This window comes from Paraburkholderia sp. J69-1 (assembly GCF_905220255.1).
Classification (GTDB): domain Bacteria; phylum Pseudomonadota; class Gammaproteobacteria; order Burkholderiales; family Burkholderiaceae; genus Paraburkholderia.
Genome location: NZ_CAJMZG010000001.1, coordinates 224,690 through 340,032, shown reverse-complemented (window position 1 = coordinate 340,032; position 115,343 = coordinate 224,690). Strand labels below are relative to the sequence as shown.

The 115,343-nt window shown below is 64.3% G+C and carries 94 protein-coding genes and 3 pseudogenes (2 of these 97 running past the window's edge); 46 read left to right on the top strand and 51 right to left on the bottom strand.

What is annotated here, in order from left to right; translation table 11 throughout:
- The 5 genes from U5A67_RS01575 to U5A67_RS01555 form a co-directional block, all read left to right on the top strand.
- Window positions 1-6,588: the 3' portion of a non-ribosomal peptide synthetase/type I polyketide synthase gene (locus U5A67_RS01575; RefSeq protein WP_321814274.1), read on the top strand. 3,327 nt of this gene lie to the left of the window's left edge; only the last 6,588 of its 9,915 coding nucleotides appear in the window; the start codon falls outside the window, past its left edge; the stop codon is at window positions 6,586-6,588.
- 3 nt (window positions 6,589-6,591) lie between these two features.
- Window positions 6,592-8,853, top strand: coding sequence for a condensation domain-containing protein (locus U5A67_RS01570; RefSeq protein ID WP_321959668.1), 2,262 nt, complete (start codon window positions 6,592-6,594; stop codon window positions 8,851-8,853).
- A 61-nt stretch (window positions 8,854-8,914) separates the two neighbouring features.
- Window positions 8,915-10,075, top strand: a complete 1,161-nt coding sequence (locus tag U5A67_RS01565; RefSeq protein WP_321814272.1) for an SGNH/GDSL hydrolase family protein — start codon at window positions 8,915-8,917, stop codon at window positions 10,073-10,075.
- Window positions 10,076-10,418: 343 nt separating this feature from the next.
- On the top strand, window positions 10,419-11,405 hold the full coding sequence (locus U5A67_RS01560) for a cupin-like domain-containing protein (protein ID WP_321814271.1): 987 nt from the start codon (window positions 10,419-10,421) through the stop codon (window positions 11,403-11,405).
- 21 nt (window positions 11,406-11,426) lie between these two features.
- Window positions 11,427-12,413 (top strand): cupin-like domain-containing protein, encoded by a 987-nt coding sequence (locus U5A67_RS01555; protein WP_321814433.1) that lies wholly within the window; start codon window positions 11,427-11,429, stop codon window positions 12,411-12,413.
- Between the two features lie 87 nt (window positions 12,414-12,500).
- Here U5A67_RS01555 and U5A67_RS01550 read toward each other — a convergent pair whose 3' ends face one another.
- The 10 genes from U5A67_RS01550 to U5A67_RS01505 all read right to left on the bottom strand — a co-directional run bounded on the left by U5A67_RS01550 (window position 12,501) and on the right by U5A67_RS01505 (window position 25,748).
- On the bottom strand, window positions 12,501-13,598 hold the full coding sequence (locus U5A67_RS01550; RefSeq protein WP_321814270.1) for a glycosyltransferase family 1 protein: 1,098 nt from the start codon (window positions 13,596-13,598) through the stop codon (window positions 12,501-12,503).
- Window positions 13,599-13,612: 14 nt separating this feature from the next.
- Entirely contained in the window at window positions 13,613-14,461 is an 849-nt protein-coding gene (locus U5A67_RS01545) for a glycosyltransferase family 25 protein (protein WP_321814269.1), read from the bottom strand.
- Window positions 14,462-14,476: 15 nt separating this feature from the next.
- On the bottom strand, window positions 14,477-15,424 hold the full coding sequence (locus U5A67_RS01540; protein ID WP_321814268.1) for a glycosyltransferase family 2 protein: 948 nt from the start codon (window positions 15,422-15,424) through the stop codon (window positions 14,477-14,479).
- A 201-nt stretch (window positions 15,425-15,625) separates the two neighbouring features.
- Window positions 15,626-16,933: an oligosaccharide flippase family protein gene (locus U5A67_RS01535; protein WP_321814267.1), complete on the bottom strand. Its 1,308-nt coding sequence runs from the start codon at window positions 16,931-16,933 to the stop codon at window positions 15,626-15,628.
- Window positions 16,926-18,320 carry a hypothetical protein gene (locus tag U5A67_RS01530; RefSeq protein WP_321814266.1) on the bottom strand — a complete coding sequence of 465 codons (1,395 nt, stop codon included), beginning with the start codon at window positions 18,318-18,320 and terminating at the stop codon, window positions 16,926-16,928. Before U5A67_RS01530 ends, U5A67_RS01535 begins: the two co-directional genes overlap by 8 nt.
- An 81-nt stretch (window positions 18,321-18,401) precedes the next feature.
- Window positions 18,402-19,619 (bottom strand): glycosyltransferase family 4 protein, encoded by a 1,218-nt coding sequence (locus U5A67_RS01525; protein ID WP_321814265.1) that lies wholly within the window; start codon window positions 19,617-19,619, stop codon window positions 18,402-18,404.
- Window positions 19,607-20,704, bottom strand: coding sequence for a glycosyltransferase family 1 protein (locus U5A67_RS01520; protein WP_321814264.1), 1,098 nt, complete (start codon window positions 20,702-20,704; stop codon window positions 19,607-19,609). The genes U5A67_RS01525 and U5A67_RS01520 overlap by 13 nt, the downstream gene beginning before the upstream one ends.
- Before the next feature lie 284 nt (window positions 20,705-20,988).
- Window positions 20,989-23,229, bottom strand: coding sequence for a GNVR domain-containing protein (locus U5A67_RS01515; protein ID WP_321814263.1), 2,241 nt, complete (start codon window positions 23,227-23,229; stop codon window positions 20,989-20,991).
- A gap of 55 nt (window positions 23,230-23,284) precedes the next feature.
- Window positions 23,285-24,502 (bottom strand): polysaccharide biosynthesis/export family protein, encoded by a 1,218-nt coding sequence (locus tag U5A67_RS01510; RefSeq protein WP_321814262.1) that lies wholly within the window; start codon window positions 24,500-24,502, stop codon window positions 23,285-23,287.
- Between the two features lie 145 nt (window positions 24,503-24,647).
- Complete coding sequence (locus tag U5A67_RS01505) at window positions 24,648-25,748, bottom strand: sugar transferase (RefSeq protein WP_415767568.1); 1,101 nt, start codon at window positions 25,746-25,748, stop codon at window positions 24,648-24,650.
- A 728-nt stretch (window positions 25,749-26,476) separates the two neighbouring features.
- On the opposite strand from U5A67_RS01505, the gene U5A67_RS01500 reads away from it, so the two are divergent.
- A complete protein-coding gene (locus U5A67_RS01500) occupies window positions 26,477-27,682 on the top strand; it encodes a calcium-binding protein (protein WP_321814261.1) in 1,206 nt (401 codons plus the stop codon).
- Between the two features lie 56 nt (window positions 27,683-27,738).
- Here the strand turns inward: U5A67_RS01500 and U5A67_RS01495 are convergent, their stop codons facing one another.
- Window positions 27,739-28,767, bottom strand: coding sequence for a glycosyltransferase family 2 protein (locus tag U5A67_RS01495; RefSeq protein WP_321814260.1), 1,029 nt, complete (start codon window positions 28,765-28,767; stop codon window positions 27,739-27,741).
- 253 nt (window positions 28,768-29,020) lie between these two features.
- Here U5A67_RS01495 and U5A67_RS01490 point away from each other — a divergent pair, with 253 nt between their 5' ends.
- From U5A67_RS01490 to U5A67_RS01480, 3 genes are all read left to right on the top strand, one after another.
- Window positions 29,021-30,136 carry a glycosyltransferase gene (locus U5A67_RS01490; protein ID WP_321814259.1) on the top strand — a complete coding sequence of 372 codons (1,116 nt, stop codon included), beginning with the start codon at window positions 29,021-29,023 and terminating at the stop codon, window positions 30,134-30,136.
- Window positions 30,137-30,282: 146 nt separating this feature from the next.
- On the top strand, window positions 30,283-30,417 hold the full coding sequence (locus U5A67_RS01485; RefSeq protein WP_027816744.1) for an entericidin A/B family lipoprotein: 135 nt from the start codon (window positions 30,283-30,285) through the stop codon (window positions 30,415-30,417).
- A gap of 240 nt (window positions 30,418-30,657) precedes the next feature.
- Window positions 30,658-31,110, top strand: coding sequence for a host attachment protein (locus U5A67_RS01480; protein ID WP_321814258.1), 453 nt, complete (start codon window positions 30,658-30,660; stop codon window positions 31,108-31,110).
- A gap of 20 nt (window positions 31,111-31,130) precedes the next feature.
- Here the strand turns inward: U5A67_RS01480 and U5A67_RS01475 are convergent, their stop codons facing one another.
- From U5A67_RS01475 to U5A67_RS01465, 3 genes are all read right to left on the bottom strand, one after another.
- Complete coding sequence (locus U5A67_RS01475) at window positions 31,131-31,307, bottom strand: DUF1427 family protein (RefSeq protein WP_205981304.1); 177 nt, start codon at window positions 31,305-31,307, stop codon at window positions 31,131-31,133.
- A 26-nt stretch (window positions 31,308-31,333) separates the two neighbouring features.
- Entirely contained in the window at window positions 31,334-32,302 is a 969-nt protein-coding gene (locus U5A67_RS01470) for a zinc-binding alcohol dehydrogenase family protein (RefSeq protein WP_321814257.1), read from the bottom strand.
- Window positions 32,303-32,435: 133 nt separating this feature from the next.
- Window positions 32,436-33,326 carry an MBL fold metallo-hydrolase gene (locus tag U5A67_RS01465; RefSeq protein WP_321814256.1) on the bottom strand — a complete coding sequence of 297 codons (891 nt, stop codon included), beginning with the start codon at window positions 33,324-33,326 and terminating at the stop codon, window positions 32,436-32,438.
- Window positions 33,327-33,463: 137 nt separating this feature from the next.
- Between U5A67_RS01465 and U5A67_RS01460 the strand changes: the two genes are divergently transcribed.
- Genes U5A67_RS01460 through U5A67_RS01450 form a run of 3 tightly spaced genes read left to right on the top strand, consistent with a single transcriptional unit; the run spans window position 33,464 to window position 36,383 of the window.
- Window positions 33,464-33,817, top strand: coding sequence for an ArsR/SmtB family transcription factor (locus U5A67_RS01460; protein WP_205981307.1), 354 nt, complete (start codon window positions 33,464-33,466; stop codon window positions 33,815-33,817).
- Window positions 33,818-33,876: 59 nt separating this feature from the next.
- Window positions 33,877-35,502 carry a TIGR01244 family sulfur transferase gene (locus U5A67_RS01455; RefSeq protein ID WP_321814255.1) on the top strand — a complete coding sequence of 542 codons (1,626 nt, stop codon included), beginning with the start codon at window positions 33,877-33,879 and terminating at the stop codon, window positions 35,500-35,502.
- Window positions 35,503-35,537: 35 nt separating this feature from the next.
- Complete coding sequence (locus U5A67_RS01450; protein ID WP_321814254.1) at window positions 35,538-36,383, top strand: sulfite exporter TauE/SafE family protein; 846 nt, start codon at window positions 35,538-35,540, stop codon at window positions 36,381-36,383.
- Window positions 36,384-36,395: 12 nt separating this feature from the next.
- Here the strand turns inward: U5A67_RS01450 and U5A67_RS01445 are convergent, their stop codons facing one another.
- Entirely contained in the window at window positions 36,396-36,791 is a 396-nt protein-coding gene (locus tag U5A67_RS01445; protein WP_321814253.1) for a DUF5594 family protein, read from the bottom strand.
- A gap of 141 nt (window positions 36,792-36,932) precedes the next feature.
- On the bottom strand, window positions 36,933-37,835 hold the full coding sequence (rarD, locus tag U5A67_RS01440; protein ID WP_321814252.1) for an EamA family transporter RarD: 903 nt from the start codon (window positions 37,833-37,835) through the stop codon (window positions 36,933-36,935).
- A 291-nt stretch (window positions 37,836-38,126) separates the two neighbouring features.
- Between rarD and U5A67_RS01435 the strand changes: the two genes are divergently transcribed.
- Window positions 38,127-38,915, top strand: coding sequence for a sulfite exporter TauE/SafE family protein (locus U5A67_RS01435; RefSeq protein ID WP_205981312.1), 789 nt, complete (start codon window positions 38,127-38,129; stop codon window positions 38,913-38,915).
- Window positions 38,916-39,050: 135 nt separating this feature from the next.
- On the opposite strand, the gene U5A67_RS01430 is transcribed toward U5A67_RS01435, so the two are convergent.
- Complete coding sequence (locus tag U5A67_RS01430) at window positions 39,051-39,311, bottom strand: hypothetical protein (protein WP_205981313.1); 261 nt, start codon at window positions 39,309-39,311, stop codon at window positions 39,051-39,053.
- A 213-nt stretch (window positions 39,312-39,524) separates the two neighbouring features.
- Window positions 39,525-39,878, bottom strand: a complete 354-nt coding sequence (locus U5A67_RS01425) for a BON domain-containing protein (protein ID WP_321814251.1) — start codon at window positions 39,876-39,878, stop codon at window positions 39,525-39,527.
- A gap of 693 nt (window positions 39,879-40,571) precedes the next feature.
- On the opposite strand from U5A67_RS01425, the gene U5A67_RS01420 reads away from it, so the two are divergent.
- The 3 genes from U5A67_RS01420 (at window position 40,572) to U5A67_RS01410 (ending at window position 43,987) form a co-directional block, all read left to right on the top strand.
- A complete protein-coding gene (locus U5A67_RS01420) occupies window positions 40,572-41,987 on the top strand; it encodes a TAXI family TRAP transporter solute-binding subunit (protein ID WP_321814250.1) in 1,416 nt (471 codons plus the stop codon).
- Between the two features lie 148 nt (window positions 41,988-42,135).
- On the top strand, window positions 42,136-42,789 hold the full coding sequence (locus tag U5A67_RS01415) for a 2-hydroxychromene-2-carboxylate isomerase (protein WP_205981316.1): 654 nt from the start codon (window positions 42,136-42,138) through the stop codon (window positions 42,787-42,789).
- A gap of 190 nt (window positions 42,790-42,979) precedes the next feature.
- Window positions 42,980-43,987 carry a LysR family transcriptional regulator gene (locus U5A67_RS01410; protein WP_321814249.1) on the top strand — a complete coding sequence of 336 codons (1,008 nt, stop codon included), beginning with the start codon at window positions 42,980-42,982 and terminating at the stop codon, window positions 43,985-43,987.
- Window positions 43,988-44,032: 45 nt separating this feature from the next.
- Here U5A67_RS01410 and U5A67_RS01405 read toward each other — a convergent pair whose 3' ends face one another.
- On the bottom strand, window positions 44,033-45,163 hold the full coding sequence (locus U5A67_RS01405) for a Fic family protein (RefSeq protein WP_321814248.1): 1,131 nt from the start codon (window positions 45,161-45,163) through the stop codon (window positions 44,033-44,035).
- A gap of 105 nt (window positions 45,164-45,268) precedes the next feature.
- Here U5A67_RS01405 and U5A67_RS01400 point away from each other — a divergent pair, with 105 nt between their 5' ends.
- Window positions 45,269-45,640, top strand: a complete 372-nt coding sequence (locus tag U5A67_RS01400) for a hypothetical protein (protein WP_321814247.1) — start codon at window positions 45,269-45,271, stop codon at window positions 45,638-45,640.
- Between the two features lie 86 nt (window positions 45,641-45,726).
- On the opposite strand, the gene xdhC is transcribed toward U5A67_RS01400, so the two are convergent.
- The 3 genes from xdhC to xdhA are packed head-to-tail and all read right to left on the bottom strand — an operon-like array spanning window position 45,727 to window position 50,276.
- Window positions 45,727-46,308, bottom strand: a complete 582-nt coding sequence (gene xdhC, locus U5A67_RS01395; RefSeq protein WP_321814246.1) for a xanthine dehydrogenase accessory protein XdhC — start codon at window positions 46,306-46,308, stop codon at window positions 45,727-45,729.
- A gap of 22 nt (window positions 46,309-46,330) precedes the next feature.
- Complete coding sequence (gene xdhB, locus U5A67_RS01390; protein WP_321814245.1) at window positions 46,331-48,685, bottom strand: xanthine dehydrogenase molybdopterin binding subunit; 2,355 nt, start codon at window positions 48,683-48,685, stop codon at window positions 46,331-46,333.
- 37 nt (window positions 48,686-48,722) lie between these two features.
- Entirely contained in the window at window positions 48,723-50,276 is a 1,554-nt protein-coding gene (gene xdhA, locus U5A67_RS01385) for a xanthine dehydrogenase small subunit (RefSeq protein WP_321814244.1), read from the bottom strand.
- A gap of 558 nt (window positions 50,277-50,834) precedes the next feature.
- Here xdhA and U5A67_RS01380 point away from each other — a divergent pair.
- On the top strand, window positions 50,835-52,061 hold the full coding sequence (locus tag U5A67_RS01380) for an MFS transporter (RefSeq protein WP_205981322.1): 1,227 nt from the start codon (window positions 50,835-50,837) through the stop codon (window positions 52,059-52,061).
- Between the two features lie 97 nt (window positions 52,062-52,158).
- Here U5A67_RS01380 and U5A67_RS01375 read toward each other — a convergent pair whose 3' ends face one another.
- From U5A67_RS01375 to aspT (U5A67_RS01365), 3 genes are all read right to left on the bottom strand, one after another.
- On the bottom strand, window positions 52,159-53,823 hold the full coding sequence (locus U5A67_RS01375; RefSeq protein ID WP_321814243.1) for a bifunctional aspartate transaminase/aspartate 4-decarboxylase: 1,665 nt from the start codon (window positions 53,821-53,823) through the stop codon (window positions 52,159-52,161).
- Between the two features lie 155 nt (window positions 53,824-53,978).
- Window positions 53,979-55,664 (bottom strand): aspartate-alanine antiporter, encoded by a 1,686-nt coding sequence (aspT, locus tag U5A67_RS01370; protein ID WP_321814242.1) that lies wholly within the window; start codon window positions 55,662-55,664, stop codon window positions 53,979-53,981.
- 72 nt (window positions 55,665-55,736) lie between these two features.
- Entirely contained in the window at window positions 55,737-57,419 is a 1,683-nt protein-coding gene (gene aspT / locus U5A67_RS01365; protein WP_321814241.1) for an aspartate-alanine antiporter, read from the bottom strand.
- 612 nt (window positions 57,420-58,031) lie between these two features.
- Between aspT (U5A67_RS01365) and U5A67_RS01360 the strand changes: the two genes are divergently transcribed.
- On the top strand, window positions 58,032-59,075 hold the full coding sequence (locus U5A67_RS01360; RefSeq protein ID WP_321814240.1) for a LysR family transcriptional regulator: 1,044 nt from the start codon (window positions 58,032-58,034) through the stop codon (window positions 59,073-59,075).
- Window positions 59,076-59,156: 81 nt separating this feature from the next.
- Here U5A67_RS01360 and U5A67_RS01355 read toward each other — a convergent pair whose 3' ends face one another.
- Window positions 59,157-59,687 carry a plasmid fertility inhibition factor family protein gene (locus U5A67_RS01355; protein ID WP_241023198.1) on the bottom strand — a complete coding sequence of 177 codons (531 nt, stop codon included), beginning with the start codon at window positions 59,685-59,687 and terminating at the stop codon, window positions 59,157-59,159.
- Between the two features lie 139 nt (window positions 59,688-59,826).
- On the opposite strand from U5A67_RS01355, the gene U5A67_RS01350 reads away from it, so the two are divergent.
- The 3 genes from U5A67_RS01350 to U5A67_RS01340 all read left to right on the top strand — a co-directional run bounded on the left by U5A67_RS01350 (window position 59,827) and on the right by U5A67_RS01340 (window position 63,323).
- Window positions 59,827-60,666 carry a crotonase/enoyl-CoA hydratase family protein gene (locus tag U5A67_RS01350; protein ID WP_321814239.1) on the top strand — a complete coding sequence of 280 codons (840 nt, stop codon included), beginning with the start codon at window positions 59,827-59,829 and terminating at the stop codon, window positions 60,664-60,666.
- Window positions 60,667-60,929: 263 nt separating this feature from the next.
- Window positions 60,930-62,114, top strand: a complete 1,185-nt coding sequence (locus U5A67_RS01345; RefSeq protein ID WP_205981329.1) for an MFS transporter — start codon at window positions 60,930-60,932, stop codon at window positions 62,112-62,114.
- A 57-nt stretch (window positions 62,115-62,171) separates the two neighbouring features.
- On the top strand, window positions 62,172-63,323 hold the full coding sequence (locus U5A67_RS01340) for an MFS transporter (RefSeq protein WP_321814238.1): 1,152 nt from the start codon (window positions 62,172-62,174) through the stop codon (window positions 63,321-63,323).
- Window positions 63,324-63,391: 68 nt separating this feature from the next.
- Here U5A67_RS01340 and fahA read toward each other — a convergent pair whose 3' ends face one another.
- Both fahA and hmgA read right to left on the bottom strand, forming a co-directional pair.
- Complete coding sequence (gene fahA / locus U5A67_RS01335) at window positions 63,392-64,699, bottom strand: fumarylacetoacetase (protein ID WP_321814237.1); 1,308 nt, start codon at window positions 64,697-64,699, stop codon at window positions 63,392-63,394.
- Window positions 64,696-65,997, bottom strand: a complete 1,302-nt coding sequence (hmgA, locus tag U5A67_RS01330) for a homogentisate 1,2-dioxygenase (protein ID WP_321814431.1) — start codon at window positions 65,995-65,997, stop codon at window positions 64,696-64,698. Before hmgA ends, fahA begins: the two co-directional genes overlap by 4 nt.
- Window positions 65,998-66,390: 393 nt before the next feature.
- Here hmgA and U5A67_RS01325 point away from each other — a divergent pair, with 393 nt between their 5' ends.
- Window positions 66,391-67,218, top strand: coding sequence for an EAL domain-containing protein (locus tag U5A67_RS01325; RefSeq protein WP_321814236.1), 828 nt, complete (start codon window positions 66,391-66,393; stop codon window positions 67,216-67,218).
- 80 nt (window positions 67,219-67,298) lie between these two features.
- Here U5A67_RS01325 and murB read toward each other — a convergent pair whose 3' ends face one another.
- Window positions 67,299-68,354 carry a UDP-N-acetylmuramate dehydrogenase gene (murB, locus tag U5A67_RS01320; protein WP_321814235.1) on the bottom strand — a complete coding sequence of 352 codons (1,056 nt, stop codon included), beginning with the start codon at window positions 68,352-68,354 and terminating at the stop codon, window positions 67,299-67,301.
- Between the two features lie 223 nt (window positions 68,355-68,577).
- Between murB and U5A67_RS01315 the strand changes: the two genes are divergently transcribed.
- Window positions 68,578-69,063 carry a YajQ family cyclic di-GMP-binding protein gene (locus U5A67_RS01315; RefSeq protein ID WP_103702011.1) on the top strand — a complete coding sequence of 162 codons (486 nt, stop codon included), beginning with the start codon at window positions 68,578-68,580 and terminating at the stop codon, window positions 69,061-69,063.
- A 40-nt stretch (window positions 69,064-69,103) separates the two neighbouring features.
- On the opposite strand, the gene U5A67_RS01310 is transcribed toward U5A67_RS01315, so the two are convergent.
- Both U5A67_RS01310 and U5A67_RS01305 read right to left on the bottom strand, forming a co-directional pair.
- Window positions 69,104-69,577: an SRPBCC family protein gene (locus U5A67_RS01310; protein WP_321814234.1), complete on the bottom strand. Its 474-nt coding sequence runs from the start codon at window positions 69,575-69,577 to the stop codon at window positions 69,104-69,106.
- Window positions 69,567-69,743, bottom strand: a pseudogene (locus U5A67_RS01305) (transcriptional regulator); the annotation flags it as partial. The pseudogene U5A67_RS01305 and the gene U5A67_RS01310, both read right to left, overlap by 11 nt.
- Between U5A67_RS01305 and U5A67_RS40665 the strand changes: the two are divergent.
- Window positions 69,735-70,043: pseudogene (locus U5A67_RS40665) on the top strand (hypothetical protein); the annotation flags it as partial. The pseudogenes U5A67_RS01305 and U5A67_RS40665 overlap by 9 nt on opposite strands.
- A gap of 22 nt (window positions 70,044-70,065) precedes the next feature.
- On the opposite strand, the gene U5A67_RS01300 reads toward U5A67_RS40665, so the two are convergent.
- The 6 genes from U5A67_RS01300 to queG all read right to left on the bottom strand — a co-directional run bounded on the left by U5A67_RS01300 (window position 70,066) and on the right by queG (window position 76,482).
- Complete coding sequence (locus U5A67_RS01300) at window positions 70,066-71,865, bottom strand: methyl-accepting chemotaxis protein (RefSeq protein ID WP_321814232.1); 1,800 nt, start codon at window positions 71,863-71,865, stop codon at window positions 70,066-70,068.
- 295 nt (window positions 71,866-72,160) lie between these two features.
- The gene (gene plsY / locus U5A67_RS01295) at window positions 72,161-72,784 is read right to left on the bottom strand and encodes a glycerol-3-phosphate 1-O-acyltransferase PlsY (protein ID WP_321814231.1); all 624 of its coding nucleotides are present in this window, start codon (window positions 72,782-72,784) and stop codon (window positions 72,161-72,163) included.
- Window positions 72,785-72,948: 164 nt separating this feature from the next.
- Complete coding sequence (ybaK, locus tag U5A67_RS01290; RefSeq protein WP_205981340.1) at window positions 72,949-73,440, bottom strand: Cys-tRNA(Pro) deacylase; 492 nt, start codon at window positions 73,438-73,440, stop codon at window positions 72,949-72,951.
- A gap of 84 nt (window positions 73,441-73,524) precedes the next feature.
- The gene (gene xerD, locus U5A67_RS01285; RefSeq protein ID WP_321959667.1) at window positions 73,525-74,574 is read right to left on the bottom strand and encodes a site-specific tyrosine recombinase XerD; all 1,050 of its coding nucleotides are present in this window, start codon (window positions 74,572-74,574) and stop codon (window positions 73,525-73,527) included.
- 42 nt (window positions 74,575-74,616) lie between these two features.
- A complete protein-coding gene (locus tag U5A67_RS01280) occupies window positions 74,617-75,180 on the bottom strand; it encodes a methylated-DNA--[protein]-cysteine S-methyltransferase (protein ID WP_415767677.1) in 564 nt (187 codons plus the stop codon).
- Window positions 75,181-75,276: 96 nt separating this feature from the next.
- Window positions 75,277-76,482: a tRNA epoxyqueuosine(34) reductase QueG gene (gene queG / locus U5A67_RS01275; protein WP_415767675.1), complete on the bottom strand. Its 1,206-nt coding sequence runs from the start codon at window positions 76,480-76,482 to the stop codon at window positions 75,277-75,279.
- 122 nt (window positions 76,483-76,604) lie between these two features.
- Here queG and tsaE point away from each other — a divergent pair, with 122 nt between their 5' ends.
- Window positions 76,605-77,207 carry a tRNA (adenosine(37)-N6)-threonylcarbamoyltransferase complex ATPase subunit type 1 TsaE gene (tsaE, locus tag U5A67_RS01270; RefSeq protein WP_321814229.1) on the top strand — a complete coding sequence of 201 codons (603 nt, stop codon included), beginning with the start codon at window positions 76,605-76,607 and terminating at the stop codon, window positions 77,205-77,207.
- Complete coding sequence (locus U5A67_RS01265) at window positions 77,189-78,718, top strand: N-acetylmuramoyl-L-alanine amidase (RefSeq protein ID WP_205981343.1); 1,530 nt, start codon at window positions 77,189-77,191, stop codon at window positions 78,716-78,718. The genes tsaE and U5A67_RS01265 overlap by 19 nt, the downstream gene beginning before the upstream one ends.
- Before the next feature lie 100 nt (window positions 78,719-78,818).
- On the opposite strand, the gene U5A67_RS01260 is transcribed toward U5A67_RS01265, so the two are convergent.
- Window positions 78,819-79,718: an EamA family transporter gene (locus U5A67_RS01260; protein ID WP_205981344.1), complete on the bottom strand. Its 900-nt coding sequence runs from the start codon at window positions 79,716-79,718 to the stop codon at window positions 78,819-78,821.
- 228 nt (window positions 79,719-79,946) lie between these two features.
- On the opposite strand from U5A67_RS01260, the gene U5A67_RS01255 reads away from it, so the two are divergent.
- Window positions 79,947-80,831: a pirin family protein gene (locus U5A67_RS01255; protein WP_321814228.1), complete on the top strand. Its 885-nt coding sequence runs from the start codon at window positions 79,947-79,949 to the stop codon at window positions 80,829-80,831.
- Between the two features lie 99 nt (window positions 80,832-80,930).
- Window positions 80,931-81,779: a thioredoxin gene (gene trxA, locus U5A67_RS01250; RefSeq protein WP_205981346.1), complete on the top strand. Its 849-nt coding sequence runs from the start codon at window positions 80,931-80,933 to the stop codon at window positions 81,777-81,779.
- Window positions 81,780-81,910: 131 nt separating this feature from the next.
- On the opposite strand, the gene tcdA is transcribed toward trxA, so the two are convergent.
- A complete protein-coding gene (gene tcdA / locus U5A67_RS01245) occupies window positions 81,911-82,804 on the bottom strand; it encodes a tRNA cyclic N6-threonylcarbamoyladenosine(37) synthase TcdA (protein ID WP_321814227.1) in 894 nt (297 codons plus the stop codon).
- 194 nt (window positions 82,805-82,998) lie between these two features.
- On the opposite strand from tcdA, the gene pdxH reads away from it, so the two are divergent.
- The 3 genes from pdxH (at window position 82,999) to U5A67_RS01230 (ending at window position 86,542) form a co-directional block, all read left to right on the top strand.
- Entirely contained in the window at window positions 82,999-83,646 is a 648-nt protein-coding gene (gene pdxH, locus U5A67_RS01240) for a pyridoxamine 5'-phosphate oxidase (protein ID WP_205981348.1), read from the top strand.
- A 302-nt stretch (window positions 83,647-83,948) separates the two neighbouring features.
- Window positions 83,949-85,163, top strand: a complete 1,215-nt coding sequence (locus tag U5A67_RS01235) for a cyclopropane-fatty-acyl-phospholipid synthase family protein (RefSeq protein ID WP_321814226.1) — start codon at window positions 83,949-83,951, stop codon at window positions 85,161-85,163.
- A gap of 68 nt (window positions 85,164-85,231) precedes the next feature.
- The gene (locus tag U5A67_RS01230) at window positions 85,232-86,542 is read left to right on the top strand and encodes a DUF72 domain-containing protein (RefSeq protein ID WP_321814225.1); all 1,311 of its coding nucleotides are present in this window, start codon (window positions 85,232-85,234) and stop codon (window positions 86,540-86,542) included.
- A 100-nt stretch (window positions 86,543-86,642) separates the two neighbouring features.
- Here the strand turns inward: U5A67_RS01230 and msrA are convergent, their stop codons facing one another.
- Window positions 86,643-87,188: a peptide-methionine (S)-S-oxide reductase MsrA gene (gene msrA, locus U5A67_RS01225; RefSeq protein ID WP_321815993.1), complete on the bottom strand. Its 546-nt coding sequence runs from the start codon at window positions 87,186-87,188 to the stop codon at window positions 86,643-86,645.
- Window positions 87,189-87,393: 205 nt separating this feature from the next.
- Here msrA and U5A67_RS01220 point away from each other — a divergent pair, with 205 nt between their 5' ends.
- The gene (locus U5A67_RS01220; RefSeq protein WP_205981352.1) at window positions 87,394-87,906 is read left to right on the top strand and encodes a flavin reductase family protein; all 513 of its coding nucleotides are present in this window, start codon (window positions 87,394-87,396) and stop codon (window positions 87,904-87,906) included.
- A gap of 84 nt (window positions 87,907-87,990) precedes the next feature.
- On the opposite strand, the gene U5A67_RS01215 is transcribed toward U5A67_RS01220, so the two are convergent.
- Window positions 87,991-88,494: an Lrp/AsnC family transcriptional regulator gene (locus U5A67_RS01215; RefSeq protein ID WP_205981353.1), complete on the bottom strand. Its 504-nt coding sequence runs from the start codon at window positions 88,492-88,494 to the stop codon at window positions 87,991-87,993.
- Window positions 88,495-88,625: 131 nt separating this feature from the next.
- On the opposite strand from U5A67_RS01215, the gene kynB reads away from it, so the two are divergent.
- The 3 genes from kynB (at window position 88,626) to kynA (ending at window position 91,554) form a co-directional block, all read left to right on the top strand.
- Entirely contained in the window at window positions 88,626-89,258 is a 633-nt protein-coding gene (gene kynB / locus U5A67_RS01210; RefSeq protein WP_321815992.1) for an arylformamidase, read from the top strand.
- Window positions 89,259-89,324: 66 nt separating this feature from the next.
- Entirely contained in the window at window positions 89,325-90,575 is a 1,251-nt protein-coding gene (gene kynU, locus U5A67_RS01205; RefSeq protein WP_321815991.1) for a kynureninase, read from the top strand.
- A gap of 10 nt (window positions 90,576-90,585) precedes the next feature.
- On the top strand, window positions 90,586-91,554 hold the full coding sequence (gene kynA / locus U5A67_RS01200) for a tryptophan 2,3-dioxygenase (protein WP_321815990.1): 969 nt from the start codon (window positions 90,586-90,588) through the stop codon (window positions 91,552-91,554).
- A 99-nt stretch (window positions 91,555-91,653) separates the two neighbouring features.
- Here the strand turns inward: kynA and purM are convergent, their stop codons facing one another.
- On the bottom strand, window positions 91,654-92,715 hold the full coding sequence (gene purM / locus U5A67_RS01195; RefSeq protein ID WP_321815989.1) for a phosphoribosylformylglycinamidine cyclo-ligase: 1,062 nt from the start codon (window positions 92,713-92,715) through the stop codon (window positions 91,654-91,656).
- A 239-nt stretch (window positions 92,716-92,954) separates the two neighbouring features.
- Here purM and U5A67_RS01190 point away from each other — a divergent pair, with 239 nt between their 5' ends.
- The 7 genes and pseudogenes from U5A67_RS01190 (at window position 92,955) to panB (ending at window position 100,019) form a co-directional block, all read left to right on the top strand.
- The gene (locus U5A67_RS01190) at window positions 92,955-94,034 is read left to right on the top strand and encodes an AI-2E family transporter (RefSeq protein WP_205981358.1); all 1,080 of its coding nucleotides are present in this window, start codon (window positions 92,955-92,957) and stop codon (window positions 94,032-94,034) included.
- A gap of 59 nt (window positions 94,035-94,093) precedes the next feature.
- Window positions 94,094-94,786 (top strand): annotated as a pseudogene (hda, locus tag U5A67_RS01185) (DnaA regulatory inactivator Hda); the annotation flags it as partial.
- 701 nt (window positions 94,787-95,487) lie between these two features.
- Entirely contained in the window at window positions 95,488-96,174 is a 687-nt protein-coding gene (locus tag U5A67_RS01180; protein WP_205981359.1) for an HAD family hydrolase, read from the top strand.
- Window positions 96,171-97,793, top strand: a complete 1,623-nt coding sequence (pcnB, locus tag U5A67_RS01175; protein ID WP_205981360.1) for a polynucleotide adenylyltransferase PcnB — start codon at window positions 96,171-96,173, stop codon at window positions 97,791-97,793. Before U5A67_RS01180 ends, pcnB begins: the two co-directional genes overlap by 4 nt.
- Window positions 97,794-97,865: 72 nt before the next feature.
- Window positions 97,866-98,453 (top strand): 2-amino-4-hydroxy-6-hydroxymethyldihydropteridine diphosphokinase, encoded by a 588-nt coding sequence (folK, locus tag U5A67_RS01170; RefSeq protein ID WP_205981361.1) that lies wholly within the window; start codon window positions 97,866-97,868, stop codon window positions 98,451-98,453.
- On the top strand, window positions 98,450-99,130 hold the full coding sequence (locus tag U5A67_RS01165) for a deoxynucleoside kinase (RefSeq protein ID WP_205981362.1): 681 nt from the start codon (window positions 98,450-98,452) through the stop codon (window positions 99,128-99,130). The genes folK and U5A67_RS01165 overlap by 4 nt, the downstream gene beginning before the upstream one ends.
- A 73-nt stretch (window positions 99,131-99,203) precedes the next feature.
- A complete protein-coding gene (gene panB / locus U5A67_RS01160; RefSeq protein ID WP_205981363.1) occupies window positions 99,204-100,019 on the top strand; it encodes a 3-methyl-2-oxobutanoate hydroxymethyltransferase in 816 nt (271 codons plus the stop codon).
- A 52-nt stretch (window positions 100,020-100,071) separates the two neighbouring features.
- Here the strand turns inward: panB and U5A67_RS01155 are convergent, their stop codons facing one another.
- The 5 genes from U5A67_RS01155 to grpE form a co-directional block, all read right to left on the bottom strand.
- Window positions 100,072-101,877, bottom strand: a complete 1,806-nt coding sequence (locus U5A67_RS01155) for a tetratricopeptide repeat protein (RefSeq protein ID WP_321815988.1) — start codon at window positions 101,875-101,877, stop codon at window positions 100,072-100,074.
- Window positions 101,878-102,037: 160 nt separating this feature from the next.
- Window positions 102,038-103,972 (bottom strand): aminodeoxychorismate synthase component I, encoded by a 1,935-nt coding sequence (gene pabB, locus U5A67_RS01150; protein WP_321815987.1) that lies wholly within the window; start codon window positions 103,970-103,972, stop codon window positions 102,038-102,040.
- A gap of 51 nt (window positions 103,973-104,023) precedes the next feature.
- Window positions 104,024-105,157, bottom strand: a complete 1,134-nt coding sequence (gene dnaJ, locus U5A67_RS01145) for a molecular chaperone DnaJ (protein ID WP_205981366.1) — start codon at window positions 105,155-105,157, stop codon at window positions 104,024-104,026.
- Between the two features lie 277 nt (window positions 105,158-105,434).
- Window positions 105,435-107,387: a molecular chaperone DnaK gene (dnaK, locus tag U5A67_RS01140; protein ID WP_205981367.1), complete on the bottom strand. Its 1,953-nt coding sequence runs from the start codon at window positions 107,385-107,387 to the stop codon at window positions 105,435-105,437.
- A gap of 344 nt (window positions 107,388-107,731) precedes the next feature.
- Window positions 107,732-108,292 (bottom strand): nucleotide exchange factor GrpE, encoded by a 561-nt coding sequence (gene grpE, locus U5A67_RS01135; protein ID WP_205981368.1) that lies wholly within the window; start codon window positions 108,290-108,292, stop codon window positions 107,732-107,734.
- A 373-nt stretch (window positions 108,293-108,665) separates the two neighbouring features.
- Here grpE and U5A67_RS01130 point away from each other — a divergent pair, with 373 nt between their 5' ends.
- Window positions 108,666-108,827, top strand: coding sequence for a hypothetical protein (locus U5A67_RS01130; protein WP_321815986.1), 162 nt, complete (start codon window positions 108,666-108,668; stop codon window positions 108,825-108,827).
- Here the strand turns inward: U5A67_RS01130 and U5A67_RS01125 are convergent.
- The 3 genes from U5A67_RS01125 to hrcA form a co-directional block, all read right to left on the bottom strand.
- A complete protein-coding gene (locus U5A67_RS01125; protein ID WP_205981369.1) occupies window positions 108,799-109,206 on the bottom strand; it encodes an RNA-binding S4 domain-containing protein in 408 nt (135 codons plus the stop codon). The two genes, U5A67_RS01130 and U5A67_RS01125, sit on opposite strands and share 29 nt — an antisense overlap.
- 53 nt (window positions 109,207-109,259) lie before the next feature.
- Window positions 109,260-110,327 carry a ferrochelatase gene (hemH, locus tag U5A67_RS01120; protein WP_321815985.1) on the bottom strand — a complete coding sequence of 356 codons (1,068 nt, stop codon included), beginning with the start codon at window positions 110,325-110,327 and terminating at the stop codon, window positions 109,260-109,262.
- Between the two features lie 214 nt (window positions 110,328-110,541).
- Complete coding sequence (gene hrcA / locus U5A67_RS01115; protein ID WP_205981371.1) at window positions 110,542-111,561, bottom strand: heat-inducible transcriptional repressor HrcA; 1,020 nt, start codon at window positions 111,559-111,561, stop codon at window positions 110,542-110,544.
- A 266-nt stretch (window positions 111,562-111,827) separates the two neighbouring features.
- On the opposite strand from hrcA, the gene U5A67_RS01110 reads away from it, so the two are divergent.
- Both U5A67_RS01110 and recN read left to right on the top strand, forming a co-directional pair.
- On the top strand, window positions 111,828-112,748 hold the full coding sequence (locus U5A67_RS01110) for an NAD kinase (RefSeq protein WP_205981372.1): 921 nt from the start codon (window positions 111,828-111,830) through the stop codon (window positions 112,746-112,748).
- A 124-nt stretch (window positions 112,749-112,872) separates the two neighbouring features.
- The gene (recN, locus tag U5A67_RS01105) at window positions 112,873-114,555 is read left to right on the top strand and encodes a DNA repair protein RecN (RefSeq protein ID WP_205981373.1); all 1,683 of its coding nucleotides are present in this window, start codon (window positions 112,873-112,875) and stop codon (window positions 114,553-114,555) included.
- A 22-nt stretch (window positions 114,556-114,577) separates the two neighbouring features.
- Here the strand turns inward: recN and glnE are convergent, their stop codons facing one another.
- On the bottom strand, window positions 114,578-115,343 hold the end of the coding sequence (gene glnE / locus U5A67_RS01100; protein ID WP_321815984.1) for a bifunctional [glutamate--ammonia ligase]-adenylyl-L-tyrosine phosphorylase/[glutamate--ammonia-ligase] adenylyltransferase. Its footprint extends 2,075 nt past the window's final position; 766 of the gene's 2,841 nt are visible here — the last part of the coding sequence; its start codon lies beyond the right edge, outside the window; its stop codon occupies window positions 114,578-114,580.

Below are 115,343 nucleotides of genomic sequence, written 5' to 3'. Positions count from 1 at the left end.
ACGCACCGCTCGGTTTTGATCGCCGATAGCCTCGACCAGGCGCTGGCGAAGCTGCAAAAAGGCGCGATCGACGCCCAGGCACCGCAAGCCGCACCGGCGGTGATCTTCATGTTCCCCGGCCAGGGCGCGCAATATCCGGGCATGGGCGCGGCGCTCTATCGCAGCGAGCCGGTCTATCGCGAGTGGATCGACAAAGGCGCGCAGGCGCTCGCGCTGCATCTCGGCCTCGACATCCGCACGATGCTGCTGGGCGAAGTGCCCGACGGCGACGATACCCCGCACCCGATCCGCTCGACGATCTATGCGCAGCCCGCGCTGTTCCTCACCGAATACGCTCTGGCGCAGTTGTGGATGTCGCGCGGCGTCAAACCGGTGGCGATGATCGGCCACAGTGTCGGCGAACTGGTCGCGGCCTGCGTGGCCGAGGCGATCGGTTTCGAAGATGCGCTGCGCCTGATCGCCCAGCGCGGCGCGCTCATGCAATCAGCCGAGCCCGGCGCGATGCTGGTGGTGCGTCTGCCCGAAGCCGAACTGCGCGCAGCGCTGCCCGTAGACGTCGATCTCGCCGCCGTCAATGCGCCGTCGCTGTGCGTCGTGGCGGGCCCGTTCGCGGCCATCGAGGCCTTCGAGGCCACGCTCAAGGCGCGCGATATCGAAAATCGGCGTCTGCATACGTCGCATGCGTTCCACTCGCGCATGATGTCCGGCGTCGTCGAGGATCTCGCCGCAGTGGCGGACAGCCTGACGTTCGCCACGCCGAAGATTCCCTATGTGTCTTCGGTGACGGGCCAGTGGGCAGCGTCCGACCGGCCCGTATCGGGACGCTACTGGGCCAGCCATTGCCGCGACGTGGTGCGCTTTGGCGACGCGCTCGCCACCGTGACGGCGCAGGGCAAACCGCTGCTGCTCGAGATCGGCCCCGGACGCACGCTCGCGACTTTCGCCACCCAGGGCCTGCCCAAGGACCGCTATCAGGCCGCCATCGCTTCGCTGCCCGATTTCGCGCTGCGCGATCGCGAAGCCAGCGTGCTCGCCGAAGCCACTGGACGGCTCTGGCTCAACGGCGTGACGCCCGACTGGACGACGCTCCATCCCGAAGGCGCGCGCCGCATCGCACTGCCCACTTATCCGTTCGAACCGGAGCGGCACTGGATCGACGCCCCCGCAACAGCCGCATCCCGCCTCACCACGACGCAAGCGGCGGCCGTTGCCGCGCCGGCTTCCTCCAACGCGAATACCGACCTTTCTCCGACTGCCATGGCCCAAACCGCTCAATCCGCTCAGATCGACCGCAAACCGCGTCTTGTCGCCGAACTCGTGTCGCTGCTCGCCGAGATGTCCGGCGAAGCGCCCGATACGTCGAATCCCGATGTGACGTTCTGGGATCTCGGTTACGACTCGCTGTTCATGGGGCAGGTCTCCCGCCAGCTGCGCCGCCGCTATGACGTGACGATCAGCTTCCGCCAGATCATGAGCGACTACCCGACGCTGCCCACGCTCGCGGAATTTCTCGACGGCGCCTTGCCGCCCGACCCGGAACCCGTGGCCGCGCCGGCACCGACTCCGGTTGAAGCCGCGGTTGCGGTGGCAGCGCCAGCTCCGCTTGCAGCCACCGCCGTCGTCACGGCCAGCGCTGCGCCCGTCGCCATCACGATGCCTGTCACCGGCGACGTGCAGTCGGTGATCCGCGACCAGATCGCCGCCATGCAGTCGCTGATGACGCGCCAGCTCGAAGTGTTGCAAGGCGTGCCCGCTGCGCTCGCACAGCCCGTCGCGACTGTCGCGGCTGCGGCTCCGACAGCGGCCCCCGCACCCGTCGCAACGCCGATCGCCACCGCAGTTGGTGCCACAGCACCCGCACGCGCCAACGGCCCCGAGATCAAGTTCGAGGAAAACCGCCCCACGCGCTTCACCGCCTACAAGCCGGGCGCGACCAACTCCGCGCAAATGACCGACGCGCAGAGCGCCTTCATCGCCGATCTCACGACGCGTTACTCGGCGAAAACGGCGACGTCGAAGTCGCGCACGCAGTCGTATCGCGCCGTGCTCGCGGACCCGCGCACCGCCAGCGGCTTCCGCGAAGAGTGGAAGGAACTGGTCTACCCGATCGTCGCGCAGCGTTCGAAGGGCTCGAAGATCTGGGACGTGGACGGCAACGAATATATCGACCTCGTGAACGGCTACGGCCAGACCGCATTCGGCCACACGCCGGACTTCGTGGTGGACGCCGTCAATGCACAAATGGCCGAAGGTTTCGCGATCGGGCCGCAATCGCCGCTCGCGGGCGAAGTCGCGCAGATGTTCGCCGACATGACCGGCCACGAGCGCGTCACCTTCTGCAACACGGGATCGGAAGCCGTGATGGCCGCGATGCGCCTCGCGCGCACCGTGACGGGCAAGGACAAGGTGGTCTGCTTCGACGGCGACTATCACGGCCAGTTCGACGAAGTGCTCGTCAAGCCGGGCAGCGAAGCGGGCGTGCCGCGCGCCTTCCCGCTCGCCCCGGGCATCCCGGGCAGTTCGGTGAGCAACATGGTCGTGCTGCCCTACGCACGCACCGAAAGCCTCGAATGGATCAAGGCCAATATCGACGATATCGCCGCCGTGCTGATCGAGCCGGTGCAGTCGCGCCATCCGAACCTGCGGCCGAAGGAATTCGTGCAGCAGTTGCGCGACGTGACGGCGGCCAACGAATCGGCGCTGATCGTCGATGAAGTGGTGACCGGCTTCCGCGTCCACCCGGCCGGCATGCAAGGCTACTGGGGCATCAAGGGCGACATGGCGACCTACGGCAAGGTGGTCGGCGGCGGTCTGCCGGTCGGCGTTCTCGCGGGCAGCGCGCAATACATGGACGCGCTCGACGGCGGTCAGTGGCAATTCGGCGATGCTTCGGTACCCGAAGTACCGCCCACGTTCTTCGCCGGCACCTTCGTGCGCCATCCGGTCGTGCTCGCGGCGATGAAGGCGGTGCTCCAGCATCTCAAGGCGGCCGGCCCGGCGCTGCAGGAAACGCTCGGCACGCGCATGGACGGCCTCGTGCAACGGATCAACACGCATCTGGAGAAGGTTGGCATCGCCACGCGTGCGGAGACGTTCTCGAGCTGGTTCTACATCAGCTTCGCGGGCGAAGACCGTCTGGGGAGCCTGTTCTATGCGTATATGCGCTACCTCGGCGTGCACATCATGGAAGGCTTCCCCTGCTTCCTGACCACGAGCCATTCGGACGAAGACATCCGCAAGATCGGCGATGCTTTCGTCGCCAGTATCGCGGCGCTGCAAGCTGCGGGCATTCTTGGCAGCGCGGCGCAGCCGAGCGAAGCCACAGCCGCAGCTTCGTCGGTCACGCCCGCGCCCACGCAGGCTCCGCTCACCGAGCCGCAGAAAGAGATCTGGATGTCGGCGCAGCAAAGCCATGAAGCGTCGCTGGCGTTCAACGAATCGTTCACGCTGGAATTAAGCGGCGCGCTGAACGAAGCCGCTTTCGATCGCGCTTTCGCGGCTACGGTCGCACGTCACGACGCCTTGCGCGCGCACTTCTCGCGCGTGGGCGACACGATGTTCGCGGACCCGGCTGCCCGCGTGCCGCTCGAACAGATCGACCTGTCCGGCGAAGCCGATGCGCACGCGCAACTCGCGGCGCTCGTCGACGCAGAAGCACGCGAAGTCTTCGATCTCACGCGCGCTCCGCTGGCACGCGCGGCGCTCGTGCGACTCGAAGCCAGCAAGTGGGCCTTCGTGTTCACCGCGCATCACATCATCTGTGACGGCTGGTCGATCAACATCATCCTGCGCGACCTGCAGGCGCTCTACGCCGCCGAAGTCTCGGGCCAGACCGCCGAACTCGACGACGTGCAAAGCTTCCTCGCCTTTGCCAGCGCGCAGGACCAGGCGGGCGTGGACAAGGAAACGCGCGACTTCTGGATGAATCTGCATCGCGACAGCGCACCGCAACTCGATCTGCCGGGCGACCGCGTGCGCCCCGAAGTGAAAAGCTTCAACGGCACCTCGACGACGCGTCTGCTGGGCGCCGACCTGCTCAAGCAGGTCAAGACCGCCGCGTCGAAGCAGGGCTGCTCGCTGTTCGCCGCGCTGTTCGGTGCAGCACAAGTGCTGTTCGGCCGCCTCGCGGGCCGCGACGACGTGGTGATTGCCGCGCCGATGGCGGGTCAGTCGCAAGCCGGCGAAGCGCTGCTGGCCGGCCATTGCGTGAACTTCCTGCCGCTGCGCGTGAAGTTCGACCGCGAACTGCCGTTCGCCACGCATATGAAGGCCGTGCGCGATCATCTCTACGATGCGGGCGATCGCCAGAACTACACCTACGGCGCGCTGGTGCGCGACCTCGGCATCAAGCGCGACTTCAGCCGCCTGCCGCTGACCGATCTGCAATTCAACCTCGAAAAGGTCGATTCGCAGCTAGACATGGCAGGCGTGAGCTCGCGCTTCGCGCCGAACGCCAAGGCCTATTGCAACTTCGATCTGTTCCTCAACGTGATCGAATCGGCGCAAGGTCTGCGTCTTGACTGCGATTTCAACACCGACGTCTACGACGAAGCGACGATCCAGCGCTGGCTCGGCCACTACGAAACGCTGCTGGCCGCCATCGCCCGCGACGCCGACACGCCGGTCGCCGCCCTGCCGCTGCTTAGCGACGCCGAGATCCGCCATCTGCGCGACGAACTGAACGCGTCGCAACGCGCCTACGATCTCACGCAGACGGCACCGGCGCTGATCGCCGCACAGGCACGCAAGACGCCCGCAGCAAACGCCGTCAGCGACGAACTGGCGAGTCTGAGCTACGACGAACTCAATGCACGCGCCAACCAGATCGCGCGCCGTCTCGTGACGGCAGGCATCGCGCCGCGCGCACGCATCGCTATCGCGATGGAACGCACGGCGCTGACCGTGGCCGCCATGATCGGCGTGTGGCGCGCGGGCTGCGCCTACGTGCCGCTCGACATGACGATGCCCGCTGCCCGCCTGCGCCAGATTCTCGATGGTGCCGAAATCGCCGCCGTACTGGCCGATGCAGGCAGCCGCGCGGTGCTCGAACCGGGCGCACATCGCGTGCTGGAACTGGACGCGCTGCTCGCGCAACACGACGACACAAGCGTGACGCTGCCGCGCGTACAGGATGCCGATGCGGCCTACGTGATCTTCACGTCGGGTTCCACGGGCCAGCCTAAGGGCGTGGAAATCGCCCATCGCGCGCTTGGCAACTTCCTGCTTTCGATGGCGCAGGAACCGGGCTTCACGGCGCAAGACCGCATCGTCGCGGTGACGACCTTCTCGTTCGATATTTCGGGTCTCGAACTGTTCCTGCCGCTCGTGACCGGCGGCCAGGTGTTCGTCGCCGGACACGAGGAAGTGCGCACCGGCTTCGAACTCGTGGCACGGCTGCAGACGCAGGCATCCACGGCGCTGCAGGCCACGCCGTCGCTCTGGCGCATGCTGCTCGAAGCTGGCTTCAAGGCGCCACAAGGCTTCAAGATTCTGTGCGGCGGCGAGCCGCTGCCGCGCGATCTCGCGGATGCGCTGCTGGCAACCGGCGCTGAAGTCTGGAACCTCTACGGCCCGACCGAAACGACGATCTGGTCCGCCGCTTCGCGTGTCGAAGCCTCCGGCCCGGTCGTGATCGGCGCGCCGCTCGCGAACACGCAACTGCACGTGCTCACCGACGACCTGCGCCTCGCACCGCTTGGCGTCAGCGGCGAACTGTGGATCGGCGGCGAAGGACTGGCCACCGGCTACTTCAAACGCCCCGACCTCACCGAAGCGGCCTTCCGCGCGGTGGCGGTCGAAGGCGCCGCGCCGCTACGGCTCTATCGCACCGGCGACCTCGCGAAGCGTCTCGCCGATGGCTCGCTCCAGCATCTCGGCCGTCGCGACCAACAGATCAAGCTGCGCGGTTTCCGTATCGAGATCGGCGACATCGAAGCGGCCCTGCGCAACGCGCCTGGCGTAGCCGCAGCGGCAGTCGCGCTGCATGTGGTGGATGGCCACCCGCGCCTCACTGGCTACATCGTCGCGACGGCAGCAGGCAAGGCCGATACGGGCGTAGTGGCCGCGCACGTGGCGACGGCGCTGCCAGGCTATATGGTCCCGACGCTGTGGATGGTCCTCGACACGCTGCCGCAAACGCAAAACGGCAAGCTCGATCGCAAGGCGCTGCCGGTGCCAAGCGCCGATAGGGTGGCCGCGCCCGTGCGAGCCGCACATCCTGTGCTCAAGGAAGTGCCGCACGTTGCCGCGCCGGTCGAAGCACCTGTGGCTGCAGCCGAACCCGCAGCGCTGACGCCGACCCAGGCCACACTCGTCTCGATCTGGGGCGACGTGCTCGGTCTGCAGCAGATCGGCATCGACCAGCCGTTCTTCAGCCTCGGCGCCGATAGCCTGCAACTGTTCCGCATCGTCGCGCGCATGAACGAACGCGGTCTGGGCGTGGATGCGCGCCAGTTGATGAAGAACGTGTCGATCGCGCAACTGGCGGCCAGCCTCGACGGCGCGCAAGTGGAAGAAGTCGCCGATGTGGCCGCAGCGGCGCGGCCCTCGATCCTCAACTTCAAGCGTAGAAGCGCAGGAGGCATGTGAGCGATGAACGGGATAGCGTTGAAAATCGCCCCGGCTCCGGCGGCGGAAACCGGCTACGTGCTGTTCCCGGCGACCGCCTGCCAGGTGCGGTTCTGGCATGAGCAGAAGGCGTCGCCGCAAGCCACGGCGCTGAATATCGCGTTCCGCCTGCAGTTGTCCGGCCCGCTCGATGCCGCGAGCCTGGAACAGGTGCTCGGCGAGCTGGTCGCGCGCCACGAAATCCTGCGCACCGGTTTTCTGATGACGGCCGCCGGGCTGCGCCAGCAGGTGTGGAGCGACACGCCCTTGTGTCTGGACGTCATCGACCTCGCCGGCCGCGACGCGCAAGCCGCTCTGGCCGAGGCCGAACGCACGGGCGGCGAGCAGGCGCGCACCCCGTTCGATTTATCGTCGCGCTCGTTTTTCCGCGCCGTGTGGCTGCCGCGTTCGCTCACGCAGGGCGAACTGCAGTTGACCTTCCACTCGCTCGTGATGGACGGCTGGTCGTTCGCCATTCTCGTGCGCGAGCTGGTGGAAGGACTGGCCGCGCTGCACGCAGGCAAAGCCGTGGATTACGCCGACGTCGAACTGCATCACGGCGACTACGCGCTGTGGAAAGAGGAGTTTCTCGCCAGCGGCGCGCTGGATCGCGCACGCGCGCACTGGCGTCGCGAACTGCACGCGTTCAGCCGCTTCGAAGTGCCGGGCGACCGTGCGCGTCCGCAGGCGCGCCGCTTCCAGGGCGCGATCCGCTCGGTCCTGCTGCCTGTCGAACTCAGCGAGCATCTGATCGACGCCGCCAAGGCGCAAGGCGTCACGCTTTTTAGTGTGGCCGCCGCGAGTCTGGCGATGGCGCTGCAAAGCCAGGCGGGCGGGACACGTGTTGCGATCGGCACGCAGATGTCGGTGCGCGATCAGCAGGAACTCGAAGGCGTGATCGGGCCGCTCATCAACACGGTGATCCTGCGTCTCGACATCGCGCCCGGCAGCACGCTGGCCAGCGTCATCGCGCAATGCGGCGCCAAGCTCTGCGATGCGGTCGAACATCTGCATGTGCCGTTCGAAGAGATGGTCGAGATGGCCGGCGAAACTTCCGGTGCGGACAGCCCGCCGCTGTGCCCGGTCAACTTCGCGTTGCAGCAGAGCTTCGTCGGCATCGGAGACGAGGTACGTCGCGACGCTTTCGCCGCGACGACTTCGCCTTCGTTCAACGCGGGCGCGCTCTACGACCTCAACTTCTTCATGGTGCGCAGGCCGGAAGGCTGGCGCATTTCGTGCGAAGGCGATCTCGATCTCTACGAAGTAGAGACCATCGACGGCTATCTGGCGAAGTGGCGCGCGATGCTGGAGGCCGTGCAGATTGCGGCGCAGCAGCCAGCGGCACGTGACGCAAACGGCCAGGCCGCGCAAGCACATGCCGACGTTGGCGTGAGCGGCTTCATGAGTCGCGCCGAGCTGGAAGCGAAAGCACACAACATCGTGCGATTCAACGAGCAAGGGACGCAGACGCCCATCATTGTGCTCAACAACATCGCCGTGTTCTACGAACTCGCCCAGCAGCTTGGCGCGCATCGGCCTGTCGTCGATATGCCGATGGTGCCGAAGACGCCGCAGCACATGCCGCCGCGCGCTTTCGAGGATCTCGCCGCCGACGCCGTGCGCCTCATCAAAACAATTCAGCCCACGGGGCCTTACATCCTTATGGGTTACTGCGTGCTGGGCGCGATGGCGCTGGAGGCCGCTCACCAGTTGCGGCGCGAAGGCGAAACGGTGGAACTCGTCATTCTCAACGACTCGTGGTGCCCCGGCTATCGCGAACGCATGCCCTGGTACGACCGGTTGTTGCGCAAGGTGCAGGTGCGCATGGACGACATTCCGCGCGACTATCGCCTCGCGCGTCGCGGCGAAATGTCGATGATTCACTTTCTCCAGCAATTCCGTACCGTGCGCTTGTTGCGCCTCACCCAGCTTGCCGTCAAATTCGGATTCCTGAAGAAAGACGGCGCGAGCAACATGATCGACGAGAATCTCTGGTACGGCCGCAATATCGGCTATCTGCGCGAACAGCAGGCGCGCTATCGTCCGGCGCCTTATGACGGCGATGTGCAGATTTTCCGCAGCGCGCAGGTGCTCAAGGGGCGGCTGTTCTCGCACGACATGGGTTGGGGCGAAGTCATCACCGGCAAGCTGGTCGTGACCGAAGTGCCTGGCCTGCATAACCAGATGTTTCGCACGGCGGGCTCGGCGGTGATCGGCGGGCAACTGCGCGAGCGGCTGGGCGCGTGATCGACATGGCGAGTCATGGCAACCCGGCATCCCGCTTGCCGGGCGATGGGGTAAATGACTGATGTCCCGTTCTCGCAAAGCGTTGATGGTGGCCTTGTGCGGCGTGCTGGCCGTTACGGGGCTGTGCGCGAAGCTCGGTGCGACGGCGGGCCTTTTTCGCAAACCGCCGGCCGCCGTGGCGGTTGCGACGCGAGCCACGGCACCCGTGCGCTTCGCCGTGCTCGGCGATTCCGATAGCCAGTCCTATCACGACACGCTGATGCTCGGCGGCCCGGACATGCGCGGCGGTCCCTGGCGCGCGACCACGTGGCAATGGACCGAGGTGCTCGCGCGCCTGCGCGGGGAACAGGTCGATCTCGGCGCATGGGGCGCGTGGGGAACCGGCAAATATCGCGCGTTCATCAACGAGGCGCTGGGTGCGCCCGCACGCACGCCGCCCAAGGACGATTACCGCTATGACTTCGCTGTCAGCGGTGCGACCTGCCACCAGTTGCTGGGGCTGACGCAGCGCCAGGCGGTGCGTCTAGCCGACTTGATGGACACCGAGCCGCTCGCCTGGCGCGGCGGCGTCGTGCTGATCCGCATCGGCATCAACGACATCGGCGGCCACGACGTCATGGACGAGCTTGCGCACGATCGGCACGCGGCGCGCCCGACGGCGCTGATCGACGCCTGCGTGAATTCCATCGGCAAGGCGGTCGCGCTGATCCGCAAGCGCCATCCGGATACCCATATCGTGCTGGTGGGCATACTCAGCAACGCGGACTGGTCGGTGGAGTTCGACAGTTGGCGATCCGGGGTGTCAATCGCCAATATCGACGCCGGGCTCGATCGCTTCGACAATGGCTTGCGCAAGCTCGCATCGTCGGATCGACATATTCTTTTTCTCGACGATCGCGCATGGTTCAGGGGCCTGTGGGGCGAGCGTGACGAACACGGCTTGCCGAACTACAAAACCGTGCGCCTGGCGCCTGGTTGGGCCATCACGAATACTTCCGGCAACGATCCGCACAATGCCGTTCTAAGCGACAGCCACGCGGGCGTCGTGTGGAATGCGCTGTGGACACAGCACCTCGTCGCATCGCTGAACACCGCCTTCGGCATGACGCTCAAACCCATCAGCGATGACGAAGTCATTGCGTTTCTCAAGCCCGCCTTTGCACCCCGGCGTCCTTACGCGAACGCCGACGTCGTGCACACCCAGGCGCTTCCGCAACAATAAAACGCGCAGTCATCGCGCTCTTTACGGGCAGATCGCCAGCGGCGACTGCCCGTATTCGTTTTTCTCTACTCCGAAAAATCCCGACACGAATTTGAAAATACATTCATTCAACTTCTAATTCCGACATTGTCCATAACGTTATTTGCATTCCGTTTACTATTCTGACTATCTGCCAAATGTGCGCTTACGAACTGAATACACTCAATCCGATGATGTTTAATAAAGCGTGATAGACAGGGAAATTCCGGGTAAGCAACGGAAGGCTGGTGTTCGACAACGAACATGAGCGGCATAACCACGCTAGTAGCCTGTAGACAGGTGTTCCCCAACCTGTGAGGCTGCCATGTCGATAACTGGCGATGATGCTGCGTGGACAGAAGAATTACTCCAATGCTACCCGGACGATAATGTTCTTAAAGCGTCGAAGAATGAGTTCAAAAGCAAATTCAATCTTCATTCTTTTAAATTCAACCATAACCTGCATCAAAGCGGTTTATTCGAAATTCCCAGAATCAGGCAGGTCGCGCAACGGATGATGGATCGCAACGGCAACTTCTGCGCGATCAATTTCAAACATGGCTCGCTGGATACCAAGTTCAGTGCGATGCCCCATAGCAATCAACTGGACGAGGCGTTTTCCCTGGTTGGCGAAAGCACGACATGGATCAAACTCACTCAAGCGCAACACTACGACCCGGAGTATGCGCAGGTGCTCGATCAGGTGACGGCCGAACTCGAGGACCTTGCCGATTTTCCGCTGCGCCGGGACATGACATGGCGAACGATGACGCTGATCATCGCCTCGCCCATGATTGCCACGCCGTTCCATATCGATCACGAAACCAATTTTCTCTTCCAGATACAAGGCTCGAAAGATGTCTGCCTGTTCCCGGCGACCGATCGCGAGCTGGTCCCGGATCAGGAAATAGAACGCTATTACGGCGGCAACTTCGAAGCCGCGCATTATCGTCAGCAGTTGCAGGATCGCGGCACGATCTTCCGGTTGTCGCCGGGAGAAGTCGTTCACCATCCCTCATTGGCGCCGCATTGGGTGAAGAACGACAACAATATTTCGGTGAGCATCAGCATCAGCTATTGCATGAAGTCGCTCGAACGCCGCGCAAGGGTTTATCAGGCTAACTATATTTTGCGCAAGATGGGGCTGCATCCCGTATCGCCCGGTGTATCGCCGCTGCGTGACAGGGTGAAAAGAAAGGTCATGTCGACGCTGGAACATCCGCATCCGCAGACCTTTTCGGAAGTCGTTCACGAACCGCTGAACCGGTTCAAATCACCGCTGAATGCAGTGAGACGGATCGTCAAACGCTGAGCGCGAAGCCTCGTGCAACGAATGCGCCGGCACTGTAATTTCAGCGCCGGCGCGGCAGCTCCGGGCTTGTCGGCAGGTTGGGTTTTTAAGGCTGAGGTTCTTTTACTTTCTGGAGAAAGATCCATGTTGCTCACAGACTTTCCCGCCCGGTCCCACACCGCCTGGCGCACGGTCGCTCCTCTTGCGCAATGTCGGCGCGAGCTGCACAACATGGCATTTGCGGCACACCACCCGCTTGCCGGTCATCAGCTCTTCACGATCGACGCGCTCGCGAAAGTGGCCGAAGATGCCTGCAAACGCAAGGGCGATGTCTATGTCGATGCGGGCGATCTCACGCTGGCCGACAAATGGGGCAGCACGCCCCGACCCAATATGACGATCCCCGAGATCATCGACCGCATCGAAACAGCCGGCGCGTGGCTCGTCATGAAACACGTCGAAGTCAATCCGGCCTATAAGGCGCTGCTCAACGACTATGAGGCCTTCGTGCGCGACGTGGCCGGCCCGGAAGGATCGGCGCTGTTGAGTAATGCCGAAATGCTGGTGTTCATCACTTCACCGCGGCGCAAGACACCGTTTCACTTCGACGCCGAAGTGAATTTCCTGGTGCAGATTCAGGGATCGAAAGATCTTTGGGTATGCGACCCGACGGATCGCACGGTGACCACCGAAGAAGAACTCGAACAGTATTACTCCGGCGCGATGAATGCTGGAACTTACAAGCCGCACGCCGAAAAGCTCGCCACGCAATTCACGCTTCATCCCGGCGATGCCGTGCATATCCCCACGCATGGCGCGCACTGGGTGCAAAACCACGACAACGTGTCGATCTCGCTCAGTCTGAATATGGAATTCCCGCGGCGATATGGCGATACGTATCGCGCCAACCACTACATGCGCAAGCTGGGGCTGAAACCCCGGCCACCGGGAAGTTCGGAATGGATCGACCGGTCAAAGGCTGTCGCCATTGACGGTCTGCGCCAGGTGAAGTCGCTGATCAAACGATAAGCGCGGGTGGATGCGCGGCCCGAACGCAAAACGTCCGGGCCGCATCGCCCTGGTTTTGCGCCAGGGCAAAGACCTTTGAATGAAACGCTAAGCCGCCCGGCGCACAGCGTTCACCGCATCGAATAGATTGCGCGCAGCCTGTGTCCAGGTAAAACCGCCAGCCTGGCGGCGCCCCGCCGCAACCAGTGCCTCGCGCACGTCTGCGTTATCGAGCACGGTTAAAAGGCGCTCGCGCCACGCATCGGGATCGGAGGGATCGGCATAGAGCGCGGCATCGCCGCACACTTCCGGCAGCGCGCCGCACGGCGCCGCGACAACCGGACAGCCCAATGTCATCGCCTCCAGCGGCGGCAGACCGAATCCTTCGGTAAGCGAAGGAAACGCCAGCACACCGGCGTTGATCATCAGACCGACCAGTTCCGCATCGCTGATGCGGCCAGTAAAGCGCACATTGGGCGGCACGACATGACCGAGGCTTTCGAATTCCGCCTGCGTCGCGCCGCCGAACAGCACGAGTTCAATGTCCTGCAGCGCGGCGCTCGCAAACGCCTTGAGCAGCACGCCGACATTCTTGTGCTTCTGGGTATTCGCAAGCGCCAGCACATAACGCCGCGGTTTCAGATCGAGTAGCGCAAGTTGCCGGTCATCGGGCGGGATCTGCTGAACGTGATCGCAACCGTTGTGGACTACGACGATCTTGTCGGCGCGGGCAATGCCATAGCGAATGAGTTCGCGTTTCGAAAATTCCGATACCGTGAAAATAAGCTTGTGCCGCTTGCCGATAAAAAAGAATTGCAGCCGATACCACAAGCGAAACGGCAGCGAATACGAATCGGGCGCGGAATAAACCTGGGCGTCGTGAATCAGCGTAGCGGAATTGCGGTGTAGAACCGGCCCCAGATTGCAGAGGTTGAGAATGAAATCATCTCTTCGCGCAAACGGCAGATAGCACTGCTCCCACGCGATCCTGTGCATCTTGCGGGCCCACGAGCTTTCGCGCACACAGGCGATATGGTGGAAAGCCGGTACATCGACACGGTCTCTGACAACGAGCACGCAATCGCCACTCTGGCGGCTTTGTTCCGCCAGCAATGCATCGGTGGCGGCAACCAGTTGCTCGGCAACGCGATGCACGCCGGTGGGCGCCGCCCCGAAGAATTTACCGTTGAACGCCAGGGTTTTCATCGCACACCCGCATGTCAGATCTGGTCTTTGTAGCGCGAACGGATTTTCATCCGGCCGTCGCCCCAGACGCGCAAGGTCTGGGCAAAGTAATAGCCGCCGCGAAACGGCGATTTCAGTCTATCCAGCCAGGCCGATCGCTCGTCGCTTTCGGAGCGCTCCAGGCCCACGGTGGAAACCATCCCGGTCTTGCCTTGTTTGCGCAGGAAATCCTGAATGCAAAGCGCAGGATGCAACTGGAAGACCCGCATATCCTCCAGATCGCCATCGAACATCACCAGGTCGATAGCACGGTCGGCGGTCGCGAGGCGCTCGATCATCTTGCGGCAGCCTTCGCGCGAAATGATGTAAGCAGCGGCACCACCGTGATTGCTACGCAGCCGGTGCAAACTGGTCTGATCCGTCAGAGGAACGCTTTCGCGATCGACGAATATGCCGGCGAGAAAGGTCTCGATCTTGATGATGTCGTAGCGCAATCCGTGCGTGATTTTCTCGTCGATCGATTCGAGATGCTTTTTCGCGTCCTGGCAAAAATGAACGTCGTCTTCCAGCACCAGCGCATGCTCGATGCCTTCGTCGAGCATCATGGCCCAGATCGCGTAATGACTGAGCGCCACACCTTTTTCCGGCGTCGTGCACGCCCCGCGCAGCAGCGGCAAGGCCAGATCCTTCGCCGAGTCTTCGACCTGCGCCGGTCCAAAAGCCGGGAATCTCTCCCATGCGAAACCGAGCCGGTCCAACTGACAAGTCATATGACGAAGCCGGTCCACGGATGTATCGAGGTTGATGACGAATATCTTCACTGGATTCCCCCTGGCTAGCCTTTTATATAAATTATTCGAATCAAAGCGTCGTACCAACAGCATGAAACGGCGCGTCCCTCACAGACGCTCGGCGCGCTCCGGCGTCAACCTTCCCCGCATGAAATCCCAGATACCGATCACGTTGCCGCTCAGACGCCCGCGCCGGTCGATCCACGGCTCCGGTGCGAAGCTGCGCAACACATTGCTGGCGACATTGCGGGCCACGTGGCGCACCGCATCACGCCAGGGCATGGTCCTTTTGTGCACCAGATAAAGCGGATTGATGACCTGCGAGTAGCCCAGCTTGCGCCCGGACACGCGCCCGCGCTTCACGCCCAGATGCACGCCGAGTGCCGTATTGATGCGCACGACCCGGTCGCCCTGATTCCAGATCTGGCCGCCGAAATCGCGATCCTCCTGCCAGCCGTAGAGCACGAGGCGCTCGTCGAAACGCAGGCCCGCAATGCTGCTGGCGCGGAACGCCATGTTGCAGCCGTAAGGACCGCCGGTTGGCGCCACGATGAAGCTTGGCGGCAGCTCACCCACCTGCCCCACCATTGCGCGGGCTTCTTCGTAGGAGAAACCAGGGCCGTGAATGCCGTCCGCGATCACCGTGCCCGTCACGCAGGCAATCGACGCATCGCTCTCGAACGCTTTGAGCACTTCGGCGATCCACATGCGGTGCATCAGAAAATCGTCGTCCAGAATGACCACGACATCGATATCAGCGGGCACATGATCCAATGCCTGATTGCGCTGCGCCGAACTGCCCGGACGCCCTTTGATGACCATCAGGCCATGATGGGTCGCCAGATCGCCCACGTCGTCGTCGCTCACGCACGAGACGATGATCAGGTCCGGCTTCACCGTCTGCCATTCGACGAAGGCGACCACCTGCTTGAGAATCTCCGCACGGCCCCGCGTCGGAAAGATCACGCAGACTTTGGGCGCCTTGTCGGCGCAACGCGGCTCCATTGGCTTGAACGTAACGCCCACGTCTGCCCGCGAACTGACGCTCGAATCCATCGCTTACCTCGTCGACCTTTGCAAGTTTTCCCCGAAGCCGGAGGATTGCCCGGCGCGCATTCGATAGCGCGTTCTCGCGGCGATCACACCGCGCGGGCATCCAGCCTGTCCATGCGACGGCATGGTACGGACACGGCAGCGTTCACACTGCTACCTGGCGCACGCATGCACATCGCTCGCGTTTTCAGCCGCACCGCAATCTCAACCGAGCCAGCGGCCCAGCCGGCTGAAGCGCGTCGGCAGCGAGACTTCGTCTTCGATACCGACGATCTCGCGCATGAGTCCTGCGCGCCAGATGCCGACAGCGAGGATCGTCAGCAGCGAGCACTCCGAGATCAGGCGCGCCAAAGCCATCCCGGAAGCGCCCCAGTAGCTGGCCAGCGGAATCGCCACCGCCACATTGACCAGCGCCCCGATCACGCCGCTCCAGGCCAGCAGTCGTTCGAGCTTGCGCGGAATCAGGAAATAGATGCCCACGACCCGCGTGCAGACGCCAACCGGCAGGACGAACACCATGATGTTCAGAACCTGGACGGCCGGGCGGAATTCCGCGCCCAGTACGAGCGGAATCAACCACCCGGAGAACAGCGTCGTGATGATCACGCCCAGCACCGCACCGCCGAAGAAAACCGCGAAAATCCTGCGCGCGATCAGATTGGCCTGCGCCTTGTTGCGTGTCACCAGATACATGACCTTCGGAGCCAGGATCTGCGCGGCGGGCGCCATGATGCTCATGCCGGCGGCGACCAGGCGCTCCGAGACGCCGAAGGCGCTCACCTCGGCGGGCGAAGCCAGCAGCGACAGCATGTAGGTGGAAACGGCCAGCAGCAGGACGGCCGTGCTGCTGTAGATGAAGATCACCGACGATCGCTTGATCAGATCGAGCGCCGCGCGCACCGGCGCGATGAAGCCCGTGAACTCCTTGCGCACGAGCCAGTACGCAACGATCGTCTGGATCAGGCCGGAGAGGAAAGTCAGCGGAAATACCCGGTCGATATCCGAGGGCTTATGGATAAAGGAAATCAGCAGGGCCAGCGAAAGCAGCAGCCCGAACACTTCGATCGAAACACTCGTGCGTGCGCGTCCCGTGCTGGTGAAATACCAGCCGATATTGAAAGCGGCCAGAATCCCGCCTGCCACCACAAAAAGTCCCGCGCCGGGCACGCTGGCAATGGCCTCCGAGCGCCAGACCGCAATTGCGCCGATCAATATGCCGGGAATGCATAACAAAAGCCGGGCCGTAAATTGATCGCGAAAAATCGTATCGCGCTCGCCGGGCTGCTCCGTGTGAACGATATCGCGCGCGCCGACCGTGGAGAATCCAAAGTTCACCAGCAGCCACAGGGAACTGGACAGCGACATGCCGGCCAGCACCATGCCATAACCGCTCGCGCCCAGCACGCGGCCGTAGTAAGGCACCAGAACGAGCGGATAGAGATAACGTACTGCGTACGAAAAATACACCGCCAGCAATTCGACCTTCGACAACTTCGCGTGAACCTTATTCATGAGCCCCCCTGACAACCCAAGGTCCGCTCACAGGCACACGCCGCGGCGCTCGCGCCGACAGTGCGCCCGCTGCGGCCGCAAATATATAGAAACACGAACCCAACTCGAACACGCCGGCCGAAGCCGACGCCACGATCAACGTCGCGATCATTGCGTGCCGCGACGCATAACTGACTGCACGCTCGGTAAAGGGATAGTGCCTGGGCACGGGCGAAAGTATCGACCGCGCGAGGAACGTGCCGTAGCACACCACGCCCACCATCCCGAGATTGGCAAGCACCACCACCAGAAAGCTCGACGCGCGAATGCTGCCCAGACCCACGCCGATCCCATAGGTATCGAGGAAGTTCGTAACGCCCTGCGCGTTCCAGCCCATGCGTTCGACGCCCGATGAACTCCCGGCCTTGTTCATCACCGCTTCGTTCACGAAGTCGCTGAGTATCGTGACGACTCGCGGCAGAAACAGCACGACGTACAGCGCGACCAGCACGCCGACGCACGCCCCGACGATCCACAAGCGCTGCTTGCGCACCGCGGCAACACGCGAAATGACGCCGGGCCGGCTGATCAGCAGCACGACCTGATACACGCCGAGGCCGACATAAGCCGTGCCGGAAGTCGACAGCAGCAATAGCATTCCCGACGCGAACGCAAGTGTGCCGGCCACTTTCGCGCGATAACCGACAATCCAGAGATTCAGGCAAAAGACAAATAGCGGCAGCGTAAACGCGGAAAACGCCGAGGTTTCCGGGAACGTGCCGCTGATGCGAACCAGCCCGCCCATTTCCTCGCCGGTCAAATCGGCAAACTGCGCGGTCTTCAGGACCGATAGCGCGTCGATCCCGGCGGCGTGCGACACTATATCGATCACACCGGCGAACACGTTGAGCAAGGTGAGCAGGAAGATCGCGTTGGCCAGCGTGCGATAGACTCCGCGAAATCGCAGGAAGGCGTACATCGCGCAATAGACGACCACATCGCTCACGCAATAGACCGCCTGCGAGAGATTGCCGGAAACGGGCCCGAGCGGACGCAGCAGGATCTCCTGGCTGCTGCGATCGACGGGAAACACCAGCGTCGAGCCGCTCAGCAGGCGTGGCAACACGATGGCGCCCGCGACGCCCCACACACAGGTGCATAGCAGCCAGAAGCCCGGCCTGTCGATCGTCACGGCGTCGGCGAGCCCTTTGCCGCCGGCGAGATTGAACGCGCGGATCACGAAGAACGCGAGAAATAGCTGGGCGGGCAACACACCGATGCTGCCCACGCCGAGCGCGAGCGTCGCGCCGAACAGCGCGAACACTGCCATCGAATAGATCGCGCAGCGATACGACGCGTAGAGCGCCACCAGTCCGATGGCGAACACGATGAGTCCTGCAATGGTCATGCCTCACCCCCAATCCGTTCACCCTGCATTGCGCGGGAACGATGTCGTTGTCGTGCCGCTCGTGCCGCTTCAGGCCGAATCTCAGGCCGAGTGCCAGCGCCGAGCCACCGGCGCCGCTTCCGCAATGCCTTTCTCCGCATCGATCGCCCGCTCGACGACCGCAAGAAATTCCTGCTTAAAGCGCTCTTCCGTGAAGCGCATCGCGTTACGGCGACAGACTTCCGGTTTAAAGGGCGCCTGGCGCTCGAAGCGCCCCACTGCATCGACGATCGCGGCCACGCTCTGCTCGGCAAAGAACAGCCCCGTCGCGCGTTCGGGATCGGGCGACTCCACCACGATCTCGCGCGATCCGCCCCGCCCCAGCGCGATGACCGGCGTGCCACAGGCCTGCGCTTCGACCACCGAAATGCCGAAGTCCTCTTCCGCCGCGACAACGAAGGCACGCGCACGCTGCATGTAGTCCACCAGCACATCGTCGGGCTGATAGCCGAGCACCGTCACGTTCGGCGTTGCGTGTGCCTTGACGCGTTCGAAGTCGACACCGTCGCCGATCACCACGAGACGCCGTGACGGCATCGCGGCAAACGCTTCGACAATCAGCGGAATGCGCTTGTACGGCACCATGCGCGAGGCGATCAGATAAAAGTCTTCGTGCTGCTCGCCGAGTTCGAAACGCTCGACGTTGACGGGCGGATAGATGACGGTCGCATCGCAACCATAGGCCTTGCGAATACGCCGCGCGATAAACGCCGAATTGGCCACATACGCATCCACGCCATGCGCGGTGCGCTGGTCCCAGATGCGCATGTAATGCAGCAGCGCACGCGCGATCCAGCTTTTCGCGCCGCGTTGCAAGCCGGCTTCGTTCAGGTATTGATGCTGCAGATCCCACGCGTAGCGAATCGGCGAATGCACGTAGCTCACATGCACCTGATTTGGCCCGGTCAGGATGCCCTTGGCCACGGCATGGCTCGACGAAATGACGAGGTCATAGGACGACAGATCGAACTGCTCGATCGCCAGCGGCATCAAAGGCAGATAGCTGCGAAACGATTTGCGCGCGCGCGGCAGATGTTGAATGAACGACGTCGTGGCGCGCCGGCCACCCAGCACGCTACGCTGCGATTCCGGGAAAAAATCGACCACGCTGTACAGATCGGCTTGAGGAAAGAGCTGGAGAATCTGCTCCACGACTTTTTCCGATCCGGCATAGGTCACCAGCCACTCGTGCACGAGGGCGACACGGCCGAAACGACGCGGATCGTTAGCGAGGTTCGACGCAAGCGTTACATTAGCCACGGCGAAATCTCCTCGATCAGTTTGACTGCAGTCGCGCGCCAGGTCAGTGCAGCGGTGCGCGTCCGTCCCCGCTCGCGCAGCCTGGCGCGTAACACCGCGTCGCCCGTGACGCGCGTGAGCAGGTTGGCCAGATCGGCGGGATCGTCCGGCGACGTGTAGAGCACCGCGTCGCCGCAAGCCTCCTGCACCGACGGTAGGCACGAAGCGATCACGGGACAGCCGAGCGCCAGCGCTTCGACCGGCGGCAGCCCGAAACCTTCATAACGTGACGGATAGACGAAGCACGCAGCACGCCGGTACAACGCCGCGAGTTCACCATCGCTTACGTAACCGAGATGCCTGACGAAGGCAGGCAACGCATCCGGCCCGGCTCCGTACACGCGTGCATCGCCGCCGCCGACCACGACGATGTCGAACCTGGCATCGCCGATCAGACGCGCCGCATCGGCGACGAGCTGGAAGTTTTTGTGCCGGTTCGTGCTTCCTACCGCGAGCACGAACGGACGCTCGTTCAATGCTGCGGTCGCCGGGCTGTCATCGGGTTGCACGCGCAACATGTGCTCGCCGCTTTCCGGCACCACGCCGATCTTGGCGACCGGAATCCGGTACGCCTCGCACAACTCGCGGCGCGAAAATTCGGACACAGTGATCACGCGCTGCGATACGCGGCCGAGACTCGGCGCCATCAGGCGATACCAGGCCACAAAGGAGCGGCTGTAGCTTTCGGGCACACGCGTCGGTGCTGCGTCGTGCAGCACGGTGATCTGCCGGCGGTACAGCAACGGCCCCGAGTTGCATAGATTGAGCAGCAGGTGGCCGCGCGCAGCCGTGGGCAATCCAAGCTGTTCCCAACGCACGCCGCTGCCTTTGCCGCTCGCGCGCAGCGCGATATGCCGGAACGGATTCGCGATGCCGGCCAGCGCTTCGGGCACGACGATCTCGGTGCGCAGAGCGCAAACAAGCGGATCATCCATCTCGATCATCTGATCGAGCGCGCGCAGCGTTTCGAACGCGAAGCGGTCGACGCCTGTCGCGCGGCGGCCGAGAAAACGGCCATTGATCAGCAGGTTGGCAGCGGGTTTCATCGAATTGGTCCTAAGCGTCGCTCGTGACCGGGCCTTATCCGCATGCGAAGTGATCGCGACACGGCGCCGGTTTCTTCGAGCTACACCGCGCTATTTGCACAGTGCGATTCATTTAAGTCCCAGTGTGATCGAACTTCGTCTGACCGAATGTTCGCCGTCGCTCATGCCTCGCGAGTTCGCGCAAACGCCCAAAAAACAAAGCCCGCCGCGGCGTGCCGGGCGGGCTGGGTGACTCGCTAACGATGAAGCGTGACGACGATCCAGAGCGGTGTTGCCACGAACGCTCAGTGTCCGGCTCCGTTCGCGTCCTTGGGGAAGCCGTAGCTCGAATAGCCATATGCGGCGTATTCATTGCCGTAGCGTCCGGGCCGCGACGTCATATCGTTGAAGATCACGCCGCGAATCGGCACGCCAACCTGCTCGAAGCGGCGCACCGATTCGCGCAGATCGGCCACGCTCGTCGCGCCCTGACGCGCGATCACGAACACCGTGCCCGCCAGCTTGCCGATGATCCCGGCATCCGCGACCGGCAAAACGGGCGGCGCGTCAATCAGCACGATGTCATAGGCCGCATTGGCCCAATCGACGAAATGCTGGAACGAGCTATCGCGCAGCAGTTCGCTGGCATTCGAGACATAGCCGCCCGTCGCGACGAAGTCGACGCCCGGCATCACGTTGTCGTGCACCAACGCTTCGAAGCCGTCGCGAAGCTCCACGATGTCGGTCACGCCCGGCATGCTCGGCACCGACATATGGTGATTGAGCGAGCCGCGCCGCAGATCGGCGTCGACCAGCAGCACGCGCTTGCCCGACGCGCCGAACACTGCCGCAAGGTTGATCGATACGAACGACTTGCCCACCATCGGCGTCGGCCCGGCCAGCAGCACGATGCGATTGGCGGCGGTCTGCATCGAGTGTTCGAGCGCGCTGCGGAAACTGCGCAGGCTCTCGACCGCCGGATCGAACATGGCCGTGTGGGCCAGCACCGTATTCGCACCGGCCTGTCCATGCGGCAGACGGCGCGACATCCCATACTGGATGCGGCTGCGCGGCACGGCGGCGTACACGGCCAGACCGGTGCCCACTTCGATTTCGTCGACCACCGACACGCCGCGATTGAGGCGATGACGCATCAGCACGATCGCCGCGCCGATGAACAACCCCGTAAACATCGCCGCGATCATGAGAACCGCACGCTTCGGGCGGATCGGCCCTTCGGCCGGCACGGCTTCGTCGATCATGCGGACATTCGAAACGCGGCCCGCCTTGAGCAGACGCAATTGCTCGCGGCTATTCAGAAGGTTCGTGTAGATGTTCGTATCGACCGTCACCTCGCGCTGCAGGCGCACGAGTTGCTGCTCCACCGGCGGCAGCGCACGGGTCTGCCCAGCCAGTTGTTGCAGCGATTTCACGGCCTCGGCCAATTGACCGTCAACGGCGGCGAGTGCCGGGTTGTCGTCGGTGAAACGGGCCATCAGCTGCGCGCGTTGCTGGCGCAGATCGGCGATACGCTGCTGCGCCAGCGCCGAACTTTGGAGCAGTGCCGTGGCTTCGGCGCCAAGATTCACGGCGCCATGCTCGGAGCGGAACGAGTTGTATTCGTTCTCGGCTTTTTCGAGCTGGATCTTGAGCAAAGGCAATTGCTTGTCGAGAAAGGCAATCTGCTTTTCGGCTTCTTCCTGCGTGCGCTGTGCGTTCTGGCGAACGTATTCGTTGCCGATTGCATTCAGAATCGTGCTGGTCAGCACCGCATCTTCGCCATCGAGCTGCACGCCAATGACGTCCGACTCTTTGCCCTTCTCCGAAATCGCCAGCGCGGTTTGCAGGTTCTGGATCGCGCTCAGTTCGGACTGCCGCTTGACGTTGAAAATCGTGCCTGGCTGCGCGTCGATGCGCGCAACGGCCAGGTCAATCGAGCCGCCCACGGTCGGCGCATGCAGGACTTCGCCCACGCGCCCTTCGAGTTTGATGCCGCCATTCTCGAGCGTGTACGCGCCGTCGCCCTGATAGGTCAGCACAAAGGGCCGGTTTTGCAGACGCGCTGGAACGTCGAACTGCGTGACGTCGATCGCTTCGTCGCCCCACGCGTAGCCGCCCCAACCCGACCAGCTGCTCAGCACCAGATGCCGGGCCGCCCATCGTCCGATAACCGGGAAATAGTGCGGCGTGGCCTGAATATAGAGCTTCGTCGCATTGACCGCCGACGACACCACCATGCGCGAGCGCAACACTTCCATTTCCGCCGACGCGCCCGTCTTGATCGCGAACTGCGAGGACAGTTCGGCCAGCGCGGATTTCGCGGCGTTCGGGCTCTCTTCCACCTGAATGAGCATGTCCGACTCATAGACAGGCGTCGCCAGCAACGCATAGAGGCTGCCCGCGAGCGTGCAGACCGCCGTGGCGATCAGGATCGTCTTGCGGCCCGCATACAGCGTATCGAGCAGGTTGCTCATGTGCCCGCCGTCGGGTGGCAGCGGCATGGCCGCTTCGGCAGGTCCGTCCAGCATATAGTCGCGCGGCTTCATCTTGTCCTCTCCGTAGCGAACGCGCCGGCTGGCGCGATACGCATTCATGCGGCCATCAGTAGCCCACCGCGCGCGTTGCCGCCGCAGCCTGGGTCGTTGGCAAAATCAGGCTGATGACACGGCTCCACTTCACGAGGGAAGACGTATCGACGAACACGACATCGTTGGGCTTGAGTTCGAATGAATCGGCGGTCGCCATCGAAGCCGCGCTGCTGGCGTCGAGATGGAACACGACCGGCTGGGTGGTGTCACGGCCACGCACGACGTAGACCTGCGAGGCGTCGCCCGACGACTGGTTGATGCCACCCGCGTTACCCAGCGCCTCGTTGAGCGACATGCGGCCGTTGTTGAAGGTCACGCCGCCGGGACGCTCGACTTCGCCGACCACGAAGACCTTGCTGTCGGTTTGCGCGAAGATGCGCACGAGGTCGCCGTCACCGAGGATGATGCGGTCGGGATTGAAACCCTTGCGTATCATCGCGGGCATATCGACATCGACGGTGGTGTCGCCACGCGTCACGGCCACGTGCGAGCGATCGGCATTGCTCGTGAATCCGCCGGCGCGGTTGATCGCCTCGGGCAGCGTCATGGGCCGGTCGTTGAGCACCTGCACGCCTGGCGTCTTGACCTCGCCGTCGAGATAGACGCGCTTGCTGCGATAGGTCTGGATACGCACGGTGATCTGCGGCTGCCGCACGTATTTCGCGAGTTTCTGCGCCAGCACTTCGCGCAAGCTCATCTCCGACTGGCCAGCCGCTTTCACCGGACCAATGTAGGCATACTGAATAAATCCGTTGGTATCGACCGTGTAGCCCGGCGCGACCGAACTCGCGCCCGTCGGGCCGTCACCGCTGGCGCCGCCGGTGGGCAGATTCAGCTCGGGGTGATCCCAGACAACAATGCTCAGAATGTCGCCCGGGCCAATTTCATAGGGCGCCGCCTTGGCAAAGAGCTTTTCCACGTCATGGGGAATGCCCTTGGGGCGCGCCGCAGCCTCTTTATCCACGAGTTCGCGCGTGATCTCCACGAGCTTGCCGGATGGCGCGCCCGCAAAACCCTTCGCGACCACGCTGTCCGGCACGCCGGTGCCAGCAGTCGCGTTCGCCTGCGCTGCGCCGTTCTTCGGCGAATCGTATGACATGCCTGGCGCGAGCGCGCAGCCGCTCAGCGCGGCTAGCGCCAGCCACGCCGCAAGCACGGCGCCGCAGCGCAGGGCACGCGCCATACCGGCGCCTTTCGCAAGACGTCCGGGCGCAAGCTCGATCGAATTCATCGCATTCAGTTCCATCACAACCCCCAATCACGTTCCTCGCGTTCCGGGCCATACCGTGTGGCCCAGATACGCGAAATGCCTGGCGAACTTCCTGCACGCTTCCCCACCGCTAACCTGCACCGCTCGCTGCTCGCAAGTCCGCGAGTCAATAAGCGCCTTTCCCGCGAACCACCACGACAACAGTCTTGAGAAGAATCCCGATGTCCTTGCGGAAGGTCCAGTTCTCCACATAGGAAACGTCGAGCGCAACCCGTGTCGCGTAATCGATATCGTTGCGACCGCTCACTTGCCACAAGCCCGTAATACCCGGCGTCGCCATCAGGTAGTACTTGCGCGCGTCGCCGTAGCGCGCAAGTTCCTGATCGATAATCGGGCGCGGGCCGACAAAACTCATCTCGCCACGCAGGACATTCCAGACCTGCGGCAGTTCGTCGAGACTCGAACGACGCAGAAAACGGCCAATCTTCGTCACGCGCACATCGTTCTTCAACTTGAATTCGCGCTCCCATTCGTCGCGCGCCTGCGGGTCGCTCGCGAGCAGTTCCTTCAGCACCTGCTCGGAATTCACCACCATCGAACGGAACTTGAAACAACGGAACTTCCTGCCGTGACGTCCTACGCGTGTATGTCCAAAGAAGGCCGGTCCGCCATCGCGCTTGACCATCACCGTCAACACCGCAAACAGCGGCAAAAGCAGAATAAGCGCCGCGATGGCCGCCACGATGTCGAACACGCGCTTGAGCAGGCGTCCGGCCACTGCGGGGCGGACTGCGCCACGCGGTTCGAGCGCGATCGTCTCGCGATGCCACCACGCGTGCGTCATCCGCAATACGCTGAACTCCGAGAGAAACAGCGTGTGCGAAGCCATCAGCGAAATGCCCGTGGTCAGCGTCCAGTAGATGAACCACGGCAACTGCAGCAGATGATCGCGATGAATCGCGTAAAGCAGCACGAGACCGCAAAGCTGTACCGCGAGCCACGCCAGCGCAGTGCGGCCCGCGACGCTGAAAATCGAACGGCTGCCACGCGAACCATAGGTTCCGCACGCAGGAAATACCGACAATGCGAGTGCTGCGCAAAACGCCACCAGCGTCGGGTCGGGATGATGCGCCGCTCCGAATAATGCGAAATTCAGGTTCAGGTGTACGGCGCAAATAGCACCCAGCACGATCAGCACGACATCGACCGCGCGCTGCGTCAACGGGATGCGCGGTGCCGCCTGAAACCCTTGTGTTAGATCTGACATGTCCCTGCCCCAAGTGCGTGTCGTGTTCGTCAGACTTTTGTGGTCCGACGAGATCGTCTGCCGGGAGCGACCGCACGATCCGTTTCTCAGGCGGACTTCTCGTTCAGACGGCCCTCCCAGACAGGCCACGACATCACATTAAGGTGCGAACGATCGCCAAACCGTGCGCAATCCCACCAATGCTCAGCATTCGTCACTGCGTTTTGCGCCGCTGCATCGGCACGCCTCGAAACACAGGGTTTTCCTTCTCCTGGGCTTCTTCTGTGTGTGCGCTCGCGCACATAGACCGGATCGCCCATCGTTAGAAAAAGATCAATCCGATATTTAATTAGGTATCCGTATGATCAATTGAAACTAATCATAACGATTGACAGACTGATCCTTGCGCGTGCTATCGATCTGTTCGCCTTCGCACACACATCCGAGCGGGTTTGAGATCACAATGCGCTGCAATTGCCGCATTCGCGGCGGCAGAACCGTCGAGATGCGGGCATCAGGCGTGGCAGGCTGAACCGGCTATCTCGGCACGCAAGGAACGCGCAATGCATCCCCTCCGGTCTTTTCTTCAGGCCAGCCAGCACGGTTCGCAACGCCCGCGGCACATCAAGCGGCCAAAGTCATTGAACTGGACGAGCCGGCGCAGCGCCGCAAGTCTGCTTGTATTGCTTTGCGCTTTCGTCTGCGCATCGGCGGTGAATGCAGGAAGCGCTGGGAGCGCCATTCGCGCGATGCCGGTCGACACGTTCATCCAGACGCTGGCCGTCGACACGCACGTCAATTACACCGACGGCGCCTACGCGAACGTGCACAACGTCGCCGACGATATGGCGTGGCTGGGCATCCATCACGTGCGCGATTTCACGCCGGTCGCTGCGGTGCCGTTTTCGAGTTATGTATATCTCGCGCAACGCGGCATCAAATTCAATTTCCTCACCGGCGCGAATTTCGAGGAGTCGATCGCGAACGCCGTGAAGCTCAATAGCGCGGTGCCTGGCAGCATCGCGGCCATCGAAGGTTTCAACGAAATCGATAATTTCCCCGTGACCTATAAAGGCCTAACGGGTGCGGCCGCGGGGCTCGCCGCGCAGCGCGAACTCTATGCTCGCGTGCGCGCTACGCCGCAACTCGCGGGCGTGCCGGTCTATGACGTGACGGGCTACAACCCGAAGTCAGTCGAAACGCGCACGGATTCCGCCGATTTCGCCAACGCCCACTTTTATCCGCAAAATGGCGAACAGCCGAGCTGGAACGCAAACGGCGACCACTGGATGGCGGCGGCCCTTCATGTCGGCGAGAAATTCCAGATGCCGCTCGTGATCACCGAGTTCGGCTATTTTTCGATGCCGCAATCGGGCTGGTACATGCTCGGCGTCGATGAACCGACGCAGGCGAAAGGCATTCTGAACGGCTATATGGATGCAGCGGCGGCAGGCGTCAAACGGCTTTACATCTACGAATTGCTCGACCAGAAGCCGGACCCGCAAAACAAGAACGCCGAAATGCACTACGGCCTGTTTCGCAACGACAACAGCCCGAAACCGTCCGCCCAGGCGATCCGCAATCTCACGACGATTCTGAATGCCAGCAAGACGCAACGCACCAAAGCCGTGGCCGGCGACACGCTCACCTATACGCTGCGGGATATGCCGGTATCGGCGAATAGTCTGCTGCTGCAGAAAAAGGATGGCCGCTTTGTGCTGGCGCTCTGGAATGAAACGCTGATCTGGGACCGCGCGACGGGCAAGCCGCTTACCGCTGCGCCGGCCCGCATCGAACTCGAATTCGGTGCGCAGGCGCAGCGCGTCGACGTGTACGATCCGCTCGTCGCGGCATCGCCTATAGCGAGTCATACGGGCGAGCACACGCTCACCGTAGACGTCCCCGATCACGTGATACTGCTCGAAATCGCACCGGTCGATCAATCCGGCACCTAAGCGCCGATGCCAGTGCGGTCCGGCTAGCGCTTCACGCGCACGATCGCTTCACACGCTCACTTCACACGATTACGCAGCGCAAAAAACGGCCGGTACACACACGGGCAAGCGGCATAGAGAAACATCCGCAGTTTGAAACCCAGCTTGACGCCCTTCGTGCGCATCAACAAACCGAGCTTCGCCCCCAGCCCCGCCACCGCGAACACATCGCGCGCATAGTGTTCGCGCGCGAGTTTCGGCACGAGCAACGCACGCATTTCATCGGCGACACCGGCGATTTCCGCATCGCGCTGGAATTGCGCCGATTCGGCCAGCCCAAACGCCGTCGTGAGCTTCACGCGCGCAACGAACTGCTCGACGCTGCGATAGCGTTTCTTGCCCGACAAGCCGCCGCGCCGATAACGCACCAGCGGCTCGCGCAGGCTGAACGCGCCGCCCGTCATCACCGCACGGAACGTCATGATCTGGTCTTCGGCCATCGCGCCCGGCAGCATCGGCCCGAAACGCTCGAACAGGCGCCGCGACCACGCGTGCGAAGCGCCCACGACCCACGGACGCTCGCGCAGCCAGTCGTCGAAGTTGCGGTACTGGCCGAGATCGGTCGGCGCGATGCGGCCCGAATCAGGCGACGCGCTGTCGATCTCCACCAGATCGGAGGCGATCAGATCCACGCGCCGGTCGAGCCCGTTCCAGCATTCGACCAGACGCGCGCAGCGATCGGGCGTGGAAATATCGTCGCCGGCCGTGACCACCAGCAACTCGCCCTTGCTCATCGCCGCCAGTTGCGAAAGATGCCCGGTGATGCCGGCATTGCGTTCGTTGCGGTTCAAGACGAGGCGGTGCGGGCCGCGATAGTCGCGCGTGGCGGCTTCGACGGCGGCCCAAGTGTCGTCGCTCGAGCAGTCGTCGGAGATCAGGATTTCGAGCGGCGAATACGTCTGCGCCAGCGCGCCCGCGATGGCATCGGCGACCACGCCGGCCTGGTTGTAGGTGATCAGCAGCATCGAAACAAGCGGCCGTGCAGCATCGTGCCCGGCGTGTCCTTCGCGTGCGACCTGGTCGCTGTGTTCGTTATCCTGAATCATGGACTCTGCGGTGCGCGCCCCATGCTCTGTGCAGCACATGGAACGCGAAGGTTAATGCATGATGAAGCGCCGCGCAGGCAGGTATCGCGGATGCTCGCGACGGCGCGGGCGGCCATACTATCATGCGGGCTTCGGGTGCCCGTTACCTCGTCCTGTCTAAACATTACGGGATTGCCGGCAGCAACGCCCCAGACGTGCCTCGCCGCCTTTGTATAATCCCGCATTCCCCTTTTGCGCCCTGCGTTTACCTTTCATGCTTAGTTTCGCACTTGGCTTCATCGTCTCACTGCTGGTCACACTGCTGATCGTGCGTTACGCGCATCTGCATGAAAGGTTTTCCGTCGATTCGGACCTCGCGGGCGTACAGAAATTCCACGCGCGTCCGGTGCCGCGTATCGGCGGAACGGGCATTCTTGCCGGGCTGATCGTCGCGGCGACGCAGTTGCACGGCGCGTACCCGGCGGTGTCGGGCGGCATTCTGGGCATCGTGGCGTGCGGGCTGCCCGCGTTCGCCTCGGGTCTCGTCGAGGATCTGACCAAGAAGGTTTCGCCGCTCGCGCGTCTGGTCTGCACGATGGCCGCCGCCGCGCTCGCGTATTTCCTGCTGGGCATCGCGGTCACGCGCATCAGCGTGCCGCCACTCGATTTCCTGCTGTCCTATGCGGCAATTTCCTGCGTGATTACCGTGCTCGCGGTCGCGGCGCTCGCCAACGCGGTCAATATCATCGACGGCTTCAACGGCCTCGCGTCGATGGTCGCGTTCATGATGTTCGCCTCGCTCGCCTACGTGGCCTTCCAGGTGCACGATCCGGTCGTGCTCTCAGCGTCGTTCATCATGATGGGTGCGGTGCTGGGCTTCTTCATGTGGAATTTCCCGGCCGGCCTGATTTTCCTCGGCGACGGCGGCGCGTACTTCATCGGCTTCATGCTGGCCGAACTGTCGATCCTGCTGGTGATGCGCAATCGCGATGTCTCCGCGTGGTATCCGGTGCTGCTGTTCATGTACCCGATCTTCGAGACCTGTTTCTCGATCTACCGGAAGAAGTTCGTGCGCGGCATGTCGCCGGGCATTCCCGATGGCGTACATCTGCACATGCTCGTCTACAAGCGCCTGATGCGCTGGGCCGTCGGCGCACGCACCGCGCGCGAACTCACGCGCCGCAATTCGCTGACTTCGCCCTATCTCTGGCTGCTGTGCCTCGTGGCCGTGATTCCGGCCACGCTGTTCTGGCGCCACACGCTGCATCTGTTCTGCTTCGTGGTGGTGTTTGCGCTCACTTACGTGTGGCTCTACGTGAGCATCGTGCGCTTTCGCTCGCCGAAGTGGATGGTGGTGCGCAAGCAGCGCCGCAACGAGGCAAAGCCCTGAGCATGTGACCCCGGTTCGCGCGTACAATCAATTCGATGCGCGCACCGCAGCCGTCAGGGAGTGGCTTGCAGTAGGGTTACGCCGCATCGCTTCTTTTATCGCGGGTTGCAGGGATTTCCATCAAAAGGAGAGCCGACATGAGCCACATGAAGCGTTATCTTGCGTTTGCCCTTGCCCTCTTCGCCGTCACGCTCGCTGCGTGCAACACCATTGCCGGTGCGGGCGAAGACATCTCCAAGGGCGGCAACGCCATCACCAATTCGGCGGACAAGGCGAAGTAAGTTCTTCAACACGCCTACCTGACGCAAACAGGGCCGCTCGCGCGTCACGCGTGAGCGGCCCTACTGCATTTCCGCCCCTTATTTACACGGTCCCTCCGGGCACAAACATCGCGCACGCTGACACCTTGAACCCGCGCGAAAGCGCTACCCTTGATGTTCGCGCCGCGCCGCGCGAATCCATTCATCGCAACGGCTACACGTTTGTCGACGTCTGGCCGAAGCTCCGGCAGGGAGGCAAGCATGTCCAAATCGATCTGGGTTGTCGTTGCCAATCGCGTGACCGCGCGCATTTTCGTGACCGATAGTCCGCTGGGCGCCATCGAGGAAGTCGAAACTCTGCTCCATCCCGAAAGCCGCGTGCCGCAGCAGAGTCTGGTGAGCGACCGCTCGGGTCGCACCGAACGCTCCACCGCCGGGCGCCAGGCGAGCGACCCCGACACCGCTCATCACGAGCACGAAACCACGCTGTTCGCCGCGCAGGTCGCGGGCACGCTTTCCAAGGCGCGCAACGAAGGCCGCTACGGCACGCTCGTGCTGGCGGCGCCGCCCGCGTTTCTGGGCGCGCTGCGCAAGGCGCTCGATGCGCAGACCAAGAGCCTCGTCACGCTGGAACTTGACAAGGACCTAGCGCTGCTCGATGCCCGCACGCTGCGCACGCATTTTCCCGAACGTCTCGTGCGCGCGCAGATCTGAGCGGATTTCAGCCTGCTAATTCAGCCCGCCAGATGCGTGATGCAGCTGCGCACGAAGCCAATAGCATGCTCCCCGGCGAGCATGCCCAGCAAGCCGATCAGCGCGATGGTGGGCGGCGCGGGCGACTTCACGTCGAGCACGCTATACAGCAGGCCCGCGAGCGCACCCACGGCGAACGAAACCAGATAAGCCTTCATGGCCGACTCCTCGGTGTGCGCCGCAATCAGGCGATGTCGATCACGACGCGCCCGCGCGTGCCCTCCGCCACGGACGCATAGGCGTCCTGCGCGCGTTCGAGCGGGAAACGTTCGGCCACCACCGGCGCGGCGAACTGCCCGGCGTCGAAGGCATCGGCCAGCGCGCGCATGATCGGCGCGGCATCAGTCACGCCGAGCTTCGCGCTATCCGCGCCCAGCAACTGCGTTTCGTTGTGATAGAAGTCGATCAGATCGAACTCCACGCGGCGCTTGCCCGTGGCGCTGATCTCGACCACGCGCCCGCGACGCTTGACCAGCGAGAGCGCCAGTTCGAACGCCACGCCGCCAACCGCGTCGTAGACCACATCGGCGCCTGCACCGCCGGTGAGTTCGCGCACCTTCGCGGCGGTATCGCCATCCATCGGCACGAAGGCGTCGATCAGGCGCGCGGCCGGCGAATCCGCGTCCGGCGCTTCGCGGCCAATGCCGATCACGCGCGCGCCGCGCGCCTTCGCGATCTGCGTGACCGCCCCGCCCACGCCGCCCGACACGCCGATCACCGCGATCGTCTCGCCCGCGCCCAATTGCGCGTAATCGACCGTGCCCAGCCAGCCCACCACAAAATTCACGCCGATCGACGCAGCCTGCGCATGCGTGAGCACCTTCGGCTTGCGCGCGAGCGCCGCGACAGGAATCTGGATGAACTCGGCGTGCGTGCCGTCGCGCGTGAAACCGATGTCGCCGCCCGTGCCCCAGACTTCGGCGCCGATCCATTCCTGCGGCCCCGCCACCACCACGCCGCTGAAATCGCGGCCCGGCACGCGCGGCAGAACGGTGTGATCGAAGTGGCCCGACACGTTTTTCACATCGCTCGGGTTCACGGAGGCGGCCTTCACCTGCACGAGCGCCTGGCCTTCGGCGGGCACGGGCGTGGGGAGATCGACGAGCGCGAGGACATCAGGCTTGCCGAAGGTCTTGAACTGGATGGCTTTCATGTTGGGCTCCGCAGAATCGGTAATTGGCTTGTGATTCAGTACGGAACCAGTCTAGATTGCCGCCAGACAGTGGAGTGGACAGATGCTTTCGAATTTCGGACAAAGCGGCGATGGCCGCTTTCGATGATCCATGTCAGAGCGCGTCGAGCGGAATCTTGAGATAACGCACGCCGTTGTCTTCCGGTTCGGGCAAGCGGCCTGCGCGGATATTCACCTGAATCGACGGCAGGATCAGGTTCGGCATGGCGAGCGTGAGGTCGCGCGCGCTGCGCATCTGCACGAAGTCGTCTTCGCTCACGCGGTCGTTCAGATGGATGTTGTCGCTGCGCTGCGCGCTGACGGTGGTTTCGAAGCTCGGCCCGCGCGATGCAGGTGGATAGTCGTGACACATGAAAAGCCGCGTGTCGCCCGGCAGATCGAGCAGCTTGCGCACCGAGCGGTAGAGCGTGTGCGCGTCGCCGCCCGGGAAATCGCAGCGCGCCGATCCGACATCCGGCATGAACATCGTATCGCCGACAAACACGGCGTCGCCGATGCGGTAAGCGAGATCGGCGGGCGTGTGGCCAGGCACGTGCATCGCGTACGCTTCGAGCGGGCCAATGTGGAAGGTTTCATCGTCCGCGAAGAGATGATCGAATTCGCTGCCGTCGCAGGCCAGCGTGTCATTCACGTTGAAGACCTTGCCGAACACGCCCTGCACGCTGCGAATGTGCTCGCCGATGGCGATCTTGCCGCCGAGTTGCTGCTTGAGAAACGGCGCCGCCGAAAGATGATCGGCGTGCGCGTGGGTTTCCAGCAGCCACTCGACCGTAAGGCCGTATTCGCGCACGAAAGCGATCACGCGCTGCGCCGAGTCCGTAGACGTGCGGCCCGACTTCGGATCGTAGTCGAGCACCGGATCGACGATGGCGCACGCCGAGCCCCGCCCCGAGTGCACGACGTAAGTCACCGTGGAGGTGACGGGATCGAAGAAAGGATCGACGTGTGTCTGGGTTTCAGTCGCGGCGGCAACAAGTTCGGACATCGGGTAACTCCATACGGCTCATGTTCTATTGAAACACATATTATGAATCGATATAATGTTTGTCAACCAACTGTCGGCTTCGACTTGATCTGATCTAGCGTGATCTACCCCATCGCTTCATGGATCGAACTCCGCCTATGAACTCTCCCATCACGCCCGAGGCGCTTTCCGCGCTGCGCGAATCCGCCGAAAAGTGCTGCGCGCTGCTCAAGGCGCTCGCGCACGAAGACCGTCTCCTGCTGCTGTGCCAGCTCACCGAAGGCGAGCGCAATGTCGGCGAGCTTGAAGCGCTCGTCGGCGTGCATCAGCCCAGTCTGTCGCAGCACCTGGGCGTGCTGCGCGAGGAAGGCCTCGTCGAGACGCGCCGCGAAGGCAAGTACATCTACTACCGCCTCGCGAGCACCGAAGTCATCCAGGTGATGCAGACGCTCTCCAGCCTCTATTGCGGCCGCCTGAAGGCGCAACCTTCGCGTCCCGCGCGCCCCGAATAAGCGCCCGGATAAACGCCCGCGCCGCCCCCTATTCAGTCCTACCAGGAGCCTTCGAGCCCATGCAAATCGTGCAACACGACGCGCGCTTCGCGAGCGCCGACCAGATCACGCCCGCCGATCTCGCGGCTATCGCCGCTGCCGGCTACCGGTCGATCATCTGCAACCGGCCTGATGGCGAAGGCGGCCCGTCGCAGCCCGCGTCGAGCGATATCCGCGAAGCCGCGCAGCAACTCGGTCTGAGCTTCGCGTTTCTGCCCGTCACGCCCGGCAAGATCGGTCCCGACGATGTCGCGCAATTCGCGCAACTGCTCGCCGATCTGCCCGCGCCCGTGCTGGCCTACTGCCGCACCGGCAATCGCGCGACCAATCTGTGGCAATTCGCGCAGGCCAGCGCCGTTGCCGCGCCGCTCACCTCACCGCAGGCTTCGGCCTCTGCAGCGAACAGCGCGCGTGCGAGCGAGCCGTGGGATGTGGTCGTGATCGGCGGCGGGCTCGCGGGTATCAGCGTGACGTCCAGCCTGCTCAAGCGTCAGCGCAATCTGCGCATCGCCATCGTGGAGCCCAACGATCACCACGACTATCAGCCCGCGTGGACGCTGGTAGGCGGCGGCGCTTTCGATGTGAGGAAAACGCGCCGCACGATGGCCAGCGTGATGCCGCAAGGCGCGACGTGGATTCGCGCAGGCGCGCAGCGCGTCGAAGCCGCGCAGAACCGCGTGCAGCTCACCAACGGCGAAACCGTCGCGTACAAACAGTTGATCGTCGCGCCTGGTCTGCGCCTCGCGTGGGAGCGCATCGAAGGCCTCAAGGAAACGCTCGGCCAGAACGGCGTGACCTCGAATTACCGCTACGATCTCGCGCCCTACACGTGGGAACTCGTGCAGCAGATGCAAAGCGGTACGGCGCTGTTCACGCAACCGGCCATGCCGATCAAGTGCGCAGGCGCGCCGCAAAAAGCCATGTATCTCGCCTGCGATCACTGGATGAAGCGCGGCGTGCTCTCGAAGCTGAAGGTCGAATTCGATCTGGCGGGCGCGGTTTTGTTCGGTGTGCCGACTTTCGTGCCGCCGCTCATGGAATACGTGAAGCGCTATAACGCGCAGCTCGAATTCAGCTCGAACCTCGTGGCGATCGACGGTCCGGCGCGCAAGGCCACCTTCGAAGTAAAGGACGCCGATGGCAACATCACGCGCGTCGACAAGCGCTTCGACATGATTCATGTGGTGCCGCCGCAAGTTGCGCCCGACTTCATCCGCGAAAGCGATCTCGCCGATGCCGCCGGCTGGTGCGAAGTCGATCACGCGACGCTGCAGCATCCGCGCTGGCCCAATGTGTTTTCGTTTGGCGACGTGTGTTCCGCGCCCAATGCGAAGACCGGCGCGGCGGCGCGCAAGCAGGCCGTGATCGTTGCGGAGAATCTGCTCGCCGCGCGTGCGAACACGGCAATGCACTATCGCTACGACGGCTATGGTTCGTGCCCTCTCACGGTCGAGAAAGGCAAGGTCGTGCTGGCCGAATTCGGCTACGGCGGCAAGCTGCTGCCGACGTTCCCGCTCGACCCGACGCGCCCGCGCCGCCTGATGTGGTTCCTCAAGGCCAGCGTGCTGCCGCGCTTCTACTGGAGCGGCATGCTCAAGGGCCGCGAGTGGTTCACGGGCGCGAAGCCTGGCGACGCACAAGGCTAAGCGCGAGGCGAAAGACCTGAAGGAGACGCCGCATCATGGACACCGCCCTCTTCGTTAGCGCCGCGCTTGGCTCGGTTGTTGGGCTGATTCTCGCGTTGACGGGCGCGGGCGGGGCCATCGTCGCGGTGCCTTTGCTGGTGTTTGGGCTAGGTCTGGGCGTCGCGCAGGCCGCGCCGATCGGGCTTTTTGCGGTCACGCTGGCCGCAGGCATCGGCGCGCTGCTCGCGCTGCGCGAAGGCCGCGTGCGCTACAAGGCCGCCGCGCTGATGGCGTCGGCGGGCGCGGTGATTTCGCCGGCCGGTCTCTGGGTCGCGCATCGCGTGCCGGATGCGCCGCTGATGCTGCTGTTCGCCCTCGTGCTCGCGCGCGTGGCGTGGCGCATGTTCCGCCAGCCGTCCGTGCAAGCCGGGCACGACCTTCACGGTGGCGCCGAACCCTGTCCCTCCGATCTGCCCTGCCGCCTCAATCTCGAACGCGGCAAGCTCGACTGGACCGCGCCCTGCGCACGGGCGCTCGCGCTATGGGGTGCGATGGCCGGTTTTTTGTCGGGACTACTCGGCGTGGGCGGCGGCTTCGTGATCGTGCCCGCGCTCAAGCGCGCGTCCGATATTCCGATGCAGGGCATCGTCGCGACTTCGCTGGCCGTGATCGCGCTGGTATCGACGGCGGGCGTCGTGGCTTCGGCGGCCAGCGGGCATATGCTGTGGCTCAACGCGCTGCCGTTCGCGGCGGGCGCACTCGCGGGCATGTTGGTGGGGCGCGGCTTCGCCAGTCATGTGAGCGGCGCGCGCCTGCAACAATCGTTTGCAGTGTTCGCGGGCTGCGTGGCCTTGGGCATGGCGGTGAAGGCCGTTCACGCGCTCATGGCCACGGGCGTTTGAAAGTCCGAAAGTCTAAAAGTCCGAAGGTCCGCCCTCGAAATCCAGTCCGCCGATCAGGATCTCCGGCTCGCCCTGCGTGCGCGTGGCGAAATCGACCGGACGCGCCGTTTCCCACGACGCCATCTTGCGCACCGTCGCTTCCAGATAATGCGCGAAGCGCGCCTCGCCGCCGGGCTCCATGAGACGCTCGATTTCGTCGATATCCCAGGTCAGCGACAGATTCAGCGCATACGCATAGGGATGGCGCGCTTCGGCGGGCTCGCCGCGCAGCCGCACGCGCGTCGGCCGGCCGTGTCCCGCGCTGGGCACGACATCGACCTGAACCGTGGGGCCGAACTGGCTCGCGAGCTTCGCGGCGATGCGCGGCGCGAACATCTCCTCGAAGCGATGCAGCGCTTCATTGCTCATGCGCGGGTGTCTCCGTTTTTTACGTCTTGCCGATGGGCGATGCGGCGACGTGTTCAGCGCCACGGTATCGTCGACCATCGTCGCATAGGCGCGCGAGGCTAACCAGCCCCGCCGCTATCGTCCGACGTTCTGTGTGACGCTCTAACCCGCCGTGCGCGCCAGACGCGCAGCCCGCGCGGCCGCCAGCGTCCCGCGCAAGCCCTCGAACGAATAGAGCACGAGCGCCACCCAGATCGCGCCATAACCCACCGCCCGCACGGCGCCGAACGGCTCGGCGTAAATCAGCACGCCGGTGAGCAGTTGCAGCGTGGGCGTGACGTACTGGATCAGACCGAGCATCGACAGCGGAATGCGCCGCGCCGCCGCCGCGAACAGCAAGAGCGGCACGGCGGTGACCGGCCCGGCCGCCGCCAGCAACAACTGCACGCCCAGCGACGCGTGCCCGAAATGACTCGCCCCAGCGAGGCTAATGGCGCTCAGATACACCAGCGCGACCGGAAACAGCAGCACGGTTTCCAGCGTCAGCCCTTCGAGCGCGCCAAGCTGCGCGGTCTTGCGCAGCAGCCCATAACCGCCGAAGGTCACCGCCAGCGCGAGGCTGATCCACGGCGGCGTGCCGTTCTGCCAGGTCAGCCAGGCCACGCCCAGCGCCGCGAGCGCCACCGCGCACCATTGCAGCGGGCGCATGCGCTCGCGCAGGAACGCATAACCGAACACCACGTTGATCAGCGGATTGATGAAGTAGCCCAGACTCGCCTCGACGATATGCCCGGCGTTCACGGCCCAGATATAGATGCCCCAGTTGGCCGACAGCAGCACGGCACTCGCCGCGAAGCGCGCCACGAGACGCCGGTCGCGCAGCGCGGGCCGCAGCCAGCTCCAGTGATGCCGCACCAGCAGCACGATCAGGATGAACGCGAGCGACCACGCCATGCGATGCGCCAGCATTTCGAGCGCGGGAATCTGATGGAGCGTCTTGAAGTAGATCGGGAAGAGGCCCCAGATCACGAAAGCGGACAGGGCGTAGGCAATGCCGGAATTCATAGGCGTTCTGGTCAGGTGGGCGCGTGTGAATGGCAGGCGGAACAACCCCGGGGACAGAAAATTTCAGGAAGATTTCGTCCTGTCCCTGCGCCAGGTCGCCGGTTTTGCGACAATAGCGGATTTTCGCCGCCAGCCTTTGTCGCTGTCTAGCCTGTCGCGCAGCCCGATTGCATCGAGATCGCCTCTCCTTGCCGGCACGCGCAGCGAAGCCGCGTCATACGCGAGGCATGTAGCCAGACCGCATTAATTACACGCGAGAAGCGCGCCCCGTGCGCGATCCGCGCCGCCGCGATGTCCCTACCTCATATCGAACCGCTGTATTCGCTGTCCGGCCTTGCGGTCGGTTTTCTGGTCGGCCTGACGGGCGTGGGTGGCGGCTCGCTGATGACGCCCATCCTCGTGCTGCTGTTCAACGTCCATCCGGCCACCGCCGTGGGCACCGACCTGCTCTACGCCGCCGCGACCAAATCGGCGGGCACGCTGGTACACGGGCTCAAGGGATCGGTGGACTGGCGCGTGACCTTGCGCCTCGCGGCCGGCAGCGTGCCGGCGGCCACCATTACGCTGATCCTGCTCCATCGATACGGCATGGACACACCGCGCGCCGGCCATCTGATCCAGGCCGTACTGGGCGCGGCGCTGCTGATCACCGCCGTGGCGCTGCTGTTCCGCCCGCAACTGGCGGCCTTCGCGGCGCGCCATCGGCATGGGCCGAGCGAAACGCGCACGCTGCTTTTCACGATCCTCACGGGAGCGATTCTGGGCGCGCTGGTGTCGCTGACTTCGGTAGGTGCGGGCGCGATCGGCGTGACGGTGTTGCTGCTGCTTTACCCGGCGCTGCCTACGGTGCGTATCGTCGGGTCCGATGTGGCCCATGCGGTGCCGCTCACGCTGCTCGCGGGCGCGGGGCATTGGCTGCTGGGTTCGATCGACTGGTCGATGCTGCTTTCGCTGCTGTGCGGATCGCTGCCGGGCATCGCCATCGGCAGCATGCTGTCGTCGCGCGCGCCCGAGAAGCTGCTGCGCATGCTGCTGGCCGCTACGCTCACGCTCGTTGGCGCGCGGCTCGTGCTGGCTTGAGTCCATTTGAACTGGTTTGATCCGGCTTGAGTTCTGCCTGAGCCAGATCGACGCGATCAACGCGACAATAAACTCTCTCGCGCGGGCTTCTCCCCGCGCGTCTTTCCCCGTCCTGCCCTACCTCCCCGCTAGCGCTCAGGCGTACGGCGCCCGGCTGAAAAAGCGGCCATTGAGATCGGTTTCAAACTGGCGCAGCCATTGCCCGCGCGCGTCGATGCGGTAGGCCTGCGCCCACGCGCCGCGCCGCACGATCAGCAGTTCGCTGTGCTCGGGATCGTCGGGATCGGCTTCCCCGCTCACGTCGAAGTGGATCGGAGCGAAGCCATGCCGTGCGCAGGCCAGCTCGAACGCCGCGCGATCAACGAGCGGCAAATCGGTGTAGGTGTGGATAGTCATGACAGTGTCCGGCAAGGAGCCACAAGAGCCTCGTGGGGTCTGCATACTCCACGGTATACCCCTAAACACGCGAAAGCTGTGTGTCAGTCCACATTTACGGCGCGCATCCGCCATGCCGTGTGCAAATAGTCCGAAAAAAACGGGCCCCGGCGCATGGCTGGGGCCCGTCTTCGCGGTCAATCGTGCCGGATATCCATCCAGCCGATGTCGATCTTACTGTTGCATGACCGTCAGCTTGTTCGCGACCGACTTAACGCCTGCCACGCCTTGCGCAGCCTGGCCTGCCTGGTCGATCTGGCCCTGCGTCGGCACCGTGCCGCTCAGGGTGACGGCGCCCGAGCGCGAACGCACGGTGATGTTCGACACGTCGAGGCCTTGGGTCTTCGACAGCGCCTTGCGCACGGTGTAGCCGAGCTTGCGGTCAACCTTCTTGGCCGACGGAGCCGGTGCCGCCGCCGTCGTAGCAGCTGCGCCGCTTGCAGCCGAATTGTCCTGGGCAAAGGCGCCGAATGCGACCGTCATGCAAGCCGCAGCGGCCAGGGTCTTCAGAAAAGCGACCGATTTCATGTTTTCTCCTTGTTGCTATCGCGTTGTTGCTTCACACGTTGCTTCGCTCATGGCCCGAGCCACGTGGCGAAAATGGACCGCCTTTTCCGGTGACGGGACGCGGGAACGCGCTCCGCCCGGACTGACGGCTTCGGTTACGACACCCACGGGCAGGCGAACGGAGCAAGCAGGCGCAAGCGGTCACAAAGTGACACAAGCGCGTCGAGGCACCGCGGCACTGCCATGGTCGGGACACGCTGATGCGAGAGGCGAGGATTCGGTTGAGCGCGCGAAAAGCCGCGCCGGTATCGGCGGCGCGATCCGCACGGACTTCGGCAATGCCGGTCGTGCTGGTGCGCCTGCTTCGATAGCCTTGTAGCTTGTAATGATGACGGTCTGATGGCCGATGCCGCTCGATGTTCCGGCGATTCATCAGGCCAATTCCGCCGCCACGCGCCTGGGCGCGCCGCAGCGATCCACAATTTAGCCTGGGCGAAGCCCAAGCGCAAAGGATTTAGGGCACAACGCGGCGTGTACGCCACGCCGGTCCCCATGCCGTCACGGCGATGAATCTCATGTAACATCGGCGCTCAGAGACACTGCGGCGCACGAACGCCGCTTCAGCCGCTTCAACTTCCTGCGCCCGAGAGGGGCCGATAATCACCCCAGCAGCACCGCACCAGAACCAGAACCTCCGAGGCCCGCCATTCCCCGATGAAGTCCCCCACCGGCCGCAAACCTCCTCCGCGTCTCGTTGCGCGCTTCGTGGCGATCTCGTGGCGCGATCTGGCCGTCTCGTTCGGCCCCATCCTGCTGGTGAGCGTGGCCGCCATCTGGCTGGCCGTGCGGCTGATCCAGCCCGCGCCGCCCAGCACGCTGACGATGAGCGCCGGCCCCAAGGGCAGCACCTACTGGAACGCGGCGCAGAAGTACAAGACCATCCTCGCGCGCAACAACATCACGCTGACCGTGCTCGAATCGGAAGGCTCGGCGCAGAATCTCGCGCGCCTGTCCGACCCGGCCTCGCATGTCGATGTTGCATTCGTGCAGGACGGCCTCTCCAGCAAGGTGCCGGAGGGGCTCGTGTCGCTCGGCAGCGTGGCCTATGTGCCGCTCGCCGTGTTCTATCACGGGCCGCCCGTCACGCGGCTGTCGCAGTTCGAAGGCGAGCGCCTTGCCATCGGCGCGGAAGGCAGCGGCACGCGCGAACTCGCGCTCACGCTGCTCAAGGCCAACGGCATCGAACCGGGCGGCAAGACCCAATTGCTGCCGCTATCCGGCGACGATGCAGCGCGCGCGCTCGTGGCGGGCAAGATCGACGTGGCGTTTCTGGCGGGTGACTCCGCCCAGCCGCCGGTCATGGGCCGGCTCATGCGCATGCCCGGCGTGCGCTTTTTCGACTTCGCCCAGGCCGACGCCTACGCGCGCCGCTTTCCCTACCTCACGGCGATCACGATTCCGATGGGCGCGTTCGACTTCGGCCGCAACCTGCCCGCCGCGCCGCTGCACTTCATCGCGCCGACGGCCGAACTGGTCGCGCGCGACTCGCTGCACCCCGCGCTCTCCGATCTGCTCGTCGACGCCGCCAAGGAAGTGCACGGCCGCTCGACCCTGCTGCAACGCGCGGGCGAATTCCCGGCGCCGCGCGCCCAGGACTTCCCGATCAGCGACGATGCCGCGCGCTACTACAAGTCGGGCAAGAGCTTCCTCTACCGCGTGCTGCCGTTCTGGCTCGCGAGCCTCGCCGACCGCCTGCTGGTCGTGCTAGTGCCGATCATCGTCGTGCTGATTCCGGGCTTGCGGCTCGTGCCTGGGCTCTACGCCTGGCGGGTAAAATCGCGGATCTATCGCTGGTATGGTTCGCTGATCGCGCTGGAACGCGCCGCGCTCGCCGATAACTCGCCCGAGGAACGCCGCTCGCTCGTGCGTCAACTCGACAAGATCGAGGAATCGGTGAATGGCATGAAGATGCCGCTGGCGTATGCCGGGCAGTTCTACGTGCTGCGCGAGCACATCGGCTTCGTGCGCGAGCGGCTTTCGGCGGTGCGTGAACGGCTCGCGGCAACGCGCGAGGAGGCCGACGCCACCCGCGCAGCGTCGCCGGGCGACGAACCCGCGAACCGCACGTAGAAAGCGCACGTAAAAAGCACACGAAAATCAGCACCCTGCCTATGGAAAGTCCGCAGGCAAAAAGGCAGCACGCAGTATCGAATACGATCAATACTCGAACGACGGGCCGCTCGTGCGGTCCGCATGAAGCCCATTTCGGAGGAACAGCATGATCCGCGGCATCGACGCCACCCAGCCGGCCTGGTTCTACGACTTCGTGTCGCCGTTCTCGTACCTGCTGCTGGAGCAGTACGACAAGTGGCCGGGCTTCGATTTCGTGCCGACGCCGGTGCTGCTCAGCGACCTGTACCGCCATTGGGGCACGCCATACGGCGGCGCAATTCCCGCCAAGCGCATCTTCACCTATCGCCACGCGCTGTTTCGCGCGGAACAACTCGGCATTCCGCTGAAGATGCCGCCCGCGCATCCGTTCGACTCGGTCAAGCCGATGCTGCTGGCGATCGCCGCAGGCGGCGAATTTGCCTGCGTGCGCGAGATCTTCCGCTTCATCTGGCGCGAAGGCCGCGACCCGTCGAGCGAAGAGGGCTTCGAACAGTTGTGCGAACGCGTGGGCATCGCGCATGGCGAAGCGCTGATCGAAGAGGAAGCGGTACGCGCGCAACTGCGCCGCTACACCAACGACGCCATCGCCATGGGTGTGTTCGGCGTGCCGACTTTCTGGATGAACAAGCAATTGTTCTGGGGCGAAGACGCCTTGCCGATGGTGCTCTACTGCGCGCGCACGCCGAACTGGCTCGATTCGCGCGAGGTCAAGCGCATCAGCACGCTGCCTTCGGGGCTGCCGAAGCCGGAAACCGCGTGAACTCACGCGGGCGATCGCGCTGAAGGCCGCACTGAAGACCGCGCGGAAAAGCGCATTGAAAACGCCCGCGCCGCTGCACTGATGCCGGCCATACCGCGCGCCCTATGGCGGCCGGGCGCGTGGCGGCATAAGGTTATGCCTGAAGCCGTGCGTGCACAGCACGGCGCGCCCCCCACGCTTTCGCATTGCCATGGATGACACTGCCCTTTCCCTCGACATCTGGCTCGTGCGCGTGCTGCGCACGCTGCTGGTCGAGCGCAGCGTCACGCAGGCCGCGCTGCGGCTGAACCAGACCCAGCCGGCCATCAGCACGGCGCTGCGGCGGCTGCGCGAAATCCTCGGCGACCCGATCCTCGTGCGCGGCAAGGCCGGGATGGTGCCGACCGAATACGGCGAGTCGCTGCTCGCGCACGCCCAGCGCGTGCTGCGCGATGTCGATTTCGTCGCCACGCCGCACGGCGACTTCGACCCGGAGCGCTCGAAGCGCACCTTTCGCGTGGCCGCGCCCGATTACCTCAACGACTTCTTCATGCCGACGCTGATCGCCCGCTTTCGCGAGGCGGCGCCCGCGGCGCGGCTGGAGATCCTGTCGCTGTCGCCGACGCTCGATCATCATCGCGCGCTGGAGGCCGGCGAGATCGACATCGTGATCGGCAACTGGCCGAAGCCCGATGCGCGTTTCGAGCGCAGCGACCTGTTCACCGACCGCATCGTCTGCATGATGCGCGCCGATCATCCGCTCGCACGCGCGCCGCTCACGCGCGAGGCGTATCTGGCGGCCGCGCATCTCGCGCCTACGCCTTATACGGGCGCGAATGCGAGCCCGATCGACATTGGTTTTGCCAAGGCGCGCGCGGACCGGCGCATCGTGGCGACGCTGCCTTATTTCGGGCTGGTGCCGCAGGTGCTGCTGCAATCGGATCTGATCTTTACGACCACGCGCCGTTTTGCGACGCATTACGCGGGACTGCTGCCGATCGCGGTGGCCGAGCCGCCGTTCGCGTTTCCGCGAATTCGCTGTTATCAGATGTGGCATCCGCACCCGGACCGGCCAAGCGATGTGGGCTGGTTGCGGGAGTTGATCGACGGGGTCTCACAGTCGTTGACGGTGCGGGGTGGGAAGCGAGTGAGTGGCACTGGCAAGCGTGCCGCACCGCGTACACAGGCAGCTCCGGTACAAAGCGAAGAGGCGAATTAGTTGACTCGCCGCGTTGATGCCCTGACGGCGGCCGAGCGCAACGCATCAACGACCTTCATCGGCGCGAGGCTCAGGTGGCGGCGCATTAAACGCTTCGCGAACCGCATACACAATCGCATCGCCCAGTTTCGCTTCTTCGATAATGGGAAATTCCTTGCTCAGTTTGCCCGACACGCTCCAGTGATTGTCGCGCACAGAACGGATGATCCGATCGATATCGGCATTCGGCCCATCCAGCACGTCCTTCACCAATAGCCTTGCCCGATCCCAATTGCGCATCAGTTCGGCTTCCTGTCGCATCTCGGTGCGGATCGTTCGATCGATGACGTCGGCCAGATACTCGACATGCGCCGTGAGGTCGGGAAAACGCCACGTCAATGCTGCGTCGCTCCATGCATCGAAGGTGAAGTTGGACTTCACGCCATCGTCGAATTCGTGAGGCGCGGCAAAATTCGCATTCGCTCCGTAACGTTGCATCAGCGGCCTGGACAGCACTTCAAGCACCTGATCGTACGCCGCCTGATATTGCGCCTTGCTGGTGATGGCAGCGGAAACAGGCAGGACGAATGGACGCGGCACAGCGTTGTCGCGCCTGAGCATGTCGTTGATGAGGAAACGATGGATGCGGCCGTTGCCGTCCGCCAGCGGATGGATATAAACGAACGCGAAGGCCACTGCCGCCGCGCGCAGGATCGGCGGCGCACCTGACGTGCTTTGCACAAACCGGTCGAGCCCGACCAGCATCGCGTCGAGATCTTGCCAGTGCGGCGCGATGTAGTGAATGACATCGCGGAAATGATCGGTCGCACCGACGAATACGGGCGACTGACGCAACCCGAAATGCTTCAGCGTCGTTCGTTCGCCGATGATTTCCCGCTGCAACGCTGCGAGTGTGCCGACCGAGAGCGGATCGTCGTAAGCGCCGATGCGGGTTTCCATCACGGCCGCAAAACGCTTGATACGATCACTCTGATCTTGCTCGTGCTCGATCTGGAAACTGGCACGGCTTTCCCTGAGCGTCAACCAGACCGCGCTGCGTCGCAAGACGTCAGCGCCGTATTCGGCCTGCAAGGCATCGAGTTGTGCGGCGCAGTCATAGGCTTCTGCCTGGCGGACGCGCTGCGTGCGGCGAACAGTCAGGCAGAATGCCCGATTACCGGGCAGGTTATCGCGCACACGCCAGCGCGTATTGTTGACCGGCGCAGCGCTCGCGACATAGTTGTCGCCATCGATCGCATCGACGTAACCGCCGTTCGTCACGGCGGGAACCCCATCCAGTTCGTGTCCGGTCAGCCATTCATACAGAAAGCCCGCGCGACGCGCATATTGTCCGGTGCGCTCGCTCATGACCCAATCGCGGATCTCGGCCTGCGGAATCACATCAAAGAGACGCGCCAATTGCTCGAGGAATACACCCTCGTGCTTGAGCGCAAACGTGAAATGGGCGGCGAGCGTTTCGACTGGCCGCATGACGGCGGCGTAGGTTTCCTTGACGCTGGCGCCGTGATGCGTAGTACGCCGCTTCGCGCCGATTTCGCTCTCGACCGGAAGCGGCTGAACAGCCGGAGCGCCGTAGCGTTCAGCCAGCCAGCGATAGCCCACCCAATCCTGCTCCATCGATGCACTCCCGAAATTTCGTTAATTCAGGAATAATTTCGTTAAGAATAGCGCATCGATCGAAAAAAACGTTAACAACGGGTTTCGATTCTCCAGAAAGTTCGTACCCGCGCAGGCAATCGTCATACTCCGGCGAAAATCTCGCGACTCCTCGGCAACATCACCCGCATCTGCATCAACTGCGCCGCCACCGCCACGGCGATCGACGACGGCGCCTTATCGACGATCCCCGTCACGCCGATCGGGCACGTGATCTCGTCCATGCGCTCCGCTGCCACGCCACGCTCGATCAAGCGGCGCTCGAACTTCACGCGCTTGGTTTTCGATCCGATCAGCCCGAACCACGCGAAATCGCGCCGCCGCATGATGCGTTCCGACAACTCGAAATCGAGCGCGTGGTTATGCGTCATCACAATAAAGTACGCACCGGGCGGCGCTTCATCCACAATCGCCGCGGGCGTGTCGGTTGCTTCGATCTGCACGTTGGCCGGCACTTCGTCGGGGAACAGTTCGTCGCGTTCGTCCACCCATTGCACGACGCAAGGCAGCATGCCCAGCAGCGTCACCAGCGCATGACCCACGTGCCCCGCGCCGAACAGCACCACATGCATCGGCCCATAATGCGGCACCGGCGTGCTGCGCCGGCCGATCACGACACGGCCGTTGCTATCGAGATTCACGCAATGGTTTGGACGACTCATCATTTCCCCCTCCTCTCCCACCAGTTCAACCGCGCGCCATCGTGCGCACCGCACGCACGCCCTTGAGGATTTCCTCGGCGGTCGCGGGTGCGTTCATCGGCGGATTGAAGCGGTAGTCGGCCACGCTCGCCACCGCGTCGCGGATCGCGAAGAACACCGAGAACGGCAGCAGCAGCGGCGGCTCGCCCACGGCCTTCGAGCGATGGATGCTGTCTTCGGCGTTGCGGTTGTTGAAGAGCTTCACGGTGAATTCCGGCGGCGTGTCGTTCACGGTCGGGATCTTGTAGGTGGACGGCGCGTGCGTCATCAGCTTGCCGTCCGGCTTCCACCAGAGCTCTTCCGTCGTGAGCCAGCCCATGCCCTGGATGAAGCCGCCTTCCACCTGCCCCACGTCGAGCGCCGGGTTCAGCGAGGCGCCCACGTCGTGCAACGCGTCGGCGCGCAGCACGCGCATTTCGCCCGTGAGCGTGTCAATCACGACTTCGGACACCGCCGCGCCATACGAGTAGTAGTAGAACGGCCGGCCGCGCAGCGTCGCCTGATCCCAGTAGAGCTTGGGCGTGGCGTAGAAACCGTCGGACCACAACTGCACGCGCGCCAGATAGGCCTTTTGCACCAGCGTGCCGAACGGCACGACTTCGTCGCCGACAATCGCGCAGTCGTTGGCAAAACGCACATGCGCAGCGTTGACCTTGCCCTTGCCCCAGAGATTGGCGGCCAGCGAAGCCAGGCGTTCGCGCAACTGGCGCGCGGCGTCCTGCGCGGCCTTGCCGTTCAGGTCGCTGCCCGTCGATGCCGCGGTCGCCGAGGTATTTGCAACCTTGCTGGTATCGGTCGCCGTCACACGCACGCGGCCGAATTCGATACCCAGTTCGTGCGCGACGACCTGCGCGACCTTGGTGTTCAGGCCTTGACCCATCTCCGTGCCGCCGTGGTTCACGAGCACCGAACCATCGGTATAGATGTGTACGAGCGCGCCAGCCTGGTTGAAGTGCGTGACGTTGAACGCGATGCCGAACTTGCACGGCGTAATCGCGATGCCCTTCTTCAGCACTTCGTTCTTCGCGTTGAATTCGCGGATCGCCGCGCGTCGCGCGCGATAGCCGCTCGTTTCCACGAGTTCGTCCATCAACTCGTGAATCACGTTGTCTTCGATGGTCTGGCCGTAGGGCGTCTCGTTGTTTTCGGTCTTACCGTAGAGATTGCGCTTGCGCACATCGAGCGGATCGAGATCGAGCGAGCGCGCCACGTCGTCCATGATGTATTCGATCGCGAACGCACCCTGCGGGCCGCCGAAGCCGCGAAACGCGGTATTCGACTGCGTGTTGGTCTTGCCGCAGAAACCCGAGATCGACACATCGGGCAGCCAGTAGGCGTTATCGAAGTGGCAGACGGCGCGCGTCATCACCGGGCCGGAAAGATCCGCCGAGAAGCCGCAGCGCGAGGTCATATCGACGCTCACGCCTTCGATGGTGCCCTGATCGTCGTAACCCACTTCATACGTGTAGTGGAAGTCGTGACGCTTGCCGGTGATCATCATGTCGTCGTCGCGGTCCGGGCGCAGCTTCACCGGGCACAGCAGCTTCCACGCCGCCAGCGCCGCGCAGCACGCGAAGATGCCCGACTGCGATTCCTTGCCGCCAAAGCCGCCGCCCATACGCCGGCATTCCACCAGGACGTTGTGCGAGGCCACGCCCAGCACGTGCGCAACCAGATGCTGCATTTCGCTCGGGTGCTGCGTCGAGCACCAGACGTGCATGCCGTCGTCGTCCTTCGGCACCGCGTAGGCGATCTGCCCTTCCAGATAGAACTGTTCCTGGCCGCCCAGCAGCATCTCGCCTTCATGGCGATGCGCGGCACGCGCGGCGCGCGTGGAGGCTTCGCCGCGCGCGAGCTTCATCGGCGGCAACACCGATTGATTGGCGGCGCGCGCCTGCTGCGCCGTGAGAATCGGCGGCAGTTCTTCGTACTGCACCTCGGCGCGGCGCGCGGCAAGGCGCGCGATATCGTGCGAAGTCGCCACGACGATGAACATCGGCTGACCCACGAATTGCACGATGCCGTCGGCCAGCACGGGATCGTCGTGGATGATCGGGCCGCAGTCGTTCACGCCGGGAATATCTTCGGCGGTCAGCACGGCCACGACGCCGGGCGTCGCGCGCACTTTGGCGAGGTCCATCGAGACGATGCGCGCGTGCGGCTTTTGCGACAGGCCAAGCGCGGCGTGCAGCGTGCCCGCGACGGTCGGGATGTCGTCGGTATAGGTGGCGCGTCCGCTTACATGCAGATGCGCGGATTCATGCGGGCGCGAGACGTGCACCTGTGCGAAAGGTTCGCGCGCCTTGGCTTCTTCCAGGAACGGTTCGGCTTGCTGGTTCATGGTTTCTTTCTCCGTATCTCTTCCGTTTCCTGATGACTTAAGCGGTTTCCGCCGCCACTGCGCGCACATTCACCGCTTGAGCCGCCAGCGGGTTATGCGGGCGCGTTTCCAGCCAGAAACGGTAAAGCGTGTTCTTCGCGGCTTCGAGTCGATAGTCGCTGGTCGCGCGCATGTCCGACAGCGGCGCATAGTCGTTGCCGAGCGCGATCATCGCGGCCTGCGCGGTGGCTTCGTGCCATTGCGCGCCGGCGAGCACGGCTTCGGTGAGGGTTGCGCGCTTGGGCGTCGCGGCCATGCCGCCGAAAGCAATGCGCGGTTCACGGACCGTATCGCCATCGGCGATAAAGGAGAACGCGGCGCATACCGCCGAAATATCCGAGTCGAAGCGCTTCGACACCTTGTAGGTGCGGAATTGCAGATTCGCGCGCGCGCCGGTGCGCGTGGGCACCTTCAGCGCCAGCACGAATTCGTGCTCGGCCATGTCCTTCTTCTGATACGCGAGGTAGAGATCTTCGAGCGGCATTTCGCGCTCGATCGCCCCGCCGCGCAGTACCACGCGCGCGCCCAGCGCGATCAGGCCGGGCATCGAATCGCCGATCGGCGAGCCGTTCGCCACATTGCCGCCGATGGTGCCGGCATTGCGGATCGGCAGCGAAGCAAAGCGCTGCCACATTTCTTCCAGTTCCGGGTACGGCTTCGCGAGTTCGGCATAGGCGCGCTCAACCGTCACGCCCGCGCCGATTTCGATAAAGCCGTCGCGCTCCGCGATTTCGCGCATCGCATCGACCTGACCGACATACACGATGTCGCCGAGTTCGCGCATCTGCTTGGTGACCCACAGGCCGATATCGGTGCTGCCCGCGAGAATGCGCGTATTAGGGCGCGCTTCCTTGATGGCGGCGAGTGCGTCGACGGTGCGCGGCGCGTCGTATTGCTGGCCTTTGCTCTCGTAGTGGAAGGTGTCGCGGCGCTCGATCGAGGCGAGCGTTTGGGCGAGCGCCTTCACGTCGACGGGCGATGCCGGACCGTCGAGCTTGAACATCTGCTCGGCGGCGTCGAGGATCGGGCGATAGCCGGTGCAGCGGCACAGATTGCCGGTCAGCGCATTGGCGATTTCGTCGCGCGAAGGCGTGCTGCAGGCGCTTTTGCCTGCGCAACCGCCAGCCTCGCCCTGGGCACATGGAGCGCCGCTATGTTCGTGACCGTGTTTCTCATACAGCGCCCACATCGACATCACGAACCCCGGCGTGCAGAAACCGCACTGCGAGCCGTGGCAATCGACCATCGCCTGCTGGACCGGATGCAGCGAGCCGTCGGGCTGGCGCAGGTCTTCGACGGTGAAGAGCGCCTTGCCGTCGAGCGTCGGCAGGAACTGGATGCAGGCGTTGACCGCCTTGAAGCTCACGCTGCCTTCGGCATTGCGCTCGCCGACCACGACCGTGCAGGCGCCACAGTCGCCTTCTGCACAGCCCTCCTTGGTGCCGGTGCAGCGCGCGTCTTCGCGCAGGTACTGGAGAACGGAACGGGTGACGCCCGCGTCGCTGACTTCGCGAATCGCGTTGCGGTGATAGAAGCGGATCGGCTGACTCATGATGTCTGTCTCGTCGTGTTTCTGCGTGTTTCAGCGGCGCGCGGGAGGGTGATTGCGGGGGTTCCCGGTGCTGGCCGCACATTTCTTCAGTGGACGATTCGAAAACTATCACCGCCAATATTGAGATCCCATAGCAGCAAGTGCATGGGGGATATATCGTCGCGGCGATAAATCGGCACTTCGTCGTGGTGCGGCGCTTATATGTCGATGGCTCTATCGGATCAATTATCTACAATTTGTCGCAAAACGGACAAAACCGCACGCCGCTTCATGCACCATCAAGCAGCAACCATTCCATTAATCAGCGTAGTCCATGCGGCGCGCGCTTCAATTGCCACGAACCCGCGGCCAATTTCGTCCATTTCCGCTCATGTGGATGTCGCGTTGTTAACGCATCGGCAATAAGCGAACCGCAGGTCAACTACGTGCCATCTGTACACGATCTCCGCGAAAAAACCGTCGGATTCGCCCAACGGAGCGCTTTTTCAACGTCTGCATAAGAACCGGTTCCATGGGACAATCACGCCTTTCCCGCCGTCTACCATCCGCGTTTTCCCCATGTCCGCTGATTTGGCGCCCCCGCGCTCCGGGTTGTCGACGACCATGCAGATCATTCCGGTCGTCTTTTTCACCTTCCTCTGTTACCTGACGATCGGCATTCCGCTTGCCGTGCTGCCGGGCTACGTCCACAACGATCTGGGCTTCAGCACCGTCGTGGCGGGCGCCGCCATCAGCGTGCAGTACATCGCCACGCTTTGCTCGCGCGCGCTGGCCGGCCGCTCGGCCGACACGCTCGGGCCCAAGAGGACCGTCAGCATCGGCCTGACGATCTGCGGCGCGAGCGGCGTCATGCTGCTGCTCGCCACGCTCGTCGATCACTGGCCGGGGCTCTCGCTCACGCTGCTGATCGCCAGCCGTCTGTTGCTCGGCTGCGGCGAAAGCCTGTGCGGCACCGGCGCGATCCTCTGGGGCATCGGCCGCGTGGGCACCGCGCACAACGCCAAGGTGATCTCGTGGAACGGCATCGCCACGTATGGGGCGCTCGCCATCGGCGCGCCGCTCGGCGTGGAGATGGCGCATTACCTCGGTTACTGGATGCTCGGCATTTCGGTGATCGCGCTGGCCGCGCTCGGCTTCTGGATGGCGCGCCCGATCGCGCCGGTGCCGCTCGTGCACGGCGAACGCATGTCGTATCGCAGCGTGTTCACGCGCGTGCTGCCGCACGGCATTGGCCTCGCGCTCGGCTCGGCGGGCTTTGGCTCGATCGCCACCTTCATCACGCTGTTCTATGCGGCGCGCCACTGGCCCAACGCGGCCTTCACGCTGACGGTGTTCGGCCTGATGTTTATCGGCGCGCGTCTGCTGTTCGCGAACACCATCAAGAAGTTCGGCGGCTTCCGCGTGGCCATCGCCTCGTTCTCGTTCGAGTGCGCGGGTCTGCTGCTGCTGTGGATTTCGCCGACGCCGCACGTCGCGCTGGTTGGCGCGGCGCTCACGGGTTTCGGCTTCGCGCTGGTGTTCCCGGCGCTGGGCGTGGAAGCGGTCGGTCTCGTGCCGGCGGCCAGCCGCGGCGCGGCGCTTTCCGCGTACTCGGTGTTCCTCGATCTGTCACTGGGCATCACCGGCCCGCTGGCCGGTTATGTGGCGAATGTGTTCGGCTACGGTTCGGTGTTCCTGTTCGCGGCGATTGCGGCGGCATCCGCCGTGGCGCTGTCGGTCTCGCTGCATCGCAAGAGCGTGCGCGAAGCGGCCAACGCGCAGCCCGTCGCCACCGAAGCCCAGTAAATCCGCAATAAAAAACCGCAGCGGGCAACGCGCCCGATGCGGTTCGTCAGTTCCGCGTGGCGCTCAAACAGCCGCCACGCCGCCCACATCCCTACCCTTACTTCTTCACCGCAGCCGGATCGATCTTCTTGCCGGTTTCCTCGTTGTATTGCTTCACGTATTCCGCGCTGAGTTTGCTCATCGCGCGGCCGATCTTGCGGTAATCCGATTCGTTCAGGTTCGCCAGCGACACGCGTCCCGACGGATGCGCGGTGCCGAAGCCCTTGCCCGGCAGCAGCACGACGCGCGCTTCCGCCGCCAGACGGAACAGCAGTTCGTTCGGCTGGACCTGCTTGAGCAGCCAGTCGACGAACTCGCGGCCATAGCGCTTCTCGCCCAGATACTCCAGATCGAGAATCGTGTAGTAATCGACCTGGTTCGGATCCGTTTCGTCGACGGCAATGCCCATTTCCTCGAACAGCGCGCGCTTGCGGCTGCGGATCAGGCGCTTGAGCGCGTTCTTGTAGGCGTCCGGCGTATCCATCAGCGAGAACAGCGAGAACAGCACCATCTGCACCTGCTGCGGCGTCGACAGACCGGCCGTGTGATTGAGCGCGACGGTGCGGCTGTCGGCCACCAGACGGTCGATGAACTTGAGCTTGTCCGGCTCGGTCGTGATCGACTCGTAGCGCTTGTGCAGGATCTTCTTCTCTTCCTTGGGCAGCTTCGCGAGCGTGGCGTCGAGCACGTTGTCGCGATGCGTGGCGATCGCACCCAGACGCCAGCCGGTCGCGCCGAAGTACTTCGAATAGGAGTACACGAGAATCGTGTTCTTCGGCGCCAGCGCGAACAGCGAGACGAAGTTGTCGGCGAAGGTGCCGTAGACGTCGTCGGTCAGCAGGATCAGGTCCGGGCGCTCCTTGATGATCTCGGCGATGTATTCGAGGCTTTCGTCGTCGATCTTCACCGAAGGCGGATTGCTCGGATTCACGAGGAAGAACGCCTTCACCTTCGGATCGCGCAGCTTGTCGAGTTCCTTCTTCGAGTACTGCCAGTTGTTCTCGACGGTCGCATCCAGATGCACGACGTTGAGCTGGTAGTCGTTGAGTTCGGGAATTTCGATGTAGGGCGTGAAAATCGGCATACCCAGCGCGATGGTGTCGCCCGCCTTGATCAGGAAGTTCTCGCGCATCGTGTTGAAGATGTACGTCATGGCCGCCGTGCCGCCTTCCACCGCGAACACGTCGAACTCGCCCACGAACGGATGCCTGCCGATCATCTCGCGGCGCAGATACTGCCCGACGATGATTTCCGAGAGCTTGAGCATGCGGTCCGGCACCGGGTAGTTACAGGCCAGGATGCCTTCGCACATCTCGTAGAGAAAATCGCCGGCCGACAAACCCAGCTGATCGCGCACATACGACACCGCGCCGCCGATGAAGTCGATGCCCTGCTCGCCCTTCTTTTCGTGCAGGAACTGGTCGAAGCGCTCGACGATTCCCGCGCGCTGCGGGAAGCCACCCACGCCTTCGGGCATGTACGAGAACGAGCGCTCCGATTCGCGCATCGCGAACAGGCCCAGTTGCCAGAAGCCGTGGCGCGGAATCGTCGCGAGGAAGTTGGGATTGCCGCGGCCGGCGTTGAGCATCGCGAGGTTGGCGGGGCGCTCGGTCGCGCCGCCGCCGGCGGCCTTGATCAGTTCGTCCTTGAGCTCGAACGGGCTAAGTGCGTCGATGCCAGCCTTTTCCTTCGATTCGTTGCCGTTGCCTTTACCTTTTGCCATGGTGCTCTCCAGTGGAAGACGTTAAGCGTGCCGCCCTTCCAGCGCGATGCGCTTCGATGCCACTCGATACCGCGCATCGCGCTGTGCACGCATTTCGACAGATTCGGGCGGACCTGCGCTCCTTGTATTCGCGCGCGGCCCGCTTTGACTTCATCTCAAGCAAGACCCACGACGAGCGGCCCGAGCAGCGTGAGCAACACGTTGGCGATCGCGTAGGTGATGGCGAACGGCACCGTCGGCACGGCGCTCTCGGCCTTGTCGAGAATGCCGCCAAAGGCCGGGTTCGCACTGCGCGAGCCGGACAGCGCGCCCGCGAGAATTGCCGCGTTGTTGTACTTGAGCACGTAGCGGCCAAACAGCATCGTAAGGATCAGCGGCACCATGGTCACGACCACGCCCAGCAGGAAGATCGTGATACCGCTTTGCTTGACCGTCACCACGGCCTGCAGGCCCGAATTCAGCCCCACCACCGCGACGAAGGCAGCAAGACCGAAATCCTTGAGCAGTTGCGAAGCCGCCGGCGGCATCACGCCATACATCGGATGCTTGCCGCGCATCCAGCCGAACACCAGCCCTGCGAGCAGACAGCCGCCGCCCGAGCCGAGCGTGAGCGGAATGCCCGCCACGTTCACCACGATCAGGCCCACCAGCAAGCCCAGCACGAGGCCGACGCCCATGTAGATAAAGTCGGTCTTGTTGCTATAGGCGAGCTCGTAACCGGCTTGCTGCACGGCGCGTTTGGTGTCGGTGGCGGTGCCGTAGACCGTGATGACGTCGCCGTGTTCGAGCTGGGTTTGCGGCAGCACCGGCACCGGCTGGCCGGCGCGTTCGATCTTCTCGATGTAGACGCCGTGGCGCATGTCGTGATCGACGTTCTTGCGGACTTCGGCGATCGTCGTATGGTTCATGCCCTTCTTCGTGAAGACGAGCTGACGCGTCTGCATCACGAGGCTCATGCCGCCCGAATCCGGCACCTCCGGCCCGATCAGCACGCCCACTTCGACCATCTGCTCGCGACGGCCCACGACCAGCACGATATCGTCGCGGCTCAGCACGAAGTCGGGCGTCGAATCGACCACCTTGCCCGCGCGCCGGATCTTCTCGATCGCCACGAGATCGCTCTCTGCCGCTTCGAGCTGCTTGACGGTCTTGCCCGCGCCCGCCTCCACTCGGAACACGCGGCCGAACAGTTCGGGCAGCGCGGTGATCTGGCCGGGACCGCTCGACGTCGCGCCGCCCGCCATTTCGCGCTCGGCGTCCTGTGAGGCGTCCTTGAGGCTGCGGCCCATGAACTTCGGCAGGATGTTCACGCAGACGATAATCGCGCCCAGCGAGCCGAACACATAGGTCACGGCATAGCCGATCGCTACATCGGCCTGCATCGCCTTGACCTCATCGGCCGGCAGACCCAGACGCGCGATGGCGTCGCCTGCCGTACCGATGATCGCCGACTGCGTCATGCCGCCTGCCGCAAGACCGGCCGCGAGTCCCTTGTTCAGATGAAACAGCTTCGCGCACACCAGCACCGTGAAGAGACCGGCAAGCGCCATGAACACGGCCATGGCGATTTCGCGCAGCGTCTTGCGATTGAGCGAGTTGAAGAAGCCGGGCCCGGAGTCGTAGCCCACGGCGTAGATGAACACCGCGAACATCACCGACTTCACGCCGTTATCGATCGTCACGCCCACCTGACTGACCACCACCGCGGCGAGCAGCGACCCGCCCACGCCGCCTAGCTGAAACTTGCCGAAGTTGATCTGGCCGACCCAGTAACCGACGGCCAACGAGAGAAACAAGGCGATTTCCGGGGATTTGTGAAAGATGTCATGTAGCCATTCCATCGTGCCCTCGCATTGGTAGGATTGACGCCCTGCTGCTGCCAGGGAAAGTCGGCAGTGCGAAATGGCGCCGTATCAGCCGAACTTCGTTGCGAGCCCAACCACTACGGGCCCCATGAGCGGCAACAAGATATTCGACAGTGCGTAAGTGATCGTGTAGCCGATCACCGGAGTCGAATTGCCGGTGACGCCAACGAGCGCACTGATCGCCGGCGTGCTGCACTGCTGACCTGCAATCGCGCCGAGCAGCATCGGCGCTTCGAGCTTGAGAAACATCCGCCCGATCCAGAGAGAAAGGAGGCCCGGAACCAGCACCATCAGGATGCCGGCGAGTGGCAGCGCAAGGCCGTATTCGCGCACGAGCTTGATGGCGTCGGGGCCGGCGGAAAGACCCACGGCGGCGATGAAGGTGGCGAGGCCAAAGTCCTTGAGCACCTGCGCGGCCGCCGAGGGCAGCGAGCCCACCACCGGAAAATGCGAGCGCAGCCAGCCGAAAAACAGCCCCGAGAGCAGACAGCCGCCGCCCGTGCCGAGCACCAGCGCCACGCCGCCCACATTCACGCCGAAGCGCCCGATCATCATGCCGACCAGCACGCCCAGGCCCAGATAGACGAAGTCGGTTTTCTGGGTCTGCTGGATCACGTAGCCGAGGCGCTTGACGCCGCGCGACACGTCCGCGGGCGCGCCCACGAGCGTGAGCACATCGCCGCGATGCACGACGGCGCCGGGCAGCGCGGGCACGGTCGTATCGAGCCGCGTGATTGCGCTCACGTAAATGCCGCGCGCGTCTTCCGGCGCGGCGCGTTCGCGTAGCTGGGCGAGCGTGAGGCCATTGGCGTCGCGGCGCGTGAGCATCACGTCCACGCGATGCGCGAGCAGCTTCGTAAAGCCTTCGCCGGAGACTTCGCCGCCGAGCAGCGCCGAGGCATCGACCATCGCTTCGCGTCGTCCTGCGATCAGCACGACATCGCCGGGCTGCAGCACGAACTGCGCGTTCGTCTCGATCTGGCGCGACGCGCGCAGCACCTGCTCGATCGTGATGTTGTTGCCAAAGCGCGCCTCGAACGCCGACACCTGCATGCCCGCGGCCTGCCCCACATCGAACGCGCGGCCCACGAGCGGCGGCAGCGCGAGACGCTGGCCGTCGTCGAGCACGCCGTCGCCGCCGAGCTTGCGAAACAGGCGCGCGGCTTCATCGCGCAGATTCACGCGCATGATGATGGGCGCGATCTGGCTCGTGAACAGCACGATGGTGATGAGGCCGAAGAGGTAGCTCACGCTATAGGCCGTGACGATGTGCGCCTGCATCGTGCTGACCTGCGTGTCGCTCAGGCCCAGTTTGGCGATGGCCTCCGACGCCGTGCCGATCACCGCCGATTCCGTGGCCGCACCCGCCAGCAGACCGGCTGCCGTGCCCGCGTCGAGTTTCATCAGGACGACTGCAATCATTACGAGCGTCATGACGGAGACGATTTCGACGATCGACAGCAGTCCATAGCGCCAGCCGCGCCCCACATTCGCGAAGAACTGCGGGCCGCCGGTGAAACCGAGCGCGAAGATGAAAAGCGCGAACGCAACGTTCTTGAGGTCGGGCGCGATGCGCGCGCCGGTCTGACCCAGCACCAGTGCGACGATCAAGGTACCGCATACACCGCCCAACGATATGGGCCCAAAACGAATAGAGCCAATCAGATAACCGAGTGCAAGACTGACGAACAGGGCAATCTCGGGTTGCGACTTCAGCAATTCGACGATCATGTCTGGTCTGCCGATTTACGTTCTGGTTTTACCAAAAGCGCTTAACAAGACATGCATAGGGCATGCAGGCCTTTATTTACGCGCCTCGTCGCATATTTGCGTCATATGCAATAAATGCCTGAACCGCCTTTAGTCATCGTCTATGTTAAAAATGTGATGCCGTTCTTCAATGCTTCGCGGCATTACATTGAAAACAAACGTATATAAGTCCGGAAAATATCAGGTTGAAGCAAACGCTGTCGCCACAGTGCGCAATACCGGCAATACGGGCAGCGAGCGGCGTCCGCAAAGCCTTATTGCGCGGGCATGAGCACCGGATTGAATGCGCTTTTTCCGTTTGAATCAAGGCGAGTTAGCTCGTGCAGCAAAATGTCGCTTCTCGCCACATCCAATTCCCATGCCAGCTTTACCGCCAATCTTTTACAGGCAAAGAAACAGCACTACCGTTTGAGATAGATATTGTAATTCTCAACGACTGTCAATATTATTTTCGTGCACGATCGCTGTTCGCTTAGAAGGAATCAGCGTTACTCTGGATACCCGGCGTTTGCCGTGAATGTCCGCGTAACGCCCATTCAACCGGCACATGCACCAGCATACGAGGCGAATTCGATGAATCAGATCCACGCCATGCGCGTCTTCGTCAGGGTTGCGGAGTCGCAAAGCTTTCGCCGCGCCGCGCAGCAACTCGATGTCTCGAATGCGCTCGTCACCCGCTCGGTCGCGATGCTCGAAGCACATCTGCACACGCGCCTCATCAATCGCACGACGCGCAATCTTTCGCTCACCGAAGCAGGTCTGCGTTATCTCGAAGGCTGCAAGAGCGTGCTCGAAGAACTCGATCACCTCGAAGATTCGCTCGCGCATACCGAACGCGAACCCAGCGGCACCTTGCGCGTGATGGCGGCGGGCTCGCTCTCGTTCGCCACGCTCACACCGCTGATCGACGGTTTTCGCAGGCTTTATCCGCGTGTGAATGTACGGCTCACGCTCGCAGAGAAACAGACGGAACTGCTCGAAGATGGCTTCGATGTGGGCATCGTCGCGGCATCGGCGACACGCGGCGGCGAGTTCGTCGAACATGCGCTGGGCAGCACCGCGTTCGTGCCTTGCGCGTCGCCGGTGTGGATCGAGGAACATGGCGAGCCGCGCACACCCGAACAACTGGAGCAGCACGCTGCCGTGACATTGCCGCCGGAAGAGCGCAGCGCCAGCTGGCTGTTCGCGCGGCGCGCAGATCCGCTGCAACAGACGCAGCAGGCGCAGCAGGCGCAGCAAGTCACGCTGCAGCCCGGCTACGCGGTCAACAACATGCTGATGGTGCGGCTTGCCGCGCTTGCGGGCATGGGCGTGGCGATCGTGCCCGCACCGCTCGTGGCGGACGACATCGCGGCGGGCACGCTGGTGCGTCTGCTCCCCGAGTACGAGATCGAAGACGCGCAGGCGAATATGGTGATTGTTTATCCGCGCCGGCAATATCTGCCCGCGAAGACCTTGCGCTTCGTCGATTACACCGTCGAGCATTTCGCGCAGGCGTGCGATGAGCATCCGGCGTCGGCGAGCGCAGCGAAACCCGCACCTCCGGTTGCCGCGTTGCGCACGATGAGCGGCAACGTCAGCGCGGGCTCTGCGTGGCACGCGATGAACGGCGCGTAGCGAAGCAGCACATTCAACCTCGTATGGAGGGGCGCCTGGGCGCCCCTTCGCTTCTGTGCGCAGCCTGCTGCCAGATCTGCGCTACACGGCCTGTTGCACCGCGTCGCGCTGCGCATCGTCCTCGCCTGCCGCGCCGCAAAGCTCGCGCAGCAACGGCGCTTCACGCTCGTGCACTTCCACCGGCAACCACATCGCACCGGCCCACGCGAGATAGCGCGCGCGATGCTGGCCGTTGCGAAACGCCACCACGCCCACGTGCGCGAGGCCCAGCCAGCCCGCAATGCCGATGCCGCGCCGCTTCGTGATCGTCACGTAGGGCATCTGCGGCACGCGTTCGTTGTCCGGATCGAGAAACTCGCGGATGCCGCGCACCTTGCCCACATGCCAGTCATCGACGGGCTTGAGCACGTAATCGGTATCGTCGCGATCGGCGCAGAGCAGCAGTTTGTGGAGATCGACCACCACCACTTCGTGGCGGGTGCCGTCGGTCGTGAAGACGCGCTTGAGGCGCACGTGGTCGTACGCCTGATGCGCAGGCAGTGGCACGACCCAGACCGGGCCGCTTCCGCCTTGCAGCGGCGGGGAAGGAATCGAAGGCATCTCGGCAGACATGGACATGGACGTCTTCGGCATGCAGTTAGTGCGCCTCTCGCAGGGAGGAAAAGCGACCTAAGCTACGAGGGATTCGTGACTATTGTGTGACCTATGCGGCGTGAATGCGCGCAGTGTGGGCCCTTCAGGGAAGACGCCGATGGACACCGACAACGCAGCCCACCCGCAGCATCGCGACGACACGAGTATCGAAACCTTCGGCTCTCATGTGCGCATCGAAGCGCGCGCGCAGGTCGCCACGATCGTGCTCGATCGCCCGGCGCAGCGCAATGCGATCGACCGCGTCGTCGCCGATGCGCTTGCGACCGCGTTCACACGTTTCGAATCGAATCCGCAGTGGCGCGCGGCGGTGCTTTACGGCGCGGGCGGCACCTTCTGCGCGGGCGCCGATCTGGGCGCGCTGAACGACGACACGCGTCGCAATACCGTGAACGCCGACGGCAGCGGCAACGGTCCGCTCGGCCCGACACGTATGCTGCTGAACAAGCCGGTGGTTGCCGCCATTTCAGGATACGCCGTCGCCGGAGGACTGGAACTCGCGCTGCTCTGCGATCTGCGCGTCATCGAACAGAACAGCGTGCTTGGCGTGTTTTGCCGCCGCGTAGGCGTACCGCTGATCGACGGCGCAACGGTGCGTCTGCCGCGACTGATCGGCCTTTCGCGCGCGCTCGATCTGATTCTCACGGGGCGCGCGGTAGATGCGCAGGAAGCCTTGTCGATGGGGCTGGCGAATCGCGTGGTCGCGCCCGGCACCGCGCTCGACGTTGCGCAAACACTGGCCGCGCAACTCGCGGCGTTTCCGCAGGCGGCGCTGCTCGCCGACCGCAAATCGGCGTATGAAAACAGCCCGCTCGACGACCTCGCCGAAGCGCTGCGCCGCGAAGGCGCCGGCGGCTATCGCGCGGTGATGGACGAAGGTCTCGCAATGGCCGCGCGCTTCGCCGCCGGTGCGGGCCGTCACGGCGAGTCGTTTGACTGATCAAGCCCGATCGATGAAGCGAGAGGAGCAAGCAAGGCGAGCGCCCCCGCGTACCCCGACGAAATCGCCGGCACAACCATCCGCACACGCGCCCGGCGGACAGTGTTGCGTAAGAAGAACGCAAGAAAAGGGTGTCGCATGCGGCGCGGCGCATTTCAGTACAATCCCGAGTTGACTCGTGCCGCGCACGTCTGCGCGGGCGATTCGAGGCCCGCGTTCACGCGCAATTCCACGGCCCATGCCTTACCTCCATCACGCCAGCCATGCCACTGCCCCTGCTCGCCCTTGCCGTTGCCGCGTTTGGTATCGGTACCACCGAATTCGTCATCATGGGCCTGCTGCCCGATGTCGCGCGCGACCTGTCCGTGTCGATTCCGGCCGCGGGCATGCTCGTCTCGGCCTACGCGCTGGGCGTGACGATCGGCGCGCCCATCGTCGCCATCGCGATCGCCAACGTGCCGCGCAAGGCGGCGCTGATGCGGCTGATCGGCATCTTTATCGTCGGCAATCTGCTGTGCGCGCTGGCGCCGAATTATTCGATCCTGATGGCCGCGCGCATCGTCACCGCGTTCTGCCATGGCGCGTTCTTCGGCATCGGCTCGGTGGTGGCGGCGGGACTCGTCGCGCCGAACCGGCGCGCCCAGGCGATCGCGCTGATGTTCACCGGCCTCACGCTCGCCAACGTGCTGGGTGTGCCGCTGGGCACCGCGCTCGGGCAACTGGCCGGCTGGCGCACGACCTTCTGGGCGGTGACCGGCATCGGCCTGCTAGCCGCGCTGGCGCTGCAGATCTGCCTGCCGAAGCACATCGAAATGCAGAAGGCGAGCCTCGTGCACGAATTCAGCGTGCTCAAGAACCCGCAGGTGCTGATGGTGCTGGGCATCAGCGTGCTGGCATCGGCGAGCCTCTTCTCGGTGTTCACCTACATCACGCCGATTCTCGAAGACGTTTCCGGTTTCTCGCCGCATGAAGTGACCTTCGTGCTGCTGCTGTTCGGCCTCGGCCTGACGGTGGGCAGCACGCTGGGCGGCAAGCTGGCCGACTGGAAACTGATGCGCTCGCTGCTGGTGTTCCTCGCGATGATCGGCGTGGTGCTCGCGGTGTTCGCCGCGACGATGCACGACCCGATCATGGCGAGCGCGACCATCTTCGTGTGGGGCATTCTGGCCTTCGCGATCGTGCCGCCGCTGCAGATGCTGATCGTCAATCGTGCGAGCGAAGCGCCCAACCTGGCGTCGACGCTCAATCAGGGCGCGTTCAACCTGGGCAATGCGGGCGGCGCGTGGATTGGCGGCGTGGCGATCGGTTCGGGCGCGGCGCTCACCACCCTGCCGTGGGTCGGCCTGCTGATGGCGCTTGCGGCGTTGGGGCTGACGTTTGTATCGGCGCAACTCGAGCGGCGCGCGCGTCGCCGCACGGCGGTGAGCGGACCGACATCGGCGATCTGATCCGCCGGGGCGCTTTTTCCTTACGGTTGTAAATGGGCCGGTGTAGGATTGCGCCCGATGAAAACCGTCCTCACCCGCGATTTCCTCGCGCTGATCCTGAGCGTGGCCGTGGTTGGCCTGGGCTCCGGCGCGACCTTGCCGCTGACTGCGCTTGCCCTCACCGATGCCGGCTATGGCACGAGCGTCGTCGGCCTGTTGACGGCCGCGCAGGCGCTCGGCGGCCTCGCGGTCGTGCCGTTCACGGCCTGGATTGCTGCGCGCATTGGCTCGCGGCAGGTGATCGTCGGGTCGGTGCTGGCGGTTGCGGTGGCCACGGCGTTGATGCAGTGTTGCGCCGATCTCTGGATCTGGGGCGCGCTGCGGATGATCTGCGGCGCGGCGCTGATGCTGCTTTTCACCATCGGCGAAGCGTGGGTCAACGAACTCGCCGACGATTCCAATCGCGGCCGCGTCGTCGGCATCTACGCGACGACCTTCACGCTCTTCCAGATGTCCGGGCCCGTGCTGGTGAGCCAGATCGCGGGCTACACGGCGTGGCGTTTTGCGATTTGCGGCGCCATCTTTCTGATCGCCTTGCCGATGCTGGCGGCGATCCGCTCATCTCCGCATACGTCGGAATCCCACGAGCAGCATGGAAGCTGGCGGCATGTGCTGCCGAAGATGCCGGCTTTGATTATCGCAACCGGCTTTTTCGCGCTGTTCGATACGCTCGCGCTTTCCTTGCTGCCGCTGTTTGCTATCGGGCATGGGATAGATAGCGAGGTGGCCGTGCTGTTTGCGTCGGTTGTGCTGCTCGGCGATACGACGATGCAGTTTCCTATCGGCTGGCTGGCCGATCGCCTGGGGCGCGAGCGCGTGCATGCGCTGATGGGCGTGATCGTCGCTGTGCTGTTGCCGCTGGTGCCTTTTTTCGTCGATTTGCCGTGGTTGCGCTGGCCGCTTCTGTTTGTGATGGGGGCCGCGGCTGGGTCGATCTATACGCTCGCGATTGTGGCTTGCGGGGAGCGGTTCGAAGGCGTGGCGCTCGTTTCTGCGAGCGCTTTAGTGAGTGCTTCGTGGAGTGCTGCCAGTTTTGGCGGGCCTATTGTTACGGGGGCCTTGATGGAGCACGTCGGGCGCGATTCCATGCTTTGGGTGCTGTTTGCTTGCGCGCTGGTGTTTCTCGGCGCGTTGCGGTGGGAGCGGGCTCGCGGGATTGAGCGGGCTTAGGATGGTGGGGTGCTGGCATTTCCTGAATTCAAGGAAATGCCAACGGTGCTCCCAGGAAAGCCCAAAAACTACTTCACCGCAGGCATCACCACCCCGACACACGTCCCAAACCCCACCCGATACCCGTCGCCCTGGCACCATCCAGCAAGCGTCAGCTCATCGCCATCCTCGATAAAGCCGCGCGTGCCGCCCTCTTTAAGCGCCACAGGATTTTTAGCGTTCCAGGTAATCTCCAGCAGACTCCCAAACGAATCCGCCGTGGGCCCCGAGATCGTCCCCGAGCCCAGCAAATCGCCCACGCGCATATTGCAGCCCGCGACCGTATGGTGAGCAAGCTGCTGCGCCATCGACCAGTACATATGCCGGAAGTTGGTCCGCGAGATCGTCGTCGCTTCCGACGCGCCTTCAGGCCGCAACAGCACCTCCAGCGAGATATCGAACGCATGCTCGCCCGCATGCCGCAGATACTCGAGCGGCTTGGGCTCCTGCACAGGCTGCGCCACCCGGAACGGCTCCAGCGCATCCAGCGTCACAATCCACGGCGAGATCGTCGTCGCGAAGCCCTTCGCGTTAAACGGCCCCAGCGGCACATATTCCCACTGCTGGATATCGCGCGCGCTCCAGTCATTGAGCAGCACCATGCCGAAGATATGCGCCTCGGCATCCTCGCAGGCCACCGGTTCGCCCAGCGCATTGCCGCGCCCGATAATAAAGCCCGTCTCCAGTTCGATGTCCAGCTTCCGGCACGCGCCAAACACCGGCCGCTCCTGATCCGGCAGCTTCAACTGGCCATTGGGGCGGCGCACCGGCGTGCCGCTCACCACCACCGACGAAGCGCGCCCGTTATAGCCGATCGGCATTTCCGACCAGTTCGGCAGCAACGCATTCTTCGGATCCCGAAACATTGATCCAACATTCGTCGCGTGCTCTTTCGACGAATAAAAATCCGTATAGCCAGGAATATCGACCGGCAGATGCAGCTTCGCATCGGCGAGCTTGACGAACACACGCTGACGCAGCGCCGCATCGTCGCGCAACGTCGAGGTCTCTTTCGCCAGCAGCGCCGATAGCTGCACGCGCACACTGCGCCACGCATCGCGGCCCAGCGCGATGAAGTCGTTCAACGCAGGCCGCGCGAAGACGTTCGACTCCGCGCCCGCCCGCAGCAGCCCCGCTTCGAACAGCGCCGCCAGATCGGCCACCTGATCGCCGATCGCCACGCCCACGCGCGCCTGCGCTTGCTGCGCCGTGCTGAACACGCCGAACGGCAGGTTCTGAATCGGGAAATCGCAGGCCGCGTCGTTCGCGCTGTCGATCCAGCTCTTGCGCTGCGGGTCCAGCGTCGCCTGTAGTTCGCGGTTGATGGGATTGCTCATGCCTTCTCCGGATTGAAGTGTTTCTTGAGGCCTTGCCAGCACTCGTAGTAATGCGCCTGCAACTGGCTCGTTTCGAGCGCGTAGCGCGTCGGGCGGATCAGCGTGCGGGTCTCGAACATGAAGGCCATCGTGTCGCCGACCTTGTGCGGTTTGCCGGTGTCGGCGTTCGAGGCTTTCTCGAAGGTGTCGGCATCCGGGCCGTGGCCCGACATGCAGTTGTGCAGGCTCGCGCCGCCCGGCACGAAGCCTTCGGCCTTGGCGTCGTACACGCCATGCACGAGGCCCATGAATTCGCTCGCCACGTTGCGGTGATACCAGGGCGGACGGAAGGTGTTCTCGGCGGCCAGCCAGCGCGGCGGGAAGATCACGAAGTCGATCGAATCGACACCCGGCGTGTCCGTCGGCGAATGCAGCACGAGGAAGATCGACGGGTCCGGATGATCGAAGCTGATCGAGCCGATCGTGTTGTAGCGGCGCAGGTCGTATTTGTACGGCGCGTAGTTGCCGTGCCAGGCCACCACGTCGAGCGGCGAATGGCCGATATCGGCGCGCCACAGCTGGCCGTTGAGTTTGGTGACGAGTTCGAACTGGCCTTCGCGGTCTTCGTAGGCCGCGTGCGGCGTGAGGAAGTCGCGCGGATTCGCCAAACCATTCGAGCCGATCACGCCCAGATCCGGCAGACGCAGCAGCGCACCGAAGTTCTCGCAGATGTAGCCGCGCGCTTCACCGTCGGGCAGATCGACGGTAAAGCGCACGCCGCGCGGAATCACGGCGATCTCGAACGGTTCGATGTCGAGACGGCCCATTTCCGTGGCGATCGACAGACGCCCCTGCTGCGGCACGATCAGCAGTTCGCCGTCGGTGTTGTAGAAGAAGCGGTCCTGCATTGAGCGGTTGGCCGCGTACAGATGAATCGCGCAACCGCTCATCGCGGCCGCCGAGCCGTTGCCCGCCATCGTCACCCAGCCGTCGATGAAATCGGTCGGCGCGGCGGGCATGGGCAGCGCGTCCCAGCGCAACTGGTTGGGCGGCGTGGGCGGCACATCGCCGAAATCGGCGACGAGACGCGCGCCCTGCCCGTTTGTCTGCGATTTGAGCGGTGTGAACGGCTGATGCACCGCGCCCGGGCGGATGCGGTACAGCCACGTTCTGCGGTTGTGCGAGCGCGGCGCGGTGAAGGCCGTGCCCGACAACTGTTCGGCGTACAGGCCGTACGCACAGCGCTGCGGCGAGTTCTGGCCCGCGGGCAAGGCGCCGGGCAGCGCCTCGGTGGCGAATTCGTTGGCGAAGCCGCTCATGTAACCACTCTGCGGGGCGCCGCGCTCACCACCCGCTTGACCCTGCAGGCCCTGAGCGCCCGCCTGGCCGGGCATCGGTGCGTTCATCACTGTCTCTCCATGTTTCTATACCGGATCGGCTGCACGACGCGCGCCGTTCTGCTCGGGCGCTTGCGTCACGCGATTTACGAATAGTAAAACGGATTATGATTAGTGAAATTACACGTAAACCCTGGGCGCGGCTTTTTTGCGGCGGCGTCAAGCCTGGCAAGCCTTGGCGCGTGGATATCGTTATCACCAATCAATGCATGCCAGGACGCTGCGGGCTGCTACCATCAAGTCATGCGGCCCCGTAGCCGCGCTGTTCCATATATTCCCTTTCCAACTCCGTTTGCCTCGCCTCTTCATCGCGTCATGATCGCTCCGACTATTCCCGAGCTTGTTGCCCGCTCCGCCAGCCATCCTTTTCTCGGCGAGCATCTGGCGATGGGGACCGGCGCGCATCACGCCGAAGCCATCGCGCGGCGGCGCGGCGTGGAAATGCTCAGCGCCTACGAGCCGATCTACGACATCAGCGTGCACGGCGGCGTGCAGTCGCTGACGGCGGATCTCACGTCGGCGGCCCGTTTCGGTGATGAACTCGGCTTTCAGGCCGTCACGCTGCGCGACGAAAACGGCAAGATCGCGCCCTTCGATCCGTTCTCCGATACGCTCGACGACCCGGAACTGGTCGCGCTCGACCGCTGCGTGCGCGCGCTGCACACGATCAACTTTCTGGGTTCGCAGCAGCACGGCCTGCTGTTCCTGCGCGTGCACGAGCGGCTGCTCAAGAGCGTGAAATACGATCATGGGCGCCATTTCTCGAACGTGCTGGTGTCGTTCGGGCTCAATCCCGGGCGCGTGGTGATCGAGCTGCCGGCGGCGGCGGTCGCGCATCGCACCTTCGTCGGCTATCTGACGAAGAGTTATCAGCGCTATGGATTCAAGGTGGCGGGCAATCTGCCCAATGCCGGCCAGATCCTGTCCGTGTCGGACATGGCGCGGCTCGATTTCGTGAAGATGGATGCGAGTTCGGCGCTGCGCGATTCGATGGTCAAGCCGCTGGTGAGCTACGCCGCGCGCCTGCGCATTCCGCTGATTTTCAACCGCGTAATGGACTCGTCGCAGTTCGAACAATTGCAGCAGTACGACGTGCGATTCGTGCAAGGGCCCGTGTTTGCGGCGCAGAATAGCGCCGCGTAAAAACGCCTGAACACAGGGCCTGAATGCAAAAACGCCGCGCATGACAGCGCGGCGTTTTTTGTTCGAGCGTGAAACAGCGCTTAAAGGCTGATCGGCTCCTGCTCCAGCTCCACGCCGAAACGCGCCTGCACGTCGTTGCGGATCGCTTTCGCGAGTTCGAGGATATCGGTGCCGCACGCGCCACCGCGATTCACGAGCACGAGCGCCTGACGTTCATGCACGGCCGCCGCGCCAAGCGTGCGCCCCTTCCAGCCACACTGGTCGATTAGCCAGCCCGCCGCGAGCTTCACGCGGCCGTCGGCCTGCACGTAGGAAACGACTTGCGGCTCGCGCAGCACCAGCGCGTCGAACTGCTCGGCGTCGATCACCGGATTCTTGAAGAAGCTACCCGCGTTGCCCAGCACCTGCGGATCGGGCAGCTTGGCGCGGCGCACGGCGACGACGGCATCGAACACGTCGCGTGCGTGGCGCGCTTCATCGAGACCGCGCTGCGCGAGTTCACGCGCGAGATCGGCATAACCGGCGTTGGCGCGCCACTGCTTCGGCAAACGGAAGGTCACCGAAACGATTACGAAGCGGTCGCGCCCTTCGCGCTTGAAAAAACTGTCGCGATAACCGAAGGCGCAATCGGCGGCATCGAACTCGTAAGACGTGCCGGTTTCCAGTTCGATCGCACGCACACGAGCGCAGCGCTCGGCCATTTCCAGCCCGTAGGCGCCGATGTTCTGGATCGGCGCGGCGCCCACCGTACCCGGAATCAGCGCGAGGTTTTCCAGGCCGCCCATGCCTGCTTCGAGCGTCCACGCGACGAAATCGTGCCAGTTCTCGCCAGCGGCGGCTTCCACGTACCAGGCGTCATCGTCTTCGTGGACAACGCGCTTGCCCGCCAGCGCGATCATCAGCACCAGACCGTCGAAGTCGCGCGTGAGCACGACGTTGCTGCCACCGCCCAGCACGAGCGTTGGCAGACCAGCGGCACGCGGGTCGCCGAGCGCCTCCATCAGATTGGCTTCGTGCTCGATACGGCAGGCCAGACGCGCGCGCACGTCGAAGCCGAAGGTGTTATGCGCGCGCAGCGGGTAGCCGGCGGTGAACCACACGGGGGACGGATCGGCAGACGCGAAGGAGGCGGACATCGGAAAAATCGGGACGGAGAGAAAGCAGCAAAAAACCAGCAAAAAGACCGGAAAAGTAACGCCGTTGTGCCACGGCGGGACGCGGCACGCGCCTTGCAGCCTTGGGCAAACACGGCCGCGCCGGTAAAATGGCGCGGTCCGTGATTATAGCGAGTGCGCGGCGCGTCTCAGTAACCGCTACGGCGGCCGGGTTCCGCGGCGCTCGCACCTTTGGGAGAAAGCAATGCCATCGTTTGACGTCGTCAGCGAAGCCAACATGATCGAAGTGAAGAACGCGATCGAGCAATCCAACAAGGAAATCTCCACGCGCTTCGACTTCAAGGGTTCCGATGCGCGCGTCGAGCAGAAAGAACGCGAGCTGACCGCGTTCGCCGACGACGATTTCAAGCTCGGTCAGGTCAAGGACGTGCTGATTTCGAAAATGGCCAAGCGCAATGTGGATGTGCGCTTCCTCGACTACGGCAAGATCGAGAAGATCGGCGGCGACAAGGTCAAGCAGGTCATCACCGTGAAGAAAGGTGTGTCGGGCGACCTCGCGAAGAAGATCGTGCGCCTAGTGAAAGACAGCAAGATCAAGGTCCAGGCGAGCATCCAGGGCGATGCCGTGCGCGTGACGGGCACCAAGCGCGACGACCTGCAAAGCGTGATTGCCATGCTGCGCAAGGACGTGACCGACACGCCGCTCGACTTCAACAACTTCCGCGACTGATCTTGTCGCGCGCCGCCCGGTAGCTCGATAGCGGCGGGACTTAAGCGCCCGTCGCGACGAGCGGCATCAATACCTCGCCCGTTTCCAGCAGCGTCTTCAGATTCGACAGGATGCGCGGCCAGCCGCCCGACACGGCTTCGATGAACTTCGAGCCCGGGCGCGCCACCCGATGCGTGACCGTGAGCTTCACCGCCTGCTCCACCGCCTCGATGTCGAGCGTGCAGATGGAGTCGCCCTCATCTGCCAGTTCCAGCCTGAACACATTGCGCCAGCGAATCACCAGCCGATGCGGCGGGTCCGCTTCCACGATTTCGCCCGTATCCGCCACGCGGCCATCGGCGAAACGCAGCGACCACGGCGAACCCGCGCGAAAGTCGCTCTCCTGATGCATGCCGTACCAGTAGCGCTCGGTGAACGCGCGGCGGGTCAGCGCGGTCCAGAGTTCGGCAGGCGTCGTGCGGATGTAGGTGACGTAGACGAAGAGCGATTCGTTTGCCTGCGCATCACTGCTCATGACGGTCTCCTTGCGCTTCGAGCGAGCGTCGCAGATCGACGAGCGCGTCCACGCGGTTGCGTTCGAACTTGCCGATCCAGCGCGCGGCAATTTCGCCGATCGGCACCGGATTGATGAAGTGCAGCTTCTCGCGGCCGTGGCGTTGCGCGACCACCAGATTCGCCGCGAGATCGCTAGCGCCGCATGGTAAGCGAAGCTCGCACCAACCGATATCAGCTTCGTTCGAGCGTTCCACACCATTCAGCACGAAATGATGTGGACCGCCCTTACGCCGGCCTACGCAAAACTACCCGTCTGCCTTCAGCGTCTGCGGGAGCGACTCAAGTCTCTTCCCTTTGAAAAGCGACCCGGTCGTACATGCGACCGGGTCGTCAAGACTCGTCCTTCTCGCTACTCCGTTCGGTACCTTAAAAAAGACCTAGTGAATGGCATTAGCGCCGAAGCGCCGTTTTTCCAGTTTCGCTAGACCCACTAACCCGCCAGCCGAATCAATCGAGCCTGAACTGCCCCACTGCCTCGGCGAGATTGATCGCCTGGCTGCGCAGCGCGGCCGCAGCAGCCGTCGATTGCTCGACCAGCGCCGCGTTCTGCTGCACCATCTCGTCGAGCTGGCTCACTGCGCGGTTCACTTCCTGAATACCGCGCGTCTGTTCCCCGGCCGCATTCGTCACTTCCGAAATAATCGTCGTCACGTTCGAGACATTCGCGACGATCTCGTCCATCGTCTCGCCCGCGCGACGCACCAGTTGCGAGCCCGAATTCACGCTCGCCACCGTCGATTCGATCAGCGCCTTGATCTCGCGCGCCGCCTGCGCGCTGCGCTGCGCAAGGCTGCGCACTTCGCCCGCAACCACCGCGAAACCGCGCCCCTGCTCGCCCGCGCGCGCCGCTTCCACCGCCGCGTTGAGCGCCAGAATATTGGTCTGGAACGCGATCCCGTCGATCACGCCGATGATGTCCGCGATCTTCACCGAAGCGTGCTCGATCGCGCCCATCGTATCGACCACATCGCTGATCACCGCGCCGCCGCGCGAGGCCACCGTCGAGGCCGAATTCGCCGTGATATCGGCCTGCTGCGCGGCGTTGGCCGATTGCGCGACCGTCGCCGTGATTTCCTCCATCGAGGCCGCCGTCTGTTCGAGGCTGGCCGCCGCCGATTCGGTGCGACCCGAAAGATCGACGTTGCCCGCGGCGATTTCGTCGCTCGCGGTGCGCACGGACTGGCTGGCGTCGCGGATATGGCGCATCACATCGCGCAACTTGTCCATGAAGGCGTTGAACGAGCGCGCGATCTGCGCGACTTCGTCGTTGCCGGTGGCCGGCAGGCGCTGCGTGAGATCGCCCTCGCCCGCGCTGATCGCGTCCATCGCGTCGCGCACGCTGGACAGGCGCTTGAACGACACCGACGTCATCGCGCCCACCACCAGCGCCGCGATCACCGAAATCACCACCAGCGTGATCAGCGACACCGTCAGCAGCGAGCGCATGCCCGCCAGCGCATCCGCGCGGTCGAACGCGACGATCACGCGCCAGTCCGTGCCCGCGATGGCCTGCGCGCGCATCAGCTTGGCTTCGCCGTTCACGTCGATATGAACCGGACGCGTCGCCGCGAACAGCGCCGCGAGTTTGTCGCCCGAGAGATCCGGCGCGACGTCCGTGACGGGCTTGAGCGTGAGCTTGGCGTCGTCGTGCGCGACGATCTCACCGCTACTGTCCACCAGCATGCCGAAGCTCGCGGGCGTCGGATGGATCGAGCGCACGTTGGCGATCACGCTGTCCATCGCCACGTCGCCGGAAATCACGCCCTTGACCTGACCGTCGCGGATCACGGGCGTGGCGAAGGCCACCACCAGCTTGCCCGTGCCGACATCCACATAAGGCGGTGTCACCACGCCCTTGCCCGCCGCCACGGCCTGCTTGTACCAAGGGCGGCCGGTCGGGTCGTAATCGGGCGGAATGCCGGTGGCATCCGAGAATTTCGCGGTTTTATCGGCGTAACCGACGTAGACGTTGGTAAAGCCTCCGGCCGTGGCGATCTGCTTGAGCATCGGCACCGGATCTGGTTGCAACACGGCGCCCTGCAGCGATTCGATCATCTGCGCATGCGTGGCAACCCAGTCGCCGATGCCTTCCGCATGGCTGTTCTCGACGGCGGTAAGCGTCGCGTCGATCGAATCCTTGTTGTGCGAGTTCGCAACGAAATAGTCGAGCGCGGTATTGGCCGCAAGCGCCACGACGACGATAACGACGCATAGCGCGACGATGCGCGCGCGAATGGTGGAGAACATGGTGGGGAAAGCGCCGTGTGGAGTAGTTTGAATCAGACTGCCGGACAGAGAGACGGACGACACAAAAGTGGACGACAGACGCAATTACGGCACACGGCGCAGGCGACTTGAGTAGGGTTTATCGGGGTATGAACGCGCGATTATTCCGGCATCTGAAAGCAATGACGGAGACCGCTAAATCGCTGATCTGGCGGCAATTAAATGGCGCGCCGATCGAGCGCAGAAATGCAAAAAAAACGGCCCGCGCGAATGGCGGGCCGTTCTGGGGAAAATCGGGTCTTGTTGCGCGATGCGTTTATTTAGCCGCTGCCGCCGCCTTTTTCTTGTCGCCGATACGGCTTTCCGTGCCGTTCATCAGCTTGCCGATATTGGCGCGATGACGCCAGAACAGCAGCACGCTCATGGCGAGAATCGCCAGCGCCATCACATGTGCGCCGAACATGAAAACGTCGAAAATCGGCGCGAACACCGCCGCGGCCAGCGCCGCCAGCGACGAATAGCGCGTGAAGAACGCGACGATCAGCCAGGTCAGCAGCGTCAGACCGCCGAGCACCGGGTTCACTGCGAGCAGCACGCCTGCGGCCGTTGCCACGCCCTTGCCGCCCTGAAAGCGGAAGAAAACCGGATACAGATGGCCGAGAAAAGCGGCGATGGCAGCCAGCGCCACAGCGGTTTCATCGAGACCGAATTGCGGCGCGAAGTGCCGCGCCAGCCAGACGGCGAGCCAGCCCTTGAAGGCGTCGCCGATCAGCGTGAGGATGGCGGCCTTCTTGTTGCCGCTGCGCAGCACGTTGGTGGCGCCCGGATTACCGGAGCCGTAGGAACGCGGATCGTCGAGGCCCATGACGGCGCTCACGATCACGGCAAACGAAATCGAACCGATCAGATAGGCGGCGACGGCGACTAACAGGTTGTACATGCACGAAACCCGAAGGAGTGGAAACAACGAAACGGTGCGCAGCGCGCGCGAAGGCGCCCATTCTACCTAAGCGGACGCAGGCTTTCGCCCTCAACCCCGGCCATACCGGGCAAACCCGGTGAAACTCGGGACTGAGCCTGGCGTCAAGACGCGCGTCGCCAGCCTCAATCGGCCAACGCGCACTGCACGGGTTTCGCGGCCAGCAGCGTCGTCAGCACGTCGGGCGCGAGGCTCACGAGATAACCGCGCTTGCCGCCGTTGAGCCAGATCTGGTCGAGTTCGAGGATCGTCGATTCGACATAGACGGGCATCGCCTTCTTCGTGCCGAACGGCGACGTGCCGCCCACTAGATAACCCGAATGGCGGTTCGCCACTTCCGGTTTGCACGGCTCGACGCTTTTCGCGCCGATCTGCCGCGCGAGATTCTTGGTCGACACCTTGCGGTCGCCGTGCATGAGCACGATCAGCGGCCTGGCGCGTTCGTCCTCCATCACGAGCGTCTTGACGACGCGATGCTCATCCACGCCAAGCTGGCGCGCGGATTCTTCCGTGCCGCCGTGATCGACGTACTCGTAGGGATGCTCGCCGAACGCGACGCCCGCGCGGCGCAGCATCTGCGTCGCGGGCGTTTCGGAGACGTGTTTCGATTTGCTCATGGCACGCATTTTAATGCGCAACGGCGCGGCTTATGCCGGCCGAGCGCATCGGCGACCACTTCGGTGTCCGCATCGAGCATGCCCTCAACCGCGCGGATGATGCTTCGCATGCAGCAGACGCAGACGCTCGCGCGCGACGTGCGTGTAGATCTGCGTGGTCGAAATATCGCTATGGCCGAGCAGCAATTGCACCACGCGCAGATCCGCGCCGTGATTGAGCAGGTGCGTGGCGAACGCGTGCCGCATCGTGTGCGGCGAAAGCGGCGCGTGCACGCCCGCATGCAGCGCGTGACGCTTGATGATGTGCCAGAACTGCTGGCGCGTCATGCCCTCGGCGCGCGCGGTGACGAACAGCGCATCGCTGGTGCGTGCGCCCAGCAGCGCCGGGCGCGATTCGCGCAGATAACGCTCAATCCACGCAGACGCCTCTTCGCCAAACGGAATCAGCCGCTCCTTTGAGCCCTTGCCGAGCACTCGCACGACGCCTTCGTTCAGGCCCACTTCGACGCTCTTGAGCGTGACCAGCTCCGTCACGCGCAGGCCGCTCGCGTACATCAATTCGAGCATCGTGCGATCGCGCAGCCCCAACGGCGTGCTCACATCGGGCGCGCCGAGCAGCGCTTCGACCTGCGCTTCGGTGAGCGTCGTGGGAAAGCGCGGCGCCTGCTTGGCCGAGCGGATACGCACGGTCGGATCAGCGCTCACACGCTGTTCGCGCAGCGCCCAGCCGTAATAACGCCGAAACACCGACAGCCGCCGGTTCGCGGAAGTCGATTTATCGTCCTTGCGGCGCGCGCTGTAGGCGATCAGATCGTCTTCCTGCACCACGTCGAGTCCGTGTTCGCGCGCCCGCGCGAGCCAGTCGGCGAACAGGCGCAGATCGCGGCGATACGCGTCGAGCGTGTTGCGCGAGAGATTGTGCTCGAGCCACATGGCGTCGCAGAACGTGTCGATGGCGAGCTGGCTCGCGGCGAGCGACTGCGCCGCAGCGGGCGTGAGTGCGTCTTCTTCGGCTTCATCCGCGTCTTTCACGTGGATTGGGTCTTCGTCGATGAAACTGTCATCGGCATCGTCGGCGTAGTCTTCGCCGGACGTGGGCTCGTCGTCTTCGTGAATGTCGTGCTGATCGTTCATGTCGTTCAATGCTTGCGGCGTGTTCATCGCGTTTTTATCGCATCAGCGAATCTTGACGCCTTCGTGCGCGAGCAGCCAGCGCTTCACGTCGCGGAAAAAACCGTCGCCGCCATGATGCGAGAAGCCGCCGATGCCGTTCGCCCCCACCACGCGATGGCAGGGAATCACGATCGGAAAGTAGTTCGAACCGCACGCCTGCCCCACCGCGCGCGCGTTGATGGTGCCGACGCGTTTCGCCAGTTCGCCGTAAGTCAGCACGGTGCCGAGCCCGATCGTACAGATGCCGTCCCACACGCGGCGCTGGAAATCGGTGCCGAGCGGCGCGAGCGGCAAATCGAACGGCGCGGCCGCGTCGTGCAGATAGCGCTCGATCTGCGCCGCGGCGCGCTCCGCCAGTGCCGATGTGGGCGCGAGATCCGGCGTGTCGCCCAGCAGATAGACGATATCGCGCACGCCGTCCTCGCCCGTGACGATGCCCACCTTGCCGAACGGCGCGCCGATCACCGCGTTGTAGTCGCGCGGCGCGATCTTGCGGATCGCCTGGCGGCTGGGCGCACGCTCAGGCGCCGCGGACGCTGCTGGCGGAACCTGCGCGGCTTCGCGCATCGCCGCGTCTTGCGCGTCGTCCCACAGTGAATATGATGCCGATGCCTTCATCGTCGCTCTCCTTGAACCGCCTGCCTGAAGCCCGATCAAGCGGCTTCAGGCCGCTTCCAGCGCCCATTGCACATGTTCGCGCACGATCGCCGATTCGTCATTTTCGCGCGCCCGCAGTGCCGCGACCATCGCCGCGCGCCACGCCGGCGCATCGTACGCGCCCGCCGCGCGCAGCGCATTGCCCATCGCCACCGCGATATTGCGCGACCAGCTTTCGAAACCGATGCGCCGGATCGCACTGCCCTGCATGCGCTCGTCGAACTGCGCGGCGCTCCAGCCGAACAACTCGACGAGACTCGCGCGATCGAGCCCATGCCGCACATCGAAATCGGCGACGGGCGCGGCCTGCGCGAACTTGTTCCACGGACACACGAGCTGGCAATCGTCGCAACCATAAACGCGATTGCCGATCAGCTCGCGCATTTCGAGCGGAATGCTGCCCTTGAGCTCGATCGTCAGATAGGAAATGCAGCGCCGCGCATCGACGCGATACGGCTCGGTGATCGCGCCCGTCGGGCATGCGGCGATGCAGCGCGTGCAACTGCCGCAGTGCGAGCCCGGCGTTTCGGGCGCGGCCGATTCGGGATCGTCGGCGTCGGGCGGCAGCGGCACGTCCACATAAATCTCGCCGAGAAAGAAGAGCGAACCCGCGTCGCGCTGCAACAGCAGCGTGTGCTTGCCGCGCCAGCCAATCCCGGCCTTCTGCGCGAGTTCGACTTCAAGCACCGGCGCCGAATCCGTAAAGACGCGAAACCCAAACGCGCCGATCTCCGCTTCGATGCGCTCGGCCAGTTGTTGCAGGCGCGCGCGCATGACCTTGTGATAGTCGCGGCCGCGCGCGTAGATCGACACGACCGCCGCCTGCGGGTCGGCCAGGCGCGCGTGCTCGCGATGGCGCCAGTCTTGCGAAGCACTTTCGGGCATCTTTCCCGATCCCTGCGCGAGGGCGTCGGCATCGAGCGTTGCAGCCGGTAAATAGGCCATGCGAGCCGTGATAACGCGTCGCGTACCGGCCACAAGCTCGGCGGGCCTCGCGCGTTTCATGCCATGTTTGGCCATATAATCCATCTCGCCGTGGCAGCCCGCTTCGAGCCACGCGGCAAGGCCCGCCTCGGCATGAGACAGGTCGGTGTCGCTGATACCGATCGCACCGAACCCCAGCTCGCGCCCCCATGCGCGGATACGCGTCGCGAGTGCGGCCAGTGCCGCTTCGTCGAGCACAGCAGCCGGCTCCTGAGCCGCCGCGCCCATGCCTGGCGTCACGTTCGACGCCGCGTTCGATTCTGTCGATTCGTTCGATGTGGCTGCTGCGTTCACTGCGCGCGCCTCGTTCGAGGGGGAAAGCAAGGGGTTCATCACGCCATTTTACGAGAATGCCCGACACGCCCGATCAGTCCGACCAGGACCACGCGAGCTTGCCCGCTGCCCCCGTTCAACTCGAACGCCGCTTCGAGCTCGCTGACGAAGCCGCCACCGATGCGTTCGGCGCACGCTTTGCGCACGCGCTCGACGCCCTGCGCACGCAGGATGCCGGCCAGCCGGCGCCTGCCGCGCCTGCCGCGCCTGCATTCTCCGGCCTGCACGTGCAGTTGCTCGGCGACCTCGGCGCGGGAAAAACCTCGCTCGTGCGCGCCGCGCTGCGCGCGCTCGGCCATAACGGCCGCGTGCGCAGCCCCACCTACACGCTCGTCGAGCCCTACACCGTCGCGCGCCCTGACCATGCCGGCGGGGAACTCCAGCTTTACCACTTCGATCTGTATCGATTCAGCGACCCGGCCGAATGGGCCGACGCCGGCTTTCGCGAATATTTCGCGCAAGGTGCGGTCTGTCTCGTCGAATGGCCGCAACGCGCGGGTGGCCTGCTCGGCGTGCCCGACCTCGTATTCCAGCTCGAACCCGGCCCGCTTGGCGAAGGCCGCGTGCTCACCGCATACGCATACAGCGCATCAGGAAAGGCATGTCTAGAAAGATGTTAATCAAACCGTTCCGCTCGATCGAGTCGGCCGCCACCGCCACGCACAACTGGCGGCGCCGGCAGATCCTGAAAGCGGGCGCGTCCTCGCTGGTGCTCGGCCTGGCCGTTCCGCGCCTCGCGTGGGCCAATTCGGTGATGGGCGTGCGGGTCTGGCCCGCGCGCGACTACACGCGCGTCACCATCGAATCGGATCAGCCGCTCACGACCACGCAAACGCTGCTGCAAAATCCCGACCGGCTCGTGGTCGACCTGACCGGTCTCGATCTCGACGACGCGCTGAAGAACCTCGTCTCCAAGATCACGCCAAACGATCCGCAGATCCAGGCCGTGCGCGTCGGGCAATATCAGCCGCATGTCGTGCGCATGGTGTTCGACCTCAAGGGTTCAGTGAAGCCGCAGGTGTTCACGCTGCAGCCGGTCGGCTCGTACAAGTACCGGCTGGTGTTCGACCTCTACCCGGCGGTCGCGCCCGATCCGCTCATGGATCTGCTCGCGCAGACCGAGCGCAAACAGCAGCAGCTCGACGCGCATCAGGCGCTGCGTGACAGCGCGCCTTCGACGCCCTCCACGCTCGCCGGTCCGAACACGCCGCCCGCGCACGACAACAGCGAAGCCTTCTTCCAGCGTTACGCGCAGAACGACGGCAGCGCCGCGCCCCGGCCCACGCCGCCGGTGCCGCCCGCTGTGATCGCGAAGCCGAAGCCCGCGCCCAAACCGCCCGTCGTGGCCCAGAACGACGACGACGCCAAGGACGACGACAACTACGGCTTCACCACGCCGAAGTCGAACAAGGGCGGCACCACGCGTCTCTTGACCGTGGCGATCGACCCCGGCCACGGCGGCGAGGACCCGGGCGCGATCGGCAGCGCCGGCACGTATGAAAAGCACGTGGCGCTCGATATCGCCAAGAAGCTGCGCGCGAAGATCGACGCCCAGCCCAATATGCGCGCAATGATGACGCGCGACGCCGACTTCTTCGTGCCGCTGAACGTGCGCGTGCAGAAGGCGCGCCGCGTGGGCGCAGATCTGTTCGTGTCGATTCACGCCGATGCGTTCACCACGCCTTCGGCGCGTGGCTCGTCGGTGTTCGCGCTCTCGGAGCACGGCGCGTCGAGCGCGGCCGCGCGCTGGATGGCGAACAAGGAAAACTCGTCGGACCAGATCGGCGGCATCAACGTGAAGACCTCCGATGCGGCCGTGAATCGCGCCCTCTTCGACATGTCCACCACGGCGCAGATTCGCGATTCGCTGCGCTACGGCGGCTTCGTGCTCAACGAGGTGGGCGAGATCAACCATCTGCACAAGGGTTCGGTCGAACAGGCGGGCTTCGCGGTGCTCAAGGCGCCCGATATTCCGTCGATCCTCGTGGAAACGGCCTTCATCAGCAATCCCGAAGAAGAAACGCGCCTGAACGACGACGCCTATCGCGAGAAGATGGCCAACGCGATTCTCAAGGGCATCAAGCGCTATTTCGCGGCCAATCCGCCGCTGGCGAAGAACCGCATGACCTGAGCGCACGCGTCAGTGCATCGCGCGAAAAAAACGCCGCGCATCCTTGGGGGTGCGCGGCGTTTTTCGTTGTGGTGTGTGCCCGGCTTGTCGGGCAGCGGCCTTATGTGCGCGCCGCCAGCCGCTGTCTCAGCCAGCCGCCGAACACGTTCACCATCAGCCCCGCCATCACCAGCGCCGCGCCGCCCACCTGTGCGGCGCTCAAACGCTCACCCAGCAGCAGCGCCGCCGAAGCCAGACCGACGATCGGCACGAGCAGTGAAAACGGCGCCACCTGGCTGGCCGGATACTTCGACAGCAGACGGCTCCAGAGGCTGTAGCCGAGAATCGTCGCGATAAACGCCAGATAGACAATCGCCCCGATCGACGGCATGCCGATGCCCGCGAGCGCGCTTTCGATGCGCTGCGGCCCTTCGATGAAATACGAGAGCACGAAGAACGGCAGCGGCGGAATCAGGCTCGCCCACACCACGAGGCCGACCAGATCGACCTTGCCCACCTTCTTCGTGACGATATTGCCGAGCGCCCACATGCAGGCCGCGCAGAGCGTGAGCACGAAACCGGCGACGGTCATGGTCTGGGCGCTCGCCCCGCCCGCCGTCGATTGCAGTCCGATCACCGCCAGCCCGCCCGCCGCGATCAACAAGCCGATGACGTTCTGCGCGCCAAACCGCTCGCCGAGGAAAAACGCCGCGAACACCAGCGTGAAAAACGCCTGCGCCTGCAGCACGACCGACGCAAGACCGGCGGGCATGCCTACGTACATCGCGGTGAACAGAAACGCGAACTGGCCGAACGAGATCGTCGCGCCGTAGGCGAGCAGCCAGCGCAGCGGCAGCTTCGGGCGCTTCACGAACAACACGGCCGGGAACGCGGCCAGCGTGAAGCGCAGCGCGCCCAGCAGCAAGGGCGGCACGCCATGCAGGCCCACCTTGATCACGACAAAATTCACGCCCCACGCGACCACCACGACCAGCGCGAGCAACAAGTCCTTCGGCGACATCCCCAGCTCCGGTTATTGTTCTGTCAAATGAATCTGTAAGTTTAACGGTTGCGTCGCTCATGCGTCGGGCGCGGTTAGTTGGTCTCGGGGCAAAGCCTTACACGGGCTTAGCGGCAGTCCGTCAGAGCGGGCGTTAGAATGGGCGCCTGTCAGCGCGGTGCCCGCACCGCCGCATCCAGCGTTCTCCATACCTCGCATTCGTACCGTCCGGTTCATCAAGGAAGCGTCATGTCCTCATCGATCAAAGCGGTCCTCAAGCCCCATCAGCGCGACATCGGCAATCTGTTCGTGCGCCGCGTGCTGCCCGCGATGGCCGCGCGCCTCGTCGGCCCGTTCATCTTTTTCGACCACATGGGCCCGGCCAGGCTCGCCGACGGCGCCGGCGTCGATGTGCGCCCGCATCCGCATATCGGCCTCGCCACGGTCACGTATCTGTACGACGGCGCGCTGATGCACCGCGACTCCCTCGGCTCGAATCAGAAAATTCTGCCCGGCGACGTCAACTGGATGACGGCGGGACGCGGCATCGTCCATTCGGAGCGCACGCCCGACGAAGACCGCAACACCGGCCTGACGATGCACGGCATCCAGACCTGGGTGGCGCTGCCGCTCGAACACGAAGACACCGAACCCTCGTTCTTCCACCACGCAGCCGCCACGCTGCCGAAGGTCGAACGCAACGGCGTGTCGATGTGCGTGATCGCGGGCACGGCGTTCGGCGCGACCGCGCCCGTCAAGACCTTCTCCGGCACGCTCTACGTGGCCGCTGATTTCGCGCCGGGCAGCGCCATCGCGCTCGATTCGGAGCACGAGGAACGCGGCGTCTATCTGGTCGAAGGCGACCTCGCGATCGACGGCACGCCGCTCGAACAGCACACCATGGCCGTGCTCACGCCGGGCGAAACCGTCACGCTCGCGAGCACCAACGGCGCGCGCGTGATGCTGCTGGGCGGCGAAAAACTCGACGGCGAACGCTTTATCGAATGGAACTTCGTCGCCAGTTCGCGCGAGAAGATCGAAGCCGCGAAGGCCGCGTGGACGCGCCAGGAAATGGGGCAGGTGCCGGGCGAAACGGAATGGATTCCGCTGCCCGAGAAAAAGTCGGCGCACTGAGCCAGCCAACACCATCGGAAGCCTGCGAACGCCCGATATTGAAGCGCGGTGTTTCGCCCCCATCTTCGCGAAAGACGGAATTTTCCCAACGAGGACGCAATGGATACCACTCTGGCCACTTTTGAAAAGGACGTGATCGAAGCGTCGGCGCTCGCGCCCGTGCTGGTCGACTTCTGGGCGCCGTGGTGCGGCCCGTGCAAATCGCTCGGCCCGATGCTCGAAAAGCTCGAAGCCGAATACGCGGGCAAATGGAAGCTCGTGAAAGTGAACGTCGACGAAAACCAGGAACTGGCCGCGCATTTTCAGGTGCGCAGCATTCCGCACGTCGTCGCTTTCGCAGACCGCCAGGCCGTGGACCAGTTTATCGGCGTGCTGCCGGAAGGCCAGTTGCGCGCCTTTCTCGACCGCCTGATCCCGAATTCGGCCGACGCCGCGCGCATCGCCGCTCAGGAAGCGCTCGCCGAAGGCCGCCGCGAGGACGCCTATGAAGCGCTGCAGGCGGCGCTGGCCTATGACCCGGGCTTCGACGAAGCGCGCATGGACCTGATCGAGCTGCTGCTCGCCGACAACCGCGCCGACGAAGCGCACAAGGAAGTCGACCTGCTCTCGCCCAAGACCACGCAGGGCATCGACGCGCGTTTCAATGCGCTCAAGACGCGTCTGGACGCGCTCGACGCCTCCGCCGATCTGCCGCCGACCGATGCGCTGGAAGCGCGCGTCGCCAGCCATCCGGAAGATCTGGAAGCGCGTTTCGATCTGGCGAGCGCGCTGATTGCGCGCCGCAAGTACGCGGGCGCGCTGGAGCATCTGCTGGAAATCGTGAAGCGCGATCGCACGTTCCGCGAGGATATCGGCCGCAAAACGATGTTGTCGGTGTTCGATCTGGCCGACCATCAGCCGCAACTGGTCAGCGAATGGCGCCGCAAGCTGAGCGCGACGCTGAACTGAACCAGATGGAAGGAAAAAGCCCGCGAAATGCGGGCTTTTTTGTGGAAGCGGGGAAAGCAGCGCCTGGCCGAGGCGTGTCTTGCGCTTGTGCCGCAGGCCGCCGACGCAGGCCGCCGATCACCCCAACCGCTTCAGCGCTTGTTCGCCTGATGCGCGAGGGTGCGCAGCACATACGCCGCCGCCGCGAAACCAAAGCTCGCGGTCACGCACACGCTCGAACCGAAGCCCGCGCAGTTCAGCCCCACCGGCCCTTGATGCCCCGGCGAAGTCGTCACGTGTTCGGCTTCGCTATCGACATCGCACACCGCCGCTTCCGGGTAGATCAGCGGCTCGTCCGAATACACCGCGCTCACCTTGAAGCGCGCCTTCGGGCCGCGCGGGAAACCGTGCAGCTTGCGTAACTGCCCGCGCACCTTGGACAGCAGCGGGTCCTGAATCGTCAGCGCGAGATCGTCGATACGGATGCGCGTCGGGTCCAGCTGGCCGCCCGCGCCGCCCACGGCGATCAGCGGCACGCGATGCTCGACGCACCACGCGATCAGCGCCGTCTTGGTGCGCACGCTGTCGATCGCGTCCACCACGTAGTCGAAACCGCCGCCCAGCAGCGCGTCGAAATTCGACGGCTCGACGAAATCCTCCACCAGCCGCACGTCGCAATCCGGGTTGATCAGCTTGATGCGCTCGGCCATCGCCTCGACCTTCGGCTTGCCGTAGTTACCGTCGAGCGCGTGAATCTGGCGATTGGTGTTGCTCTCGGCGACATTGTCGAGATCGATCAGCGTGAGCGTGCCGATCGCGTTGCGCGCGAGCGCCTCCGCGACCCACGAGCCCACGCCGCCGATGCCGATCACGGCAACGTGCGCGCGCTCGAACGCTTCGAGCGCGGGTGCGCCGTAAAGCCGCGCCACGCCGCCGAAGCGGCGCGCCCGGTCGGCAACATCGGCCGCGCCCGGCGCGGTAAGATCGGCGGAATCGGCCGCAGGTGGGAACGTGGTGGCCGAAGCGGAAAGCGGTGTACTGGACATGACGGTAGCAAATCGAAAGCGGACCGATCGCACGACTGTCACGGCCCTTGCAAGACCCGTATTTTGCCTGATCGCGCCTCATCGAGCTTGCCCTTGCCTCGCCGGTCTCCTGCCGGCCTGCGCGGCGGGCCGCTCGCGGCATCCGGCCCTGCATTCTGGTTATACTTGTCCGCATTGAAGCGTCTGCATAAAAAATGACCTCCCTCGCCGATCTCCGCAAGAACTACTCGCTCGGCTCGCTCGATGCCGCCGACGTCGATGCCGATCCGATCCGCCAGTTCCAGGCCTGGTTCGCCCAGGCGCTCGACGCGCAACTGCCCGAACCCAATGCGATGACCGTCGCGACCGTCGACGCCGAAGGCCGTCCGGCCGCGCGCATCCTGCTGATCAAGGGCGTGGACGAACGCGGCTTCGTGTTCTTCACCAATTACGACAGTCGCAAGGGCCACGAACTCACGGCCAATCCGAACGCCGCGCTGCTGTTCCACTGGGTCGAGCTCGAGCGTCAGGTGCGCATCGAAGGACGCGTCGAGAAAACCAGCGCAGCGGAAAGCGATGCCTACTACCAGTCGCGCCCGCTCGGTTCGCGCATTGGCGCGTGGGCCTCGGAGCAAAGCGCGGTGATTCAGGACCGGGCGCAACTCGAAGCGCGCGAGCGCGAAATCAGCGCACAGTACGGCGATGCGCCGCCGCGTCCGCCGCACTGGGGCGGCTATCGCCTCGTGCCGACAGCCATCGAATTCTGGCAAGGCCGGCCATCGCGGCTGCATGACCGTATTCGCTACACGCGCGATAGCGCGCAGGCAGACGCCGCGTGGCGCATCGAACGGCTCGCGCCCTGAGCGCATCGGCAGGACAGCGGCGCGCGCCCATCCGTGCGCGTCGCTGAGTCTCGAGTTTCACCCGCAAGCGATCGCCTTAATGCCGTAACGCTTTAATGCCGTAACGCCGCATCATCTGCAACACCCGCATCACCCGATACAAGCGCGCCATCGCCCACTGGACGCCGGCGCCGCGTCAGTCAGTTTTGCCTCGTAGCACGCATTGCCTACCGCTTTTGTCTTTCGGCTGGAAACGCGCGATCACGTCCGATCGCCCCTCACCGGCCGCAAACAACCCGCTTGGGACGACAGGAGAAAAACGCATGTTCTGGGAGAAAAAACTCGCACAGTGGGTCGACGATGTGCGCACCAAGGCCAATCTGCCCGCACGGCTCGTGCTCTGGAGCGGCCAGCAATACGACTTCGGCCACTTCGCCGCGCCGCAGGTCACGCTGAAGGTCAACACGATTTCGGCGCTGCCGCTGCTGCTCGAACCGAGCCTCGACAATCTCGGCGAGGCCTACGTGAAGGGCAAGATCGATATCGAAGGCAAGGTCGCCGATATCATCAACATCGGCTATTCGCTTGCCCGCAATACGGTCACGAGCGCCAGCAAGCTCACGCGCATGCGCCGCTACTTCACGCACTCGAAGAGCACCGATAAAAAAGCCATCCAGTATCACTACGATGTCTCGAACGAGTTCTACAAGCTCTGGCTCGACGAGAACATGGTCTATTCGTGCGCGTATTTCGAGAACGGCGATGAAGATCTCGCCACCGCGCAGATCAAGAAGATCGACCACATCCTCACCAAGATCCAGTTGCAGGAAGGTCAAACGCTGCTCGATATCGGCTGCGGCTGGGGCGCGCTGGTGCTGCGCGCGGCGCAGAAGTTCGGCGCGCGCTGCGTGGGCGTGACGCTCTCGCAGAACCAGTTCGATCTCGCCACCGAACGCGTGAAGGCGGCCGGGCTCGGCGATCGCATCGAAATCCGTCTGCAGGATTATCGCGACATTCAGGGCCAGTTCGATCGCATCACCAGCGTGGGCATGTTCGAGCACGTCGGGCGCAAGAATCTGCCGGGCTACTTCACGAAAGTGCGCGAACTGCTCGCCGACGATGGCATCGCCATGAATCACGGCATCACCTCGAGCGACGCGGAAAGCGGCGAGACGGCGCTTGGCGGCGGCGAGTTCATCGACCGTTACGTGTTCCCGGACGGCGAGCTGCCGCATATCAGCCTCGCGCTCGAAGCGGCGCAGCGCGGCGGGCTGGAAGCGGTTGACGTGGAGAGCCTGCGCCGTCACTATGCGCACACGCTCGACCTGTGGGCCGATAACTTCGAGGCGCGCGCCGAGGAAGCGAAACAACTCGTCGATGACGAGAAATTCCGCATCTGGCGCGTGTATCTGGCGGGCTGCGCCTACGCGTTCGAGCACGACGACGTGTCGATCTATCAGATCGTCTGCCGCAAGGCCGGCCGCAGCGCGGCGACGCTGCCGTGGTCGCGCCGCTATATCTACGAGAAGCCGCTCTGATGCGCCGGTGCGAGTGAGGCGGGCGGCTTTTTTCACCGACCGCCCTCGCTCGCCACCTTGAAACCTGCATGAACGAACGCGACGACGGCCTTTTTGGGGCGCTGGATCAGGATGGACCGACATCGGCGCCTCAAGGCGGCGGTGATGCGCGCGGCTCGCGTGGCGCGCCTCGCACGCGGCGCAGCGCCAGCGCCGAACGCCCTGCCGAAACCCAGACCGATCTGTTCGGCTTCGTGCCGCCCGAGCCGCCACCGAAGCGTGCGGCGCGCGTTTCGTCGGTCGAGGCCGATGCCGCTGCCGAGACCGATCGCGAAGCAAAGCCGCCCCGCCCCGCCGACGCCCCCGGAAAACCCAAACGCCGCGCGCGCGGCGTGCTGCCCGCCGAACCCACGCCGGACGTGCTGGACGTGGCCGCCGCTCTACCCGCGAGCGTGCGTCTGGGCACATCGTCGTGGTCGTTTCCGGGCTGGAACGGCATCGTCTACGGCGACGATTACAGCAATTCGAAGCTCGCGCGCGACGGCCTCGCGGCCTATGGCGCGCATCCGCTCCTGCGCTCGGTGAGCATCGACCGCTCGTTCTACGCGCCGCTCACCGTCACCGACTACCTGCGTTACGCGCAGCAGGTGCCGGATCACTTCCGCTTTATCGTCAAGGCGCCCGCGCTCGTCACCGATGCGAGCGTGCGCGGCGATCGCGGCGAGCCGGTCTCGGCGAACCCGTGCTTTCTGAGCGCCGAAATCGCCGCGCGCGATTTCATCGAACCTTGCCTCGCCGGTCTGGGCGCGAAAGCGGGCGCGCTGGTGTTCCAGTTCCCGCCGCTGCCCGATCAACTGCTCGCCGATCCCACCGTGTTCGTCGAGCGTCTGGGCGCCTTTCTCGCCGCGCTGCCGCCTTTGCCCGCGCCCGCCGAAGACGCCGCGCCGGGCGACGCGACCTGCTACGCCGTCGAGATCCGCGACGGCATTCTGCTGACGCCGCGTTTCGTGCGCATGCTGCGCGCGGCGGGCGTGCGCTACTGCGTCGGGCTGCACGCGCGCATGCCGGACCCGCTGCGCCAGGCGGCCGCGCTCGCGCTGATGGACGGCGAAGCGCCCGCCGGGCCGCTGATCGTGCGCTGGAGCCTGCATAGCGGCTTCAAGTACGAACAGGCGAAAGCGCGCTACGAACCGTTCGACAAGCTCGTCGACGAAGATCCGCACACGCGCGACGCGCTCGCCGAACTGGCCGCGCGCTATGCGATCGCGGGCCAGCCGGTGCTGATCACGACCAACAACAAGGCGGAAGGATCGGCGCCGCTGACGTGCCAGAAGCTCGGTCAGGCGATCGGCGAGGAAATGGCGCGATTGCGTTCAGAATCCGGCGAATCGGCGCCATAAAAAAGCGGCGGGCGCGGTTCGAAACCTCGAACCGCGCCCGCCGCCGCGAACTACCCGAATTGATCGACGCGTTTGCTCAACGTGTCTTGACGGCGCCCGCTCAAGCCTTGAGCCGATGCGCGAACTTCTGCCGGAACTTCGCCACCTTCGGCGCCACCACGAACGCGCAATAACCCTGATCCGGGTGCTGCGCGAAGTAGTTCTGGTGATACGCCTCGGCCGGGAAGTAGTTGCCGTCGAGCGGCAGCACCTGCGTGACGATCTTGCCGTCGTAGACGCCTTCGGCAGCCAGTTCGCGGATTGCCTGCCCGGCGATCTCCGCCTGTTGCGGCGAGTGCGTGAAGATCGCCGAGCGATACTGCGTGCCGACGTCGTTGCCCTGGCGGTTCAACTGGGTCGGATCGTGGATCGCAAAGAAAATGTCGAGAATCTCGCGATAGCTGATCTTCGCGGGATCGAAATCGACCTTCACGACTTCCGCGTGGCCGGTTGCGCCGTCGCAGACCTGCTCGTAGGTCGGATTGACGGTCTGGCCGCCCGCATAGCCCGATTCCACCGCTTCCACGCCGTCCACGCGCAGATAGACCGCTTCGAGACACCAGAAACATCCGCCGCCCAGGGTGGCCGTTTCGATCGTCTGACTCATGCTCAACTCTCCTTTGATGAGGGCGGGCGCGCCACGCGCAATACGCGGTAACCGCTGCGCGAGTGGGTCTATACACCCAGTCGCCCGCTGCTTTTGGCTAAAATTGGGGCAATTCGCCGAAATTCCACATGACGTTCATTCCGACTTCCGCTCCGCGCGCCGGCTTCGTGCCCGCTGCGCCCGTCCTGCCCCAAGGCGCGCCGCGATGACCCGCCGCGCCAGCCCGCCCAACTTCGACGTCGCTGCGTTTCGCCGCGCGCTCGGCCAGTTCGCGACCGGCGTAACGGTCATTACGACCCGTGCGCCCGACGGCCAGCTCATCGGCATTACCGCGAGTTCGTTCAACTCGGTGTCGCTCGATCCGCCGCTGGTGCTCTGGAGCCTGGCGACGCGTTCGGCGTCGATGCCCGTGTTCCGCAGCAACAGCCATTATGTGGTGAATGTGCTCGCGGCGTCGCAGCTCGACCTCTGCAAGCGCTTCGCCACCGTGAAGGGCGACCGTTTCGAAGGCGTCTCGCACGCGGCCGGCGACTCGGGCATGCCGGTGCTGGACGGCGCGATTGCCTGGTTCGAGTGCCATAACCGCAGCCGCTACGACGAAGGCGATCACGTCATCTTCGTCGGCGAAGTGGAGCGCTGCGGCGTGCGCGAGGATCTCGATCAGGCCTCGCCGCTGGTATTCCACGGCGGCGGCTTTCATCAGATCGAGCCGCTCTAGGCCGAAGACAGCAGCACCGAAAGCCCGGCCCATGCGCCGGGCTTTGCGTTTTTGCGCGTCGGCTCAGCAAACATCAGAACCCATTCAAGGCGCTTTCGGCTCGCCGCGCTGCGCGATCAGCTCGACGGGCACGCCCGCGTCCAGCTTGAGCGTCGTGAGCACGATGTTCGAGCGGATATCCATCACGCCCGGCGCCTTGTAGAGCTTGTTGAGCACGAAATCCGAGTAGTGCTTGAGGTTGTGCGCCAGCACGCGCAGCAGATAGTGCGTTTCCCCCGTCACCACGTAGGCGCCCACCACCTCGGGCCAGTCGCGCAACGCCGTGACAAAGCGCTCGTGCCAGCTTTCCTGGTCGTTGCGCATCGACACCTGGACGAAGGCTTCCATCTCGAAACCGAGAATCTCCCGGTTCAGACTGGCGCGGTAGCGCTCGACCACGCCCTGCTCTTCCAGCAGGCGCAGCCGCCGCAGACACGCGGACGGCGACAGTGAAATACGTTCGGCCAGATCGAGATTACTGATACGGCCCTCGTTCTGCAGCACGGAAAGAATCCGGCAATCGGTGGCGTCGAGCGAGATAGCGTTCATATTTGGTCCCCTTTCCCGTCTTGTAACAAATTATGTGCCAAGAACTGTAGCGTAAGACGTTTTTTTCGCAAGCACATTTCGCAAGCGGTTGCCTATCATTCGAACAACACGCGGACAACCCTGTCATCAAGATGAAAAACCTTTGGGATATTTCCCCGCCGATCCACCCCGCCACGCCCGTCTGGCCGGGCGACACGACCGTCAACGTCGAGCGCGTCTGGCGCATGGAAGCCGGCTCGCCGGTCAATGTGGCGCGCGTGACGCTCTCGCCGCACACCGGCGCGCACACCGACGCGCCGCTGCACTACGACGCCGAAGGTGCACCGATCGGCGAAGTGCCGCTCGACGTGTATATCGGCGCGTGCCGTGTCATTCATTGCATGGGCTCCGCGCCGCTCGTGCTGCCCGAACACGTGGAAGGCGCGCTCGATAACCTGCCGCCGCGCGTGTTGCTGCGCACTTACGCAAAGGCGCCGCAGGATCGCTGGGACAGCGCGTTCTGTGCCGTCGCGCCCGAAACCGTCGATCTGCTGGCGGCGCGCGGTGCGCGTCTGATCGGTATCGATACGCCTTCGCTCGACCCGCAGGAATCGAAGACGATGGACTCGCATCACCGCATCCGCGCGCATCGCATGGCGATTCTCGAAGGCATCGTGCTCGATGAAATCGAGGCCGGTGACTACGAGCTGATCGCGCTGCCGCTGAAGTTCGCGACGCTCGACGCCAGCCCCGTGCGCGCCGTGCTGCGCGCGTTGCCCGCATAAAACGCACTGAAAGAAACCCGGTTGCCCTGCAATCGCCCCCCGACACCTACACGATTCGCCATCGATATGAACGACCGTAACGAAGCCCTGGCCGCCGACCGCGCCGACCCGCTCGCGGCTCTGCGCGAGCAATTCACGCTCGCCCCCGAAACCATCTACCTCGACGGCAACTCGCTGGGCGTGCCGCCGAGCGCCAGCGCCGCGCGCGCCCAGGCCGTGATCGGCGGCGAATGGGGCGAAGGCCTGATCCGCAGCTGGAACACCGCCGGCTGGTTCGCGCTGCCGCGCCGTCTGGGCAACAAGCTCGCCCCGCTGATCGGCGCGGCCGAAAACGAAGTGGTGGTCACCGACACCATTTCGATCAACCTCTTCAAGGCGCTGTCCGCCGCGCTGCGCGTGCAGAACGAGCGCGATCCGAAGCGCCGCGTGATCGTCTCCGAGCGCTCGAACTTTCCGAGCGATCTGTACATCGCGCAAGGGCTGATCGAGCAGCTCGATCGCGGCTACGAGCTGCGTCTCGTGGACGATCCGTCCGAGCTGCCCGCCGCGATCCGCGACGACGTGGCCGTGGCGATGATCACGCACGTGAACTACCGCACCGGCGAGATGCACGACATGCGCGCGCTCACCGAACACATCCACGCACAAGGCGCGCTGGCGCTGTGGGATCTCGCGCATTCGGCGGGCGCGGTGCCGGTCGACCTGAACGGCGTGAACGCCGACTACGCCGTGGGTTGCACGTACAAATACCTGAACGGCGGTCCTGGTTCGCCGGGCTTCGTGTGGGTGCCCAAGCGCAACCAGAACAGCTTTTCGCAGCCGCTGTCGGGCTGGTGGGGCCACAAGTCGCCGTTCGAAATGAACCCGACCTATCGCCCGGACGACGGCATCGGCCGCTATCTGTGCGGCACCCAGCCGATCGTGTCGATGGCGCTCATCGAATGCGGTCTCGACGTGTTCCTGCAAACCGATATGCAGGCGATCCGCGCCAAGTCGCTCGCGCTCACCGATCTCTTCATCGAACTGGTGGAAACGCGTTGCGCCGGCCTCGACCTCACGCTCGTCACGCCGCGCGATCACGCGCAGCGCGGCTCGCATGTGAGCTTCGAGCATCCGCACGGTTACGAGGTGATGCAGGCGCTGATCGCGCGCGGCGTGATCGGCGACTATCGCGAGCCGCGCGTGCTGCGCTTTGGCTTCACGCCGCTCTATGTGCGTTACGTCGATGTCTGGGACGCCGTCGAAACGCTGCGCGATGTGCTCGCGACCGAATACTGGCGCAAGCCCGAATTCGCTGCGCGCGGCGCGGTGACCTGAGGAGCGCGCGATGAACGACCATATGCAGATTCCGGGTGTGCCCGAGGACGCGAACACGCCGAACGAAGCGCCGCGCGGCGGTTGTCCGTTCGGCCACGGCGCTGCGCCGGCGCAAAGCGCCACGCAGCCCTCGGCCGCCGCCGCAGAGGCAGAACAGGGCGAAGGCTGGCACGACGCGCAGCTCGACTTCTCGAAGTCGATGAGCTACGGCGATTACCTTGGGCTGGATTCGGTGCTCAATGCGCAGCATCCGCTTTCGCCCGATCACAACGAGATGCTGTTCATCGTCCAGCATCAGACCAGCGAACTCTGGATGAAGCTCGCGCTGTACGAACTGCGTGCGGCGCTCGCCAACGTGCATCGCGACGCGTTGCCGCCGGCGTTCAAGCAGCTTGCGCGCGTCTCGCGCATCCTCGAACAACTGGTGCAGGCGTGGAGCGTGCTCTCGACGCTCACGCCTTCGGAATACACGGCGATGCGGCCGTATCTGGGCGCTTCGTCGGGCTTTCAGTCGTACCAGTACCGGATGATCGAGTTTCTGCTCGGCAACAAGAACGCGCAGATGCTCAAGCCGCACGAGCATCGGCCCGAGATTCACGCGCAGGTGAAGGCGACGCTCGAAGCGCCGTCGTTCTACGACGAAGTGATCCGCCTGCTCGCGCGGCGCGGTTTTGCGATCGCGCCGGAACGCCTGACGCGCGACTGGAGCGAGGCGACGGAGCACGACAAGAGCGTCGAGGCCGCGTGGCTGGAGATTTATCGCAATCCCTCGAAGCACTGGGATCTGTACGAGATGGCCGAAGAACTCGTCGATCTGGAGGACGCGTTCCGTCAGTGGCGCTTCCGCCACGTGACGACGGTGGAGCGCATCATCGGCTTCAAGCAGGGCACGGGCGGCACCAATGGCGCGCCGTATCTGCGCAAGATGCTCGATGTGGTGCTGTTCCCGGAGTTGTGGCACGTGCGCACGGTGTTGTGACGCTTTACCGCGCACCATGAAAAAAGCCCGCCAGATTGGCGGGCTTTTTTGCGCCAGGACCGGGTCGGCTTAGACGGGGTCGGCTCAGACGGGGTCGCCTCAGACCACCACGGTCTGCGCTTCGCCTTCGCGGCTTTCGCGCACGAAGCCGATCTTCCAGACCTGCTCGCCCGCTGCTGCCAGCTGTGCAGCGGCTGCGTCGGCCTGATCGGCTGCCACGACCACGGCCATGCCGATGCCGCAGTTGAACACGCGATGCATTTCCGCATCGGCGACACCGCCTTCCTTCTGCAGCCACGAGAAGAGCGGCGGCAGCGGCCATGCGGCGTGATCGAGCTCAGCCGTGAGGCCGTCGCGCAGCACGCGCGGAATGTTTTCGACCAGACCGCCGCCGGTGATGTGCGCCATGCCCTTCACGGTGATGGTTTCCATCAGCTTGAGCAGCGGCTTCACGTAGATGCGCGTGGGCGCCATCAGCGCGTCGCCCAGCGAGCGGCCGTCGAAGTCGGCGTTCAGGTCCGGGTTCGCGCGCTCGATGATCTTGCGCACCAGCGAGAAACCGTTCGAGTGGATGCCGCTCGAAGCCAGCCCCAGCACCACGTCGCCCGGGGTGATGGTGCTGCCGTCGATGATCTTGCTCTTTTCGACCGCGCCAACCGCGAAACCGGCCAGATCGTATTCGCCGTCCGGGTACATGCCCGGCATTTCGGCCGTTTCACCGCCGATCAGCGCGCAGCCAGACAGTTCGCAACCTTGCGCGATGCCCTGCACGACCGTGGCCGCCGTATCGACGTCCAGCTTGCCGCAGGCGAAGTAGTCGAGGAAGAACAGCGGCTCGGCGCCCTGCACGAGGATGTCGTTGACGCTCATCGCGACGAGATCCTGGCCGACCGTGTCGTGTTTGTTCAGATGAAACGCGAGGCGCAGCTTGGTGCCCACGCCGTCGGTGCCCGAAACCAGCACCGGTTCCTTGTAACGCTTCGGCACTTCGAACAGCGCGCCGAATCCGCCGATGCCGCCCATCACGCCTTCGCGCAGGGTCTTCTTCGCAAACGGCTTGATGCGGTCGACGAGCGCGTCGCCCGCGACCATGTCGACGCCAGCGTCGGCGTAGGAGAGGCCTTGTTCCTGATTAGCGGGGCCGGATTTCGGTTGATTCATGGGGAAGCGCCAGAAGGTCGGTAAAATGCGATTTTAACCGATTGACGGCGCCCCGCCCCCGCGCCCAGGGTGAGTATTTTGGGACGAGGGTAAGACGCGCGGCACGAGTGCGGCAAAAGCAGCCGCGCTGCGGCGCGCCAGAACGGGCAGGAGACAAGGCGAAACACCGGCAAAAAAATGTCCGGCTACGACTTCGCCAGCCCGCACACCAACCGGAAAACTACGCGGAAAACCACGTTTTGTCGCAGAACACACCGATTTTCACGCCGTACCAGCGTCAGGCCTTTATCTGGGCTGCGCTCGCGCTCGCCTTCGGCATCGTGCTGTGGCTGCTGCGCCCGGTGCTCACGCCCTTCCTGCTCGGCGGCCTGCTGGCTTACGTGCTGCAGCCTGGCGTGGCCTGGCTGGTGCGCCGGCGCGTGCCGCGCGGTCTCGCCGCGCTCACCATGATGCTGTTTTTCGCGCTGGTCGTGACGATGCTGGTCGTGCTGCTGCTCGCCGTGATCCAGAAGGAAGGGCCGCAGCTCAAGCAGCAGGTGCCCGCGATGATCACGCATCTGCACGACTGGCTCACGCCCAAGCTCGCGTTTCTCGGCGTAAGCGACGACATGCTCGATTTCCAGAGCCTGCGCGACATGATCACGAGCCGCGTCGAAGGCAGCGCGCAGACCATCGCGCTCTACGCGTGGACCTCGATCCGCACCAGCAGCAACGTGGCGCTCGAAGTGGTCTCGAACGCCGTGCTGGTGCCGCTCGTGCTGTTCTATCTGCTGTACGACTGGAACGCGATGCTCGCGCGCGTGCAGACCTTCATCCCGCGCCGCTGGTTCGCGCGCACCATGGAACTGGCGGGCGAAATGGATCGCATGCTCGCGCAATATCTGCGCGGCCAGTTGCTGGTGATGGCGATTCTCGCGGCCTTCTACGCGATCACGCTGTCGATTGCGGGCTTCGAAGTGGCGTTGCCGGTGGGCGTATTCACGGGCCTCGCGGTGCTGATTCCGTATCTCGGATACGCGACGGGCCTCGTGCTCGCGCTCGTTGCCGCACTTTTGCAATTCGGTAGCTGGTATGGTTTTGGCGCAGTCGCCTTGATCTACGGCGTGGGCCAGGTCCTCGAAGGCTTTTTCCTTACGCCGCGGCTGGTGGGCGAACGTATCGGCCTGCATCCGCTGGCGGTGATTTTCGCCTTGCTCGCCTTCGGGCAATTGTTCGGTTTCTTCGGCGTGCTGCTCGCGCTGCCGGCCAGCGCGATCCTGTCGATCGCCCTGCGCGAACTGCGCCGCAGCTATCTCGCCAGCGCGCTCTACCGTAACTGAGCCGCAAGCACACACGACGAGCAGACACAGAGAGACCCGGGACTTCGGCCACACATACCGTGCAGCGACAGCTAACGCTCGATCTCGGCACTCCGCCGCCATCGACCTTCGACAACTTCCACACCGGCGCCAACGCGGAGCTGGTCGCGCGCCTGCGCGGGCTCGATGCCGCGCTCGCCGCGGGCGTCGATCCGAAGGCCGACCGCACGTTCTACGTCTGGGGCGAGCCGGGTAACGGCCGCTCGCATCTGCTGCGCTCGCTGGCCTATGAAGCGCCGCCGGGCCATGTGCGCTATCTCGGGCCGCAAAGCGGTCTCGCCGCCTTCACCTTCGATGCGCGCGTGACGATCTACGCCGTGGACGACTGCGACTCGCTCACGGGCGCGCAGCAGATCGCCCTCTTCAACCTCTTCAACGAAGTGCGCTCGAACCCCGGCACGGCGCTGGTCGCCACCGGCAATGCGCCGCCGATGGGGCTCGCGGTGCGCGAAGATCTGCGCACGCGTCTGGGCTGGGGGCTGGTGTTCCATCTCGCGCCGCTCTCGGATGCGGGCAAGGCCGCCGTGCTCAAGCAGGCGGCGCGCGAGCGCGGCATCAATCTCGCCGACGATGTGCCTGCCTATCTGCTCACGCACTTCCGCCGCGACATGCCGAGCCTGATGCGCCTGCTCGACGCGCTCGACCGCTTCTCGCTGGAGCAAAAGCGCGCGGTGACGCTGCCGCTGTTGCGCACGATGCTGGCAAGCGGCGAAGGTCCGCTGAGCCCCGCGGCGCTCGCGGGCAACGACAGCGTCGCGCTGGCGACGCAGGCCGAGGTGGACGCCGCGCTCGATCTCGCCGATCCCGCCGATCCCGCAGCGGAACTGGACGATGCAGCAGAAGCGTCCGCCCGCGCCCCGGCCGGCGTCGAACTCGAACTGTTCCCGCCCCAGGAAGGGCTGGAACACGCATCGTCCGATCCCGACTACGAAGCGCCCAAACCGCCGGCCCAGCAGGCGCGCGAGTCGCTCGAAGCGCTCGGCGAAAAGCCGTTCCAGCCGCCCACCGATAACGTCGATGGCGAACTGGGGGTCAAATTCCGCGACGTCGTGCATCGTGAACTGGGCACCGACCTGCAAGGCGAAGTCAACGCCGATGTCAGCAACGAAATGAGCGGCGAACTGAACGGCGATCTCGATCCGCCCGCAGCGGAAGATCAAGCCGATCAACCGTCCGCCGCTAATCCGCACGGCCCGAACCCGCCGTCCGCCGCCGCCGCACCCGATGCCACACCCGCTGGCGAATCCAGCGAATCCGCCGATTCCAGCGACCCAGGCACGCGCGCCGCGCCCGCGCAGGCCTCGCCCAGCGCCGCCGACGGCCAGACCGACACCTCAACCGATCAGCAGCCCGCCGCGCCGGCCCAAGCCGGTACGGGCAACGGCTTCACCCGCTTCAAGTAAAATGAGCGCCCATGGCTAATCTCGCACTTTTCGATCTCGATCACACGCTGATCCCCACCGACAGCGACCACGAATGGGGCCGCTTCATGGTGAAGCTCGGTCTCGTGGACGCCGAGCGCTTCACCGAGCAGAACGACTTCTTCTACGGCCAGTACAAGGCCGGCACGCTCGATATCAACGCGTACCTCGTCGCCGCCCTCACGCCGCTCGCGAAGCATACGCGCGCGGAACTCAAGGCCTGGCACGACCAGTACATGCACGAAGTCATCAAACCGGCCATCCTGCCGGTGGCGATCGAACTCGTGCGCGAGCACAAGGACGCCGGCGACCTCGTCTGCATGGTCACCGCGACGAACGAATTCGTCACGGCGCCCATCGGCGAAGCCTTTGGCGTGGACAAGCTGATCGCGTGCGAAGTCGAAACCGTGGACGGACACCCCGCCTCGGCATTCACCGGCCGCCCGACGGGCACGCCGAGCTTCCGCGAAGGCAAGATCACCCGCGTCGAAGCCTGGCTTGCCTCGATGGGCAAGAGCTGGGCCGATTTCGAGCGCAGCTACTTCTACAGCGACTCGCACAACGACATCCCGTTGCTCGAGAAAGTCACCGACCCGATCGCGACCAACCCCGACGACACCCTGCGCGCCCACGCGCAAAAAGCAGGCTGGCGCATCCTCGATTTGTTCCAGGCATCGTGATCAAGAAATTCATCCGCAAGCTGTTCGGCCAGGACGACGCCGCCCTCGAAGGCCAACAGGGCGAACACGGCGACCATGCCGACGACACCCGCGCCGCCTCGCATGACGGCGACACCGCCGTCGGCACCGCCACCCGCACGCGTCGCAAGACCGTCACGGTCAAGAAGGAAACGAAGCCGCGCGCCGGTAAGGCCGCGCGCGATCCGGCCGCGCCCGTGATCCTGTCGTCCGACGTGCATGGCATCAACCCGTCGCTGATTTCGCGTAACGCCGTGCGCGTGACCGAAGGTCTGCAACAGGCGGGCTTCCGCGCGTTCATCGTCGGCGGCGCGGTGCGCGACCTGCTGCTGGGCGTCGCGCCCAAGGACTTCGACGTCGCCACCGACGCCACGCCCGAACAGGTGCAGAAGCTGTTCCGCCGCGCGCGCATCATCGGCCGCCGCTTCCAGATCGTGCACGTGCAGTTCGGCCAGGAAATCATCGAAGTCTCGACCTTCCGCGCGCTGGTGGATGCACCGCCTGCTGCGGCACCGGCCGCGCCGCAAAAGCGGATGCGCCGCGACGAACTCGACCGCAAGACCCATCACGTCGACGCCAGCGGCCGCGTGCTGCGCGACAACGTCTGGGGCGAGCAGCACGAAGACGCCACGCGCCGCGACTTCACGATCAACGCGATGTACTACGATCCGGCCTCGCAAACGGTGCTGGACTACCACAACGGCATGGCCGACATGCGCGCGCGTCTGCTGCGCATGATCGGCGACCCGGCTACGCGTTATCGCGAAGACCCGGTGCGCATGATGCGTGTGGTGCGTTTCGCGGCCAAGCTCGGCTTCGAGATCGAAGATCACACGCGCGCGCCAATCAAGGAAATGGCCGATCTCATCAACAACGTGCCGGCGGCGCGTCTGTTCGACGAGATGCTCAAGCTGCTGCTTTCGGGCCACGCGCTCGAATGCCTGAAGTGGCTGCGCAAGGAAGGCCTGCATCACGGCCTGCTGCCGCTGCTCGACGTGGTGCTGGAGCAGCCGCAAGGCGAGCGCTTCATCACGCTCGCGCTGTCGAACACCGACGCGCGCGTGCGCGCAGGCAAGCCGGTTTCGCCGGGCTTCCTGTTCGCCACGCTGCTCTGGCACGACGTCCAGCAACGTCTGCAGCAATACACGGCCGAGGGCGAATTCCCGGTGCCGGCGCTGCATCGCGCGATGGACGACGTGATCGACGTGCAGACCGAAAAGCTGGCGATCCATCGCCGCTTCTCGTCGGATATGCGCGAGATCTGGGGCCTGCAACTGCGCCTCGAAAAACGCGGCCGCAGCGCGATCAAGCTGCTGGAACACCCGCGCTTCAGAGCGGGGTATGATTTCCTCCTGCTGCGCTGCGAGTCGGGCGAGCTCGAGATGGAAACCGGTCAATGGTGGACCGACTTCATCAGCGGCGATCCGGCCGCGCGTGAAACGCTGCTCAACGCTGGTGGCAGCCGTGAACGTTCGCCGCGCAAGCGCCGCCGTCGTGGTGGCGCGAAGGGCCGCAAAACGGGCGAAGCCGGGACCGGCGCCGAAGGCACGGAAACGGATTCGGCGCACCACCATGACGACGACGGCCCGTACGAGGACTGACGCCATGCCGGCGCAGCACCGTGCGGGCGCCGCAGCAGCGCCTTTGCAACGATAGCCGCAGGAAGTGAAGCCATGACGGTTGCCTGGCTGGGAATTGGCGCAAATCTGGGGGATGCGCGCCAGACCCTCAAAGACGCGGTGGTGTGTCTCGCGCAACAGCACACCATCACCGTGGTCGCCAAATCGAGTCTGTACCGCACCGCGCCGATCGACGCGGGCGGCGACGACTATTTCAATTGCGTCGTGAAGCTCGAAACGTGCCTCACGGCGCACGATCTGCTCGCCCTGTGCCAGCGCATCGAGCATCATTTCGGCCGCGAACGCCCCTTTCGCAACGCGCCGCGCACGCTCGACATCGACATCCTGCTGTTCGGCGATGCCATGATCGACGAAGCCGATCTGATCGTGCCGCATCCGCGCATGACGGCTCGCGCCTTCGTGCTCGCGCCGCTCGCCGAAATCGACGATGCGCTCGTGATTCCCGGCCAGGGCGTGGTGAGCACGTTCCTGCCGGGCGTCGCCGATCAACGCATCGAGAAGCTGCGGCCGCTGTGCCAGTGCCTGGGCATCGCGCCCGAAGGCGCTGAAGCCGCCACGGCTGCTCATGCCGATAAAGACGCCAATAAAGACGCCGGCAAAAAATCCGGTACTTGCCGATGAGCACACCGCTGCCGATCGTCACCGCGCGCGCCATCCGGCCCGCGCTCGACTACATTGCGATCGAAGGGCCGATCGGCGCGGGCAAGACCGCGCTGGCCACGCGTCTGGCCGAACGCTGGCAGATGCAGACGCTGATCGAATCGCACATCGACAATCCCTTTCTCGAGCGCTTCTATCGCGATCCGTCGCGCCATGCGCTGGCCGCGCAGCTGGCGGTCGCGTTGCAGCGCGAGCGTCTGTCGCATGAAGTGAGCGCGCGCCGCACGTCCGGCGCGCCGCTCGTGACCAACTTCCTCGCCGAGCGCAACGACGTGTTCGCGCGTCTCACGCTGCCCGAGGAAGAACTGCCGCTCTACCACGCGCTCGCCGCGCGTCTGCCCGTGCAGGCGCCGCCGCCCGATCTCGTGGTGTATCTCCAGGCAAGCCCCGAAGCCCTGTTCGCGCGCATCCAGAAGCGCGCGGTGCCGGTGGAGCAGCACATCTCCGACGCCTTCCTGCGTGGGTTGTGCGACAGCTACAACGAATTTTTCTATCATTACGACCGCGCGCCGGTGCTGACGGTCGGCGTCGAGAATCTGAACCCGCTCGACTCCGACGAAGACCTTGCGCTGATCGCCGAACGTATCGAAACGATGCGCGGACGCAAGGAATCGTTCGTTAAGGGCACGTCGCTCTGAAACTCGTCAGACCGACGCCCGACCGGTTTCTCCATCCTTAACGGATCTCACAAGGATCACCCCAGGATTTCCCATGACTTACCTGCAGGAAACGAGCCGCAGCGCGATCACCGTGCCGAAGCTCCAGACCATGCGCGACGCGGGCGAAAAGATCGCCATGCTCACGTGCTACGACGCCAGCTTCTCCGCGCTGTGCGACCGCGCGGGCGTCGATACCGTGCTGATCGGCGACTCGCTCGGCAATGTGCTCCAGGGCCACACGACGACCCTGCCCGTCACGCTCGACGACATCGCCTATCACACGGCTTCGGTGGCGCGTGCGCAGACCAAGGCGCTGATCATCGCCGATCTGCCGTTCGGCACCTTCGGCACGCCGGAAGACGCCTTCGCCAGCTCGGTCAAGCTGATGCGCGCGGGCGCGCAGATGGTGAAGATCGAAGGCGGCGAATGGCTCGCGCCGACCGTGAAGATGCTGGTCGAGCGTGCGGTGCCGGTGTGCGCGCATATCGGCCTCACGCCGCAGTCGGTGCATGCGTTCGGCGGTTTCAAGGTGCAGGGCAAGACCGATGCGGCCGCGGCGCAGCTCGTGCGCGACGCCATCGCGCTGCAGGACGCGGGCGCGCAACTCGTGGTGATCGAGGCGGTGCCCTCGGCGCTGGGCGCGGAAGTCACGAAGCAGTTGCGCATTCCGACCATCGGCATTGGCGCGGGTCTGGATTGCTCGGGTCAGGTGCTGGTGCTGCACGACATGCTGGGCATTTTCCCCGGCAAGCGTCCGCGCTTCGTGAAGGATTTCATGGAAGGCCAGCCGAATATCGAAGCGGCCGTGCGCGCCTACGTGCAGGCGGTGAAGGAAGGCACGTTCCCCGGCCCTGAGCACGTGTTCTGAAGCACGCTCATTGAAGCATCGGGCACGCACCCCGCGGTCATCGCGACCGCATTCAGGGGTGCGCCGCCTCCTGTGCGCGTAGCTGCAACGCCTGCCTGACACGCTCGATCACCTCGCCCCACTCTGCCGGGCGGCGCTGGCGAAACAGCCGCGCAGAGGGATACCACGGCGAATCGTCGCGATCGGCGAGCCAGCGCCAGCAGCCGTCGAATCGCGACAGTATCCACACCGGACGATTCAGCGCACCCGCAAGGTGCGCCATCGACGTATCGACGGTAATCACGAGATCGAGACAGGCGACGATGGCGGCCGTATCGGCGAAATCCGTGACGCCGCCCATCGGGTCCACGGGACGCCAGTGCGCGTCGATCTCATCGAGTTGCGCCCGCGTTGCCGCGCCGAACTGCAAACTCACGAAACTCACGCCGGGCGTATCCAGCAACGGCTCGAACGCACGCGCATGGAGCGAGCGGCGCGCGTCCGTCGCCTGCAGATCGGGCAGATGGGGACGTGAATCGCCGGCCCAGACCAGTCCGACCTTGAAGCCCGACGACGGCAAACGAGCCTGCCATTGCGCGATCAACGGCGCGGGTGCGCGCAGATAAGGCACCGCGGCGGGAATCGTGGCCAGCGTGGTGCCGAAGCGCAGCGGCAAGCTCATCATGAGACACCAGAAGTCGTGCCGGGGTATCGCATCGATTGCGTCTGACTGCGCCCTGACGTCGATGCCCTCGATACCTTCGAACAGGCGCTTCAAAGGCGGCTGGCAAAGGACCGTGAGCCGCGCCGGCCCGTAAGCCTTCAACATCGGCAAATAGCGGATGAACTGCAGACTGTCGCCCAGCCCCTGTTCGCACAACACCAGAAGCGATTTGCCGCGTAACGGCTCGCCTTGCCATTGCGGCCATTGCGACGCCAGTGGCGGCAGATGGGCGGTTTCCTTGAAGACCGCGGTACGCGTTTCGAATCCGCGCCATCCTTCTTCGTAGCGGCCGTCCTTGAGCTCGATATGGCTGAGATTGAATTGCGCGCGCAGATTGCCGGGGTCGAGTTCGAGCGCGCGGCGCAATGCGGCTTCCGCCTCGTCGCGCCGTTCGGCGCGCAGCAGCATGGTGCCGTGGTTGACGTGCAGATCGGCGCATTGCGGATCGAGCGCCAGGCCGTGGGCGCAGGCTAACTCGGCTTCGTCGAAACGCGCCTGGCCAGTGAGCGTCGAAGCGAGGCCGGAATACAGCATTGCGGAGCCGGGCAGCAGTTCGATCGCACGGCGATAACACGCCTCGGCTTCACGATAGCGCTGGGCTTTCACCAGCAACCAGCCGAGATTCTGGTGCAGGCGAGCGTTGGCAGGTTCGATCGCGAGCGCGTGGCGCAGGCTGACCTGGGCTTCGTCGAACCAGCCGCGCTCGCCCATCAGAATGCCGAGATTCAGGTGCGCATCGACGTGGCGCGGGTCCAGTTCAATCGCCCGGCGCAGCGCGGCCTCCGCCGCTTCGACATAGCCTTGCCCCATCCATAGTGTGCCGAGTTTGTAGTACGAAGACGTGCAGCTCGAATCGAGTTCGATGGCCTGCAACCACGCCGCTTCGGCGGCGGCCAGATCGTTCTCGCTCGAGAGCACGCTGCCGAGATTGTCATGAAACAGGGCCGTGTCGCTGATCGCAATCGCCTTGCGGATCAGTGCGATCGCCTTGCCGTTGGCGCCTTGCGCATACTCGATCAACCCGAGCAGATGCCAGGCCTGCGCGTGATCCGGCTGGCTTTCCAGCACACGCAGATAACCGTCGCGCGCCTCGTCGAGACGGCCGGCCTCGTGAGCCTGCAGCGCTTGTTCAAAGGCATGTTCAAAGGCTTCCATCGTCCATCGCCTGATTTCGTGACCGGTGCTGCCAGCAGTATCGATTGCAGACGTTTGTCTGCGCCATCAATGCAGACGGGGCGGTAACGGAATCACCGTTGCCGCCCCGTCCACTCTAAACCGATTCTGCCTTCGTCTCGAAATCAGCGGTTCAAGCGCGCTACATCGCTCGCCGGACCAGGACTGCCGGCACCGCGCCACGCAGCGCATTCGTGAGCATCAGCGCTTCGGCTTCGAGCACCTCGTTGCGTGTGAGCACGCGTTCCTGCGCGCCGAAGGTTTCGTCGTCGAGCAGCACGCCGCGCATCACGCCCGGCAGCACGCCCGAGGCGAGCGGCGGCGTCCACCATTGACCGTCGATCTTCACGAACACGTTCGAGCGCCCGCCCTCGGTCAGCTCGCCGCGTTCGTTGAAGAACAGCATGTCGAAGCCGCCTTGAGCTTCGGCCTCGCGCCATGCGCGGTCGAAGTCGGCGCGGCGCGTGGATTTGCGCAGCAACAGCGCATCGGCCGATTCCACCGGCGCGAAGCCATGATCAGGCGCCAGCAGCACGCCAACGGTGTCGTGCGCCAAAGGCGCGAGCGGCGCATGCGTCAGCGCGATCTCGCCGCTTTTGGCGAGCGCGACCCGCACGCGATGCGGCGCATCGTCGTCCGTCCATTCGGCGCAGGCTTGCGCGAGGCGCGCGCGCAAGCCATCGACATCGCACGGAAAACCGAACCACGCCGCGCTCGACGCGAGACGCACCAGATGACGTTCGAGGTGACGCACGCCCTGCGCGCGCGTGGCGTACATCGTTTCGAACAGTTCGATGCCGGGATCGGCTTCGGTCAGGAAACGGGCTTTCAAACGCATCTCCTCGTATTCGTCGGCGGCCACGCTGTCGAGCACGATGCCCGCGCCCACGCCCATTTCGCCGCGGCGCAAACCTGCATTCGCCGCATTCGCCGCGTTCGCCACATTCGCGGCTTCGAGCGTCAGCGTGCGGATCACCACCGAGAGGCAAAAATCGCCGCACGCCTCGCCGTCGCGCGCCGCATCGAGCCAGCCGATCGTGCCCGTGTACAGCCCGCGCGGACCATGCTCGAGCGCGTCGATCAACTCCATCGTCCGATGCTTGGGCGCGCCCGTGATCGAACCGCAGGGGAACAGCGCGCGCATCGCTTCGGCGAACGTCGTGCCTTCGCGCAGCTTCGCTTCGACCGTCGAGGTCATCTGCCACACCGACGCATACGGCTCGACGCTGAACAGCGCCGGCACGCGCACCGAGCCCGTCTGCGCCACGCGCGACACATCGTTGCGCAGCAAATCGACGATCATCACGTTTTCGGCGCGATTCTTGGGATCGTTGGCGAGAAAGCGCGCAGCCGCTGCATCTTCGAGCGGATCGGCCGAGCGCGCGGCGGTGCCCTTCATCGGCCTGGCGCGCAGCGTTTCGCCCTGCTTCTCGACGAACAGCTCGGGCGAGCACGACAGCACCCAGCGATCGCCCGGCAGCGCGATGAGCGCGCCGTAACGAACGCGCTGACGCTCGCGCAAACGCCGATAAAGCGCCACCGGCGTGCCAAACGCCTCGAACTCGAGCCGGTAGGTGTAATTGACCTGATACGAATCGCCGATGCGCAGCGCGTCCTGCACCGCGCCGATATCGTGCTCGAAGCGCTCGCGATCGACGCCCATCGTCACGCCTGCGATACCGGCGGGCTGCGGCGTCTCGCTGCTTTCCTGCGCGGCGAGCCAGGCATCGGCTTGATCGCGCGAGAGTTTTTCGCAGCGTTCGAACAATAAAAAACGCAGCGCGGCGTGGCCGTGCTGCGTTCCGGTCGTTTCAACAGAGGGGGTTGCCCGCGTCAGGGCGGTGCGCTGCTTGTCGAACACGAGCGCGCGCCCGAAGTCGTAGTCGCCGAGCACGAGGCTGTGCAGCCCCGCGTCCTGCGCCGCACGCACCTGCGCGCACACCGCGTCGAGATCCGCCGGGCGTTCGCACGCAAGTTCGCGCGCGAACCCCGTATACAGACGGCTCGAACGGCTTGCGGCCGTCGAGTCGCCATCGTCGAGCAGCGCGAATACCGCGCCGCCTGAGTTACCTGCCATTGTGTGACTACCTGTACTGCCTGCGGTCCCGCAAAGCCGGGAAACCGCGCATCAATCGAAGAAGCTCTTCACGCGATCGAACCAGCTCTTGCTCTGCGGGCTGTGACGCGAACCGCCTTCCACGAGCGACTTCTCGAACTGCTGGAGCAGTTCGCGCTGGTGGTCGGTGAGCTTGACCGGCGTTTCCACCTGCACGTGCACGTAGAGATCGCCGGCAATGCTCGAACGCAGGCCCTTGATGCCCTTGCCGCGCAGACGGAACGTCTTGCCCGATTGCGTGCCTTCCGGGACCGGGAACGTCGCGCGACCGGCCAGCGTCGGCACTTCGATCTCGCCGCCCAGCGCTGCCGTGGAGAACGGAATCGGCATCTGGCAATGCAGATCGTCGCCGTCGCGCTCGAAGACCGCGTGCTGCTTGATGTGGATTTCGACGTACAGATCGCCCGACGGACCGCCGTTGATACCCGGCTCGCCGTTGCCGGCCGAACGGATACGCATGCCGTCGTCGATACCGGCCGGAATCTTCACTTCCAGCGTCTTGGTTTCCTTTACCTTGCCCGCGCCGTGGCAGGCCGTGCAGGGCTCAGGAATGTACGAACCGGTGCCGTGGCACTTCGGGCAGGTCTGCTGGATGCTGAAGAAGCCCTGCGACATGCGCACCGAACCCGAACCGTGACAGGTCGGGCAGGTTTCCGGCTTGGTGCCGGGCTTCGCGCCCGAACCGTGACAGACTTCGCAGCCGCTCCAGCCCGGCACGCGGATCTGCGTTTCGTAGCCGTGTGCTGCCTGCTCCAGCGTGATTTCCATGCTGTAGCGCAGGTCTGCGCCGCGATACACCTGCGGGCCGCTGCGCTGGCCGCCGCGACCGCCGGCCGCCTGACCGAAGATATCGCCGAAGATGTCGCCGAAAGCGTCCGCGAAACCGCCGAAGCCCTGCGCGCCCGCGCCGCCCATATTGGGATCGACGCCCGCGTGGCCGTACTGGTCATAGGCGCCGCGCTTTTGCGAGTCCGACAGCATTTCATAGGCCTCTTTGACCTCCTTGAAATGCTCTTCCGCATCCTTGTTGTCCGGATTGCGGTCGGGGTGGTACTTCATCGCCAGCTTGCGATACGCCTTCTTGATTTCGTCGTCGCTCGCGTTCTTCGCGACGCCCAGAACCTCGTAGTAATCCCGTTTCGCCATATCGGTTCAACGCCGGCCGCACGCTGCGCGCACGCCGGCTCCTCTTGAATGCTGGATCTCGTGACCCGTTAGCCGCTCTTTTTGAACCCCGCGCACGCGTTTTTCACGCGCATGCGGCCCCTGAAAAAGAACGGCCTCCATAAAACAAATGTGCCCGGAGAGCCGTAAAGGCCCGCCAGGCGCTGCAATGCAGTGCGCATCGTAACCGATGCGGCCGCTGCCGTCCTCGTTGCGTTGGCCACAACCGGAAACGGTTGCGGCCTCGGCATGCGGACGCTTAGTCCTTCTTGACTTCCTTGAACTCGGCGTCGACGACGTCGTCGGCCTGGTTCTGCGCGCCTTGTTCGGCACCGGCTGCACCTGCAGCGCCGGCCGCGCCAGCAGCACCTGCCTGCTGTGCCTGCATGTCGGCGTACATTTTTTCGCCGAGCTTCTGCGAAGCCGTGGACAGCGTTTCGACCTTCGCGTCGATCGTCGCCTTGTCAGCCGACGAATCCTTCAGCGTGTCTTCGAGGTCCTTCAGCGCGGCTTCGATCTTGTCCTTTTCGGACGCGTCGATCTTGTCGCCGTACTCGGCCACGGCCTTCTTCGTGCTGTGAACCAGCGCGTCGCCCTGGTTGCGCGCGTCGGCCAGCTCACGCAGACGGTGATCTTCTTCCGCGTTCGCTTCGGCGTCCTTCACCATCTTCTCGATTTCGGCTTCGGACAGACCCGAGTTCGCCTTGATCGTGATGCGGTTTTCCTTGCCGGTCGCCTTGTCCTTCGCGCCGACGTGCAGAATGCCGTTCGCGTCGATGTCGAAGCTCACTTCGATCTGCGGCACGCCGCGCGGTGCGGGCGGGATGCCTTCGAGGTTGAACTCGCCCAGCAGCTTGTTGCCCGCTGCCATTTCGCGTTCGCCCTGGAACACCTTGATCGTCACGGCCGACTGGCTGTCGTCAGCCGTCGAGTAGACCTGAGCGTGCTTGGTCGGGATCGTGGTGTTCTTGTTGATCATCTTCGTCATCACGCCGCCGAGCGTCTCGATACCGAGCGAGAGCGGGGTGACGTCGAGCAGCAGCACGTCCTTGCGGTCGCCCGACAGAACCTGGCCTTGAATCGCGGCGCCAACGGCGACGGCTTCGTCCGGGTTCACGTCACGGCGCGGGTCCTTGCCGAAGAACTCCTTGACCTTCTCCTGCACCTTCGGCATACGCGTCTGGCCGCCGACGAGAATCACGTCGTCGATGTCGCTCACCTTCACGCCTGCGTCCTTGATCGCGACGCGAGCCGGCTCGATGGTGCGCTCGATCAGGTCTTCGACCAGCGCTTCCAGCTTGGCGCGCGTGATCTTCAGGTTCAAGTGCTTCGGACCCGATGCGTCTGCCGTGATGTACGGCAGGTTGATTTCGGTCTGCTGGCCCGACGACAGTTCGATCTTGGCCTTTTCAGCGGCTTCCTTCAGGCGTTGCAGCGCGAGCACGTCCTTCGAGAGGTCGACGCCCTGCTCTTTCTTGAATTCGCCGATGATGTAATCGATGATGCGCTGGTCGAAGTCTTCGCCGCCGAGGAACGTGTCGCCGTTGGTCGAGAGCACTTCGAACTGCATTTCGCCGTCCACATCTGCGATTTCGATGATCGAGATGTCGAACGTGCCGCCGCCCAGGTCGAACACGGCGATCTTGCGGTCGCCCTTTTCAGCCTTGTCCAGACCGAATGCCAGTGCGGCTGCGGTCGGCTCGTTGATGATGCGCTTGACTTCCAGGCCGGCGATGCGGCCTGCGTCCTTGGTGGCTTGACGCTGGCTATCGTTGAAGTACGCGGGAACCGTGATCACGGCTTCCGTGACCGGCTCGCCGAGGTAGTCTTCAGCGGTCTTCTTCATCTTGCGCAGAACTTCAGCCGACACCTGCGACGGTGCGAGGTTCTGGCCGTGTGCTGCAACCCATGCGTCGCCGTTGTCGTGCTTGACGATCTGGTAGGGCATCAGGTTGATGTCCTTCTGCACTTCCTTTTCGTCGAAGCGGCGGCCGATCAGGCGCTTGACGGCGTACAGCGTGTTGCGCGGGTTCGTGACCGATTGACGCTTGGCCGGCGCGCCGACCAGCACTTCGTTGTCGTCCATGTAGGCGATGATCGACGGCGTCGTGCGAGCGCCTTCCGAGTTCTCGATCACCTTGACCTGATTGCCTTCCATCAGCGCCACGCACGAGTTCGTGGTGCCGAGGTCGATACCGATGATTTTGCCCATTTTTCTCAATTCTCCAATTTTGATCCGCTGTTGCGTACCGCCGCTCATCTTGTGGCTGGCGTGAACGCCTCAATAAATTCAGAACTGCTGCCCAAATAAGTGCCGAGACGGCGTTTTCAAGAGCTTTGGGCTATGCGTTCGTTGTTTTTTTTCAATCGGGGAGGCATTTTCGCGATGTTCGGGAAAATGCGCCACCCTTCGCTTTCGAATGCCTTTCATAAAGGCCGTTGGCAGCGATTTTTCAGGCGAAATTCGAAGCGCTGGTCGGGCGACCGGTTACGGCAGTTATCGACCGAACCGGGCCCTTTATTGAGGGTGCTGCGCGTTTCTGCTTATCTGCCTGCTTACTTCGGCTGGGAAACCGTGACCAGCGCCGGACGCAGCACGCGCTCGGCGATCACGTAGCCCTTTTGCAGGACCGAAACGACCGTGTTGGCGTCCTGTTCCGACGGCACCATCGAAATCGCCTGATGGCGGTGCGGATCGAACTTCTCGCCAACCGGGTTGATCGCAACGACCTTGCCCTTCTCCAGCGCGCCGCTCAGTTGCTTGAGCGTGAGTTCGACGCCTTCGTTGACCTTGGCGAGGTCATCCGAGCCGTGCGCGAGCGCGGCTTCGAGGCTGTCGACCACCGGCAGCAGGTGTTCCGCGAAGCTTTCGATCGCGAACTTGTGCGCCTTGCTGACGTCTTCCTGGGCGCGGCGGCGGACGTTTTCCGTCTCGGCCTTGGCGCGCATGAACGCGTCCTGCAGCTCGGCGATCTTTGCCTGCGCTTCGGCCAGCGCGGCGTCCGCGCCTTCGGCTGCCGGCGCTGCGCCTTCCTGCTGGGCGGCGGCAGCGGCTTGCGACGCCTCGTCCGCGGGCGTGGGGTTCTGGCTCGTCGGGTTCTCTTGCGTGTTTTCCATGTCGCTGAACGTCGTTGAATAGTAAAAAAGGGAACGAAGCGCGGACCATCTGGACCTGCTGCCCGCGGCACGTTGCGCCAGCGCGACAGATGCTTCGTACATTGCGACAGCACATGGGTGCCGGATCGCCTGTTTCAAGGGCTTCCCAGCGCTTTTTTAGACAAACATCAAAGCGCCGAAACTGCCCGTTACAACCATTACTGCAGCGCGGAAAAAATCGGATTGAGTGCGCCGCGCGGCTGACCTACACTCAGGAACAGGTGCTGCTCCAAGGGTGTTTACCCGGAGCTTTCAGCACCCCACCGAACCGGTCCGCACGCACCACAACGGGCCATCTGACTGGCCGTTTTGCAGCGATCCCTTGGGGAGTACCGTGAAACTGACCTTTGCCATCTCGGTGGTCGCTCTGGTACTCATCGCCGGAACCACCACCATCTGCATGTCCGGCGCCGTGAACGACAACACCACGGAATACGGGAGCGCGCACGCCACCATGGAAGCGCTCTTCAATCCTCACGCGAAAGTTTGTCGATAGTGCGCCGGTCGCGCTTGGTCGGCCTGCCGTGCAACGCGGAGGCCGGCTCGCGAAAGATCCTGCGCCTCTCCTGTTCGGCCGCGCGCCTCGTGCGGCCTTCCTCTGTTTCCGCATAAAGCGACTGCGCGATGCTCGCCGGGCCGCGGACGTCGCAGATTCCCAGCACATCCACTTCCCATCGCACGTGATCGATCTCGATTTCGACACGATCCCCCACGCGCACGTCCTTCGACGCCTTCACGGCTTCGCCGCCAATGCGCACATGGCCCTTGCCGACGGCGTCCGTCGCCAGCGAGCGTGTCTTGAAAAAGCGCGCCGCCCACAGCCATTTGTCGATGCGCAGACGCGCGCCGGGTTCGGTGGAAATCTTGTAGTTCATACGTGACGCTCTGCTGACAATCCTCGTGCTGGACCCGGTGTCTTGCGACTCGATCAGGCCACCGCGCCCGCATGCGCCGGCGCCTGCACCGGCCAGCCTTGCAGGTTCTGCGCAACGATCTCTCCCAGCGCTGAAATCCACGCGGGCGAGTTGTTCAGGCACGGAATCCGATGGAATTCCTTGCCGCCGCCGTGCAGGAATTCGTCGCGCACTTCCATGCCGATTTCCTCGATGGTTTCGAGGCAATCGGCCGTAAAACCGGGACAAAACACATCGGCGCGACGCACGCCGCCCTGCCCCAATTCCTTGAGCGTGGGCGCCGTGTAGGGCTGCAGCCATTGCGCCTTGCCGAAGCGCGACTGGAACGTCACGCGGCATTCGACCGTCGAGAGACCCAGCGCATGCATGAGCAGCGAAGCGGTCTGCTGGCATTGGTCGTGATACGGATCGCCGAGATCGAGCGTGCGGCTCGGCACGCCATGGAAGCTGAGCACGAGGCGGTCGCCGGACGCGAAATCGGGCCGGCCATGCGCCTGCCAGTACTGCTGCACCTGAGCCGCCAGCGCGCCGATATAGGCCGGATGGTCGTGATACGCACGCACCGTGCGGATTTCCGGCTGGTTGCGCATACGCCGCAGTGCAGCAAAAGCGGCGTCGAAAGCGGTGGCCGTGGTCGACGCCGAATACTGCGGATACATCGGCACGAGCAGGATGCGCTCGGCGCCCGCGAGCTTGAGCTGATTGAGCATCGCGGGGATGTCGGGCGTGCCGTAGCGCATCGCGTAATCGACGAGCACGGTGTAATCGTTGATGTGCAACAGATGGCGCAGGCCGTCGGTCTGCTTTTGCGTGTGCACGCGCAGCGGCGAGCCTTCGGGCGTCCAGACCGCCGCATATTTCTTCGCCGACGAACGGCCGCGCAGCGGCAGAATCAGCGCGCGCAGGATCACCTGCCAGATGGGCGCAGGAATCTCGACCACGCGCGGATCGGACAGAAACTGCGCGAGATAGCGGCGCACGGCGCGCGGCGTGGGCGCGTCTGGCGTGCCCAGATTGATCAGCAGCACCGCGACACGATGCGCAACAGCGGACTGCAGGGGCCGCTCCAGGTCGAAACGCATAGGCGATCAGAGACGCCACGCGCGGGGCGCGGCAACGGTTGCACAAGTGCGCATTATAGCGGCCACGCCGATGGCCAACTGAGCGCGCTTGCGGCGCGAACCCGCACGCTGGCCATTCGGCCAATGGCGCGGCGCGCCGCTTCGGGCGATCATGCTGGCAGGCGGTGAGGGGAAACGCGACGGCAAACCGGGAAGCGACAGGAGCGCGGGTATGTCAGTTCTGGCTAAGCGTGAGCGAAAGCAGCCGCGCGGTGATATCCACAATCGGAATCACGCGGTTGTAGGCCATGCGCGTCGGCCCGATCACGCCCAGCGTGCCGACGATCTTGCCGTTGACTTCGTACGGCGCGGTCACCACGCTCATTTCCTCGATCGGCACGAGTTGAGATTCGCCGCCGATGAAGATCTGCACGCCTTGCGCGTGGCTGGACACGTCCAGCAGTTGCAGCAGGCTGGTTTTCTGGTCGAACACGTCGAACAGCTTGCGCAGGCGCGCCATGTCCGACGAAAGATCGGCCACTTCGAGCAGGTTGCGCTCGCCGGAGATCAGCACGGTCTCGCCGGTATCGGTGTCCTCGGTACTGGCGGTCACGGCCGCGTGCATGAGGGTGGTCATGTCGCCGCGCAGGGCGTCGATTTCCTCGCGCAGGCGGCGGCGCACATCGTCGAAGGAGAGACCCGCGAAATGCGCGTTGATGTAATTCGAAGCTTCGATCAGCTCGGAAGGCGTGAAGTCGCGCTGCGTCGCCATGATGCGGTTCTGCACGTCGCCTTCGGGCGTGACGATGATCAGCAAGATGCGCTTGTCCGACAGGCGCATGAACTCGATCTGCTTGAACACGTGGCTGCGGCGCGGCGTGAGCACCACGCCCGCGAACTGCGAAAGGTTCGACAGCACGCTGGCTGCCGCCGCCACCACCTTCTGCGGCTCGCCGGGGCGCAGCGTGGTCTTGACCGCGCGCGTGAGGGCGTCTTCGTCGGCCGAGGGCTCGACGGTGAGCATGGTGTCGACGAACAGACGATAGCCGCGCGGCGTAGGCACGCGCCCGGCCGAGGTGTGCGGGCTGGAAACGAGTCCCAGCTCCTCCAGGTCCGACATCACGTTGCGGATCGTCGCCGGGCTCAGTTCGAGGCCGGAGAATCGCGACAGCGTGCGCGAGCCAACCGGCTGACCTTCGGCGATATATCGCTCGATCAGCGTTTTGAGGAGGGTTTGTGCGCGGGGATCTAGCATGACTGAAAATTCTAGCCTAATGCCGGGTTGGCGGCGAGTCGGGGGTGCACGCCCTCACGTGCAAGGCGCCGCCGGATGGGGCGCGCGCAGGCTTTTGCAGGAGCGATGCGGTGCGCTTCGCCGTCATCCGCGGGTCATGCGGATGTCAACGCCGTGTCACCGCCTTATGCGCAGCGCGCCTGAAAATCAGCCGCTGGCCCGCCCCGGTTGGGCGGGAGCGCGGTTCCCAGGTTCTTTTCATGCACTGACTATGGTGTAATGCCGGCATGCAGATCCAGAAGATCCAGAGCCAGTTCAAAACGGTTGCGCTCGTTGGGCGCAGCAATACGCAAGGCATCGGCGAGCCGCTGACGGCGCTCGCCCAGACCATCTCGCAGCGCGGCTTCGAAGTTGTGTTCGAAGCACAGACCGCCCAGGAGATCGGCGTCGCAGGCTATCCCGCGTTGCAGATCGCCGAAATCGGCGCGCGCGCGGATGTCGCCGTGGTGCTCGGCGGCGACGGCACGATGCTCGGCATCGGCCGCCAGCTCGCGCCCTACCGCACGCCGCTGATCGGCATCAACCACGGGCGGCTGGGCTTTATCACCGACATCCCGTTCTCCGACATGCAGGAAGTCGTGCCGCAACTGCTCGCGGGCAGCTTCGAGCGCGAGGAGCGTTCGCTGCTCGAATCGCGCATCATGCGTGACGGCGACCCGATCTACCACGCGCTCGCCTTCAACGACGTGGTCGTGAACCGCAGCGGCTTTTCGGGCATGGCGGAACTGCGCGTGCACGTGGACGGCCGTTTCATGTACAACCAGCGCTCGGACGGCCTGATCGTCGCCACGCCCACGGGCTCGACGGCCTATGCGCTGTCGTCGCAGGGGCCGATCCTGCATCCGCAACTGCAAGGCATCGTGCTCGTGCCGATCGCGCCGCATGCGCTCTCGAACCGCCCGATCGTGCTGCCCGACGACTGCAAGGTGAGCATCCAGATCGTCGCGGGCCGCGACGTCAACGTGAACTTCGACATGCAGTCGTTCACGGCCGTCGAACTCAACGACGTGATCGAAGTGCGCCGCTCGCGCCATACCGTGCCCTTCCTGCATCCGGTCGGCTACAGCTATTACCGGACGCTGCGTCAGAAACTGCACTGGAACGAGCCGCCCGCACTGCAGAATCTGTCGAGCGAGCCGCAGGACTGACGCACTCCCCGATTCGCGGATCGCGCGCCGGGCCGTAGTGCGTATGACGGCGAACCGTGCGCGCAGCCGCGATCAACCAGAACATCGAACCGGCGCCATCGCCATCCGCCAGATTCAAGACGCCATGCTCCGTCATCTCTCGATTCGCGACTTCGTGATCGTCGCCGCGCTCGACCTCGAATTCGACAGCGGCTTCACCGTGTTTTCCGGCGAAACCGGCGCGGGCAAGTCGATTCTTATCGACGCCCTGGCGCTCGCGCTCGGTGCGCGCGCCGATGCTGGCGTCGTGCGCACGGGCGAGAGCCGCGCCGACATCACCGCCGAATTCGACGCGCCGCCGCACGTGGCGGCCTGGCTCGACGAGCAGGCGCTCGCCAACAGCGATGGCGAAAACGGCGTGATCCTGCGCCGCGTGGTCGACAGCAACGGCCGCTCGCGCGCCTTCATCAACGGCACGCCGGCCACGCTCGCGCAACTGCGCGACATCGGCGAACGGCTGGTCGATATTCACGGCCAGCACGCGCACCAGTTGCTGATGCGCCCGGACTCGCAGCGCGAACTGTTCGACACGCACGCGGGCCTGACCGAACTGGCTGCGCGCGTGACGCGCGTCTGGCGCGATGCCCGCGACGCGCGCTACGCGGTGCAAACTGCCCAGTCGCGCGACCGCGAACTGCAACTCGAACGCGAACGCCTCGCCTGGCAACTGGCCGAACTGGACAAACTCTCGCCGCAGCCCGGCGAATGGGAAGAAGTGAGCGCGGAGCACACGCGCCTGTCGAATTCGGCGAACCTGATCGAGGGCGTGCAAGGCGCGCTGGTGGCGTTGTCGGAATCGGACGAAGCGATGATTTCGCAGTTGAATTCGATCGTCTCGAAGCTGCGCGATCTGGCCGAAGTCGATGGCGCGCTCGGCGACGCGCTTGCCGCACTCGAACCGGCCACGATCCAGCTTCAGGAAGCGGCCTACTCGCTCTCGCATTACGCGCAGCGGCTCGAACTCGATCCGAACCGGCTCGCGCAGGTCGAAAAGCGCCTCGACGCGCTGCATTCGGCATCGCGCAAATTCCGTTTGCAGCCGGAAGCGCTGCCCACCGAACATGCCTCGCGCCGCCAGCAACTGGCGCTGCTCGACGCCGCATCGGATCTCGACGCCTTGCGCGCAGCCGCCGATAAGGCCAACGAAGCCTATCTCGTCGAAGCACGCAAGCTATCCAAGGCGCGTGCCGGCGCCGCACAGGCACTCGGCGCGGCGGTCACGCAAGGCATGCAGGAATTGTCGATGGCGGGCGGCAGCTTCGAAGTCGCGCTGGTGCCGCTCGGCGGCAATAGCGGCAACGGCGAACCGGTCGGCGGCGCGCACGGTCTGGAGCAGATCGAGTTCCGCGTCGCGGGCCACGCGGGCGTGCCGCTGCGCCCGCTCGCGAAGATCGCCTCGGGCGGCGAACTCGCGCGGATCAGCCTTGCGCTCGCCGTGATCGCGAGCGCCGCGAGCCCCACGCCCACGCTGATCTTCGACGAAGTGGATACGGGCATTGGCGGCGGCGTCGCCGAAGTGGTCGGGCGTCTGCTGCATCAACTCGGGCAGGCGCGCCAGGTGCTGTGCGTCACGCACTTGCCGCAGGTGGCCGCGCGCGGCGATCAGCACTTCCAGGTGGCGAAAGCCGGCGACGGCAATGGCGGCACGGTGTCGGCGGTCACGCCGCTCGATAAAACCGGCCGCGTCGAGGAAGTCGCCCGCATGCTCGGCGGGCTGGAAATCACCGCCACCACGCGGCGGCATGCGAAGGAGATGCTGGCGGCTTGAGGTTCAGCGTCCGCCAACGCCCTCACTCCCCGCCCCGCTCCCCGAACACCCGCTTCCACAGCGCCAGCACGACCTCGCGCTCGCGCTCCACACGCGCCGGGTCGACGCGCGCCGTCTCCATGCCGTCGAGCCGCAGTTGATGCTGCAGCTTCCGGTACAGCCGGTACGCCGCGCCGATCGTATCGGCTTCTTCCTCGCTCATCAGCCCGAAGCGCGACACTTCGCGCACCAGCGCAATATTGCCGGTATTGCGGATCAGCTCCGGGTCCTGCGCCGCGTGCAGCAGCACCCAGTACTGCACCGTGAACTCGATATCGACCATACCGCCGCGATCGTGCTTGAGATCGAATAGCGCCGTGCGATTCGGATGCCCCTCCTGCACGCGCTGACGCATCTCGACGATCTCCTGCGCAAGCGGCGCCGCATCGCGCGGCGTCGTCAGCACCTGCACGCGAATCGCCTCGAAGGCATTGCCGATGGCCGCATCGCCCGCCGAAAAGCGCGCGCGCGTCAGCGCCTGGTGCTCCCAGACCCACGCCGTATTGGCCGCATCGCCTTCGCGCAACTGATAGCGGCGGAACGAGCCGAGATCGGTCACGAGCAGGCCCGATTCGCCATTGGGCCGCAGCCGCAGATCGATGTCGAACAGCGTGCCCGCGCCCGTCGCCGTGGTCAGCCAGGTGATCAGGCGGCGCGCGAAGGCCGCGTAGATTTCGGCGGCGCGATCGTCCTCGTCGTCATAGAGGAAGATGATGTCGAGGTCCGACGCGTAGCCCAGCTCCTTGCCG

Coding starts and splice junctions, on each gene's coding strand:
- U5A67_RS01570 (WP_321959668.1), top strand. CDS start 6,592: ATGAACGGGATAGCGTTGAAAATCGCCCCGGCTCCGGCGGCGGAAACC.
- U5A67_RS01565 (WP_321814272.1), top strand. CDS start 8,915: ATGTCCCGTTCTCGCAAAGCGTTGATGGTGGCCTTGTGCGGCGTGCTG.
- U5A67_RS01560 (WP_321814271.1), top strand. CDS start 10,419: ATGTCGATAACTGGCGATGATGCTGCGTGGACAGAAGAATTACTCCAA.
- U5A67_RS01555 (WP_321814433.1), top strand. CDS start 11,427: ATGCGCCGGCACTGTAATTTCAGCGCCGGCGCGGCAGCTCCGGGCTTG.
- U5A67_RS01550 (WP_321814270.1), bottom strand. CDS start 13,598: ATGAAAACCCTGGCGTTCAACGGTAAATTCTTCGGGGCGGCGCCCACC.
- U5A67_RS01545 (WP_321814269.1), bottom strand. CDS start 14,461: ATGCTGTTGGTACGACGCTTTGATTCGAATAATTTATATAAAAGGCTA.
- U5A67_RS01540 (WP_321814268.1), bottom strand. CDS start 15,424: ATGGATTCGAGCGTCAGTTCGCGGGCAGACGTGGGCGTTACGTTCAAG.
- U5A67_RS01535 (WP_321814267.1), bottom strand. CDS start 16,933: ATGAATAAGGTTCACGCGAAGTTGTCGAAGGTCGAATTGCTGGCGGTG.
- U5A67_RS01530 (WP_321814266.1), bottom strand. CDS start 18,320: ATGACCATTGCAGGACTCATCGTGTTCGCCATCGGACTGGTGGCGCTC.
- U5A67_RS01520 (WP_321814264.1), bottom strand. CDS start 20,704: ATGAAACCCGCTGCCAACCTGCTGATCAATGGCCGTTTTCTCGGCCGC.
- U5A67_RS01515 (WP_321814263.1), bottom strand. CDS start 23,229: ATGAAGCCGCGCGACTATATGCTGGACGGACCTGCCGAAGCGGCCATG.
- U5A67_RS01510 (WP_321814262.1), bottom strand. CDS start 24,502: ATGAATTCGATCGAGCTTGCGCCCGGACGTCTTGCGAAAGGCGCCGGT.
- U5A67_RS01505 (WP_415767568.1), bottom strand. CDS start 25,748: ATGTCAGATCTAACACAAGGGTTTCAGGCGGCACCGCGCATCCCGTTG.
- U5A67_RS01500 (WP_321814261.1), top strand. CDS start 26,477: ATGCCGGTCGACACGTTCATCCAGACGCTGGCCGTCGACACGCACGTC.
- U5A67_RS01495 (WP_321814260.1), bottom strand. CDS start 28,767: ATGATTCAGGATAACGAACACAGCGACCAGGTCGCACGCGAAGGACAC.
- U5A67_RS01490 (WP_321814259.1), top strand. CDS start 29,021: ATGCTTAGTTTCGCACTTGGCTTCATCGTCTCACTGCTGGTCACACTG.
- U5A67_RS01485 (WP_027816744.1), top strand. CDS start 30,283: ATGAAGCGTTATCTTGCGTTTGCCCTTGCCCTCTTCGCCGTCACGCTC.
- U5A67_RS01480 (WP_321814258.1), top strand. CDS start 30,658: ATGTCCAAATCGATCTGGGTTGTCGTTGCCAATCGCGTGACCGCGCGC.
- U5A67_RS01475 (WP_205981304.1), bottom strand. CDS start 31,307: ATGAAGGCTTATCTGGTTTCGTTCGCCGTGGGTGCGCTCGCGGGCCTG.
- U5A67_RS01470 (WP_321814257.1), bottom strand. CDS start 32,302: ATGAAAGCCATCCAGTTCAAGACCTTCGGCAAGCCTGATGTCCTCGCG.
- U5A67_RS01465 (WP_321814256.1), bottom strand. CDS start 33,326: ATGTCCGAACTTGTTGCCGCCGCGACTGAAACCCAGACACACGTCGAT.
- U5A67_RS01460 (WP_205981307.1), top strand. CDS start 33,464: ATGAACTCTCCCATCACGCCCGAGGCGCTTTCCGCGCTGCGCGAATCC.
- U5A67_RS01455 (WP_321814255.1), top strand. CDS start 33,877: ATGCAAATCGTGCAACACGACGCGCGCTTCGCGAGCGCCGACCAGATC.
- U5A67_RS01450 (WP_321814254.1), top strand. CDS start 35,538: ATGGACACCGCCCTCTTCGTTAGCGCCGCGCTTGGCTCGGTTGTTGGG.
- U5A67_RS01445 (WP_321814253.1), bottom strand. CDS start 36,791: ATGAGCAATGAAGCGCTGCATCGCTTCGAGGAGATGTTCGCGCCGCGC.
- rarD (WP_321814252.1), bottom strand. CDS start 37,835: ATGAATTCCGGCATTGCCTACGCCCTGTCCGCTTTCGTGATCTGGGGC.
- U5A67_RS01435 (WP_205981312.1), top strand. CDS start 38,127: ATGTCCCTACCTCATATCGAACCGCTGTATTCGCTGTCCGGCCTTGCG.
- U5A67_RS01430 (WP_205981313.1), bottom strand. CDS start 39,311: ATGACTATCCACACCTACACCGATTTGCCGCTCGTTGATCGCGCGGCG.
- U5A67_RS01425 (WP_321814251.1), bottom strand. CDS start 39,878: ATGAAATCGGTCGCTTTTCTGAAGACCCTGGCCGCTGCGGCTTGCATG.
- U5A67_RS01420 (WP_321814250.1), top strand. CDS start 40,572: ATGAAGTCCCCCACCGGCCGCAAACCTCCTCCGCGTCTCGTTGCGCGC.
- U5A67_RS01415 (WP_205981316.1), top strand. CDS start 42,136: ATGATCCGCGGCATCGACGCCACCCAGCCGGCCTGGTTCTACGACTTC.
- U5A67_RS01410 (WP_321814249.1), top strand. CDS start 42,980: ATGGATGACACTGCCCTTTCCCTCGACATCTGGCTCGTGCGCGTGCTG.
- xdhC (WP_321814246.1), bottom strand. CDS start 46,308: ATGATGAGTCGTCCAAACCATTGCGTGAATCTCGATAGCAACGGCCGT.
- xdhB (WP_321814245.1), bottom strand. CDS start 48,685: ATGAACCAGCAAGCCGAACCGTTCCTGGAAGAAGCCAAGGCGCGCGAA.
- xdhA (WP_321814244.1), bottom strand. CDS start 50,276: ATGAGTCAGCCGATCCGCTTCTATCACCGCAACGCGATTCGCGAAGTC.
- U5A67_RS01380 (WP_205981322.1), top strand. CDS start 50,835: ATGTCCGCTGATTTGGCGCCCCCGCGCTCCGGGTTGTCGACGACCATG.
- U5A67_RS01375 (WP_321814243.1), bottom strand. CDS start 53,823: ATGGCAAAAGGTAAAGGCAACGGCAACGAATCGAAGGAAAAGGCTGGC.
- aspT (WP_321814242.1), bottom strand. CDS start 55,664: ATGGAATGGCTACATGACATCTTTCACAAATCCCCGGAAATCGCCTTG.
- aspT (WP_321814241.1), bottom strand. CDS start 57,419: ATGATCGTCGAATTGCTGAAGTCGCAACCCGAGATTGCCCTGTTCGTC.
- U5A67_RS01360 (WP_321814240.1), top strand. CDS start 58,032: ATGAATCAGATCCACGCCATGCGCGTCTTCGTCAGGGTTGCGGAGTCG.
- U5A67_RS01355 (WP_241023198.1), bottom strand. CDS start 59,687: ATGTCTGCCGAGATGCCTTCGATTCCTTCCCCGCCGCTGCAAGGCGGA.
- U5A67_RS01350 (WP_321814239.1), top strand. CDS start 59,827: ATGGACACCGACAACGCAGCCCACCCGCAGCATCGCGACGACACGAGT.
- U5A67_RS01345 (WP_205981329.1), top strand. CDS start 60,930: ATGCCACTGCCCCTGCTCGCCCTTGCCGTTGCCGCGTTTGGTATCGGT.
- U5A67_RS01340 (WP_321814238.1), top strand. CDS start 62,172: ATGAAAACCGTCCTCACCCGCGATTTCCTCGCGCTGATCCTGAGCGTG.
- fahA (WP_321814237.1), bottom strand. CDS start 64,699: ATGAGCAATCCCATCAACCGCGAACTACAGGCGACGCTGGACCCGCAG.
- hmgA (WP_321814431.1), bottom strand. CDS start 65,997: ATGAGCGGCTTCGCCAACGAATTCGCCACCGAGGCGCTGCCCGGCGCC.
- U5A67_RS01325 (WP_321814236.1), top strand. CDS start 66,391: ATGATCGCTCCGACTATTCCCGAGCTTGTTGCCCGCTCCGCCAGCCAT.
- murB (WP_321814235.1), bottom strand. CDS start 68,354: ATGTCCGCCTCCTTCGCGTCTGCCGATCCGTCCCCCGTGTGGTTCACC.
- U5A67_RS01315 (WP_103702011.1), top strand. CDS start 68,578: ATGCCATCGTTTGACGTCGTCAGCGAAGCCAACATGATCGAAGTGAAG.
- U5A67_RS01310 (WP_321814234.1), bottom strand. CDS start 69,577: ATGAGCAGTGATGCGCAGGCAAACGAATCGCTCTTCGTCTACGTCACC.
- U5A67_RS01300 (WP_321814232.1), bottom strand. CDS start 71,865: ATGTTCTCCACCATTCGCGCGCGCATCGTCGCGCTATGCGTCGTTATC.
- plsY (WP_321814231.1), bottom strand. CDS start 72,784: ATGTACAACCTGTTAGTCGCCGTCGCCGCCTATCTGATCGGTTCGATT.
- ybaK (WP_205981340.1), bottom strand. CDS start 73,440: ATGAGCAAATCGAAACACGTCTCCGAAACGCCCGCGACGCAGATGCTG.
- xerD (WP_321959667.1), bottom strand. CDS start 74,574: ATGAACGATCAGCACGACATTCACGAAGACGACGAGCCCACGTCCGGC.
- U5A67_RS01280 (WP_415767677.1), bottom strand. CDS start 75,180: ATGCGCGAAGCCGCGCAGGTTCCGCCAGCAGCGTCCGCGGCGCCTGAG.
- queG (WP_415767675.1), bottom strand. CDS start 76,482: ATGGGCGCGGCGGCTCAGGAGCCGGCTGCTGTGCTCGACGAAGCGGCA.
- tsaE (WP_321814229.1), top strand. CDS start 76,605: ATGCCCGACACGCCCGATCAGTCCGACCAGGACCACGCGAGCTTGCCC.
- U5A67_RS01265 (WP_205981343.1), top strand. CDS start 77,189: ATGTCTAGAAAGATGTTAATCAAACCGTTCCGCTCGATCGAGTCGGCC.
- U5A67_RS01260 (WP_205981344.1), bottom strand. CDS start 79,718: ATGTCGCCGAAGGACTTGTTGCTCGCGCTGGTCGTGGTGGTCGCGTGG.
- U5A67_RS01255 (WP_321814228.1), top strand. CDS start 79,947: ATGTCCTCATCGATCAAAGCGGTCCTCAAGCCCCATCAGCGCGACATC.
- trxA (WP_205981346.1), top strand. CDS start 80,931: ATGGATACCACTCTGGCCACTTTTGAAAAGGACGTGATCGAAGCGTCG.
- tcdA (WP_321814227.1), bottom strand. CDS start 82,804: ATGTCCAGTACACCGCTTTCCGCTTCGGCCACCACGTTCCCACCTGCG.
- pdxH (WP_205981348.1), top strand. CDS start 82,999: ATGACCTCCCTCGCCGATCTCCGCAAGAACTACTCGCTCGGCTCGCTC.
- U5A67_RS01235 (WP_321814226.1), top strand. CDS start 83,949: ATGTTCTGGGAGAAAAAACTCGCACAGTGGGTCGACGATGTGCGCACC.
- U5A67_RS01230 (WP_321814225.1), top strand. CDS start 85,232: ATGAACGAACGCGACGACGGCCTTTTTGGGGCGCTGGATCAGGATGGA.
- msrA (WP_321815993.1), bottom strand. CDS start 87,188: ATGAGTCAGACGATCGAAACGGCCACCCTGGGCGGCGGATGTTTCTGG.
- U5A67_RS01220 (WP_205981352.1), top strand. CDS start 87,394: ATGACCCGCCGCGCCAGCCCGCCCAACTTCGACGTCGCTGCGTTTCGC.
- U5A67_RS01215 (WP_205981353.1), bottom strand. CDS start 88,494: ATGAACGCTATCTCGCTCGACGCCACCGATTGCCGGATTCTTTCCGTG.
- kynB (WP_321815992.1), top strand. CDS start 88,626: ATGAAAAACCTTTGGGATATTTCCCCGCCGATCCACCCCGCCACGCCC.
- kynU (WP_321815991.1), top strand. CDS start 89,325: ATGAACGACCGTAACGAAGCCCTGGCCGCCGACCGCGCCGACCCGCTC.
- kynA (WP_321815990.1), top strand. CDS start 90,586: ATGAACGACCATATGCAGATTCCGGGTGTGCCCGAGGACGCGAACACG.
- purM (WP_321815989.1), bottom strand. CDS start 92,715: ATGAATCAACCGAAATCCGGCCCCGCTAATCAGGAACAAGGCCTCTCC.
- U5A67_RS01180 (WP_205981359.1), top strand. CDS start 95,488: ATGGCTAATCTCGCACTTTTCGATCTCGATCACACGCTGATCCCCACC.
- folK (WP_205981361.1), top strand. CDS start 97,866: ATGACGGTTGCCTGGCTGGGAATTGGCGCAAATCTGGGGGATGCGCGC.
- U5A67_RS01165 (WP_205981362.1), top strand. CDS start 98,450: ATGAGCACACCGCTGCCGATCGTCACCGCGCGCGCCATCCGGCCCGCG.
- panB (WP_205981363.1), top strand. CDS start 99,204: ATGACTTACCTGCAGGAAACGAGCCGCAGCGCGATCACCGTGCCGAAG.
- U5A67_RS01155 (WP_321815988.1), bottom strand. CDS start 101,877: ATGGAAGCCTTTGAACATGCCTTTGAACAAGCGCTGCAGGCTCACGAG.
- pabB (WP_321815987.1), bottom strand. CDS start 103,972: ATGGCAGGTAACTCAGGCGGCGCGGTATTCGCGCTGCTCGACGATGGC.
- dnaJ (WP_205981366.1), bottom strand. CDS start 105,157: ATGGCGAAACGGGATTACTACGAGGTTCTGGGCGTCGCGAAGAACGCG.
- dnaK (WP_205981367.1), bottom strand. CDS start 107,387: ATGGGCAAAATCATCGGTATCGACCTCGGCACCACGAACTCGTGCGTG.
- grpE (WP_205981368.1), bottom strand. CDS start 108,292: ATGGAAAACACGCAAGAGAACCCGACGAGCCAGAACCCCACGCCCGCG.
- U5A67_RS01125 (WP_205981369.1), bottom strand. CDS start 109,206: ATGAACTACAAGATTTCCACCGAACCCGGCGCGCGTCTGCGCATCGAC.
- hemH (WP_321815985.1), bottom strand. CDS start 110,327: ATGCGTTTCGACCTGGAGCGGCCCCTGCAGTCCGCTGTTGCGCATCGT.
- hrcA (WP_205981371.1), bottom strand. CDS start 111,561: ATGCTAGATCCCCGCGCACAAACCCTCCTCAAAACGCTGATCGAGCGA.
- U5A67_RS01110 (WP_205981372.1), top strand. CDS start 111,828: ATGCAGATCCAGAAGATCCAGAGCCAGTTCAAAACGGTTGCGCTCGTT.
- recN (WP_205981373.1), top strand. CDS start 112,873: ATGCTCCGTCATCTCTCGATTCGCGACTTCGTGATCGTCGCCGCGCTC.